Source organism: Paraburkholderia atlantica (genome assembly GCF_009362785.1).
GTDB lineage: Bacteria > Pseudomonadota > Gammaproteobacteria > Burkholderiales > Burkholderiaceae > Paraburkholderia > Paraburkholderia atlantica.
Genome location: NZ_WHNQ01000031.1, coordinates 1 through 85317, shown reverse-complemented (window position 1 = coordinate 85317; position 85317 = coordinate 1). Strand labels below are relative to the sequence as shown.

Below are 85317 nucleotides of genomic sequence, written 5' to 3'. Positions count from 1 at the left end.
ACATGCCGGTTGAGATCGGTGTTGTGCCAGAAACAACACAGCCCCACACACGAATCCTTTACGCTTCTTCCCGATTGGCTGTGGCGCCCGGTTGACCCCAACCTCAGAGCGACGCAGCGACCCGTCATGCCTGATGACCATAGCGAGTCGGTCCCACCCCTTCCCATCCCGAACAGGACCGTGAAACGACTCCACGCCGATGATAGTGCGGATTGCCCGTGTGAAAGTAGGTAATCGTCAGGCTCCCCCAAAGCCAGAAACCCCACCCCAGCGGTGGGGTTTTTGCGTTTACACGGCCAATTTCGCGCGCTTCACTATTTCCAATGCGCAGCGCATCCGCCTAACCGTGCGACTTTCGACGCGTTCGCCCAAAATCCGTGTCCTTCTGCTTCAGGCGGTCGGCACCTCCTCCAAAATCGCTATGCTCGCTTACGCGCCGGCGCTCGATCGGATCCTCCTGCGATAAAGCGGTCGAGTCTCTCACTGGCCTCCGTAATCGCCCAAAGCGGGGCGCGATGCAACTGCCGATCGTACCTCGTCGCGATCGATGCAAAGAGCTCGAAGCCCGTTTCGTCCAGCTTCCATTCGTCGCGTTCCCGACCTGCGTCGAACACCGTCGCCGAAATGCGGTCCGCGGCGTGGAGTTCTTCATGGCTCATCGAGCCGAAGCCTGCATCGGCAAGGTAACTGGTCAAAAGCATGATTTGCGTGAGCGTCTGTGCATCGCTCTTAGTGCCGACGCCGCGGCGCAGTGCGTCGAGCGACAGATGGACTCGTAGCGCGAGATCGTCGGCGATCTGGCGCGCGATGGGCAACAGCATGGCTTTGGCATGCCGCGCGCGGGCGGCGCCAGTGTTGCGGAAAGGAATCGGTTGTGCCATGGAGATCCAAGGGGTTTGCCTGAGCACATGCAATAACGGCGCGCTTTGCAAAAGGTTGAGCCTTCATTGCGCTTTACCCGCTTCCTTCGACGAAAACGTTTGCTGGCGACCACTTGCGCGCAGATTGCCAGCATGTTGCGGCGTCTATACTCGAGCGGATTGACACCTGCATCGCCCGCAGTGCGCCGATCGCTACCCAGGAATCCAGCGGTTTTGCCTCCCATGCTCGCCCGCGAAAAGACTTCGCCGCATTGCCACCTCGCGCGCGTCCGGTCGCCAGCCTCGGCCAAAGCTCTCTATCATGACAATTGGAACAACGCCGACCAGCAAGCCGGAACGGAGCAAGTCTCGTCGGCAAGCGCCATCCAGCCGCGTTCAACCCGGGGAAGGACCGGTGCGGGCTGCATGCGGTGAACCGCGTTGCGCGCTCGATCATGCGCCGCGTCGCCGCGCCACGGTCGGCTGGCTCGAGGCGCCTGTCCTCGACGGATGTGACCAGCGGCGCGGGCAATGACGCGATCTATTTCGCGCGCATCACACCCAGCGCGACGATCTTCGTTCCGTGCAAGGACGGCATCAGCCACAACCAAATCGAGGACGCGCGCGCCGATCATCTGGAAGCCGCTGCAGGTGAGCTGAGCGTGGCGTCGAGGACAGGGAGCATACGCGCATGAAGATCCTGATCGCACGAATGAACCACGAGACCAACACGTTCTCGCCGGTAGAAACCCCGTTGGCCGCATTTGGCCGCAATGGTCCCAGCTACGGCCGCGCCGCGTTCGAAGAAAACAAAGGCATGCAAACCGCGATGGCCGCGTTCATCGACGCCGCCGAGCGCGTGCACGCCGAAATCGTGACACCGATCTCCGCCATGGCGAATCCGAGCGGGCCGGTGGACGCCGCCGCCTACGATACGATCTGCGACGCGATCGTGGCAGCCGCGACCGGTTGCGACGCGGTGATGCTCGATCTGCACGGCGCGATGGTCGCCGAGAACTCGACCGATGGCGAAGGCGATCTGCTCGCGCGCGTGCGTGCGTCGTTGCCGCACGCGCCGATCGCGGTCGCACTCGATCTGCACGGCAACGTCACGCAAAAGATGATCGACAACGCCGACATCATCGTCAGTTTCAAAACCTATCCGCACGTCGACATGTACGAGACTGGCGCGCACGCAGCGCGCCTGCTGTTCGACATGATCGACGGCCGCGCGAAACCGGTGATCGCGTGGCGTCAGCCGCCGCTGCTCACGCACACGCTGCGCAGCGCGAGCGCCGACGGCGCGATGAAACGCGCGCTCGATGCCGCGCGCGCCGCCGAGGCCGACGGCGTGCTCGCGGTGTCGGTGCTGGCGGGCTTCTCGCTCGCCGATATCGACGCGCCATGCATTAGCGTCGTCGTCGTGGGCAATGGCGAACGCGCGGATGCGGAGGCGGTCGCGGGACGCATCGCTCGACAGATTTGGGACGAGCGCGACGATTTCGTCTATCGCAGCGCGCCGCTGGCCGAATCGGTCGCGCAGGCGGCGTCGCTGGCGCGCGGCGCCGACAAACCGGTGCTGCTGCTCGATCATGGCGACAACTGCATGTCGGGTGGCACCTGCGACACGATGGATCTGCTCGAGGAAGCATTGAAGCAGGGCCTCGACGGCATCGTTAGCGGGCCATTGTGCGACCCGCAGGCGGTCGCGGCCCTGGCGGCCTCGGGGGTCGGAAGCACAGTCACGCTCGCGATCGGCAACAAGCTGACAAACGATGCTTTGCCCTCCCGTTCGCCGCTCGCCCTGACCGGCGTCGTGCGCGCGCTGACCGACGGCGAATACGTGATCAGCGGCCCGACTTATACCGGCCAGCGCGCATACATGGGGCGCGCGGCAGTGCTCGACGCCGGCACGGTGAAACTCGTCGTGACCGAACACACGCATGAGCCGTGGGATCTCGGCGTGTTCGAGAGCGTCGGAATCGATCCGCGCCGCGCGCGTTTTCTGCTGCTCAAATCACGCATGTATTGCCGGCCGGTTTTCGTGCCGATCGCGGCGGCGCTCGTCGAATGCGATAGCCGTGGCGTCACGAGTTCGGACTACAGTCTGTTCAGATTCGAGCGCGTGAAACGGCCGGTTTATCCATTGGACCCTGACACCGAATGGACCGCGACCGACTGATCAACACACATGTGTTTCGACAAATCGCGGCAAGGGCTTGTGCAGTCCGCATCGAGTCTCTATAATTCGCGCCTCTGAAGGCTCGTAGCTCAGTTGGTTAGAGCACCACCTTGACATGGTGGGGGTCGTTGGTTCGAATCCAATCGAGCCTACCAACGCATCGGTGACGTAGACGAAAGCGGTTCCGCTTTCGTCTACGGTCCCGTCAAATCCATTCCATCGTTCCCGCAGTTTCGCCGTTCGGCATCACATCCCCTTCGTTGTCGTTGTCCGCGTGTGGCTCGAAGCTCGCGCACATTCACGCGCTCTGTCGCTGTTGCGTCGTCGTTCGACAATGCGCGGTACAGTAGACCTTCCGCTTTCGCCGCCGACCCGACTGCCGTTTCCATCGCATCGTTCGATCATGCGCTGCCGGCAGCATCCAACGGAGCTGTCGCAATGAAGAAGCTCATCAACGATGTGTCCACCGTGGTCCCCGACATGCTCGAAGGGCTCATCGCGCTCAATCCCCAACTCTCGCTGTTGCAGGGCGGCACGATCGTGTTGCGCGCCGATGCCGAGGCCGTGGCCGCGCGTGGCGAGGTCGCGCTGATCTCGGGCGGCGGCTCGGGCCACGAGCCCGCGCACGGCGGCTACGTCGGCCACGGCATGCTGAGCGCGGCGGTGGCCGGCGAGATCTTCACATCGCCATCCACCGACGCCGTGCTCGACGCAATCCGAGCGGCGGCCGGTCCCGCGGGTGCGTTGCTGATCGTCAAAAACTACACGGGGGACCGCTTCAACTTCGGCCTCGCTGCCGAGATCGCGCGCGCCGAGGGCATCCCGGTCGAGATGATGATCGTCGCCGACGACGTCGCGTTGAGCGCGAGCGGCGATCACGCGGGCCGTCGCGGACTCGCGGGCACTGTGCTGGTTCACAAGATCGCGGGCGCGGCGGCCGCGCGCGGTTTGCCGTTGGCCGAAGTCGCGCGGATCGCTAAAGAAGCGGCAGCGTCGCTTGGCACGATGGGCGTCGCGCTGACGCCGTGCACGGTGCCGGCCGCGGGCAAGCCGGGCTTCGAACTGGGCGATCGCGAAATCGAATGGGGCCTCGGCATTCATGGCGAACCCGGCGTGGCGCGTGGCGCGCTGGAGCCGGCCGATGCGATGGTCGGCAAGCTGCTCGCAAAGATCGTCGGCGATCTAGCGTTGCAAGCGGGCGAGCGCGTCGCGCTGCTCGTCAACAATCTCGGCGGCACCCCATCGAGCGAGCTCAACGTGGTGGCCGGCGCCGCGCTGCGCGAGCTCGCAGGGCGCGGCATCGAAGTCGCGCGCGCGTGGGCCGGCACGTTCCTGAGCGCGCTCGAGATGGCCGGCGTGTCGCTGACGCTGCTGCGAGTGGATGACGAACGGCTGAGCCTGCTCGACGCCGCCTCGCATACGAGCGCATGGCCCGCGCTGAGCGGCCGTGTCGCGCAGGTCGCGGTGCGTGCCGCACCACCCGCGCCGCAAAGCGCGAGCGGCGCGACGCTCGCGCGTGACGCGACGCTGCGTCGCGCGATCGAAGCGGTCTGCGAGTGCCTGCTGTCAGCCGAGCCGGTATTGACCGAAATGGACCAGCGCGTCGGCGACGGCGACCTCGGCATCAGCCTCGCGCGTGGCGCACGCGCGGTGCAGCTCGAGCTCGATACCTATGCGTCCGCAGCCACGCCGGGCGCGGTGTTGCGCAGCATCTCGGCGACGCTGCGGCGCGTGGTGGGCGGTACGTCGGGTCCGCTATATGCGGTGATGCTGCTGCGCGCGGCGGCCGCGCTCGAACCCTCGGGCGGGACTACCGCACGGCAATGGGCGACGGCGTTCTGCGCCGGTGTGGATGGATTGATGGAACTGGGGGGCGCGACGCCGGGCGATCGCACGATGGTCGATGCGCTGAAGCCCGCCGCCGACGCGCTGTCCGACGCACTCGCTCAGGGAGCGTCGACGGATGCTGCATTGCGAGCCGCCATCGCCGCGGCAAGCGATGGCACGTCGCGTACCGCATCGATGCATCCGCGCCGCGGGCGTTCGAGCTATGTCGGCGACCGCGCGATCGGTCATGTGGACCCCGGCGCGCATGCGGTGGCGTTGTGGCTCGCGGCGATTCGCGATGCGCTGCGCGGTTAGGCGCGGGCGAACGCGAACGTTGCTGCGAACGCAACGGCAACGCGCGCCTTCGCGGACGAGAAAAACAACGCCGCCCTCAAGGCCGCAACAGATCGAACCCTGCGAAAGCAACGACGCCGCTCAGCGCGATCAGCGCCACCGAGTGCTGTCCAACGTACAGCAGCCCGGCGGCGGACCAACACGTGATGGCGAATGCGGCAATACGTTTCATGCTTCCTTCTTCTACAACTCGAACTCAAAAGCAGGCTCAGAAGCCCAGCGCAACGGCCAGCAAACCACTGGCGACACCACATACCACCACCGCGCAGGCCACCACCGTCAGCACGCGCCGCGGAAACGACCGCGCGAGCATTGCTAGCGACGGCACGCTGACGAGCGGCAGCGTCATCAGCAGCGCGCCGGCGGGTCCAGCGGCCATACCGAACGACAGCATCGCCTGAATGATCGGCACTTCGCCCGCGGTCGGAATCACGAACAGCGTGCCGGCGATCGACAGCGCGATGATCCACAGCAGGCTGTTGTCGACGTCCGGGCCGATATGCGGAAACAGCCACGCGCGCGCCGCGCCGAGAATCAGCACGAGCACGATGTATTCCGGCACGAGCCGCAGCGTCATGCGCCCGAGAATCGAGATCCAGCGCGAGAACGCGGTGCCCGGATCGTCGGCGCTGACCAGTTGCGCGACGGCCTCTCGCGACGCTTGCGCTTCCTGCGGCGTGACCATGCGGTTCACGAGGTAGCCGAGGCCGAACACCATCACGATGCCGAGCGCGAGGCGCAGGCCCATCCACTGCCAGCCGAGCACGAAGCCCATGAAGATCAGCGTCGCGGGATTCAGCGCCGTATTCCCGAGCCAAAAAGCAATCGCCGCGCCCGGCGCCGCTTCGCGCGCACGCAGGCCCGCGACGACCGGCGCCGCGCAGCAGGTGCACATCATGCCCGGCAATGACATCAGGCCGCCTTTGACAACGCTGTTGAAGTCGGCACGACCGAGCGCGCGCGCGACCCACTGCGGCGGAATCAGCGCCTGCACGGCGGAGCCGAGCAGCAGGCCGAGCACCATCGCCTGCCAGATCGCCTTGCCGTACGCGAGGGCGAAGTCGATCGCGGCCTCCCATGATGCCGCCGGCGCGCTCGCGGACGTGCCCATCAGGATCGACTTGCCGATCGAATGCTGGCTCGCGGCGACGAATGCGCGGTTGTAGTACGGAAACCACTTCACATAGAAGAGGCCGACGACGGCGATCAGCAGGAATACGATCCAGCCAAGCGTCACGCGGGGTTGCCGAAGGGTTGATTGCATGATGGTTGTTAAATGTCGTTGTGAGTCAACCGACGACTAGCGTACGGGTATCGAGCTGCGCGAGCAGCGTTTTCGCCTGCTCGACGACATCGGCGTCGTTCGGGCGGAAGTCGAGTTGCAGCGCGTTCGGCAGCTGATCGAAATGCTGGCCGCTACTGCGCGCGTAGGCGGGATCGTAGTGAAGTTCGATCAGTTCATGCGCGAGCTCGGCGCGCCGGTTGTCGTCGACGAGCCGCTGCCAGCCCGTGACCCGCTCGCGGCTGTGCAGGCCGATCAGGCGTTCGAGCTGTCCCTTGAAGTAGTCGGGATGCTCGAACAGATGCGCGTAATCCTGCAGCAGAAACGCCGCGCGATCGTCGCGGCTCGAACGCACCTCGACGCACGCGCCGCGATGAAACGTTTCGAGCAGCGCGAGCGGCAGTGTGACGGAGCCGATGCGCCTGCTTTCCGCCTCGACGAACACCGGCCGATTCACGTCGAAGTCTTGCAGCGCGGTGACGAGCAGCGTGTCGAAACGCTTTTGCGACGGCTGCGGCACGCCGGTGTACGCGCCGAGCAGCGAGCCGCGATGCGAGGCGAGCGCCTCGAGGTCGAGCGTTTGCGCGCCGGCCTCATGCAGCGCCGACAGCAGCCGCGTCTTGCCGCTGCCGGTCGGGCCGACGAGCGCGATATAGCTGAAACGGCGCGGCAGGGTTTCGAGCCTCTCCAGCGTGGCGCGCCGGTAGCTCTTGTAGCCGCCCTCGAGTTGCCGCGCCGACCAGCCGATCATATTGAACAGCGTCGTGACCGAGCCCGAGCGCTTGCCGCCGCGCCAGCAGTAGATCAGCGGGCGCCAGTTGCGCGGCCGGTCGGCGAAGGTGGTTTCCAGATGATGCGCGATGTTGCGCGCGACTAACGCCGCACCGACCCGCGTGCCCTCGAACGGCGACACCTGCTTGTAGGTCGTGCCGACCAGCACGCGTTCCTCGTTGCTCAGCACTGGCGCGTTGGTCGCGCCCGGAATATGGTCTTCCTCGAACTCGAGCGGCGTGCGAACGTCGACGATTTCATCGAAATCGCCGGCTTTATCGAGGCTGACTAGAAGACTTTTCAAGGGAGTAGGGACAAAACGGACCGCGGGAAGACCGAAATTATCGCATGCGCGGCTCGTTCGGGCCGGTTATGCGTCCATTCCGGCGTTCCCCAGCGACGCGTCCCTTCAGCCGCCTGCCTCAGATGACCTCGACTCGCGCTTCCCCGCTCACCAGCTCGCCGATCACCCGCGCGTCGGCGAAGCCATCCGCGCGGAACAGCGCGAGCACCTCGTCGACCGCTTCGGGCGTGCATGACACCAGCAGCCCGCCCGACGTCTGCGGATCGGTCAACAACGCACGGCCGGCGGACGGCAACGCGGCGGGCAGCACCACGTCGTGGCCATAGGCGTCCCAGTTGCGGCCCGATGCGCCGGTGAAGATGCCGGCTTCCGCGAGGCTCGCGACGTTCGGCAGCCACGGCAGGTCTGCATAGCGCACGCGCGCGGTCAACTTCGAGCCGCGCGCGAGTTCCAGCGTGTGGCCGAGCAGGCCGAAGCCGGTGATGTCGGTCAGCGCGTGCACGCCGTCGAGCCGCGCCAGCTCGGCGCCCGGCCGGTTCAGCTTGGTGGTCGCGCCGATCATGGCCGCGTAGCCGGCCGCGTCGAGCCGGTCTTTCTTCAGTGCCGCCGACAGAATGCCGACGCCGAGCGGCTTGCCGAGGATCAGCACGTCGCCGGCCTGGCCGCCCGCGTTGCGCTTGACGCGTTTCGGATCGACGATGCCCAGCGCGACGAGGCCGTAAATCGGCTCGACCGAATCGATCGAATGGCCGCCCGCGAGCGGGATGCCCGCTTCCGCGCAGACCGATTCGCCGCCTTTCAGCACGGCCGCGATCACGTCGTGCGGCAGCACGTTGATCGGCATGCCGACGATCGCGAGCGCCATGATCGGCTTGCCGCCCATCGCGTAGACGTCGGAGATCGCGTTGGTCGCGGCGATGCGGCCGAAGTCGAACGGATCGTCGACGATCGGCATGAAGAAATCGGTGGTCGCGACGATCGCTTGGTCTTCGTTGAGCTTGTAGACGGCGGCGTCGTCGGCGGTGTCGTTGCCGACCAGCAGGTCGGGGAAAAACGGCAGCGGCGCGCTGCGCTTGAGCAGATCGGCGAGCAGGCCCGGCGCGATCTTGCAGCCGCAGCCGCCGCCGTGCGACAGGCTCGTTAGACGGGGCGACTGGCTTGCTTGGACTTGGGTCATGGAGGCGGGAGTTCGGTTTCGTCGAATGACCGCATTATGAGGGTAGTTTTCACACTGTGCAGCGTCGACCCGGGCCGCAAACCGGCTTGATGCCGAAACCGTATATCCCAACGATAAACGCCCGCGTAAAAAATACTAATCGCCAAGCAAATGCAAACGGCAGGTGCGCGATGAAACCAATTCTTCGCGCGCTAACGCAATTGCGCACCGCCGCGCGAATTGATCGCCGTCGACAATTAGCAAACCAATTACCGCGCGATTGCAAAGCCCTTATTTATTGCTGCCCGCGCCGGTCCCATACAAGCCATTGCTAAATCCGCCGGCGCCCTCGGCTTTTTGTCCCTGGCCGGCGGTTTTGCCGCGCGCGTTGCCTTGTCCGCTTTCTTTCGACTGAGGTTTGTGCGATTCATGAACCGCCGATGCGGCCGGGTCGGGCGTCGAACCCATTCCGGACGAGCGGCTTTCCATGTGCGAAGAGCCGCCCGACTGGGGAATCTGCGCAAGGCTGGGGGAGTTCGTGGCCAGCAGTACGGCGCCGAGAAGTGCAAGTGAGGCTGCGCCGACTGCCGCGCGCCGGGAGCAAGTAGAGTAGTTCATAGGAGCGCAATAATCCTTCGAGAAGGTCAATGGAATGCACCATTCGCGGGTTCAGCATGAACGGTGCCCGGCACCAGGAATAAATCGTGCAGACAGGGGGCGCCGTTCATTCAAGTGACTTTCGCGTGTCTTATTTACCCGGGTGGAGAATGCACTACGATCGCGCTGCATGTCGCGAAACGGCATCTATAATCAATTTTGTCCCCAAAAGAGCCGAGGCCATGCAATGACGCAAATGACTCGGCGACAATTCCTGAAGGTTTCTGCCACCTCGCTCGCCGGATCGAGCCTAGCCCTGATGGGCTTCTCGCCGACACCCGCGCTGGCCGAAGTCCGTCAGTACAAATTGTCGCGTGCTACCGAAACCCGCAACACCTGCCCGTACTGCTCGGTGGGCTGCGGCGTCCTCATGTACGGCCTTGGCGACGAAGCCAAGAACGTGAAGACGAGCATCTTCCACATCGAGGGCGACCCCGACCATCCGGTCAATCGCGGCACGCTGTGCCCGAAGGGCGCGAGCCTGATCGACTTCATCCATAGCCCGAGCCGTTTGCGCTATCCCGAGTACCGCGCGGCCGGGGCGAACGAGTGGAAGCGCATCTCGTGGGAAGAGGCGCTAGACCGCATCGCGAAGCTGATGAAGGAAGACCGCGACGCGAACTTCGTCGAGACGACCGCTGACGGCAAGAAGGTCAACCGCTGGCTGACTACCGGGATGCTCGCAGCGTCGGCCAGCAGTAACGAGGTGGGTTACCTGACGCACAAGACTGCTCGCAGTCTTGGCATGCTCGGATTCGACAATCAGGCGCGTGTCTGACATGGCCCGACGGTGGCAGGTCTTGCCCCGACGTTTGGCCGTGGAGCGATGACGAACCATTGGGTCGACATCAGAAACGCGGACTTGATTCTCGTGATGGGCGGCAATGCGGCCGAGGCCCACCCATGCGGTTTCAAATGGGTCACCGAAGCCAAGGCGCACCGCAAGGCGCGCCTGATCGTGGTCGACCCGCGCTTTAATCGCACCGCGTCGGTCGCGGACTACTACGTGCCGATCCGCACCGGTACGGACATCGCGTTCCTCGGCGGGGTGATCAACTATCTGCTGACGAACGACAAGATCCAGCACGAGTACGTGAAGAACTACACGGACGTGTCGTTTATCGTCCGTGAGGACTTTGCGTTCAACGACGGCATATTCTCCGGATACAACGCCGACAAGCGCAGCTACGACAAGACCTCGTGGGACTACGAGCGCGGCGACGACGGCTTCGCCAAGGTCGACCCGACGCTGCAGGACCCGCGCTGCGTCTATCAGCTGATGAAGAAGCATTACTCGCGCTACACGCCCGAGCAGGTCGAAAAAATCTGCGGCACGCCGAAGGACAAGTTCCTGCACGTGTGCGAAATGCTCGCGGCGACGTCGGTGCCGGGACGCGCGACCACGATCATGTACGCGCTAGGCTGGACGCAGCACTCGATCGGCTCGCAGATCATCCGTACCGGCGCGATGGTACAGCTGCTGCTCGGCAACATCGGCATCGCAGGCGGCGGCATGAATGCGCTGCGCGGTCACTCGAACATTCAGGGCCTGACGGACCTCGGCCTGATGTCGAACCTGCTGCCGGGCTATATGACACTGCCGATGGAAGCGGAACAGGACTTCGATGCCTATATCGCGAAACGCGCCACCCAGCCGCTGCGGCCGAACCAGCTGAGCTACTGGCGCAACTATCGCGCGTTCCACGTGAGCTTCATGAAGTCGTGGTGGGGTGACAAGGCCACCGCCGAGAACAACTTCGCTTTCGACTATCTGCCGAAGCTCGACAAGTCCTACGACCTGTTGCAGGTCTTCGAGCTGATGAGTCAGGGGAAGATGACCGGCTACATCGCGCAGGGCTTCAACCCGCTTGCCGCCGCGCCGTACAAGTCAAAGAACGGCCCGGCTCTGGCCAAGCTGAAGTGGCTAGTGATCATGGACCCGCTCGCGACCGAAACGTCGGAGTTCTGGAAGAACCATGGCCCGTTCAACGACGTCGACAGCGCATCGATCCAGACCGAGGTGTTCCGTCTGCCTACCACCTGCTTCGCCGAGGAACGCGGCTCGCTCGTCAGTTCGAGCCGGGTGCTGCAATGGCACTGGCAGGGCGCGGACGGCCCGGGCGAAGCGAAGAGCGACCTCGAGATCATGGCTGGGCTGTGGCTGCGGATTCGCGACGCTTATCGCAAGGACGGCGGCAAGTATCCCGATCCGATCCTGAACATGAGCTGGCCGTATGCGAAGCCGGACAGCCCGACGCCCGAAGAAATCGCGAAGGAGTTCAACGGCAAGGCGCTCGCGGACGTCACCGATCCGAAGGACCCGACCAAGGTGCTCGCGAAGAAAGGCGAGCAACTTGCGAGTTTCGCGCAGCTGCGCGACGACGGCTCGACTTCGAGCGGCTGCTGGATCTTTTGCGGCTCGTGGACCCAGGCGGGCAACCAGATGGGCCGCCGCGACAACTCGGACCCGACCGGCATCGGCAACACGCTGAACTGGGCGTGGGCATGGCCGGTGAACCGGCGGGTTCTGTACAACCGCGCGTCGTGCGACCTCAACGGCAAGCCGTTCGATCCGACGCGTAAGCTGATCGCGTGGAATGGCAGCACGTGGTCGGGCGCCGACATTCCGGACTTCAAGGTCGACGAGCCGCCCGACAGCGGCATGAATCCGTTCATCATGAATCCGGAAGGCGTCGCGCGATTCTTCGCGCGCGACGCGATGGTCGAAGGGCCGTTCCCCGAGCACTATGAACCGTTCGAGACGCCGCTCGGCTACAACCCGCTGCATCCGGACAACAAGCTGGTCGTCAGCAACCCGGCGGCACGCGTGTTCCCGGGCGATAAGGCCACGTTCGGCACGCACGAGAACTTCCCGCATACCGCGACCAGCTATCGTCTGACCGAGCATTTCCACTACTGGACGAAGCACGCGAAGTTGAACGCGATCATCCAGCCCGAGCAGTTCGTCGAGATCGGCGAAGACCTCGCGAAGGAGATCGGCGTGGTGGCCGGCGACCGGGTCAAGGTGAGCTCGAACCGCGGGCACCTGATAGCCGTCGCGGTCGTGACGAAGCGCATCAAACCGCTGACGATCGAAGGCAAGAAGGTGCAGACCGTCGGGCTGCCGATTCATTGGGGCTTCATCGGGCTCGCAAGGCCGGGCTATCTCGTCAATACGCTGACGCCCCCCGTGGGCGACGGGAATTCACAGACACCGGAAACCAAGTCGTTCCTCGTCAAGGTCGAAAAGGCATAAGGTAAAGAGATGGCACTGCAATCACTGGACATCAGACGCGTCTCGGCCACGACCACGCAGCCGCCGGTGGCTCGCGCGCCGGCCACCGGGCAGGTCGCGAAGCTCATCGACGTATCGAAGTGCATCGGCTGCAAGGCGTGTCAGACCGCCTGCATGGAGTGGAACGATCTGCGCGACGAGATCGGCGTGAACGTCGGCGTCTACGACAATCCGCCCGACTTGACTCCCGATTCGTGGACCGTCATGCGTTTCGCGGAGTATGAGAACTCCGCCGGCGATCTCGAATGGCTAATCCGCAAGGACGGCTGCATGCACTGCGAAGACCCGGGCTGTCTGAAGGCCTGTCCGGCGCCGGGCGCAATCGTGCAGTACACGAACGGTATCGTGGATTTCCACCAGGAGAACTGCATCGGCTGCGGCTTCTGCATCGCCGGCTGTCCGTTCGACATACCGCGTATGTCGAGACAGGATCGCCGCGTGTACAAGTGCACGCTGTGCTCGGACCGCGTCGCGGTCGGCCAGGAGCCGGCCTGCGTGAAGACCTGCCCGACCGGCGCGATCATGTTCGGCACCAAGGAGGACATGAAGCTGCAGGCCGAGGACCGCATCGTCGATCTGAAGGAGCGCGGTTTCCAGAACGCTGGCCTGTATAACCCGGACAAGGTCGGGGGCACCCATGTGATGTACGTGCTGCACCACGCCGACCGGCCGTCGCTGTATCACGGCCTGCCGGACGATCCGCGCATCAGTCCGATGGTGACGTTGTGGAAGGGCATCGCCAAGCCGATCGGGCTCGCCATCATGGGGATCGCCGCGCTCGCGGGCTTCTTCCACTACACGCGCGTCGGCCCGAACGAGGTGACCGAGGCCGATGAAGCCGCCGCCGTCAAGGAAGCCGAAGAAGCACGCCGTTCGCGGGAGGGTAGGCAATGAACCACTCTGAGCACTCCGACTTCACGGACGTGAAGGGCAACCGCCTGATCGTGCGCTATACGCCGAACGAGCGCACGAATCATTGGATCACCGCGATCTGTTTCATCCTGCTTGCGCTGTCCGGTCTCGCGTTGTTCCATCCGGCGATGGCGTTTCTATACGTCGTGCTTGGCGGCGGACAGTGGACGCGGATCTTGCACCCGTTCATCGGCTGCGTGATGTTCATCTCGTTCCTGATTCTTGCGTTGCGCTTCTGGCATCACAACTATCTTGACCAGGCGGATATCCAGTGGATGAAGCAGTTCCGCGACGTGCTGAACAATCGCGAGGAACGCCTGCCCGCAATCGGCAGGTACAACGCCGGGCAGAAGCTGCTGTTCTTCGTGATGGTGATCTGTATGCTGCTGCTGTTGCTGAGCGGCATCGTGATCTGGCGACGCTACTTTTCGTTATATTTCCCGATTGGGCTGATCCGGCTGTCCGCGGTCGTGCACGCGGTGACGGCGTTTTTGCTGATCGTCGGCATCATCGTGCATATCTATGCGGGGCTGTGGGTCAAGGGCTCCATAGGTGCGATGATGCGCGGCACCGTTACCTATGGCTGGGCGCGCAAGCATCATCCGAACTGGTTCAGGGAAATCATCGGTAAGTAAAGTGTTTCAATGCGCCGCACGCAGCACCCCGCGCACCGGGCCGCCGCGCCATGTCGATGACGGGCGGCGGCTTTTCAGTTTTCAGAGGACGATACCTTGGTCCAACGCATTCTCGAAGCCGCCGACATCGAGTCGCTCGATCCCTCGGCAATACCCCGCATCCGCATGCCGGAGCGGCTTGCGGTGTTCGCGCCGCGCGCCGCGCGGCTGCGTCAGCTCGCGTCGCGCGGCAATCCGATTGCCGGCTACCTGCGGTTGATGGCGGCGCTCGCCGATGCGCAGCAAGCGGTGCTCGCGCATTTCAAGGCGCAGCCGCCGAGCCCCGAGCTGATCGCGAGCGCGCAACAGTATTCGATGCCGCTGATTCCGGCGCTGTCCGGCGCGCGCGATCCGGCGTGGCAAGACGTGCTGCTGCAACTGCTCGACAGGATCGAAGCCGCGGGCCCGTTGACGCCGCAACTCGTCGCGTTGTTCGAGCGGCTGGGCTCGCTCGACGCCGCCGCGCTCGAAGCGCAGGCCGACGCAATCTTCGCGCAGCGCTTCGCCGACGTCGAGCCGGCGTGCGCGCCGTTCATCATGGCCGCGCTGCAAGTCGTATGGACCGACCTCGCCGCCGACATCGACAAACGCGCCGTACCGTACCTCGACACGCCGGGCCTGTGCCCGGTGTGCGGCTCGCATCCGGTGGCCAGCACGCTACGCATCGGCGGCGCGTACGACAACTATCGCTATCTGCAATGCGGGCTGTGCGCGACCGAATGGCATATGGTCCGTAGCAAATGCTCGAACTGCGATTCGACGAAAGGCATTGCGTACCACGTGGCCGGCTCGCCCGACGCCGACGCGGCCACCCGCGAAGCCGAAACGAAAAACGCCGTGCTAAAGGCGGAGTCGTGCGACGAATGCCATACTTACCGCAAGATCGGCATCCAGGCGAAGGACTACGAGTTCGATCCATTCGCGGACGACCTCGCGAGCCTCACGCTCGATCTGCTGATGGGCGCGGAAGGTTACCGGCGCGCGTCGCCGCATCCATGGCTGTGGCCGGAGCAGACGGCCGGCGGGATGGAAGCGGAGGACGACGAGTCCGCCTGACGGCGGCCTGACCGGACGCAAGTTCAACACGACATAAGGATTGCTCGTGAGCGATGTGAGCAACTCGGAATTGCGCGCGCTGATGGCGCGCGTGCCGTCGGTGGACAAGGTGATGGCGTCGGCGGAATTCGCGCCGCTGATCGGCGAATACGGCCGCACTCAGGTACTCAATGCGCTGCGCGACGCGCTCGACGCGTGGCGTATCGGCGCGCAATCGGGCGATGCGGCGGCCAATCCGGCGGTGAGCGCGCTCGATACCCCGCAACTGCATGCGACGGTCGCCGCGGCGCTGCTCGCGCGCAACGCGTCGCGGCTGCGCAGCGTATTCAATCTGACCGGCACCGTATTGCACACGAACCTCGGCCGCGCGCTGCTGCCCGACGAGTCGGTGCGCGCCGTGATGACTGCGCTCACGCAACCCGCCAACCTCGAGTTCGATCTCGCCACCGGCACGCGCGGCGACCGCGACGACCTGATCGACGATCTGATCTGCGAGCTGACCGGCGCCGAAGCCGCGACCATCGTCAACAACAACGCGGCCGCGGTGCTGCTCACGCTGTCCGCGCTCGCGACGAAGAAGGAAGTGGTGGTGTCGCGCGGCGAACTCGTCGAAATCGGCGGCGCGTTTCGCATTCCCGACATCATGAGTCGCGCAGGCGCGAAGTTGCGCGAAGTCGGCACGACGAACCGCACGCATCTAAAGGACTATGAACAGGCGATCAACGCGCGCACTGCGCTGCTGATGAAAGTCCACGCGAGCAACTACGCGATCAGCGGCTTCACGAAGGAAGTCGGCATCGACGAGATCGCACCGCTCGCGCATGAGCACGGACTCGCGGTCGCCGTCGATCTCGGCAGCGGCACGCTGGTCGATCTCGCCGAATGGGGCTTGCCGCGCGAGCCGACCGTGCGCGAGACCGTCGCGGCCGGCGCCGATCTCGTCACGTTCAGCGGCGACAAGCTGCTCGGCGGGCCGCAAGCCGGGTTGATCGTCGGGCGTCGCGATCTGATCGCGAAGATCAAGAAGCATCCGCTGAAGCGCGCACTGCGCGTCGGCAAGCTGACGCTCGCGGCGTTGGAGCCTGTGCTGCAGCTGTATCGCGCGCCGGAGAAGTTGACGGAGCGGCTAACCACGCTACGGCTCCTCACGCGTCCCGCTGAAGACATTCACGCTGCCGCGCAGCGCGTGCTACCGGCGCTGCAGCAGGCGATCGACACGCGCTACACCGTGGCAGCGGAACCGATGTTCAGCCAGATCGGCAGCGGTGCATTGCCCGTCGACGTGCTGCCGAGCCATGGCCTCGTCATCACGATGAGCGACGGCAAGCGCGGCGGCCGTCATCTGCTCGCGCTCGAAAAGCAGTTGCGCGAGATGGCGCGGCCGGTGATCGGCCGGATCGCGGATGACGCGTTGCGGCTCGATCTGCGCTGCCTCGAAGCCGCCGACGAAGCGCAATTGATCGCACAGCTAATGGCGCAACCGAAAAGCAACTGAAGGACAGGCACGCATGATCGTCGGTACAGCGGGGCATATCGACCACGGCAAAACGAGCCTCGTGAAGGCACTGACCGGTGTCGATACAGACCGGCTCAAGGAAGAAAAAACGCGCGGCATTTCGATCGAGCTCGGCTACGCGTACGTGCCGCTCGACAACGGCGACGTGCTCGGTCTGATCGACGTGCCGGGCCACGAAAAGCTCGTGCATACGATGACCGCGGGCGCGAGCGGCATCGACTTCGCGCTGCTCGTGATCGCCGCCGACGACGGCGTGATGCCGCAAACGCGCGAACATCTGGCGATCGTCGAACTGCTCGGCATTCGGCGCGGCGCAATCGCGTTGACGAAAGTGGATCGGGTCGATGACGAGCGTCTGCGCAAAGTGCGCGACGAAGTGAGTGCGTTCGTCGGCGATAGCGTGCTGCGCGACGCGCCGGTGTTCGATACCTGCGCGACGCGCGCGGACGATGCGGGCGTCGCCGCGTTGAACGCGCATCTGCGCGAGCAGGCTGCCGCATGGCGCATGAAGCGCGACGACGGGCTGTTCCGCCTCGCCGTCGATCGTGTGTTCACGCTCGCGGGGCAGGGCACGATCGTGACCGGGACCGTCGTGGCGGGCAGCGTGAGCGTCGGCGACACGATGCTGCTCGCGCCGAAAAATCAACCGGTGCGCGTGCGCAGCATCCACGCACAGAATCGCCCCGCCGAAACCGGCCGCGCCGGTCAGCGCTGCGCGCTGAATCTGGCAGGCATCGACAAGAGTGCGATCGAGCGCGGCGACTGGGTTGTCGATCCGCGGCTGTCGCAAGCGAGTGAGCGCATCGACGTCATGTTGACGCTGCTCGCCGACGCGCCGCACGCGCTCGAACATTGGACGCCGCTGCATGTGCATCTCGGCACGCAGCATCAGGTCGCGCATGTCGCGCTGCTCGAAGGTGACACGCTCGCGCCAGCTCAGCGCGCGCGCGTGCAATTCGTGTTCGAGCGGCCGGTGTGCGCGGTGCCGGGCGATCGCTTCGTCGTGCGTAACGCTCAGGCCAATCGCACGGTGGGCGGCGGGCACGTGCTCGATCCGTTCGCTCCGGCGCGCAAGCGGCGCTCGGCGGAACGCTTCGACTGGCTCGACGCGATTCAGACGCTGCTCGACACAGGCTCACTCGATGCGCTGTTCGCGCGCGCGTCACACGGTTTGTCGCGGGCATTGCTGGAGCGCCTAACGGGGATGCCGGCAGCCGCACTCGCGTTGCCCGCCGGGACGCGCACGATCGAACTGGGGGGCCATGACGCACTGCTGCTCGCGGACGCGACATGGCACGCACTCGCCGGGCGCGTGACCAGTGCGCTCGCGCAATACCACGAGCGCTCGCCGGATGAATTGGGCCCGGACGTGTCGCGCTTGCGGCGCATCGCGGCGCCACTGGTCGACGACGCGCTGTGGCGCGCGCTGGTCGACGATGCGGCGGCGCGTGGCGAGCTCGTCAGGCGCGGACCGTGGCTGCACTTGCCCGGCCACACCGTGACACTCGACGCGGCCGATCAGGCGCTTGCCGCTACGCTGCTGCCCGAGATCGAGGCGGGGCATTTCGATCCGCCGTGGGTGCGCGAGCTCGCGAACACGCATGGTGTGCCGGAGGAGCGTGTGCGTCAGTTGCTGCGCAAACTCGCGCGTCAGGGGGAGCTGTTCCAGATCGTGCATGACCTGTTCTATCACCAGCAGGTGATTCGCGAACTTGCGTCGATCGCGGCGACGGAGGCGCACAAGAATGCCGGCACCGTGGCGGCCGCGCCGTTTCGCGACGCGACCGGACTCGGCCGAAAACGCGCGATCCAGCTTTTGGAATTCTTCGACCGGGTTGGGTATACTCGCTTTCACCGTGGCCTGCACCTCGTGCGCACGGATAGCCGCTGGCTCGAGCTGCCTTGATCTGGCTTTTGCGGCCTGTCTCTGCGGGCACGCGTCATTCAATCACCGTAGGAAGGCATTCGTATCCGGTGGTGCGGCTGGGCTTCAAACCCAGTTGAGGGCGTCAGACGCTCTCGGGTAGGTTCGACTCCTGCTGCCTTCCGCCATAAGGCTTTGCGTCATTTTCCGGTCCGCCTTGTAGAGTTCAGCAATTAATGTCGTTTACGACACGAATTGATTGTTCTCGAACCGACCCGATTTTTCCGTAGGGGCTTTTCTTGAACGTTTTCGTTATGTCTAACGCTCGATAGGTCTGCAAGCGCCAATGCTTTCGTGTGTAGCTTGTTAAATCCAAAAACGGGCTTGATTCCGCTTTGCTGAAATAACCGCGCCTCAACTCTTTCCCGCGTAGGCCTTGCGTTTTCCGAGAGCACATCTTGAAAGCACTTCCAGTATTCATTGAAGAGCTTCTCGTCGCGCGCCAACTTTTCCCTATGTCGAGCCTCCTGTCCTCTACGCACTAGCAGCGCTGCAAAACCTGGCGCCAGTCTACGCAAGCTGCAATAGCCGGTGTTGAGAAGTCTGCTGGCTTGACTGAGGTTGCTAACCAACCCCAATTTATCAAGTCCTTCCAGCGCAGCGACTAAGGCATCTGAAGTTTTAAATCTGGGGGCGCGCCGGTGGCGCTGTACTACTTTGTTGTAGCCGTCAGCGCTTGCGTACTTTTTCCGCAACTTTACGTTTTTTCCAAGTAGGATATCGGATATTTTGCAGTCGCAACGGTTTGCGATAATTGTCAAAATAGGCAGCGATGCCCGTTGACCGGAGAGCCAGCTATCAACCCGACCGTGGTAGACGCCGAGATACCTGGCTAGCCGGCGGCCACTCCCGTCGCATAGCGTATTTACAGCATGTTGCATAAATTCACCAATTCGACTGCAATTGCTGAACGCTTCCGGGAATTGATGGATCTCATCCAACAATTGCGCGACCAAATGCGCGGATCGGACTTGCTCTTTGCGCGCTTTTCTAGTCTCGTGATTCGCAAGACTACTGCCATCGATGCGAGACAATCCGGGGAGCCAGAATGTATACCGCTTGGGTTTGGATCGCTCCGGTACAGTCTCGAGAAGGGTGTTATGGAGGGGACAGGCTTCGACACAATGAATTGACCAAAGCAGGCGGTTATACTTCTGACGACCCACGGACTCGTCGTCGCTGTAACAGGAGGGGCAAAAGCACTCTCTTTGGGAAAGAAGTTTTTCGAGGGAGACATGGGTTCGTAGCGGAAGCAACGTTCCCGAGGCGAGGTCGCTGCGCATCGTAAGTTTCTCGAGCGCGTTGACCCACATTGCTGCCCTTGCGCCCGCGCCATTCATAGTGAAAGTGTCGCGGGCGAAGTCCAGTGTACGCACCTCCTGGTCATGGAAAAGAGGTCCAACTGCACGATTGGCAAATACCCGCGGAAATAATCCGTGATAGGCACTCAATCTACGGAAGTAACTAGCCAGGCTCTCATAGCTCTCCCCACTCTCTCCTTGAGGTGGCAGACCAAAGCAAGCCGAACGCGCTGGAGAATCATCAGGCCACCCGCCGGGGGTGCTTACTAACGTGATCGGAGTCTTCATCGGGCGCGACGCCGATTTAACTGGCCATGCTCATCGTGTTCTTTCTTCAACTCCCTCCACAAATCTTCTTCTGTTGTGTAAGTCTTGACGAGTTCATCTTGAAGGTAAGGTTGGATCCGCTCTTCACCGCGTAGCGTCTCCATCGCTATTTGTCGATGCTTTTTAAGCGATGGCATCGACTTCAAAAGAAGAGTTCTACTCCATCTCGGTCTTTTTTCTTTCGAACACCGGGCGGCGGCCTCTAGGATCACTCGAACGGACGCGCCGCATAGTCCAAACGTACCATTGAACAGGTATTGAATATCGTTTTCTAAATCGATTTCGAAGCTATATGGCAAGCGTTCGGTCACGGATTTTATAAACGTCGCATATTCGATGAAATCTGCCTCGCATTGTTTATACCGTGGGCAATGTATAACGGTGATCCGGCGAGCTAATTGACCCGTCGCGTGTATTAATTCTTCGCTTCCGTATGCACCGATTAATACTAGATTAAAATTGGATCGGTTTGAAAGGGACTTCAACAGATCTCCGTAATGAATCGGAGGGGTTGACGAATGCAAGAAATGAATGATCTCGTCGAGTATCAGATGCTGAAGTCTCCGACCCTGGATAGCTTTTTCAAGCATCATTCGGCTGTTCTCAGCAGGACTGTGTTGCTCTTCCTCGAGATTGCGCGGCATGCCGAAGCCATCCAAGACACTGGGCGCCAGTAACGCCTTGCAGATTCGCGCATACAAAAGACTGAAATCTATCTCGGGTTTCTTGTCTGCGGAATCTACTTCGACCAATACCGCTGGGATGATTGAGGGATCCTCCTGGATTCGATACGCGTTGTCCTGGAGGAGTATCCTCAGTAGTTTTCGCCCAAAAGCCGATTTTCCCCATCCCGTCGGGCCGACGATCAAAATAATGGAAAGGCCTCCGATTTGCTCCATAAGTACTTCCGTTTCCTCTAGAATCGCGCTCATAGTTCGATGAGGAATTAAAAGATCATTCATGTAATTTTCTTTGTCCTCGTGGGAGCCTGTAACAGCTTGCTCTTTGGTGATCATGTTCAACTCCAATGTTCAAAATAACGTGCTTTCAACTTTGAGCAGCGATAGGGGTGGCTCTTGAGGGAAGGCCGAAGAAACCCACGCCACGGCAGTGCTTTCGCAAGGCCGAATGTTGTCGAGACGCGTGGGAAGCATATCGAGGTGTCCGCTCAGATTGGTTCCCTAACTTTAAGTTTTGCGTAATCAATTTTGAAACTCCTCGGGGACGGATAATTGGATTCGGTCTGCTGATGGTCTACCTCGGTCCTGTCATCTTCGGTTTCAGCGGATCCACCGTCACGGTTCTGGAGGGACAGTGTCCTATGCGGTTCAGGAGGTAAGACGGTGGTGAGGCCCGCGGCACCGTAGATCATTTGCGTGGCTGCGGTGGCTTCCGCGGCCGGTGGCAGAACGTGATCGGCGAAGACGTCGTCGAGCACCGACTCAAAGTTTTCGTTTGGAGAAGCCTTCAGTCGTAGGCGCACTTCGTAAAGGGCATAGCGCAGTTCGATTGAGGTCAGGTTGCGGTAGCGAAGCAATAAGCTGGATACGCATTTCACCCACTGCTTGTTGACGACGGCGTATGCCACACTGACATCCCACATGTCGACGTACATTTCAACGTTAATTTTTTTATAGCGCGCCTGCGCGAATTCATCTGCCCAATACCAGATGGGCCGGATCAGCACTCCCATTCGTGGATCGACTTTGTAGGTACTGTGAGTGGTTGGAATCAACGTTTGCAGCATGAACCCCATGTCGTAAGGCCTCACCCTAGTGAGGCGCCTGCCCGTCTCGATGAATCGCTTATGCATATATTGTTCTGGCGTATGGTCATGTGCCGGGTGGCGCGTATCGCGGTTGTATTCCACAAAGAAGAAATAGTCGAGAAGACCGTGCAACTCAACAAAGGAGAGGTGGTCAGCGTTCATTGGATCTACGGAACGCGTCATTGTCCGTACGTGTTGGGTAGCCTTCGTGTTACCTCTCAGGTCGTGAAGTAATTTGGTGTTGGTGACACCAAAAAGGCGCTCAAGGACGCCACCGAACCGCGACTGATGAGCTGGTCGGTAATCGATGGTGATATCGTTGAGATCACAGAACCGATCAAAGGCTTTCGAATGAAATTCCTTCCCGTTATCACAAACGATGAAATCTGGTACGCGCTTGTGTTTCGCCACCATCGCACGTATGGCCATCATGCAGCTCACGGTACTCGGTGGATGTAACGCGAGATAAAAGGCCAAGACCATTCGTGACTCCGCGTCCATCACGATGGTAAGCCACGCACGCAGCTTATATTCGCGGCCGCCGACTCCGCGTGTTTTGACTACGACGTCGACTTTGGTGTGATCGATATGGACCCGATGGAATGGACGCCCTCCATGAATCTTGTCGTGACGGTGCAGGTACCACACGGCAGGCTCGTTGTTATAGGCACGGCGCGCGCCCTCTCTCGCTCGCTCATCACGGAACTGCGAAGATCGCCGATAGAACGTATTCCGGGAGCAGGGTCTCAGTTCCCGTTCCTTGCAAAGTTCCTTGAACTCCTCGAAGCTCTTGCGCACAGAGGGATTCGTTGGATTGTTACCACCGGTCATAACCTCTTTGATTAGGTCGATAACGTTTTGTGAAAGTTGTGGACCTCGTCCACCAGGCCGCTCTGGGATCAAAGCAAGCTTTTGAGCCGGCTTGGAGTCTCCCGCTCCGCGCATCTTCTTTCGCCAGCGTTGAATAGTCCGTTCCGAATACACATGAGGAACGTCGATTTCTTCGAGCTTTTTCAATAATTCGAATCTTCGATTAGCCACGCTAATTCGCTTGTCGCTGATAGGCGGGTTATCCGCAAGAAGTTCTTCAGTATTTTTTGTTGTTGAAAGCAGCTGAACTTCCCCGGAAAACATCAGAGACTGAAACCGGTCTTCTGACAGCACCTCGGATACGTTGCATTCCGCGTTCCGAAAAAGGACTTTTCCTTCTGGTAGCGCCGTGACCGTGTACACATCAGCGTGACCGCGAAAAATGAACTCGGTTCCAATATCGACGGTCAGCACGAAATGGGTCGAGACCGCGTGAGGCGGAGGACGACGCCATTTAACGAGCTCTAATTGATCTCGTGTCGAGCAGATAACGGCCGAGTAGGGTTCAGAAAGGTCGTCGTACTCCAGATCGACAAACACGTGCTGCTCAGCAATGGCCTTCCAGACATCATCGACGCGAAATCGACCAGGAGGCGTTTCATGTTCAATGTTCTCGTTCCACGGCGTAGCGTCTTCATATGCCGCATGATTCAACGCTGCGAAACTCATCGCCCCGCCGCGTTTCTCCAGAAGCGCTTTAATTGCAAGCAAGGCGTCATCAGGAGCGGGACGGGCATCGTCACTCAGATATGCAGAGAGATGCTCGAGATTGGTCGCAAACAGGTCATTGTGTTCAGCGGAAGAGCGAAGGCAAAAAGTTATTCCGATCGACTTGAAGTATGTCTCGCGTTCAGGGCAGTGCCATGTTCCGTCGAGTTTAAAAAAGCGATCAGGCTGTCTTCTCGCCAGCCGAGTCAGTTCAATTTCAGTTTTCCATTCGTCTACAAATGGACCATAGTCGGTCAAGCGGAGGAGATCTGGTGTGTATGGGACGTCATGGGAGTATTCAGTTACTTTGCCATGCCGGGAAGTGCGGCGAATGGTCCTTGGGATAGCCACTTGAACCGGCTGGCAGCAGAACTCCCGTGTGAAGCCGTCGAAATCGGCCTTCATCACCGCAGGAAATTCGACGCGTCTGCTTTCCGTCGCAAGCCGGGTCCCCATCTTCTTCGACGTGTAACGAGATCTGATGTTTCCACCGGTCCCGGGGAATTTTCTCGTAGGCGCCTCGCGCAAGGATCGGAGTATGTATTTAACCCCGGCGTCTGGTATACCCCAATCCTGCAGGGCCTTGCGTCGCTCGTCATCTGTGTATGGTTTCGCAGATCCAAGGCGGCAGTTTTCCATCCATTGCCGCTCGTTTTGCTTCCAGACAGAGATCGGCTCGAGTGTGACCGGCAGTTCAATCCTCATTTTCATCTCCCCCGTAGACCAGGCGTTTGCTCTGCTTCGGGGTCAAAAAGGAGACATTCCGCAAAGGAAACTTTTGGGGCTGTGTGCTTATTTTTGGACCGGCTTGCACTTTGCATCACCATATGAGACGAGACGCGCGGTAGTCAACTCTCTATGTGTCGACCTTCGCCGGTCATTTTATTGGGACTGCATTGCATGATAGAAAAAGATATGTGCGGTTTGTTCCTGCGCGAATCAATACCCAAAATCCTTGTCTGGAGCGCCAACGAATTGAGGGTTTTTTATGTCGCCGAGGGAGGCGTAATGTCAAAGCGCCGGACCAAGTTATTTTTGCACACTGCCGTTGATTTTTTTGAATCGACTCCCCTGCTCGATAGCAAAGACTCCTGTCGTCACCTTGCAGTGGCTTGCGACGTGATTCCAGAGTCGCCGTCCCGCTTCACCCATGATGAACGATCGCACGGTGGTGGTTGGTTCGCTGCAAAAAGTTGCATTTCGGTTGCGACCGCGTGTCGAAGCAGTCTTTGTCGGAACAAGCCGACCGATTGGCCGCCTAAAACCGGACAATTTAAACCAGCCGAAGCTGCCTAGTCTATATTTAAATTTTACGCGGCCGAATTGAAATCGATTGCTTTCTAATTCACATGGCTACTTGAAAAATATAATCAGATTTCTTGGGTGATATGGATCAGTCCACGGTTAGCCTCATTGTTGGAATAACGGGTTCTCTCGTTACTATCGCTGGTTGGGTAGTTTTGAACCAACTCGGGCGCCGCAAAGACCGTGAGGCACGCCTTGAGTCAGATCGGCGTGCCGACAAGATCAAACGACTGGAGATCTCCCTAAAACAAGTTGAGGCACAGATTGGGGAGTTTTATGGTCCGATGGATGGGCTGATACATCAAGTTTGGGCGACATGGGAGGTCAAAGAGCGCATAAAAAGGGCGATCCCTCCTGATACGCAGTCTAAAGTTGATCATTTCGTGGGTGAGCGGTACTTTATGCCAATGCATTTGCAGCTGCGTCAACTTATCATGGAAAAGGTCCACTTGATAGAAGGAGCCACAATTCCGCAGAGTTTTTATGACTATATGAAACACAGTATGATGGAAAATATCCAAATAACACTTTGGAACGAGCAGCAAATTAGTACGTTGGCCGCAGAGGGAATCAGCTGGCCTCAACAGTTCGCGCTTGACGTCGAGCGGGGATTACAGGTTTCCATGCACCGATATGAAGGTCTTCTGGCTGAGCTTCGATCCGATCCAGCAGCGGAACCCGGCTTTGCAGTCGCTATGGGAGTTGAAGCCACGCGTCGATATGAACAAGGAAGTATGTGACGATATACGCTGAACTGACGATCGGAGCTGTCGTCGATCCGTAGCATTCGGCTATTGGCAAGAGTCCGACTCTTTGCCGTCGTTCGGGCCGCAGCACCTTCAACGGCGCTTTCAAGTGATCAGAGGTCGTTTGGCGATCTCAAGAGTCAAGTGCAACGTTTAGCTAAACCGGCTTTTTCCATTTCCTTTGCCATTGCTTCTTCGGGGGTGTGCCAGCCGAGGGTCTGACGAGGTCGTCCATTGAGCAACCTGGCGATGTCGTTCAGCTGCGTCTGGCTGAGCGACGACAGATCCATCCCCTTGGGCAGGAATTGGCGCAGCAGGCCGTTGGTGTTCTCGTTGCTGCCGCGCTGCCAGGGCGAGTGCGGATCGGCAAACCAGATATCGATAATTCAGTCGCCAGGAGAGTTCGACGTGGCAAGCCATTTCCGTGCCGCGGTCGTAGGTCAAGCGTAAGCGCACAATTTCCCCCACCTAGCTTTTGCGTCCGGCAAGATCCACGATTGCGTCCGCAACCCTAACGTAAGCGTCACGTGGTGGCCGTTGAGAATTCTCTGGACAAGCGTCGAAGAACGCGGCAGGCGCATGATGCCGCTGCCAGAAGGGATTAAAGCAAGGCAGGCGTAGATCGGAGGAGATGCCTCGGGATGTTCCAGGGCAGCAGTTCGTCGATGCGATTGGCCTGATGATCGGCGATGTGCGTATGCATGTATTCCAGATAGAAGCGTGGGTTGATGCCATTCAACTTGCACGAGCCGATCAGGCTATACATTGCGGCGGCTCGCTCGCCACCGCTGTCGGAGCCGGCGAACATGTAGTTCCTCCGGCCCAGGGCTACGCAACGCAAGGCATTTTCGGCAAGCACGTTGCTGATCTCGATGCGGCCGTCGTCACAGAACAGGGTGAGTCCATCCCATCGGTTCAGAGAGTAGTTGATCGCTTCGACCAGTGGTGCCTTTGGCCAGAGAGTGGCGAGTTTCTCCTTCATCGACTTCTCAAGAGCCGCGAGCAACGGGCTGCTCTTTTCTTGCCTGACGTGTCGCCGCTCATCGGGTGGTTTGCCGCGGATATCGGCCTCGATTGCGTAGAGCTCGCCGATCATGTCGAGCCATTGCTTCGTGGTTTCCGACGGTGCTGACGTGCTGACTCATGGACGTCGAAGAGATATCGACGCGCGTGATCCCAGCAAGAAGCCAGACGAACCTTACCGCTTTCGGTCAACTCGTTGAAGCCGGCATAGCCGTCCCCCTGAAGGACGCCTTCGAATCCGGACAGATGGGTCTGGGGGTGGATGCCTTTGCGGTCAGGCGAGTACGCGAACCAGACAGCAGCGGGTTCGCTCGAACCTGAGCGACGATCATCGCGCACGTAGACCCACAACCGACCGGTCCTGGTCTTCCTGTTGCCGGGCGCGAGCACCGGGATCGGTGTGTCGTCCGCGTGGAGCTTCGCAGTCGCCATGGTGTAGCGACGCAGGGCTTCGGTCAGCAGCCGGCAGAGTTCTTCGCATTGCCCGACCCAGCGTGCCATGGTGGCCCGATCGAGACGTACGCCGTCGCGCGCCGCGATCTCCGATTGCCGATACAGCGGCGTGTGGTTCGCATACTTCGCAACGATGATATCGGCCAGCAAGCTCGGATGCGCGATGCTGCGCCCGATCGGCAGCCCTGGCATGGGAGGTTGCACGATATGGCCGCAACCGGTGCAGATCCGCTTGCGACGGATCGTGCGGAGGACCTTGAACATCGCCGTGACCCGCGCGAGCTGCTCGGACACGTCCTCGCCGAGTAATTCCATGGCGTTGTTGCACTTCGGGCAGACGGACTCGGGCTCGAGCACGCGCTCCTCGCGCGGCAGGTGGGGCGGCAAGGCTTCCTGAGGGGATGCCGCAGACACGCCTGAACTTGATGCACGAGCGCGCGCACGGCGCACATCGGCGACGCCGCTGCCCGCTGCCAGATCCTCGAGTTGGGTTTCGAGCCGATCGATCTGCCGCTCAAGTTGCTCGGATTTGCGACCGAAGTGCATACGCCTGAGCTTGTCGATCTGGGCCGTCAGGCGCTCAATCTCCTGATCCCGTTCGACAATCTCCCGGTCGCGGTCGGCAATCTCCTGCAGCATCTTTGCCATCGACGCCTGCTGCTCGAGCACCAGGGCCTGGAGCTCGGCAACAGTGTCCGGAAGTGGCGCATGATCGGGCATGCGCTGCAGTTTACGAGCCTTCGATGCGGTTTACAACATCGACAATGCGGTCGTACGACGGGGTTGTCGCCAATCGATGCCTTCCAGCAACATCGACAGCTGTGCCGACGTGAGATAGATCTTGCCACCATCAGCCTGGGGCCAGACAAAACGCCCGTGGGAAATCCGCTTCGCCAGAAGCCATAGTCCGTCATCGGTTGCCCAGAGAATTTTTACCAGATCGCCGCGACGTCCACGAAAAATGAACACGTCGCCGCCGAGCGGATTCTCTTCGAGTGCCGCTTGCACCTTCGCGGCAAGAGCCGGAAAACCACTACGCATGTCGGTGACGCCTGCGGCGATCCAGATGCGAGTGCCCGCCGGCAAGCCGATCATCGGGATAGCTCCCGGATCAGCAGCCGCAGCATATCCGGTGACACGTTGCCGCGAACTCTCAAGCGTGCACGGTCGAACTCGATCTCACAAAGATCCTCTGGAGACCGCGCTCTATCGACTGCCATCGGTGGCGTATGTTCTGCCGCCTCAGCGACAACATCCACAGGCAACAGCGACGGCACCTCCGGTGCCCGCTTCGGCGTTGCGCCCTCAGGCAGCGTCGGCAAACCGTACTCTCCTGCCAGATAATGCCGTCGCCATTTGAACAACAGGTTCGCATTGATGTCGTTGCTGCGCGCGATCAATGCCACCGACGCGCCCGGCTCAAAAGATTGTTCAACCAGTTGCCGTTTGAACTCGGTCGGAAAGTTCGGCCGCTTATATGCGCCGTCTGCGGCGCCATCGCCCCAAGTCTTGTCCACTTTGGTATCCACCATAATTTGGTGGATACCAAACTACCCAAAACCTCAATCAGCACGCCAGAACGGCCACTGCAAGACGCTTACGGTTTGCTGGCCGCTTACCAATCAGCACGCCAGAACGGCCGCGGCGAGACGCTTACTCGGAACCCGCAGGAGGCCCGCTGGAAGCTTCTCTGAAGATCTATGCGGGCAGGGTTCTCCACACGCCGATCCTGCAATCAGCGTGCTGAGCCTTACGGGAAGGGGGAGATCCTAAGCACAGATCAGGTAGACACGACGTGTTCCGAAGCGCCTGTGCCGGCCGTATCGCTGGTATTGGCGGCGGCGAAATGGAAGGTGGCGCTGCACGATGGCCGACGCGAGCAGCCCGCCGTGCACACGGTCGCGGAACCGCAGGCGGGAGCCCGGTTACATAGCGTCGGATGAAGCGAGTCGTGCCGGAGAATGGGTATGAAAAGCAACATCGCGCTTCTCGCCAGAGTGCTCTTTGGATACCTGATCATTCAAGCAACTTCAACCAATCTCATGCACGGCGACCTCGAACCAAGTTCGATAGGAAACCGGTTTACCGTATATCCCGCTTGGGTTCAGGTGCATCTCGTCGCCACCCGATAAGGCAAACTGGTGCGAATACCAGCGGTCTACGCCGTCGAGAACAGTCTTGTCCTGATTGCCCTTTGGGCCGAAGATCCGCGGAAGCACGGCCGCGCCGACAATCCCTTGTGCGGCTAGGGTCCCAAGAATCGCGGCCTCGTCGGGTAATAGCATTGGGTCGTCCGTTGGCACCATCATGCGGTGCACGCGGTACTTAATGAAGTCGTTGACGCTTGGGTCGGGGGGGTAGCGGAACACCATGGCCGGCTGTTTTGGTAGTAAGTGCAGCTTGCTCCTGTCGCCGATCTGCGGGCCATAGTGCAAGTGGTGGCGGCCAATGATGAATACCTTAACGTCGCGCTTTATCAGACTCGGGATAATGTCCTTGCCTATCACCGGTGGGGGGCCAATCCGATTGTCCTCTTTATCCTTGGGCCGGTAATCGTTCTGGATATCGTTCATGTTCTGCGGTTCGATTGCGACGATCGCCTTCAGCGCCTCTTGGTTGAGCCGGCAGACGTTCCATAAATCGAATCCAGATTCGCTGTAAGCGGAAATGATCAGCTTATCGCGACTTAGCACAATGTCGCCAGCACTTAACGTCAGATCGGTGTTGGACTCAAGCACACCGAACACCGCATTGGTAACCGAGACGAGGTGCCCCGTCACCGCACCACCGTATGAGAACGATTCCCCAGAGTCGGCCCGGCCAACGCGTTGTGGCACCAGAAGGAATTGAGCCGGAAGCCCGCCCCCGATATGCTCGAAAGCCTTCTGCAGGCCAGCACCGATTTTCCAGTGGTCCGTCGTAATCTCGCCAGTTTCCCTGCCCTTTACTGTCGCTTTGCGGAAATTGACCACGTTGCGCATGCGCGTTGGCGCTAGAACTGGTGGACCCAGCGAGGGCACCAGCACGTCGGCGATCGGCGGCAGCAGGTACCTCATCAAAGGGACACCGTCGCGTTCGAAGAAACTATCGTTGTGCAGTAGGTATTGTTTGTCGTCTTCCGGCCACTGGCCCTCACGATTGTCAGAGGGTTGCAAGAACATATGGGGCGACACCGGACGGGTGCCTCGCAAGTGGTTCGGCACGACTGCGTACCAGATCATCGGGGCGCCGGCGGTATGTGCGAACACCTTGAAAGTCAGTCCGCGGTCACGGTTTAGTATTTCGTATACTTGGTAGTTTCGATTGTTGCGGTGAAGCTGGCGCCAGCCCTGCGTGATATCCAGCATCAGCGTGTTCAACAGTATTTCGCCCGCTGCTAACTTGCTCAAATCAACCAGCGGGTGAATTGCTGCGTTGGCCAGCCGCTGCCGTCCCGCCGCGTCAACCCAGCTACCGGCGGCAAATATATAGTCGACCCGTGTGCGGCCGCTCACATCGCGCGGCGTGGGCCGTAGCCGCTGCACGATCCGCAGCGCGGTGAACGCTAGGCCGCCCAGCATCACGTCGGCACTGTAGTCGAGCTCGACCATAGTGATCAGTTGCTTGGCCGGCAGGCCCTGTTCCAGCACCGGTTTTCCGTCGGGCTGGTGCCGTTCGGGGACGGCTGCAGGACTTATGTCGACAACGAACGTCGATGGTGCCGTTTTGGCGGCCATGATCTTTGCCGTCGTGCCGTCCTCGAAGGACAGCGTACAGGTTAGAGAGGCCCCCTCCAACAGAAAGTGTGCGCGGTTGTTCGTCCCAAAGCGGACGGTCAGCTTCGTGTGACCGGCCGGGATTGGCGCGGGTTGCAACGGCGGCCAAACGACAGGCTGGATCGGTGGCTGCCACGGGGCTGGTGGCGTTGGTGACGGGTCGGGCTGCGCGACTACGTACACTGAGCGTGCCCTGGGATCTTCGCCCCGCATTGGGCTGTGCCGAAAGCCCACGCCCTCACCGTATATGCGCAAGCTGGCGGCATCGACGCCGGCACGAAGAAGTTGCGACTCAAGAAACGCGCGCGTGACAAGATACCGGTCTTCGGATAGCACGTCATCGTGGCGTGCTGCCCCAGTGCGCGACGCATGCGCTTCAGCGAAAACCTGCCATCCTCGCGGTGGATCCCAGACCTCGGACACCACGTCGACGTCATGTGCTGTACCGATGCGCGACACCTGCGTCTCAGCGACCACCAGATCTCTGCGCGGCGGACCGGCCCGCATCCACTTGGCAAGTCCCTCGAGATACCGCTTGTGCTCAGGTCGAAGTGCTGCGCCATCAATCTTGAAGTTCTGCAACAAGAAGATGCGCCGACTGAAATCGCCCGGCACCCGGAATTCGAGCACGTTGCCACTAGGTGAGCCGCTACTCACTGTTGCCTGATCGCGAGGATTGCGCCCCTTGCGCCGGTCGTCGGCATCGGTCCAACTTGCGTAGCGGGCGCGCGAGGCTGCCGCTGACACAGCCTTGCCGGAGGTCGCCGGCGCGGGCAAACCGGACACCGATGCGAGAGTGGCTTCAGTGACTGGCCCGACAATGCCATCAGGATTAAGGTGATGTTGACGCTGGAATTGCGCTACTGCCGCCCGCGTTGCAGGCCCCCCTCGTCCATCGGCAATCAGCTTCGTGCCGAGCGTGCGATTTAGCGCGCCCTGTACCCAGCGCACGTACTCCGGCATAGAACGGGCAGAAGCCGGTGTCACCTCGCCAAGTTCGAACGGCCCTTCGAGCGCGAACGCCCCCTCGAACTCGAACGCTTTGGTTTCGCGCGGGTCGACCCAAAGGAAAGGGCTCCCGGCGTCCGCCCCATCTCCTCTCAAAGATGTCATGTTGTCTCACGTGGGACGGCCGTTAAACCGGGCCTGTGGCCGCACCGGTGCCGGTGCTCTTGGGCGTGGCGGAATTGTCTGCTGCGGGTTCAACGGAACCACGCTGGTAGCCTTGAGATCTCGACCGGTGGCGAGGCTGTACTGATCGATGACAACTTCGGCGTTCAGTTCGGCTGTGTTAAAACCAGGGTTAATGTTGTAGAGCAGTGCCGCCCCGCTGGCATCATTGAATTTTCCCGTCTCGATCGATTGCAAAAGGACGCTGAAGGGCTGAGCAAGATCGAACAAGGGCTTCGCCTTCGAATGCGCGACCAGTCCGGCGCGCACCGCAAGTTTTGCCAAACGCTGTTCCGGGCTCGCGGCGGTGCATTTAAGATCGACAATGGCTGGACAGTTGTAGCTCACCGCGAGGTGCAGCCACGACATCACGGCAACTGCACGAAATTCCTCCCGCGAAAGATTTCCGAAGAGGCGGCGGGTCGTCAACATATCGAAGAGGCGTCGCGCCCCAGTGGCGATTACAGTCGGATCGGTGGGATTGGCACCGCTGAAGTTCCTGGCGTTCATAATGCCAGCCCACACTTCACGCGCGAATGCTTCGAAGGTCGGGATGAAGTCGCGGTTGGACGCCGCAGGTTTGCGATACGGATGTTCCTTGGCCAGGTCTGCGGCGTGCGAGAGGTCGATCCCGAACATCCAGTTGTAGACGGTCTGCCGGTTGGCAATCTCGTCGCGTCGCGTACGACTCGTGGTGTTCCAGATGGCTGACGGTATGCCATCGCCATATATTAGGTACTCGGTATTACGCCAGAAGATTTGCGACGCCGGACTGGGTATTTCGAGATCTTCGGAGAACGTATAGGTCTCGAGCAAGCGCGCGAAGATGTCGAATATGCGCGTGTTCTCGATTAGGTAGGCGTAGATCAGGTGGGCCCAGTTGGTCGGCTGCACGTTCCCAGCCGGCGGAGTCTTGACGCCCGGTAACTGGTTGGGCGGCAAGAACACTTGATTTGCCATTGGCATAGCAGGATACGCCGACGGCAGTTGCTGGGGCCACTGCGGAATCGGGTTCGGAGGGGAGACCGAGAAATCGTAGCCAGAGATGAACCTTCCGGCGACATTGGGGTCGAGGATAGCGTCGGTCATCCACTGCGGCCATGGCGTGAAGATTGCGCTTGCTGGATTGTAGCGGTTGCGCCAAACGGTCTCGACAAGCGCCGCGATCTGGAGTGGCGCGTAAAGGAAGAGACTGTCGACGGCTTGGAGGGCGGTTGCACTGAGTTGGTCGGGTGGGGGAAGTGGGGGCCCGGCCGAGGGCATGACAAGCTCGAGGAACATGGCTCATTTCCTTCTGAGAGCTGGAAACGACGGACGGCTAAAGCCTCCCGTTGCGTCCAGCAGTGATCCTGGCCAGCACAGCCCAGGCTGGCCGCCGCACAAGCTTTGATAGAGGCGGTCCAGCTCTTTTACGTCGTCGCGCTGGTCGCGGCTCAGATCCCTATTCCCATTATCCAAGATGACAACCTCGTCATTGTTGCCATCCCGTCGCGCCGCACTCTGACGCTGTAGTTCGGCAATACGGTTGTCCAGACGCTCTCGCTCGACAAGAAGGCTTACCAGACGTTCTTTCTCGGCAAGACCGCGCTCTGGTTCGGGAAGATCGAGATCCAGACTCCGCCTCAGCTCTGCATTCTCGTCACCGAAGACGTCAGCGTCACCATCGCCTCGATACTCGATCGTCGTCTCTTGGCGTTCTCGCTCGGCAGGACGGTCTTCCGCACTCTGCGTGTCGTCTCGTTCCTGCGCCTCGGAATGGGACGACTTGTGCTCGTTGGTCATGTTCTGCTCTCCTCTCCTGCGAATGACGGGCTTTTTGTGGTGCATGGTTAGGCAACCTCGTGTTCTGTGGCTAACTGCCCAAGCTTGACCATCAAGGCTTCCTGCTGCTTGAGAATCTCGCGTCCAAGCTCCGGTTCGGTCGCGAAACGCAGGCCGGACAGGGCGGTAAGCCGCAAACACTCCGTCCAGATCCAATGGGACGACGTGAACGCAGCCGCGCCGGCTTCGCGCTGCATTTGCCGCAAGACAGTGGGCGCAACGCGCTGTGGATCGACAAGATCAGCCAGTCGTCGCCCACGGAAGCAGGGAAGCTCAGCCAGGAGAGAAAGCTTGACGACGCGAGGGAGCAGGGGCAGTATCGTCCCGATCATTGCACCAGTGAACGCGTCGGCGCGCGCAACTTGATGCAGTGATGTCCACGACTCCGCCAATTCGTCCCATGGACCCATTCCGTAGAACTGGCGGCACATCTCGACACCGAGCATGACCCGCAGGTACGCGATCGGGTGTGGGTCACCTGGGATGAACCGGAACGCATCGGCATCCGTGCCCGATATGACGTCCGAGACCGCGACAACGGCGGCGAATCCGGAGTGCGCGAACGCGAATGCGTCGGCCGCAATTTCGGTCGCCCAGCTCGCCACTTGTTCGGCAATCTCGGTGCCGAACTGCGAGAGCTCACGCACTAGTAAAAGCTGGAAAGCCTCGTTCCAGCCACTTACTGCTGCAAATTGGTGACCGCTCTCATGCAAGAGAGCGGTCGTACGGAAACGATTGTGATACGTCACCTTGATTGCTGCGATCTGGCTGAGCGAACCATCCCAGAGCGGCGTCCCCCAGCGCAGGATCGCGGCGCCCAAGCCCGGCTTGAAGTAGGTCATGACAGGCGGCACCGTCTCGCCGAGGTACTCAAGCCCCTGGCTGATCGCGCGATGAGCCATTACATCGCATGCGCGCAGTTGCGCGCCGAGTTCCGGATTGGCACGCGAACGCACTGCGTCGACGAAGAAATCCACCAGTAGTTCGGTCCTCATGTAACGCTCACGCAGCCTCGCCACCTGACGATCAAGTCGTTCAAACTCAGGCCGCGTCTGCGCCGCGCTAAAGCCGGCGCGAACGACCGCTGCCTCGCGCTTGAGTTGTTCGCGTGCATCCTTCAGTTCACGACGCAGCGTCACCCCGACCCTGCGTTCGACGCTTGCCCATGCCTCGGGCGTAGCGGACGCCTCGAAATCATCGAGCCGTTCGGCGGCGCCTTCCCAGTGCGTAAGCTGACGCAAGACGTGACGCTTGAGACCTTGGGTCACTCTATCGGCTGGACGAACTGCGATGGCTGTCATGGCAGTGCGTACCCCGCTAGGGCCACCACCTGGAAAGCTGGCTCGCCGCGTAACCACGCCGTGCCCTGCACCCTGCGCGGAACCTGCCCTTTCGCGATGCTCCCCACGACGTCAAACCCAGGAACACGGCTCATCGCGATCCGTAACGTGACGCCATCATGCTCAGACGCACTAAGCCTGCGGAACTGCTCAGCGTTATTGCGCAGATACTGCGATATTTGATGCGCGGCCCACTCCGCGACCTTCCGTGAGAGTTGCGTGCCGATCATGGATAGCCACGGCGGCACCCCTTGCCCAAGGTTTGGTGCTTCGCCGATGATCCTAATCGCGGGCGGAAGATGCCGCACCAGCAACGCTGACTTCACCAGTTCCTCTGCGCGCCGGATCAGCGGCTGCACCAACCGGTACGCATTGGCGGCGCTGCCCGACTTTGCGAGCTCCACCGACACTTTTTGCGCCAGCGGTTCGCTAAGGAAAAGCGACAGCTTGATCTCACCCTTGCGCAGATTGATGAAAACCTCCGAGCGCGCGAGCCGCGCGTGCGGACGCGACTGGTGCGTCCGGCCGCTCGGTGGTTCGACGTAATACAACCGCTGGCGCAGGTGCAACCGGTGCGGGGTAGAAATCTGCGAGCCGGGCGGTGTCGTACGCAGCCCGAGACCAGCAGCATTTGGGCCGAGCAACGCGCCGGCGGCTTGTGGCGTGAGCGGGTGTAAATCGCGAGGGTTTATTCCCTCCGCACGAGCGATCGATGATGTCGTAGCGCCGGGCAGCACCTGGTAGAGACGTAATTTGGTCTGAAGCGGCTGCGCCGTCGGCACGTCCATACGATCGCGCAGATGGTCGCTCAGACTCGCGTTGCCGAAAGTCCGCACGCTATCCGCGACACGTGGCGTAATCGTCACCGGGACGCTATCGCTATACCTCGAATAGCGCTTGCGATGAGTGTCGTGCGGCATGCGCATCCATACGCCGCGTTGGTCATGTGTCTCGCGCAGTTCGGCCTTAATGTGCGTGTTTGGAAAGTACGTCGCGGCGGCATCTTCGAAAGCCTCGCGCACGGCCGACTCAAGCAGCGTCTCGTTTTCGAAGGTCGAGGGCGCGAATTCGCCCAGCCTATTCACCGTTTCCTCTACAGTCGCCGCAAGCGCCTCGGCGGTGAGAGCACGCGGATCAGCCGCGCCTGCTTCCGCTTCCAGCCCGAAAATCCGCAACCCGGCGTCGGCAATCGCTGGTCCGAGCAAACCCGCAGCCTGGGAACCAATCATTGGCTTGATGAGCCCGGAGATCAGCCTCGCAATAAAAGAAACAAGCTTGGGTCGCCCCATGACCGTAATAGCCGTCTTGGCAACCGGCCACAGCATTGCAGGCAGGAACTGCTCCATGACCGGCTGCGCCGACTCGCCGGTCTCGAGTTCTCTTAGCGATCGCGCCATATTTGCACGTGCGTCGTCGAGCTCATTGAGCGACCGATCCGAACCCTCACCTTCGCCATAGGCCTCTGCGAGATACTCAGCCTCAGCTTCCTCCGGAGCGAGCATCAGTTGCGCCGCCGCAAGATCGAACTCGGCCTCAAGTCGCGCAACGTCGACACCGGCCGGGACGACCTCGGCTTCAGTCTGTTCGTGGTCGGTCAGTTCGTGATCTTGCGTTTCGCCAAGTGCACGAAACAACCGGTCTGAAAGTTGTCGCGCCATCGGTTGAACGGCGGGCGGCAAGTTGCCGAGCGCGAATTTTACGACGTGCTTCAAGAGAAAGATGCCCAAGCGCTTGAGGCCTTTAAGTAAAGGCCCGAGCGCAAGTTTGCCAATCGCCGCGAGGCCCTGGCCAGCCAGGCTGATTGCACCTTTGACACCGCTGCTCACGGCCCGCACTGCGCCCGATACAAGTTTGCCGGCCTTTCGCAATAGTCCGCCCAGAAACTGTTCGGACGCCGGTGCAAACGGACTCGCGGCCGGCGCGATTTCGTTCACGACGCGCTCGATTTCGGCTTCAGTCAGCGCTGCGGTCTCATAGCTCTCGAATCGTTCAAACAACCGGTCAAGGGCCGCCTCCATCTCAGTTGCTAGCGGCGCAAAGTGATCGTTGAGTAGCCGCTCGGAAGTAACATCGCGCTGCTCGCGATCGCCATACTCGCCGGCTAGCTGTTCAGCGTGCGTCTCAAGTGCCTCGGTTGCAAGCGCTTCCAGCGACTCACGAAACAGATGATCCTTCAACTCAGCCGCGATTTCCGCTAGCGTGGCGACTTCGGGCGCGCCAATCTGCGCGCCGCTCTGCTCGAACGACTCGAAAGTTTCGAACGGTGTATCGAAGTGCCACGGAGTTGGCGCAAGCGTTTCGTTGGTCGCTACTGTCTCGCGTTGCGGTTCCTCGTAGCTTTCATAGCGCGGCTCGACGAACGGCGTTTCGGCAAACGAGCGATCCTCGTCCTGATACGTCTGCATGGTGGACACCCTTTAAGGCAACGTCCGAAGCCGGAATGCTCCGGTACAAACTCATGCAAGTTTGTGCTCCCTTCGTTAGGTTCGCCAGGCGATTCTCACCAAGCTACTCGGCGGTTTCCCAACACACGCGGAACACGGTTAGGTAACCCTTTCACCACACCACATCCCTTGAGGCAAGAAGCTCTCTACCGGTTTCCGTACGCTCCAGTGCGTTGCCCTGTGATCGCCGGTGGCGGCAGGGATTTGTAGTCGAGGATTGCCGCCACATGTGGTAAGCATCACCTACTACGAATAGTTCAAGACCGTTCGCTGAGTTATTCGCGATGGCTAAGTCATCGTCATCTATTGGCATGGAAGGACCTCGCGATGATGGTATTCAAAATCCAATGATCGTCACTGAAATGCAAGCTTTCCGCGCGCCCCCTTCGGCATCGTCGTTGAGGATCGCATCTTGCGACTCGGCCCCTGACCATTCAGGACGAAAGACGAGTATTGCGTTTTCCATTAAATCCGCGAAACAGAAAGTGCTTTTTCTCATCATTTATTTAAGGCGTTCCTTTTGTTCGCCTTTCGCTCGTAGCGTGGCCCATCGGCCCTTTTAGGGTAGACGGTGCTAGTGCGGTAAGCGAGCAAAACTAGCGGCACGACCGGCCGAAAAGTAGTCACCGAAGGTCAACTTCGCTTTGCAAACGTCTGTTCACCGCAAAATTGGTGGTGTGTCCGAGTTAGTCGGGTGCCGACTTTGCCACCTGCATGGTTGAGCAGCCTTCTCGGGAGTGTCCGATGACGTCCCGACTTATACACCTCATGCCATTTGCAGCGCACGCACGCCCAAGACGATCATCGCGCTCGTTCGTCGGGCGCTTGCGGCCAACTTCGGCCCCTCGACGCCCCCATCAGAATCGTCAACAACTTGACAAGCGACAGCGGTAGCACGTCGCTCGCTTCGAATCGTTTGTAGGATTTGTGTTTAACCAGCGAAGCTCGAGGAAGATATGAAAGGTAGCTGCTTATGTCGTGCGATCTGCTATGAAATAGACGCGCTCGCGACTTCAATCTCTCATTGTCATTGCCGCACATGTCAGAAGGCCCACGCTGCAGCATTCGGAACAACCGCCCGTGTTCAACGTGAGCACTTCCGGTGGACGCGCGGAGAAAGCTCGCTGTCCAGTTTTGAATCATCGCCGGGTAAACTGCGCCGCTTCTGCTCTTGATGCGGTACGCATATTCTCGCTGAGCGGCTCGTTCAGCCGCACATCGTTTTGAGGGTGCCGACGCTTGACGACGATCCCGGCGCCAGTCCGGCGATGCACATTTGGACGTGTCACGATCGCCCGTGGATTTCCGAAAACTGTTCGATTCCTCCATACCTTGAATGGCCGACGGCAGAATAGGCGCAATCGGCCATGAAGCGTCATTCGCTCGTACCGTTGCTGGGACACTCAGTCGGCTTCGCTCAGTAAGCGGCCGTTCCATTCACGAGGCTGAACTTCGGACGGCACGATGACGTCTTGGCTCAGCATCCGTCCAGCATGGACCGATGATGCCTAGTGCATCATCTACCATTGGGTCTGTGCAATACCCGACAGTTCGTTCGTGAAAGTGATTCCGAATTTGGCGAAAATGCTCCTATATTTAAACCCGTTGTTACCTTGCACTGTTAGCGTCTTACAGTAATCGGAGCCGGTTGGCACTACCCAGAGGATCTTCGGAATCGGGAGGTCGGAGAATGTTAGCGGCGCGATTTTTTAACCTAGGAATTGGCTTAGCATTCTTCATTACAAATCCTTCGAACGTTCTTGCGAGCGCTCGGACAACAGAGGTGGTAATTGAGAATCGCACGTCGGTGCCGATTACAGGCGAAAGCATCACAGTCAATCATGGCGAGATTACCACGCGGCCGCCGCGAGTCATCCAGCCTGGGCAATCCGGCAGACTCATAGCCGAGTCCAATGGCTTCATGACCGGAACCGAAGGCACGGTGCGCTACAAGATTTCGGGCGTAGCGGGGGCGGCTGCGTTTCACTGGGACGATCCGTTTTCCGGCTCCAACTCCTTCGACGGCTCGGCGCCTGGCGGCTACGTAGTCGATCATACCGTCGGACATGCCAATCACACGGTGGTGTTCTTCTTTGTCCGAGAAGCGGCAAAGGCAGCAACCGTTTGCAATGGCGAGTGGGTTGTGAGCCATCTGGGCAGGCAACCGGAGCCAAGACTGCACACGGCGGATGAGACTGTTGCAATCGGTTCCACGCCGTTAAAGAAAATGGGCATTCAAGGATGGGTCGACACGGGTTGCGTAGCCTCTGCGATCGGCGTGGCGGTACGGGAGGCTCAGCACAGCACAGATGGTTTCTGGACGATCGATTTGCGGCTAAGCAAATTCAATGCAGGCGGTGCTGGTTACGTTGGGTCGGATCCACCCCGTTACGTGCGAATCGAGGTGGAACCAGATACGCCGGCGCATGCCTATGCGCGCGTTCGCGCCGGTCAGCAAATAGCCGTTCGTGGGCGCGTTTTCATCGATACGCACCACGGCGAGCAGTTGATCGAAATCCATCCTCATGACCCAATGACGGCTGTCGCGGGGGCGCCGCGATAGCCAGGCCAATGAGCCTACGGTTTTATTTGGCGGGAAGCAAACCCGGCTGCCCACGCCTTGCGCCAATGCGCGGCGGGATGATGATCGGGCGGCGGTAGGGTGCCGGTTAGGAAGCGTGGTTGCTTCCGCCAGAGGATTTGTCTGGCGCGAAGAGACACCCTCAAGACCATGTATGCGTAACGATTCAGACGGCCTCGCGCGCTCACAAGCAGTGTCCTGTGTCAGCGTCTTGAGGCGAAACATCGGCGACACCCGAGCGTCCCCTATACGGCAAGACGAAAGGCTATGACCGCTCCTCCGTCCCTTACTGCCATTTGACCTGACCACACCAAACGGCAGAGATGGGTCGACGACGGACGACCGCGTCGGGCAGCATCCGGATCTTCGCCGTACTTTGTAGGCAGAAGCCACATTCCGCGGCGAAGGCAGGCTCGAATTCAATGCCCTGTGGGGCCACTCGCCACCGAAGTCCTTGGCTGGCTATCGCTCTCTCAATTTAATGCTGGCCGCCGGCATCATCCAGATCAGCAAGCCTTTCAACACCCTGAACACTGGATCTTTGCCGGCGCCGTGTTTCTTCTGGTGTTGAGCCCCAAAAAGCTGCATTAAAATTCGCGAACTCACAATAGATATGCGCGGACAACGCCAGTTCGGCACCGCAAACGGGGAAGCAGACGTATGAAGACGAATCGGATCGTATTGTCGGCGGCAGTTGCCGTGCTGGCAGGATGCAGCAGCGTTGGACCGGGATTCGCCAACCACCCGGCGGATTGCGCGCTGGGAATCGCTTGGGCGGATTGTCTGCCGGGGACAAAGGGCTATGCGAATGGGGGCGGCAGCCTGCATCGCAAGGAGGCGGCGGATGCGGCGAAGGCGCAGCATGACGCTATAGCGGCACAGTATGAGGCCGTGCATAAGCAGTGCGAGACCGACATGGCCATCCCCGAAGTAAATCCGCTGCGAGAGAAGGTCGAATTTGTACGCAAGCTGGACGAGCCGCCACCATTCGAGTACGCATCGCTTGACTCATTCCCGAGCGCTGCGGAGCGGCCGCTCATCGCGAAGTGGGCGACGCTCCGCGACGCGTGTATCGCGCGCGAGCGCACGGTCAACCCAGTGCCTACCAACGCCTCCGCACTCGATGAGTCGTTCATTCGGCTGGAGATGTCGTTTGGCTCAGAGGCCGAAGGGAAGGTCAGCGAACTGATTGTCGCGCTCTATCAACAGAAGCTTACCTACGGCGAGTTCGCCCAGCGCCGGTACGCAATTGGGAAGGCCGCCGTCGACGCGGCCCGGCAGTATCGGGAGGCACGCCTAGTTGAAAACCAGGAGCGACAGCTGCAGGCCCAGCAGATTGCCAATCAGCGGTTCGCAAACAGCATGTCCGCGTGGGCGACCTACATGCAGGCGGTCAACGCACGGCAACCGCAGGCGGTGCATCTGACGAGTGCACCCGTCCACTGCACGACCATGAACCTCGGCGGCGGCATGGCAAGCACGAACTGCAACTGACTCCCAAAGGAAAGAGCGCATCGTGGAACTAGGCCTTTGGTTCGGACAGCCTCGCCGTAATGCGAGGCTAGAATGTAGGGCAAGAGTTGGCCGCAGACGCTGGGCGTGCGCGGCTTCAGAAATCAAGCGGTTGGCTGAGATGTCGACGATGTGCGCGACGACGCCGAGTGCCTGAGCCGCATATTCATCGACGACGTCAATGACCTGTCCCTTCTGCGAGATTTCCAGTTCTCGAATTGTCGGCGAGAACGAGCATGCTTTCTGGATACTTGATGGTTACCCGATTTCACCCGGACATAGCCTCGTTATACCAAAGCGCCATGTTGGTTCATTCTTTGAAGTGACAAGGGACGAGCGAGACTGTCTTTTTGCGCTCCTCGATGAGGCGAAGGACACCGCGGTGCGCTCTTATAGGCCGGACGGATTCAACATTGGCATCAACGATGGCCCGGCCGCTGGGCAGACTGTGCCGCATCTACACATCCATTTGATACCGCGGTTCAAGGGGGATTTGCCGGACCCCCGCGGTGGAGTTCGATGGGTGCTGCCCGAAAAGGCAGACTACTGGAGCAAGCGAGATTGAGTGTCAGCGCACCGCCGCCGTCTCCAGAAGCACAACTCGCTTTTCTCGCGAAGCTCCAACGACTGTTCGCAGAGGGCGACTTTACAGCGACGTATAAGTTCGAGCTTCTGATTTCGCTCGCAGAATTGGCGGTCGAGCACAGAGCGGACGACGGCGCGGAACTGACGCTGACTACTCGCCAAATTGCAGAGCGATTCATCTCTCTCTACTGGAAACATGCGACTCCATACGGAACTGGTCAGCCAGACAGCCAGCCCGGCGTTCTAGTCCAAAATCTTGGAGTTCAGGCAGCGATTCTGAGCGCAATAGCGGAGTTTCGGGCCGGCACCGCCGCGTCATCAGCGCTCCAGGCATCTAGTTTCCTTGGTTACGCACCTCTGTTGTCAAAGGTCGCGGCCGTAGTGTCGGCGCAGCCGTTGAACTATCTCCAGAACTTTGGCGGCGTAGCGGACCCGTTTCTGTATGAGAGGCCGTCAAGAGGCACCGTTAGATTGAATCCAGGGGTCAGCTATTGCCTACGGCGGTTCTATACCCTAGTAGAGCAAATGGCTCGAACTCGATGGGTAGCGCACATCAAGGCGAACCGGCGGAACCACCTGATTCTCTGGAAAGCCGACGACCTCGAGGATTTCCTGTTCTCCTCGTCTCGACAGTCGCTCGCCATTATTAGCGCCAATCTGCGGAAACTGGACGGTCCTCGGTGCTTTTACTGCCGAGAAAGCCTCGTCGAAGCAGACGTTGACCACTTCGTACCCTTCTCGCTTTACTCAAGAGATCTAGCTCACAACTTCGTCCTGGCGCATCCAGCTTGTAATCGCAGCAAATCGGACACCCTAGCGGCGAAGCCTCATCTTGAGCGGTGGCTAGAGCGTCTTGTCCTCAGAGAGCAACAGCTCACTGAAATCGGGATGTTGTCCGGGGTTTCGGGCGACCGGGACACCGTACAGCGCGTCGCTACGTGGGGTTATACAGTCGCGAGCGACACTGGCGGACGCGCTTGGTTGTCTCCTACGATCTACGAGAACATCGATTCCGTTTATGTCAGCATGTTAGTAGCGCATTAACCGGAGCAAAGTCTGACGCTGCCTACAAAATTCGCAGCGGACGAGTCCCGGGAACGAGTGGCGGCTAGGCAACCAACGTAATCATAAATCAGTCATCTGAGAGACCACACAAAATGCAATTCGTAAAAAATGGACCTGCCGTACCTGAGACTCTGCTTCAGGCGCATGAAGAGGGGCGTGTCGTATTTTTTTGCGGTGCGGGGATTTCTTCTCCAGCCGGACTTCCCAGTTTTAAGAAGCTCGTGGACGACCTTTACGATGCCCTGTGCCCAGTTCAAAGCGACGTGCAAAAAGCGGCCATTGAAAGCAAGCAATACGATATTGCAGTCGGTCTGCTCGAGGAGGAGATCGGACGCAGAGAAACGGTTCGACGGGAGATGGTAAGAATCCTGACACCAGACCTGACGGCTCCAGATGCCTTGGCCACGCACGAGGCACTTCTGTATCTGGCGAAGACCAAGAAGGGGGCAACCCGCCTTATTACCACGAACTTCGACCGTCTTTTTGAGGAAGTCGTGGCGCGCGACGCGATGGCACTCGGACGGTACTGTGCCCCTTTGCTGCCTGTACCAAAGAATCGTTGGAATGGTGTCGTTTATCTGCATGGGCTCCTTAGCGAAATGCCGACACGCGACGAACTGGACCATCTGGTCGTTTCGAGCGGCGACTTCGGCATCGCTTATCTGACCGAGCGGTGGGCGGCACGCTTTGTGAGCGAGCTATTTCGCAATTACGTGGTCTGCTTCGTCGGTTATAGCTTAGGTGACCCCGTACTGCGATACATGACGGATGCTCTGGCTGCGGACCGCCTCCGTGGAGAAGCGAGTCCCGAGATGTTTGCGTTCGGTTCCTATACTGGCAGTCATGCATCTCATGACAAAGTTGCTCGAGAGTGGAAGGCGAAAAATGTGGTACCCGTTTTGTACAGGTGGACGAAAGACCACGCTCATTTGCACAAAACCATACGTGCTTGGGCAAAGACCTACAGCGCAGGCGCGCGCGGTAAAGGAAAGATAGTTCAAGACTGCATTCTGGCTGGCCCCCTAGCGAGTACCGTGGAAGACGACTTTGTCGGGCGGATGCTCTGGGCCATCAGTGAAGCCGATGGAACACCGGCGAAGCTCTTCGCGGAGCACGCCCCTGTTCCGACGTTGGATTGGCTACCTCACTTCTGCGAAGATAGGTTCGAGCATAAAGATTTGTCTAGATTTGGTGTAACCCCCGAATCGAATGTTGATTCGAAACTCCGTTTCAGCATAGCGAATCGCCCCATGCCGTACATCATGGCCCCACGGATGAGCATCGTCAGCGACGGGAGCAATCCCCGCCCGATGGATCACGTAATGTCTTATCTCTCTGAGTGGCTAGTACGCCATCTCGACAACCCGGAACTGCTGCTCTGGTTCGCCAGTCGAGGCGGCTACCTTACCGAGCGGTTCGCTCGGCAGCTTCGAAGTGCGCTGGAATATACCGCCAAACTGGTGGCTACTGCGACACGCGAAGAGCTTGAGCAATTCAAGAGCGACACGCCAAATGGAATCCCTCGGCCCGCAATGCGCACATTGTGGAATCTGCTTCTGCTTGGTCTCGTCGGTCGGTCCAATTTGAGTTCCCAGATTTACGACTGGATGAAGAACCTCGCGCGCGATGGCATGACAACCGCCTTGCGAATCGAATTTAAACAGTTCCTGACAGCGCGCGTAATTCTTCAGAAGCCGTTCAGGCTTCCGAGTGAAGTGCCGGAGGACGCAACGCTAGAGGAAGAGCTCAGATTCATTGTCAGGGCGGAAGTGGTGCTTACCGAAGACCATTTGCGCTCTACTTTGGGTGACATTCGAGATTCGGACGAGTGGAAGAACGCCCTCCCGAAATTGTTCAGTATCGCATGCGAGTCACTCCTAGAGGCGTTGGACTTAATGAGAGAGCTGGGCCAAGCGAATGAGCGCAGTGACCTCAGTATGTGGCACATGCCATCAATACTCGAGCACTGGCAGAACAGACACCACAACGAGTGGACCTTTCTCATAGAGTTGGTTCGTGACTCATGGTCAGCAATCTTCCAGAGCAATCCGGACCGCGCACGCGACCTCATGAACACTATGTGGCAGACATCGTATCCGACGTTCGTAAGACTCGCCCTCAACGCCGCGCGCGAGGAAGGCGAGCGGTCATTGGGGACTTGGGTAAATTGGCTTTTGGAAGACAATGCTTTTTGGCTCTGGTCGACTGAAACCCAACGCGAGGTAATGCGTCTTCTGGCAACCAGCGTGCGATGGCTGAACCCAAGAACTGCTGAGCTTCTGCAACAGGCTATCCTAGCTGGTCCTCCGAGACATATGTTTCAGGAAGATATAGAGGACGAGCGGTGGAACGAAATCGTGCACAGCAGCCAGTGGCTACGGCTTGCAAAATTCAAAACAGGAGATGGTGCGCTTACGCTCGACGCCGCAAACCTCCTTGCCGCGCTGGAAGCTGCGCATCCTCAATGGAAAATTGGCGACAAATTCGAGCGGGAGGAGTTCAGCCATTGGATGAGTGGTACCGGCGACCCAGATTATCATTATGAACCGCAGATTGACCTCGCCCCCCGAACGCGCGACTTATTAGTTCCTTGGCTTCAGAAAAAGCCCGAGGCCGGATTCTTCAAAGAAGATGACTGGAGAGAACTGTGCCGCACGAACTCACCAGTCGCAATTGTATCGTTGCTAGACCTTTCGGCGCGGAACATATGGCCTGTGCAGCGATGGACGGAGGCTTTGAACACCTGGAGCGGTGACAGTCTCGTTCGGCGCTCGTGGCGATGGCTCGCCGCGTGTGTCAGTTCAATGCCCGACGCTCAGGTTTTAGAGGTTATGCAGCCGGTGGGGTGGTGGTTACATGAAGTAGGTAAGCAGCTGGTGGTGCACGAGAAGACGTTCATTTCGTTATGCGAACGCGTGCTAAATTTGTCTGTCGACGAACGCTTCGACAGCACAGACGAAGCTGTTTTGGCGTCTATTAGTCATCCTGTGGGACAAGTCACTCAAGCGCTACTCAACTGGTGGTTCAGCAAGCCGTTGAACGACAACGACAGATTGCCTGCCGTGATTGCTCCGATTTTTACGCGTGTCTGCGATACGACAGCCGTTAGATTTCGCCATGGACGAACTTTGCTCGCATCAAATGTAGTTGCCCTCTTTCGGGTCGACCCGTCTTGGACGCAAGCAAACTTGTTTCCTCTATTTGACTGGCAGACCTCCGAGGAGGAAGCGTTCGCAGCATGGATGGGTTATCTGTGGTCCCCTCGACTCTACAAGCCTTTGCTTGTCGAATTGAAGAAACCGTTCCTTGACGCAGTTAAACATTACGCACGGTTCGGCGATGCGCGCGTAAATTATGCATCCATGCTTACGCTCGTTGCATTGGAAGCGACGGACCTATTCAGTCGGCCCGACTTGCAGAGGGCCGTACGAGCGCTGCCGATGGAAGGACTTGCGGCCTGTGCGCAGGCAGTGCATCGCGCGATGAAAGGTGCTGATGGGAGGCAGAGCGAATACTGGAGCATCGCAGTACGCCCGTTTCTGACAAGCGTGTGGCCAAAAAAGATAGCATTAGAAAGCGAACGACTAGCAGAGACTTTGGCACGAATAGCCGTGGCTGCTGATAAGGATTTTTCTGATGCTCTTGGCACGGTTGAACTGTGGCTCAAGCCGATTACCGTCCCGTATCAGTTACTTAAAGATATGAACGAGCTGAAGATTGGCCAGCGATTCCCGTTGCATGCCTTAAAGCTGCTAGTTATGGTAATCGACAGAAGCCGCTTTGCTCCGCCAGACCTGAAGAAAACACTAGAGCAGATTTTGTCGGGCGACGGAACTCTTTCATCTAATCTGGATTTCCAATCCCTCGAGGATTTTTGCGGACGACGATAGGTAGTTCGTGTCTATGCCTCTCAATAATTCACGTACCGGTCAGATCCGATTGCTGTGAGACCACGATCCTTGGTGGCCTGTGCGGAGTTCCAGCCACTTAGGGTTGTTAATCATGTCGGGCGAATATGGGCTCCCGTTTCGACCTTACGGGTTCGCAGTTGAATCCGGGTCATACGAATTGCTGCTGAGCGGGCCGTCACAGGCGCCCTGCCGGTCTTTATTTATACATCGCGAGGTGTAGGCGCAAGTCCGAGCGATCGCAATCCTGCAAAGCGAAAGCACCCCGACTGTAATGATGATCGGCAACTGGGTTACCCCCGATGACGCTGTTCTTCGAGGCGCTTTTCGTAATGCCTTACTCGATGTTAGTTCACATCATAGGACAAAAAGCAGCGCATTGAGGAACCGTGCGTCCGCTCTCAGCGGTGGAACTGCCGTTTGGATGTCCGTCCATACCCCGGAGCGGATGACTGGAGGGGCGAATCTTCCCAACCTTAAACTGGTCGTCTCGACCGGCCTTGCGAACGCGTGCCAGCGGCGAGACGAACATTAGCAGGTTAGCAAAAATAGCTTTAGCAAGTCCGGCGAGACAAAACCGAACATTAGCAGGACTAGTAACATTAGCGTTAGCAAACGCATGCAGGTAGAGGCGCTTGTCTTCGACGGCGCGCTATATGCCGACGGCCCGTTTTTGCCATGGCGACCGTCTTCGGCGCCTGAGCAGTTGAAGCAATGGCAGCGCGAATTGCTGGCCGTCGTCAACGAGCTGGCGAAGCTGGAGAACTGGGCAGACGATGCCTACGATGTCATCGCGCAGACTATCGAGCGGCAGCCTGCCAGCACGCTGCGATCGGACCCTTGCATACTAAATTAGCCGACGGCAGGTTGCTCGCGCCGAAGCCGCCACATGGGAGGCTTTCGCGCGGCGCGCATGGAGTTGCACTCGATGACGACGTCATCAGGGTGGAATATATATGCATACCCTCATTTCCGGAACTATGCTGATTGGGACCATGCTAGGCGCACATAGAGCTTCGTTAGCGGAGCGTTTCGAGAACTGCTTCCTGAACACGCATGTCAGGCGCGGAACGCAGGCGGGATCGCGTCTTGACGCGAGTCGGCTAGATCAACGGAGAGGTCGACATGAATACAATCGCAATGCTTGTGCCGAAAATCCCTGATGTCGGCTTCGTCGTCTCGGTCGTTGCGGCCATTGCGGCGCTGCTTGCATCCGGAGTTACGAGTTGGATCTCGTTCAGAAGGAAGGCTCCGGCGCTCGCTGACCCTAATGCGAACCTAGAGGAGCAGACGCGAACGGACGAGGTTAAGGAGGCACTCAAGCGAAATGAATCGATGGCTAGGTGGGCCGGCGGAACGAACGCTCTACTGGTGTTTGCGACGGTGGTGATAGGCGGCGTTCTAGCGACGTCGCTTGTGCAGCAAGCAATGGATCATTCGATGCTTAGCTTGCTCGGCGTAATCGTACTTCTATCGTCATTGATGCATCAGCAGTTTCGCCCCGATCTTAGACACCGCGGGGCTAGGCGGCGGGTTGCTGCATTGACCGTGTTGCTTTCGGAGGCTGAAGACGGTGTCTTTGAAATTCGACGAGGTGTCGCGGAGGCTCCTTCGGTAGAAGCGCTCCGCCGCTACGTCTCACGTCGTCTTGCTGAGTTCAATACTTCGGAAGTTGAGGAGCTTCCCGGCGAGAGACGGATCGAGAGAACACAAATGGAACGCCCTGCGGTGCTTCCACTTCCGTCGCCCCCGACGGGAGCAGATGCTACTGCAGAGTCTGGCTCCTCAGAGGACGCGAGTGTAGTGCCGCTGCAGAAGGCTCGTGAATAGAATCGGACTCCACGGTGTCACTCATGGCCCCCGGGTATTGTGAAATGCGGGTCCGCTGCAAGTCCACATCCCGCAAGCGGCGAAGGATGGTGGTGCGTGATGGTCGGCAATATCGCTCATGTCAAAACCGCGCCTAGCCTGATGAGGCGAGATCGAGTTTGTCCTCAAGGATTGGTTCGACGTAGGCTTAACTTGTCCAGAGTTGCCGTAAGCGTTAGGTAACCCGTCTGAGCTGCAGTCGCGGGAGAAATCACTACTTCTACCGGGTTCCAAGCTCCCGGTAGGAGTTCATTAACGACGTCGATTTCCTTTGACTGGATCGAAGCATTCCACTTTGTGCTATCGAAACTAGCATCACCCCATCGTGGCTTCTCCGCCCATTGAACCTTTAGCTTAGCGCCGTCGTAAGTAACCATGTTCGGATTCCCCACCATCAACCTGAGCTTATAGCCATCACCGTAAGGGGTGATGTTGTCGACGGAAACTAGCAGGTTCCCCAGATTGGTTTTAGCCACGCCATACGACTTTGATGCAGGGTCGAGCATAGCAGAGCTATCGTTTTCGACGTCATGCCAGAACTCGAGCGTACCGAGACGAGTTTGCAATTTATTCTGGATTTGCTGCATGAGTTGGAGCTGTTTGTTTAACTCCTCAACCTGCTGGTTAAGAGCCGCGATCTCAGGTCCAGTCTTATCTTCAATGGGCTTTTGAGAACAGCCGATGAGCAGCCCCCAAAGTATAGTAGCCAGCGCAATTTTCAATTTTTGCATGACACCTCCACGAAAGTCTCTTTGCTAGAGCGGCATACAGAGAATCGAAGAGTATCGTAAACATAGTATTGGTATACAGCACGACAGTGTTGTGGCTAAAACCGTTGATGTGCAGGGCTCTGACCCGCGGGCCGCGCCGGACACGTGTTCGATCAAGAGCGGGGACAACTAGATTGGCTGGCGATGGTTCGACAAAAATGGAGATTCGAATGACCGTTGTTCAGTTTTTCACAATCAAACAGGCGGGCGCCCCCATAGCCGCTGAACTGCATCCTTTTGACGAAGTGCAGCGCACGTCGGAAGCTGATCGGTGAGGTGATGCCGGTCGCAACGTTGGCCGCCGGCTCCACTGCTGGGGAAGCGGACCAGCTGCGCCGGCCATGATGGCGGCGTGGAGACGTAAGGCCTATCACGAGAAAATCGTCAACGGCATGCTCGAGCGCGGCTATGACCAGCAGTTCGCCGAGCAGATTTTCGCGCAGATACCAGGGCTTCGGGGAGTATGGCTTTCCGGAACGTCACGCGGCGAGCTTTGCCCTCGTTGTCTATGCGAGCGCGTGGCTCAAGTGCCACGAGCCGACAGTGTTCGAGTTAGGGCCAGTCCATCGATTTTCTAAGCGTCCGCGTATCAACGCGACACGAATTGCTTGGCCTTGGCTACTTTGCACCTCTTCTGAGGTCGGTTTTGGAGCCTAAAACGACAAGAATTGGTTGGAAAACAGCGACATTAATTGCTGAACTCCACACGCCTGCCTGTGTGGAGTTCATCAATTAATGTCGTAAACGACACGAATTGATTGTTTTTTGCGGGGATTCCTTGGAAGAGACGCGATTGTTTGCTGTAGCACAAGCGTATAGACTTGGGGATGGTGCTGAGCTCCCCGGCGGCCCTCTCGTAGAGCGTGCTTGCGGAACTGGGTAGCGTTTTCGAATCGAGATCTGCGCTGAGCCTCTGTCACACCGCTCGGCTTCTCGACGTGAAAGCAGACTATTTGCCCAGGCTGTCACCTGATCTTGCGACGAAGCTGGTGTAAAGGGGAAGAGAAATCAGGCGCAGAGAGAAGATCCAACGCACCATAGCCGCAGCAGTACGCGATACGTCGACACGACACGAATTGGTTGTTTTTGCGGATATGTGCCGCCCAAAACCTGCACTGTTTTCGCGGTCTAGTCTCGATCAGTTGTCCTCAAGCTCGGCGGCGCCATCGAGGCGAAGTCTCCCGCTAACACGAGTGCCTTCTTGTGGAACCTGGTACCTTCAAGGTAACCGAGTTTCGTCCCTGTACGCTGATACATGCGTGCTTTAACCTTGTCCTCAGCCGGATAGATATCCTCAAGGCGTAGCTGTTGGAACGATCGCCAGAAGTCTTCAAAGCGAGCTTCTTCGCGTTGAATTTTTTTTCTCCGCCTTGTCTCCCTTCCCCTTTGCACTAGCTTTTCTGCGACATCCGGCGCCAGCTTGCGCAAATAAGATTCGCTCACGTCGAGAAGCCGAGCAGCCTGACAGAGGTTTAGCGCCGATCCCGATTCGAAAACCCAATCAAGCTCCGCAAGTAGTGTTTCGTGAGTTGCGGCTGCCCCACGACGTTGCCTCGTTACCAACAGATTGTGGCCGCGGGATCGAAATACTTTCCTCAGCATCACGCTGTTTCCGAGGACGACATCGGCCACACTACAGCCGCAGCAGTAAGCGATAAGTACTAGCCGAGGAAGGCTCGGGTTTACCCTCCCTGATCGCCAGTTGTACACTTCCGTGCTGGCCACCCCGAGGTGATTCGCAAGTCGCACAGCGTTTCCTCCGAATAGCGTATTTGTCGCATGCGCCAGAAACTTACTCGGTGAGCCGGCATTTCCGAACGCGGCAGGATGAACGCGGCAACGTTCGCATGGGCGGCAAGGCTGTAGACCCCAAGCTGGCGCGGCGACAGGCCTCCGTGATCGTCCGGCGGTTCGAAAAGCGGTTCCCCACCGCGGCGTTCTCGGCGCAGCTTGCCCGTCGAAAGCCCAAGGCAGTGGCGAAGCATGAGAAGGTGGTGGCCTTCTTTGACGCTCATCCCGATTTCGAATTGGGACAACATAAGCTGCAACCATATCTGAAGGCGGCTGGATACGATTTGAAGAGCGTCGCGCCGGAAGTTGTATCGGACATCGAGAAACTGCAGCGCATGTTCCGGCTCACCGGCGACTACCGCAAGACCGAAGGCCTGATCACGTCGGGTTACAACGCCTCGGCCGAAATCGTCGCCGCGGGAAAAAGTCGCTTTGTCGCCGACGCGCGCCGTAGTACCAGCACGAGCGCCGCCGAGGCGACGAAGACGTTCGAGGCAGCTGCAAACCAGAACCTGGCCGCAGTCATGGTGGCGACGAACTTGCGCACCTTGAACTGGCCGGCGTCGTTGGAAGGAGCGTCGGCCAAGCTGCTCTCCAAGCAAATCGATCGTATTGTCGCCGACCAACCGGATTTGAAGTCGCTATTCGGTTCCACCGATGCCTGTGATTGCGAGCATTGCCGGTCGATCTACGGACCGGCGGCCTATTTTTCGGACGTGATGCGGTTTTTGCGCAACCGAACTATGCTGTCAATCGCTTCATGCTGCGCGACAAGGGAATCACGGTCGCGGTCGATGGTCCGGGGCCCAATTGGAAATTGCGGCGCTTGCGCCAGACTCATGGCAGCACCGAAGAGCGCGCGGCCTCTCCCGAGTACGTCAACATCGATGCCTACATAGCTCTAGCTGCGGGAAAAGCTGCGTTCGGTCTGCCGTTTGATCTTTTCCACGCGGAGACACGCGCCTTTCTTAGCGCCGCCGGTGTCGAACGGGCGGATCTGATGCGCGCGCTGGCTGTAGGCGGGGTGCCGAGCGTGGATGTGATCGCAGGGGAGACATTGAGTATTTCCGCGTCTGAGCGAAACCTGATTTTCTCGGCCGCTGTGGCTGATCAGCCTGCCATTTGGGGTGTGGCCGGGCCGGTGGCTGCCACTGCAATGCGGATGCTTGATGTCTTCAATTCTCACACGGGCCTGGTGTACGCCGAGGTGGAATCGCTGCTGAAGGGCGCGTGTCCTGAGTTATCCTCCGCGAACGTCCGTTTTGAGTTTTTCTCGGATGTCCCTTTGGGGTCGGGTTCGGGCGATCGCGTCGGGCAAAGGTCGGCCACGTGCAGCCATCCACGATTCCACCGTGAGCGTCCGCTTCGCCGTACGCAGAAGCCGTCAAGATAGCGTTCATCGCGACATCAGGTGATGCCGCGCTCATCGCCTGCCAAGTATCCTTGATGCCCGTATCGCTGATGCTAAGGAATTGATGCGCGACGACGACTTGCGCACTCCTCATCACCAAACCGCATAGTTCCGTGAAACACATCGATGCGAGATCGGATCGACGACCTTATAGGGTCGCCTCTGCTGCTCCAGCACTTCTGTCCAACGCCTAAGTGTCGACGGACAGGTCGAGCGAGCGATAACGTACCGAACACCGAATCGACCGATCGCCTCGATGCACTCGATTGTGACTGCTCTCGCCGAGATACTCGCAAGGTCGCACGGTTGAATTTCTATGGCGTACATGGAAGCGGCGTATCGAGATGCACGTCGCAAAGATCCCATCGGTGCCCGGCGAACGCGGACGACGCAGCAGTCTCAATCAGCATTCGGACCGGCCGCTCGACAATATGAGTCATTCAGCCGGCGGTGTTATCCAACACCACCGGCAATGTTTGCTCAGAGATCGATCAACGAAGCACGGCCCAAATCAGGCACGTACAAACGCCAGCAGATCTGCGTTGAGCGTTTCCGCATTGACAGTCAACATGCCGTGGGAAAAGCTGGGGTAGGTCTTGAGCGTCCCGTTCTTAAGCAGCTTGATCGACTTGCGTGCCGAGTCTGCGATCGGGACGATTTGGTCGTCTTCACCGTGCAGTACCAAAGTCGGCACCGTAATGTCACGGAGGTCGTCGGTCTGGTCTGTTTCAGAGAAAGCCTTGATGCCCTCATAGTGAGCCTTGGCACTGCCCGTCATTCCCTGACGCCACCAGTTCTGGATCACGCCCGGATGTACGGTTGCGCCCGGACGGTTGAAGCCGTAGAAAGGCCCGGTCGGCACATCGACGAAGAATTGCGCGCGGTTGGCCGCGAGCGCCTGGCGGAATCCGTCGAACACGCTCAGCGGCAGACCTTCGGGGTTCGAGTGGGTCTTGACCATCAGCGGCGTAACGGCGCTGACCAGCACCGCCTTGGCCACGCGTCCCGAAGGCTGTCCGTGCTTTGCGACGTAACGCGCGACTTCGCCGCCCCCGGTCGAATGGCCGATATGCACTGCGTTGCGAAGGTTGAGCGCTTCGACAACCGCAAAGGCGTCCGCGGCATAGTGGTCCATGTCGTGGCCTTCGGACACTTGTGACGAACGGCCGTGACCGCGCCGGTCATGTGCGACGACACGATAGCCGTGCTGCACGAAGAACAGCATCTGCGTATCCCAGTCGTCCGATGACAGCGGCCAACCGTGATGGAACACGATGGGTTGTGCATCCTTTGGGCCCCAGTCTTTGTAGAAGATCTGAGTACCGTCCTTCGTGGTGACGTAGTTCATGTCAGCGATTCCATGTTGATGAGGTGCCGCAGTGTGCGCGCTGGCTTGATGCACTTCCGCCGAAGCGAGGCACGGCGCGCCAACCGCCGCTACGGCGGCGCCAGCGCCTGCCAGCAAAGCCTTACGGCGCGCCAACGATGGCTGGTCAAACTGATCGTTCATCTACTTTTCCCGGTGATAATTGTTTTTTGTAAGGCGGCGAGTGATCTGGGTGCCGGCAGGGCCACCCAGCGAATTCGGACGCAAAGACTCGCGCCGTATGTCATTGCCAATGCTCAGATCACACCTGCGCCTGACCACCGTCGGCAAAGATCTCGGCACCGTTGACGAAACTCGAATCATCGGATGCGAGAAAGACCACCACCTTGCCGATTTCCGACGGATCCGCAAGGCGACCCATCGGAATCAGCGAGGCGAGGTAAGTCAGCAAGCCTTCCTGGGCTTCCTTTGAGTCGCCAGCCAGTTCGGCCAGTCCGATGGTCTTCGTCGCACCGGGGCTCACGACGTTCACGCGAATTCCACGTTCTTTCAGATCAAGTACCCAACTGCGCGCGAGGTTGCGTACCGCAGCTTTCGATGCGCTATAAATGCTGAACGCTTGCGTGCCGGACGAGCCCGCAGTGGAGCCTGTCAAAATGATGGAAGCCCCTGCGCTCATCAGCGGCAACGACTTTTGAACAGTGAACACCAGCGCGCGCACGTTGCGATTGAACGTGTCGTCGAAATGCTCCTCCGTGATCTGTCCGAGTGGCGCCATCGTTCCGCCGCCGGCATTGGCGAAGAGGACGTCGATCCGACCTTCTGCGGATCGAAGAGTCTCGATCAACGCGTCGAGGTCACTGTTCGATGTGACGTCACCCTTGATCCCGCGAACTCCATGTCCGATGTTGGCGCAGGCAGCGTCCAACTCCGCCAGGCGGCGCCCCGTGATGTATACCGTTGCTCCCTCGAGAGCGAGTTCCTTTGCCGTGGCCAAACCGATGCCGCTCGTTCCGCCCGTCACGAGTGCCACTTTTCCCGCCAATCGATTGCTCATCCTTAGCTCCCTTAGAAAAAATCGATAGACGAGACGGTAATCATTTCTGGCGCGCGAATATACATTCGACTTATTAAATCTTCTGCTATCGCGCGCCTAAGTCTTAAAAGGCCTCCTGCGCGAGCGATCCGATCAGGACCTTCGCTCAGAGGGATTTCATAGAATTTAAGAATCTGGAAGGGGAAAGCGATCGCCACTCGGCGTAATGTGTCGCCTCGAGACGCTGGCAAGAAAATTGGCGCCGGAGGCGCGCCTTGGTTCCATTCGACGATGCGGGTCGCGCGCACCCACTAAGAGACCGGCAAGACGGACACGCTGGAGACGCCCCCTGCAAGGCTCCGGTACGAAAAGGACCAGACCGATGGACCAACAACACTTCCGGCATCGAACCGGCGTGAATCGGACGATCGCCGGAACACAGATCCCGACAACCCGTCTCGCCGCTGATGCAGCGATGGAACTTCACTGACTGCTGAGTTACTGCGCGGCGTGCGTGTTGTCGCTCGAATCGAGGGCGCGCAAAAAGCGGCGAACGGTGTTGGGCATTCGGTAAGCGGCGCGTGAACCTTCGAAGTTTCGAAAAACGAACGCGCTATCAATCACGCCACTCAGTGCCTCGAAGGAGGCCTCTTCAGAAAGTCCAACCGTGCGAGCGATGGTGCTCAGATCCTTTAGCGATGCATGCTGCCCACTGCTGGCGAAATGACTAAGGATCTTCTGTTGGTCACTCGGCAGATGGTTCCACGTCCACGATAGCGCTGAGGTCAGCGACTCGTGTCGGGCATCTCCCGTGTGCCTGATGACTCGCTTGGGTAACTCGATATCGCGCTCGAATAGCGCCCGTACAGAATCAACCCCCAGCAACGCAGTTTGACGCGCGACAAACTCGATTCCTAGCGGCAGACCGTCTACCTCTTGCACCATCTCCCTGAGATAGGGAATCAAGCCGTCGTCGGTATAGGTGGATGCACGCACATCAGACGCTCGCGCCACAAACATGTCGATGGCGGTACTGAGGTCGCGCTCGTCACAATCGACTCGAAACGGTTCCACGTAGACAACGTCCTCCATGGAAAGTCTCAATGGCGCTCGCGAGGTTGCGATCACAGAAAGCGCTCGCCCGGCAGCGTGCATGGCACGGACGAACTCCGCGACGCGCTCTGCGACGAGGTCGCAATTGTCGACAAGAACGAGCGTGTGCTGCCCCGGTGATGGACCATCGGTCGACCCGACCGTCTGAATCAACAATTGTTCAATGTGACCGAAGGCATCGGTAGCGGCGGCACCGCTTGCCATCGACAGATAGAGGGTGCGAACCGCGCCATGTTGCTCCAGTCGTCTTGCGGCTTCCAGCGCCAGCCGTGACTTTCCGCATCCCGCCGGACCAACAACAGTGAGTAACGGTCGCCGCTCCTGCACTCGAATGGTCAACTGACCCAGGAGCGCTTCGCGTCCGAAGAACTCGTCAAGATAGAGTGGCGGCTTGTACATCGCCAAATCAATCGAAGCGGTGCTCACTAAAGGGTTCACGGGCGCAATAACTGCCGACGCGTCGCCCGGCCGCTCCAGGCGATAGCCACGGCCAAACACATTTTTGATGAGCCCCTTGTGGCGACCGAACAACTTTCGGAGCGCACAGATCTGAACCTGAATGTTGTTTTCTTCGACGATCGTCGTCGGCCAGACCTTGGCCATGATGGCTTCGTTCGAAACAAGAGCGCCGTCGGCGTCGATCAGCATCTCGAGCAAATCAAAGGCACGACTACTGATTTTAACGGGTGAGCCCGAGCGTAAGACCTCGCGGGACTCGCGCAGCACCTCGATTTCGCCGAATTTCATCTCACCCTCGCTGGACCCTTTCCTTCACGGGAAAGAGCGTTCGTCGTGTCTCAGGACCGCGACCCGCAACACGCTGTGCACCCGCCCCGATCCCAACCGCGAGGAATTGACCCGGTCATTGGTACGCGCGGCTGAACCGTTGTTTGTCACTGTTTCTTAGCGGCGAATTGTACCGGCCAAAATGACGATTCGTCGGGGCCCGCAGCCTGTTCAAAGACAGATTTCAGATTCTTTAATAGTTCATCAAGGACTGATGGACCTGATCCCGAGAACAATTCGCATCGCCGAAGTCTCCTTCGTCAGGTTCCGCCGACGATAACGACCCAATATATGGGCGCGAGACTCTTGCATCTGGAGACTGCAGTGATGGACGAGGCGGCGACCGCCTCGTCGTCAATGCAGATGACCATTTTCGAAGCCGGCTCGCGTTCTGCTCATTGCGACGTCCCGAACGCGGCGCCAGGCGCAATTCAATCTGACCTGCAAGACACGACCAGGAATCCGCGTGATGCGCGATACCAGAGGCAACGATCCTTGGCTGGGCATTGTCCGCAATCTGTTGCTGCCGAAATCCGTGACTGCCGCGACGACACTCCTTTCGGCGACCCGCGCCGAACGCCGCATTCGTGTCGATTTCCGCGCACCGGGGGGCGTGTGCGGGGCCCGGATTGACGACGGAACACGCGCGGCACGCATCGTCAATGTGCTCGATCGCCTGAGCGATCACACCGTGGCGATTTCGTGGCGCGATGCGACGATGTGCCACTACAACGATCAGATCTGGCGCCTGGGCGTCGCCCGACGTCAAGGGGAGTGCGCGCTGACTGGCGAGTCAGTGGGCGTCGGAGAGGCCATCTATCGGCCCATCCCGATCACGCCTCCTCCGCTCAATGCCCAGGCCATGATTCTGGCGAGCGCGCTGGCCGGCGCCGTCAGTCATGGCGATGACCTCATTCACCAACGTCCGAAGCGGCGTTCGTGCCGGCCTCGAATCTGAGGTCGAACGGACGCCGGATAGGCACAGATCCCTCACCGGCCGATCGGGACGATCGAACGCGAGTCGAAGCCATCACGCCTGCCTGCTGTCATCGCACGTTTTTTCTTCTCACCACCTACCGAGGTTCCAATGAAATCAGCGTCAGAGCTTCTCACCGCCTATCTTGACTCCATCCGCGACCCCAAAGCGGCCGCCGCGCTCTTCGCCGACGATGGCGTGCTCGAGCTTCCGTATCTCGCGAGCATCAACCCTAAAACCGGTGCACAGGGTCCAGCTGCCATCGAAACATTCATCGCGTCGCTACTCGCGGCGGTGCCTGACTTCGCCTTCAAGAACGCGAACATCCTGATCGATACGCCGGACCAGGCGTTTGGCGAGTATGAGGTGGAGGCGCGCGTCGTGACCACTGGCAAGATGTATCGGCAGATGTACGCCGGACGCCTCGTCGCCGAAAACGGAAAAATCAAACTGCTGCGCGAGTCGCTCGACACCGTCGCTGCGCAACGTGCGTTCAGCAAAGATGTCTGACCATCGCACGGGCCTGCTTGCGCCCGTGTCAATCCCGCCATCCCGCAATCGCCCGCTTGCGCGCTCGAACTCACGCTTCGGCCGCGCTGCGAGCTGCCTCCCGCGACTGCACCCACACAGGCGACTCGATGTACTCAGTATGTCCCCGGTTCCACCGAGTGACCCTTGCGCTCGGTTTCGTTCTTGTTGTATGCATCTCAAGTCCTTCCGTGCAGGCTGCCGGAGCTGTCGCTTCAAGCGAACAAGAAGCCCCCTTTCTGTCTGAAAACGATCGGGCTATGACGGCTATGATGAATGGCATGACCGTTCACCCGACGGGTGACGTCGATCAGGACTTCGTCGCAATGATGGTGCCTCACCATCAAGGCGCGATTGACATGGCACAAGCCGAATTGCGCCATGGGCACGATGAGCGGCTTCGCCGCATCGCTCAGGAAATCATCGTCGAGCAACAACAGGAGATCGTCGCCATGCGGCTCGCTCTGGGCCAGCCCTTGCCCGCTCCGGAGCCTGCGCCTGATCAACTGATGCCAGGGCCGTCCTCTACCACTCGGACGACTCGGGCCCATGACCACACGAATATGAACATGTCGAAGGACACGCAATGAAATCGCTTCTCACGCTCCCGTCGATAATCTGCGCCGCGCTGCTCGCATCGGCGCACGTTTGCTACGCCGGCCAGGCTCCCGGCTCCCTGTCTGACCCGGACATTCCGGTCAGCCACCACGATCGCGTCTATGCGGCCGAACAGTTCTCGAACACCGTGTCGGTGACCGATCCGACAGACAATAAGCTACTGGGCGTGATCCGATTGGGCGAGCCGGCACCGACGAATTTCAGCCCGCTGTATCGCGGACAGGTTCTGGTGCACGGGATGGGCTTTTCGCCAGATCACCGCACGCTCGCGGTGGTATCGATCGGCTCGAATTCGGTCAGCTTTATCGACACCGAAACCAATACGGTCAAGCACGTGACCTACGTGGGGCGATCACCGCACGAAGCGTTCTTTACGCCCAACGGAGAAGAAGTCTGGGTGACCGTTCGAGGTGAGAACTACGTGTCTGTGATTGACGCGCACACGTACGAGGAAAAAGCGCGGATCACAACGCCCGCCGGACCGGGGATGCAAACCTTTTCCCCCGACGGAAAATATGGCTTTGTGTGTTCCTCGTTTAACCCCGAAATCGATGTGGTCGAGGTCAAATCACATCAGACCGTGGGTCGTCTTCAACAGTCGAGTCCTTTCTGCCCCAACATCGCGGTATCCCCGGACAACAAGCAGGTCTGGATCACGCTCAAGGATAGTGGCAGGACGCAGGCATTTAGCGCACAGCCGCCCTTCGCGTTGCTGAAGACGCTGGAAACGGGACCGATCACGAACCACGTCAACATCGTCCACAACGAGCATGGCATGTTCGCGTACGTCACTGTCGGGGCCCTGAATCGCGTCAAGGTTTTCCGCACCGATGACTTCGAGCAAGTTGCTGACATCTCCGTTGGCAATCTTCCGCACGGAGTCTGGCCGTCAGGAGACGGTACGCGAGTCTACGTCGGGCTTGAGAACGCCGACGCGCTGGCTGCCATCGATACTCGCACCAATACGGTTGTCGCGACCATTCCAATCGGGCAGGCACCTCAAGCCGTCGTCTATGTTCCAAATGCGGTTCCCGAAGGAGACGGCACGCAAAACCTTCAGTCGTTGGGGTAGCGGGGCAGGTGGCCAACGTCTATCTCTCGGCCATCGGCGCGGCACAAGCGGGCACGCCCCCGACGAGCGTTTCACTGTTTGATCAAGGCCGGCTGCAAGTTCTCCAGGCTGCCGTGTCAGGGCTCGAGCCGAAGCGCCCCTATGTCTTGGCGCTGGCCGACAAGGCAGACGCATCCGGTCCCCTAGAACCTCTTTCGAACTTCATGACCAACCCCGCGGGCGCTGCAGTCGTCAATGCCATTGGGCAAATCCGCGAACTCGTGGCGCAAGGCACGAGCGCGCCGGAGCACCGTCGCTATCTGGTCATCGCGCCTGTCACCGACGGCAAGCCCGGCTCTCCTGTCCAGTTGCAGCGGATGTAGTCGGGCAATACGGACCGCCCCCCTAATTGCCCTTCACACGTGCGGGAAAGCATTCCAGCAACCAATCGATGAACACGCGGAGTCGATGCGTCACGTGTCGATTCTGCGGATACACGATATGAAACGGGTACGGTGGGGGGCGCCACTTGCGCAGGATTTCCACGAGTGTGCCTTCGTCGAGCGCGGCTCTGGCTGAATACGAAAAAGTCTGAATGATGCCCATGCCTGCAACAGCAGCGGCAAGGTGCGCGTTGCTTTCGTTGATGCCAATCCGATGGTCAACCTTGATCTCACTTTTCTCGTTGTTCCGCGCGAAGCGGAATGGAAGTGCCCGGCCGTTCTGCGCCGAGACGTAAGCAATCAAGCGGTGTCCGTTCTTCAATTCGTCTGGATAGGCAGGCACGCCATAGAGCTTCAGGTATTCGGGCGTCGCGCAGGTGACCATCGCCGCGTCGCCGATATGTCGCGCGATCAACGATGAGTTATCGAGCGGACCGCCACGAATCACACAGTCGACATTGTCTTCAATGAGGTCGACCGATCGATCCGACACACCGAGATCGATCCGGATGTCGGGATAGCGCGCCATAAAGTCGGGAAGCAATGGAATCAGCACGTCCCGCGCGGTCGATCCGCCGACGTCGATGCGCAAATGACCGCGCGGGTGTGATTTCGCCGAGCTGAACGACGAATCCATGTCTTCCAGGTCACGAAGGACGCGCGTCGCCTTCGCGTAATAGTCCTGTCCCTCGGGCGTCACGGTGACACGTCGCGTCGTCCTCTGTAGCAGCCGCACGCCCAGATGTGCCTCGAGCTCCCGGACCAGCTTGCTCATGGTCGCGTTTGGCAGATCGAGCGAGTCTGCCGCACGCGTAAAGCTACCCGCCTCGACGACACGCGCAAAGGCACGCATCGCCAATAACTGATCCATTCGAAGTGACTCCCTGGCGATGCTTCTGATTGTGCACGATTGTGCATAGTATTTTCATTATTGTCCATTTATCGAAGAATGTCCGCCCGCTACATTGACGCCATGCCTGAAGCGAAACGCGGCGGCGAGCGGAGTGTCGAGCTGGACGACACCCACATCGACCAAGCGATGTCGGGCAGAAAACCAACCCTCAATTTACGAAACGGAGCATTTCATGAGCAAGCCACTGAACGGAAAGATCGCCCTCGTTACCGGCGGCACGACAGGCATCGGCCTCGGCGCTGCGCAGGAACTCGCCGCACAGGGCGCACGCGTCTTCATCACGGGTCGTCGACAAGGTGAACTGGATGCAGCCGTTGCTGCGATCGGGACTGCGGCGACGGGTATCCGCGCCGACGCATCGGTGATGGCCGACCTCGACGCGGTCTATGCGCAGATCGCCAAGGAAGCCGGCAAGCTCGATATCTTGTTCGCCAACGCCGGTGGCGGTGACATGCTTCCGCTGGGTGCGATTACCGAGGAGCATTTCGATCGCATCTTCGGCACCAACGTGCGCGGCGTCCTGTTCACTGTTCAGAAGGCACTTCCGCTGCTTGTCGACGGCGCATCGATCATCCTGACCTCGTCGACGACATCGGTTAAGGGAACGCCGAACTTCAGCGTGTACAGCGCAAGCAAGGCAGCGGTTCGCAACTTCGCACGGTCGTGGACACTGGACCTCAAGGATCGCGGCATCCGCGTCAACGTCGTCAGCCCCGGCCCGATCCGCACGCCGGGTCTGGGTGGCCTGGTGCCTGAAGAGGCTCGTCAAGGACTGTTCGACGCACTCGCCTCGCAAGTACCTGCAGGCCGCATCGGGGAGCCCGAAGAAGTCGGCAAGGCCGTTGCCTTCCTTGCCTCCGACGCGTCGAGTTTCATCAACGGCATCGAGCTGTTCGTCGACGGCGGCATGGCACAAGTTTGATCAACACGGACGACGGCCTCCGATGCGATATCGAGGCCGTTATCGACCCCTTTCGACCGCAGCTCCATGAAAAAACTTGCCTTTGTGGGCGCATGGCTGATCGCATCGCTGACTGCGCCCACGGTTCATTCACAGGACGTACGCCCCATGAACAACGACGCTAAAGACATCGTTGTCGCTCAGCATTTGATCGACCGCCACTTCGAGATCTGGAACGAGCGCGATAAGGCGATGCGTGTGGACAAATTTCCGACTGTCTACACGCCCGACATCTTTGTGTCCGACTACGCCGAGATCGCTTCGGGCTATGCGAACGTCAACCGACTCATCGAGCGTGTTCAAACCGAACACGCGGGGTTTGCGTTCACACCGGACCCTGTCTCATGGAATCACGGACTCGGTCGCGTGACCTGGGGCTACGGTCCTAAAGACAATCCGAATCTCGTTCGGGGCGAAGACATTTTCTCCATTCATGACGGCAAGCTCGCCAGCCTGCGCGTATTCCTCAACAAAAACTAACTCTCCACACCTGACCGAATCATCATGAAATTCATCGCTGCACTGCTCTCGGCACTCGTATTGAGTGCGACCGCGTCGGCTCAAACCCCGGCGATCAAGACCGCCGGCGTTGACCACGTCGGCATCAATGTCCCCAATCTCGCAGAGGCAGCGGCATTCCTCTCAACGACATTCGGATGCAAGCCTGTCACGCTCATTGGACCGTTCAAGCTGACTAGCTCGTTGTCCGAGGATCGCACCCACCAAGTCGCCGCGCGAGCCGATAGCGTTTCGATCGCCATGTTGCGTTGCGGGACGGGTTCAAACATCGAGTTGTTCGAATACAAGAACTCGACCGGAAGCACACTGATCCCGAACAACGAAGATCTGGCTGCATCTCACATCGCCTTTTACACTGACGACGTGCAAGCCGGTGCGGCCTACCTCAAATCTCGAGGCATTACGGTCTTTGGCGAACCCATGAAGATGGAGAGCGGTGACACTGCAGGCGAGACATGGGTGCATTTCCGCTCGCCTTGGGGCTATGAAATGGAACTCGTCGGTTACCCGAAGGGTAAAGCGTATGAGAAGTCGAAGAGCATCAAGCTCTGGGACCCCAAGCATCCGAACGAGTGAATTTCCCTCTGCCGGCGACAGGTCGAGCTGAAAGGCTGTCGCTACTCTGATGAAAATTGGTGATCTTGAAGTCGTACGTGCGTCGCGTGTCGTTTTGCGTTCAGGCGTACCGGTAAAACTCAGCGATCGCGCCTACGACTTGCTCGAACTTCTGATCGACGCCAACGGTGCGTTGGTGTCGACCAAGACGATCCTTACGAAAGTGTGGCCGACGACGATCGTCGAAGAGAACAATATTCAAGTTCACATTTACGCGCTTCGTCGAATGTTAGGGCAACACAAGCACTTGATTCAGACGTCCTTCGGTCGAGGCTACCGGCTTGCTTTGAGTGTCGCACCCGACCTGGAGAACGCGACGACGCACAGGCCCGGCAAACGCAGTCGCGAGTCAAATCTCATGGGCATTCGCACCGGCATCAGTCCATGACTCAGGCGCTCGCATGGACATGGCGTCAGTTTTCGACCGAACAGAAAACCATACTGACGCATTTCGCCAGAGATTCTGAATCCGCGTCACTTGACCAGCTCAACGAGCTTGCGCGCATGACGACGCCATTACCTGAAAAGGCCCTCGATGCGATCAGCGGGCTCGTCGACAGCGCCTTTATTTTCCGGTCATATGAAGGCACCGACACGCGCTATCGAATATTGAACACAGTGAGGCGTTTCATCATTTCGCTAGACAACGGCCTTTGACAGGTTCCTGGCAAACGCTCCGCGCTTAGCCCGTCAAGCCGCACTGATGACGATATAATTCCCCAAGTCGAGGACATCGTCCGGCACGTTGGGAAGTTCCCGCGCGAGATCCTCACCTCGGCGTTATCGTGGACGTGGGAGCATTGACGATTGAACGTAGTTCCAGGTAGTGATACTGACGCATCGCATCGCCCGTCGGAACGGCGATCGCCCGTGGAGCAAGTCGGTCCATTGGAAGTCAACCTCGAACAAAGAACGGTCACACGCGACAATGAGCGCGTGTCGTTGGGCCGCCGCGCCTATGCGATTCTCGCTGTATTGATCGAACACCGAGGGTCATTGGTGACCAAGCAGGATCTTGCCAAACAGGTCTGGCGAGATCGCGATGTTGAAGAGAATACGCTGCAAGTTCACGTGATGTCGTTGCGTCGCGCGCTCGGAACGGAGCGATCGCTGATACAGACGATCCCCGGACGGGGCTATATCCTGCTCGCTCGACCCATCCACGCTCCTGGAAGAACCCGACGCGCCACGCACCAGGAATTGCCGTACGTCGACACGCTGTTTGGGCGAGAGACGGCGATTACGCACGTTGTCGATCTGATGGCCTCACGACAAGTCGTGACGCTAGTAGGCGCGGGCGGAATAGGGAAGACCAGTCTCGCTGTCGAACTTTGTCGAGGCCTTGGCGATCGTTTCGAGGTCGTCCGCTTCATCTCGCTGTCATCCATTTCGACCGAGAGACAGGCGAGGGAAGCACTGCTTTCTGCGTTTTCCGGCACCGCTCGCGGCACCGCGGTTTCGGTTGATCAACTGGTCGGCGCGCTGAAGGGGACGCGCTGCCTGCTGGTCCTGGACAACTGCGAGCATCTCATCGACGTAGCGGCCGCGATCGCCGTTGATTTGACCGCAGCCAATTCCGATATCCGCGTCGTTGCGACAAGTCGTGAGCCACTTGCCATTAGCGGCGAGGCCCTCTACTGGGTGCCGACTTTGGCGTGTCCGCCGGAGGGCGCCACGCTCGAGCAACTCGAGACCGCCGACTCGGTGAGCTTGTTTACTTACCGCTCGCGGCGATTCTCGATGCCTTTGGTAAACGACGAGGCCACGCTTTCGATGGTCGCCGATATTTGCCGACGGCTGGACGGAATTCCCCTCGCGATCGAACTTGCCGCGTCTCGTACAGCCAGCCTCGGGCTGGAAGCGATAAAGGCAAACCTCAACCGAAGGTTTGCCATCCTGACCGGCGGTTCACGCGACGCGTTGCCGAGGCATCAGACGCTCAGGGCTGTCTTTGACTGGAGCTACCGATTGCTCTCTGCGAAGGAGCAGTTAGTGTTCCGGCTCGTCGGAGTGTTCGTCGACGGATTTTCTCTGGAAGGCGCGTGGTCGCTCGCAACCGGCTTTGGCCTGACATCGCAAGAGACGACTGAGGCACTCGCAAGCTTAGTGTCTAAATCGCTGATCTCGATGGACCGCACGCGTGCGAAACGATATCAACTACTGGACAGCGCGCGGGCCTATGCAATCGATTGCATGGAGGCCAACGGTGAAAAGGCCGCCGCCGATCGAGCTCATGCAGAGTTTTTCAAGAGCCTTGTCGCCGATGTGCGCATAGCGGTACGCGAAGCGGCGGGTATTCAAACGTGGCCCGAGTTTGAGGCTGACCGGGGTAATCTGCGCTCCGCGATGACGTGGGCGTTCAGCCCACTCGGTGACGTGCGATTCGGCATTGAACTTGCATCGCAGTCTGCATCGCACTTCTTCGAACTGTCGGCCCTGGACGAGTGCACGTATTGGTCTTCGAAGGCACTGCAGGCGCTGCGCGATGCCTCGCTTGAAGAGCAGTTGCCCACGGTTCACCTGAATCTGCTGTGTGCGTATGCAGCTGCGCTTGTGTACATTGAAGGTCCAAGTCCTCTTGTGTACACGTTGTGGGAACAAACGTTGGCTGTTGCCTTGGCGCACGACGCGTTAAGCCACCAGTTACGTGCGATGTGGGGTCTTTGGAACGCGAGCCAGTACGGCGGATTCGCCTATACGGCGCTCAACCGCGTAAAGGAGTTTGACAAGGTCGCTTCAACGCGCGGAAGCACCTTCCAGGCAACCCTGAGTCACCGACTGTATGGCATTGCCTTGCATTACCTCGGACGTCACCACGAGGCTGCGGTCGAGCTTAAAGCGGCGCTCAGTTCTGACGAACTTGACACGAAGAAGTGGGTGATCACCGGGATACGAACAGGTCAGGCTGCGGTCACCAAGGCGACGCTTGCCAGAGTGTTGTGGTTTCGGGGCGATCGAGAGGGCGCCCTTGCCATGACGCGTGAGGCCGAGGACGATGGAAGGACATTCGGCCACGAATTGACGCTAGCTTATATCCTGCTTGAAGCGAGCGTATCCATCGCCATATTTACCCGAGATTCCGTTGCCCTGGTGGATGCGGTCGAGGAGCTTGCTCGTGAGTGCAAAAAAGCCGCACTCCATATTTGGCTCCAGTGTTGTGATGCGTTTATGTGGGTCGCGCGCGCGATGAACTCGCGCCTCGATTCGAGCGAGCTCCGTAGCTTCGAGACTGCCATCGTACGACTCAAGCAGACACACTATCTGGCGGTCTATCCGCTGGTTGCCGTTGAGTACGCGCGCGCGTTGCACACTGCTGGCCGTTCCTCCGGCGCAGTCGATTTCCTGTCCGACGTCATTGGCGAGTGCGAACTGTCGGGCAACCTTTGGTATATCGACGAGCTTCGAGCAGTGCTCAGCGACCTACCTGGATGATGTGCGAGTCTGATCGAGGTCAGACGTCGCGGCCTCCACCGACATCGATCCGGCAAGCATACGCTGCGTATCTCGACGCAAGACTTCAACTTCGGACAACCCGATAGAGTTCTGCGGCATCGGAGCGCGACAGCAGGAAATCCATTCAAGAATTTTCTTTCCATTCGGGCTGTCGATGCCATCACGCGAGAATTGGCCATCGGACACCATCGCTCCGCCTGTTTCGAACAGCGTCCTGAGGTGTGTGCTCGAGACCATCGATTTCACGTAAGCGAGTGCAAGGTCTTTATGCGGAGACCAACGCGTGATCGCCCACCCGATGCCTCCGGCAATGGGCAGCGAGAGTTTCGCAGCCGGGGCATTGGCACCGGCTGAGCCCGGGAGCGCGACGGGCAAATAGCTTCCGACCTTATCGGGCCCGAGGACCGCTTCGAATTGCTTCCAGTGTGCGGTGTCCGAGACGAGACCGATGATATTTGCGGCTTCTCCGCGCATGAATCGATCGTATTGGTCTGGGAATGTCGCTGTCGAGTTCACCCCTTTGGTGTACCAGCCTGCTTTTGATTTCTCGACCCAGACACGCAGGATGCTGCTCACAGCAGGGTCGCTCCACGCGAGCTTTCGGTCCGCCCAGGCGGCTCGCTGTGCGTCGCTCCATGAATTCGCCGCAATGGAATTGAAGAAGAACATCGAGCCATAGCCATCCTTGTTGCCCATCGCGAAGCATGCGACATGCAATCTCGCGATGATCCGGGTGCAGTCGGCTTCGAGTTCCGCCCAATTGACCGGAGGCTTGTCTGGATCGAGTCCGGCCTTACGATAAAGATCCTTGTTGTAGTAAACGACCTGGCCTTGCAGCGTGAGCGGAACTGCGTAGATCGTATTATTCTCAGCCGAGAACGCTTCCCATCCGACAAGCCGGTTTCGAAGCCTGCCGAGATCTGGATTCAGCGCCACGAGCGCGCCGGCCCGCTCGCGGGTCGGGGTGCCTCCGTGAAGCATCACGATATCCGGTCCTTGATTCGCACCGATCGCGGCACCCAGCAGCGAATAATACTGGTCGTGGGGTTGCGCGACATGCTTGACGATGACGCCCGGATGTACCGCTTCAAAATCTTTGACCGTCTGCTGGAAGTATGCAGCGATCGAGGGGTCCGCCGATTTAAAATCCCAGACCGTAATCGTGGTGGTTTCTGCCGAGGCGATTCCGCTAGATGCCGCCAATGTGACGAGAGCGACCCACATCGCTACGCACTCGCGAAGCTGTTGCCATATAACGCGGTACTGCTCAAAACGCATTGAAATTCTCCGATGGAGGTTAAATCAGTTGCTGGCGAAACACCTGCGATCGCTCCGTCGTGCGGTGGCCACCGCCGTTTGTTAGCGCAAGAGAATATAGCTGAAAATATAAGGTCGTCTTCGCCGCCCAGTCGCGGTGACGTTGCGAGTGGGTAAATGGATCGCTGCTACGTCTGTAACACAGGGCACGCCGCCGCCAGCCCCCTCATTACCACACGGCGTAGTTTCGCGACAGACGTTGGCGCGAGTTTGCACGCCTACACTGCGAACCGGTTGGAACTCGTTCTGCCTTCGGCGTCGTCCACCCGGAGAGAGCCCCATGTGTCATTTATCTTGAGAACGGAGAGCGTACATGTCGAACGACAATGCAATACTGGTTTTGGGCGCATGAGAACTCGGCCTGGCCGTGCTGCGCAACCTGGCGCGACGTGCGATGCGTGCGGCCGGCGTATCCATCGCGGTACTACTTCGCCCCTCGGCAACAGCGTCCGACGATGCGACAAAACGGAACGAACTGGCCGAGTTGCGCGAACTCGGCATCGAATTCGTCGAGGGTGACCTCGCGCGGCAATCGTGCGCCGAACTTGCCGCCACGTTCCGCCGGTTCGATACCGTCATCTCATGCACAGGCTTCGTCGTCGGTCCAGGTGTACAACTGAAAATTACACAAGCCGCACTGGACGCCAAGGTCAAGCGGTATTTCCCGTGGCGGTTCGGTGTGGACTACGACATTATCGGCAGAGGTAGCGCACAGGTCCTTTTCGACGAACAGCTCGACGTACGCGACCTTCTTCGCGCGCAGACAGGCACCGAATGGGTGATCGTCTCCACCGGCATGTTCACTAGTTTTTTTTCGATCCGTCGTTCGGCGTCGTCGATCTCGCGACAAATACGGTCAACGCGCTGGGCAACTATGACAACGCGGTGACGGTGACAACGGCGGAGAACATTGGCTTCATGACGGCTGAGATAGTCTTCGAGGAGCCGCGGATTTCGAATCGCGTGGAGTACATCGCCGGGGACACCGTTACGTATCGCGAAGTGGCCGATACGCTCGACCGCGTGCTAGGTGTTCAAGTCAACCGCAATGAATGGACCGTGCGCGAACTGGAGCGACGGCTTGCCGAAGCGCCTGGTGACACGTTGCGCAAATATCGTGCGGTGTTCGCTCAAGGACGCGACGTAGCGTGGGACCCGACGCAGACGTTCAATGTGCAGAAGGGTGTCCGTCTCTGCGGGATCGAAGACTGGGTGCGCGGTAACCTGTCGAGCCTGAGCCCCGCGTCCGTCGACTTGGCCGGATAACTGTCCCGCTCACTGTCTCGCATAATGGCCGTGCGCTTACCGCTAGGAAGCGGACGGCGTCGCTTGTCGGGTGAACGGCTGCGATGGCGCGGGCGATCATCGAGGATTTGACGGGGTCTTGAGCCAGCGCGCCTGCGCGCAATGGCAAATACCGGATCGCGGCGACTCACCGGCACAGGCATATTTGCCTGTAACCCCTGCGATGCGTCTCAGATACGAGACGCTGTCAAGCGCGTGTGCTTCTCGTTCAATACATCCCGAGATTGCGCTGCAACGCCGCGGCGAAGTGCGCCGTGACGGCGGCTTCGGCGGCATCCGGATCACGCACCCTGCAAGCCTCGAGAATCGCGAGGTGTTCCTTGAGCGTGCGCAGTACGAGCGGCGCAGTGAGCTTGCGTTCGAGGCGCAACAGCTTCAGGTAATTGTGCATGCGCCGGTAACTGTTCTCGACGAGCGGATTGCCGAGCGATGTGATGACTGCATGATGCAGTGAGGTTTCGAGCGCTTCGACTTCGGTGAGGTACTGCGCATTGAGACCTTGCTTCTCGATCGCGGTCACCAGCGCGAGATGGCGCTTTTCGAGTGAACCAATCGACTCTTCATCCGCGGTCTCGGCGAACACGCGGATCGCCGCGCGCTCGATGATGCTGCGGAACTGATACGTCGCCCGAGTAAGTTCGAGCCCCGGCTTGATGAACTGAATGCCCGAGCGCGGGTGAATTGTCAGTACCCCTTCCGCTTCGAGCACGCGCAATGCGTCACGCAGCGGCGCTACGGGTATACCCAGAAGCTGGACGAGTTCGTTCTGCGAAACGAATGCACCGGCAGGCAGTTTGCGTTCGAACAGCCCCTCGAGAATCCGCTCGTACGCAATGTCGCTGAGCCGCCCGCCGCCGCTTGCAGTCTCGGTGGCCGGCGAACTTTCCACGGCCGTTTTAGCGGATGCCGGCTCGGCGAGGGCATCTTTTCTCGTTCTACCCACTTGTGATCTCCGATCATAACGACTAACATGATATATCAATTGCGACATCTGATCTATCAGTGCACTCGATCATGCGTATCGTTGACTTCCGTATTACGCGTTTCCAGTTTGCCCGAGATCGGGTGATCGGCGATAGCCAGGTCCGGGCCGACGATGCTCACGTCGTGGCGCTCGAGCTGATAGGTGAGAAGGGGCTCACGGGCCTGGGCTTTGCGCAGTCATTGTTCGTGCCGTTGCCGCCCGAAGCGGAAATCGAGCGCATTTTCCGCTTTGAAGTCTGGCCCACGCTCGAAGGAGAGCGGCCGCTCGCACTCGTGCACCGTGTAGCGCGCCCGCGCGGCGGCAACCACCGCGCGTGGACATTGCCTTTTCATGAAGCAATCCAGGTCGCGCTATGGGACCTGGCCGCGAAGCAGGCGGGCATGCCGCTCTGGCAGATGCTCGGTGCGCGGCGCGACCGGATCAAGGCGTACGCAAGCGGGCTCGACTTTCATCTGAGCGACACCGACTTCGTCGAACTTTTTGGACGTGCCGACGCACTCGGCTATACCGCGTTCAAGATCAAGGTCGGGCACCCGGACTTCGAGCGCGACCTTCATCGCCTCGACTTGCTCAAGAAGGCCGTGCGGGCCGACGCGCTCGTCATGATCGATGCGAACGAAGCATGGTCACCCAAGGAAGCCGTGGTGAAACTCGAACGCATCCGCGACGCCGGGCACGCCTTGCTCTGGGTCGAGGATCCGACGTTGCGCAACGATTTCGAAGGCCTGCGGCACATCCGGCACAACGCCACGTGGACCGCGCTGAATACGGGCGAGTATCTCGATGCGAGTGGCAAGCGTGCATTGATGGCGGCCAACGCTGTCGACATCCTCAACGTGCACGGGCAGGTGACGGATGTCATGCGGGTGGGCTGGCTCGCGGCCGACCTCGGTGTGCCGGTCAGCATGGGCAATACCTTCCTCGAAGTCGGCTTGCACTGCGCATGCGCGCTGCCCGGCGTCGAATGGCTTGAATACTCGTTCCAGAACTTCGACGCGCTGGTTGAAGAGCCGATCGTCATTGTCGACGGCATTGCGATGGCACCCGATCGTCCCGGACACGGGCTCGAACTCGGCGAATATGCGCGCCGCGAACTACGGCGACCCGATGTGCTTGACCGGAGCGAGCTTGGCGCGCCGCCGCTCTCGAAACCGGCGGCCGTATCGACGGCCGGCTAGGCATGGATTTCATATAAAAACCATTGGAGACAGCTGTGCGAAGCCCATTCATCTCACGCATCGCGGTGTGTCTTGTCGGACTCGCATTATCCGCCGCCGCCGCGGCACAGACCCTGACGGTCTGGGACTGGAAGTCGAGCGATCCCGTTACGTCGACGTATTTCCTGAAGGTCAAGAAAGACTTTGAAGCCTCGCATCCGGGCGTCACGGTAAAGTTCGTCGGCCAGCCGATCGAGCAGTACTACACGATCCTGGGCACCTCGCTGTCGGCCAACGCCGGGCCCGACGTGTTCCTGATGAACGGCGGCGCACAGGCACGTGCACGGATGTCGGACCTCGTCGACCTCAGCGGGCTCGACAAAGGCATGCTCGGGGTGAAGGAGTTTCAGGACGCGAGCGGCAAGACCTATGCATTGCCGCTGACGCTTCAGGGGTTTGTCGTGTATTACAACAAGGCCCTCTACACGCAGGTCGGACTCGATCCGAGCAAGCCGCCGAAGAACTGGGACGATCTCAAGCGCGTTTGCGCGGCCTTCAAGGCCAAGGGCGGCAAGATCCCGTGTTTTGCGCTCGGCAACAAGGAAGGCTACGGTGCAGAATTCTTTTTCTCCTCGTTGGCCGCGACGTCGATGACACCCGACGAACAGGCGCAATTCGCGGCGGGCAAGCTCAAGTGGTCGAGCCCGCAGGTAAAGGGGATTCTCCAGGCGTGGGTCGATACGCAAAAGGATGGCTGGTATTCGAAGGGCGCGAACTCGACGACGAAGTTCATGGATGAATACGAGCAATTCATGCGCGGCGATGCGGGCAACGCGATCGGCCTAATTTCCGATGTCGCGCACTGGAAGCAGTTCGAGAATTTCCTCACGCCCGAAAAACTCGGTGTCTACAAGATGCCGTCGCCGCCCGTTGCGGCCGGCAATCCGCCCGACAATCCCCGTATGCCCGTGTCCGGCGGTATCGGCTACGGCGTGAACAAAGCGTCGAAGAATGTCGCGCTGGCCAAGCAACTCGTGCAAGAGCTGGCGAGCCCGGCTGCCCTCCAGGTCTTCGCCAACGATGCGGGCGCGCTGCCGGCGAACAGCAGTGTCGACCTCGCTTCGTTCAAGGGCCCGACCGTCAAGATCATTCTCGGATGGCTCAAGGACTCCGCCGTGACGACGACGCTGCTCGGCGCATCGGCGGCCGAGATGGAAGAGTGGCACCGTCAGAGCCAGCTGTTGCTTAATGGCGATACGACGGTCGACAAGGCCGCTGCGCGTATGGATGAAGTCCAGGCGTCGGCAAAGCGGTGATGTGTAGCTTGTTGGGCGCGCCGGATTGTTGCAAGGTGAAGCCATCGCAGCACTCCACGTTGTGCGACTCAGGGGGCAACGCCACCCGATAGTGAAGCGAATCAGGCCAGCCCTTGGCGATTGTGTGGCACTCGAAGGCACGTTGAACTACGACCCAGACATGTCGAAATCTTCTGCATCTATGACGAGCGGCGCGGCGCCCGCATCGAAGGCGTCGCCTGCCGTGGTCAGGCCGGGCGGTGACCGTTCGGAGCAGCGCATGGCGTTCGTGCTGTTGCTTCCCGCGTTGCTGCTCGTCATCGTCTTCCGCATCTTTCCGCTCGGATGGGGCGCAGTGCTGTCGTTCCTCGGCGTGACGCCGTCGGGTGCGGTCGGCTTTGTCGGTGTCTCGAACTACGTCGTGCTCGCGCACGATCCGTCGTTCCGCGATTCGGTGGTCAACACACTGATCCTGCTGGCCACGCTGCCAGTCTGGGTCATGCTGCCGATGGTGCTGGCGATTCTGATTCATCAGGGGGTGCCGGGCGGCAAGGTGTTTCGTGCGGTCTATTTCTTCCCGGCCGTGTTGTCGAGCGTGATCATCGGCTCGATCTTCAATGTGGTCCTGCGATACGACGGCAACCTCAATGCGATGCTCGATACGTTTGGCATCGATGCGGTCGACTGGCTTGGCAACGGTTCGACTGCGCTCATGAGCCTGATCGGCGTGCAGATGTGGTCGACCTTCGGCATGGGCGTGCTGATCTTCATGGCGGGCCTGTCGACGGTGCCCGATGAGATGATCGAAGCCGCGCGGCTTGACGGCGCCAATTTCTGGCAGACGTGGATCTACATCATCATCCCGATGCTGCGGCCGATCATCGAATTCGTGGCCGTCGTCACGACGGTCGGCGTGCTGACGTCGATGTTCGGACTCATCTACGTGTTGACCGATGGGGGGCCCGGCACATCGACGACCTTGCCGGAATTCCTGATCTGGATCGAGCAGGGCAAGATGAATCGCCCATCGTATGCGGCAGCGATCTCCGTCGTGCTATTTGCGCTGATGGGCGGCATTGCATGGCTGCAGATCCGGATCATGACCCGTAACGCGAACCTCTGAGGCTCATGGCATGGCGATTACCGTAAAGCAGGACCGGCGAGTGCTCTGGACGCTGTCCGTTCCGATGGCCGTGCTCGCCGTGTCGTGCGTCTATCCGCTGGCGTTTGCGCTCAACAACGCGTTCAAGTCGACGCGTGACTATATCTTTGACCGTTTCGGCATCGCGGGTCATCCGACGTTCGAGAACTTCATTCAAGCTTGCGTGCAGGCCAATCTTGGAGAGTACTACATCAACTCGATACTCGTGACGGTGGGCGCGGTCGCGTGCTTGCTGTTCGTTTCATCGCTCGCGGGCTTTACGTTCGCATTTCTGCGGTTCCCGCATCGCAAGCTGATTTTCGTGGTCATCCTCGCGTCGCTGATGATTCCGGTGCAGGTGGTGCTCGTGCCGTTCTATCAGACGATTATTGCGTTGGGCCTGTTGAATACCCGCGTGGGCCTGATCATTTCCTATACGGCCTTCTTTCTTCCATTTAGCGTGTATCTGATGACCGCGTTTTATTCGAGTTTGCCGCGTGACCTGCTCGAGGCCGCGCGGATCGATGGCGCGGGCATTCTGCAGGCGTGGTGGTACGTGATGCTGCCGATGGGCAAGCCTGCGCTCGTCACGCTCGGCATTCTGAACACGCTGTATTGCTGGAACGATGTACTGATTTCGCTGCTCGTGCTTCAGGACAAGCGCACGCTAATGGTCGGTATCGCCGCATTGCGCGGCGAATATACGACGAATGTTCCGCTGTTGTGCGCGGGTCTTGTGCTGGCCGCGGCGCCGATCGTCGTGCTTTACGTCGTGTTCCAGCGGCGCATCGTGTCCGGCATCGCCGTGGGTGCGGTAAAGGGGTGATTCGCTGCGGCCGGCATCAATCGTCCGGACGTGATTCAGCGCCTCGGCCAATATCCACCGCGCCGCTGGCGCGCCGCGCATTCTCGGCCTGGAGCTTTCCGGCACGATCGTCGGGGCCGGCGCAGAAGCCGATCCCGGTTGCTCCATGCGGTGAATCGAGGCGTGGCGACCCGTACCTGCGTACGTTGTTGATACATGGGCCGCGGTCTGTGCTGTGTCACACCAAGGTACCAACCGCTTGGAAAGGCGATGCAGATGAGACGCCCAGCAAATGTCGTGGCGGTAGCCTTGGCAAACAAAATGGCACGAACTGCCTGGGCGATCCTCGCTCACGGGACGTCGTACGAAGTGCATCAAGTAAGCAATAGACCCATTTGGAAGTTTTGTCTCTGAAGCGTCGAGGCACTGGTAGGTTGCTAAGGTTGATTTCAATGTGATGGCGAGACAGGTTGGACCAGCCCGATCCACGTGCGCAGAGTGCATTGGTGGCGGGCGCCACGCCCGAGGCGAAGTTGTCGCTTTGTCCAGGTGGCCAAATCACTTGCTCATTGCTGGAGAAATGCATGTTTCCCGCGAGCGCCATCCAACGAAGTATCGACCGGCATCTTGCGCAAACCTTGAACAAAAAATCTCTCCCGACTGCTCTCTGCATCCAGATTCGCAGGTTTAAGGCTGATTGCTCGTATAAGGACATCGTCCGACGAATGTCCGCCCCTCGAAACCTGCCATTGATGCAGAGCGGACTTCGCGGACCGCCTCGGGTCGGATATTGACGTTCACCGACCAAGTGGGCCGATCCAAGCATCGGCCGGCTGTGAACTTCCGGGTTCGGCCATCAAGCGTCATTCGCCTGCGCGCGCCTGACGACGTTCGGACGTCGGTGACGTTCCTCACAACGGCCATTCGAATCGGTCCGGCATTCCAATGCAGATGAATAAGCGGCTTTCGGAATCTTCCACCGCAGCTTTCTCCAGTCGGCCTTCCTCCAAATAGATACCCGCCCGTCTATCCGTCGCTGGCCACATGGTCTCCGGTAATCCTCGATGAACCTATTAAATGCATGGTTGCCGCCACGTTCTGAGTTCGGAGTCGCATCGCTCTTGCCACGATGCACGCGGGCCTGTCCCGCACATCATGGCCGGCAAACCCATTTACCGATATCAAAGCCTATCGGTTTTCCCGTCCCGACAAAAATGCACTCTGCTTATCCGCGGCGCTCACAGAGCTGCATATTCCCTGCATATGCATGTCTAGGTACTCAAGGTGCGCAATTCGCCAGAGAGTAACCCCTTCAAAGTCCTTAGGAAGATACCAAGAATTGCAAGGCTGGCGATACAAAGTAGAAGCAAGGCGATGCTACTGGTGATACGACCGGGGCTCTCGCTTGCAACTCTGAGAGAGCAGATCGCCGACGCTGAGAGAGGGAAGCTGACAGCCCACCATGCAAGACGAAAGGGACAGCAGGCTGCAAGATAGCGCATTTGTCCGAAGAGGACCGCGAGGAAAAACAAAGTCAGCATGTAGAGTGCTTCCGCGAACAGGTCATGACTACCGGTCACCGTGATGTAGGCCGAGTAGCCGACGGCAAAGGGCGCAACGAGAATCATCAATGTCGGTCGCAAGCCGTTCGGCATTGGGTCCTCGAACAACAATCGCGCAAAGATCAGCGCAAAGATTGGCACCGCGAAGAATAGCCCAACCGCGAGTGCGAATACGCCGAGTTCCGAAGTGGCTGGTAGACCGAGCGCGGGCATCGCCAATGGCAGGTCGAGCATGCCAACAACCGGAATAATCCACGCAGGAGTAGCGTGGGGCAACTGCTGGCGGCGACTTATCCATCGGCTGACGATGAGCCACGCTAAAAACACCATGCCGACGGCACCCAATACCCACATGCCGAACGCAAGTTCATGGCTTACACGTACCAGAACGATTGGCAGCAGCAGAAGACTGATTGCTACCGTTCCGAACAGAGAGCCGGCAATCGGATGCCCAAACTCCGTCTTCACCGCGTGCCAGGCAGTCAGGCATTTCCAACCATATCCAAGAACCAGCGAGACGAAGACCGCTACGGCGACAGCTCCGATGCCATCAGCGATCGAACCCGGCACGCCATACATCTGCGAAGCAGCGCGCCAGGCAACAGCGAGTCCAACCAGCCCCATGACCGATCCAAATAGTCCGATCGGCAGGTAGTCGAACGCCTGTCCAGTCTGGGGCGGACGACTTGCGAGCATCTGCATTTCCTCGTCGTTGGTACTCATCCGAGCTCCATGCCAGTGAGCGACTCTGGCAGAACTGATCAACGTATGGAAACTTTCTTTTACGATGTCGATACTGTGCGCAGGAACTTGCCATCAGGCCGAGATGCGCGCCAAAAACCGGACTTGTGGGCTTATGTCATCCACATCGTGTAGCGGACGCCCAAATCTGCGCCGTAGTAGCTACCCTTGCGTCATGGCTTTCACGACGTCCTGAGTCGTGACCACAGCGTGTGCGAGAAACGCGTAGTTGACAAGCGCGGCCTTATAGCCGTCGCCCCACGTCGGATGGCGCGGCCCCGCCGTGGCGTCGGCGACGACGGCCACTTCGAAACCTTGCTCAATCAGATCGCGTAGATGAGCTTCGACACACATATTAGCTAGCATGCCGCCAAGCACGACTTTCTGCACATTGCGCTTGCGAAGCTGCAGCGTTAGATCGTTGGTCTGTGGACCGAAAACCTTATGTGGGCTCACAACGATAGTTTCGCCATCGTCAATGAATGGCTTGAATTCCTCCAGCCAGTCGGCCCCCGACTTCTGGAACCCGCTCAGGTTCAGCGCGCCCGTCCGCGCGAACGTTCCCGTTTGAAACTCACCCGTCTCAAGCGGCCCATTGAATTGCCACCGAGTGTCGGTTGGGTAAAAATAGTGCGGGGAGATGAAAACACTGAACTTCCCGGCTTTCGCTGCCCTGAAGATTGACAGCATATTTTCGACGGTCTTGTTTTCAGTCACGCTTGCGCCAAGAACGCCCCAGTTCTTCCCGTTCGGGCTGAGTACGTCGTTCTGGGGATCAGTGAATACTACGGCAGTATCGGCTGGATCGTAGTTCATAATTCGGTCCTAAAAATGGAGTTGAGACGCCCGCCGAAACTGGCCATGATGCACCTTATCGCCGTTCATACACCTCAGGATCGCCATAACGATTATCTGGACCCAGAATAGCCCTTTCAGTCCACCGACGGCGAGCAATACAGATACTGGATTCCGCCGATTAGCGCGGCCAACGACCTATGCCAACGTGATTCGACTATTGTAGTAAAGATTTCTGATGGGACGAGCCTATCCCACGCGAATAGTTGGCTTAATCACCGTTTATTCTTCTACTATGAACAGTGATGTCACGATCTCAAAAGAACGTGTCATTCACCGAAACGGACTGTGAGGCGTTTGCATCGTCGGGCTAGCGGTGCACGTGCCGGCACGGATATTGCCGATAGTGGCAAAACCCTTCCTAAATCGGTCGATTGCACTCGGCTCCAGGTATCGTCAAACGTTTGGGTGCTGTCTTTGATCGTCGCAAATGGCGAGCCAACAGCAGAACTGCATTAATAACGCAACGGTGGGCGGGCCAGTGGCTCGTTTCTTTACCGGTCGGGACAGCTGGCGCCGCAGTAGTGATCTGCGGCTGTTCCTGCCGTGATAGCGGCCGTTGCAACGCCGCAGCCCCCAACGGCTCTGTTGGGTCGACCACAGCCAACCGCATCGGGCGACAGTCGGCCAAAAACCACCGTTCACATGGGGCGTCGGTCAGACCTTCAGGCGTCGGCTCCGCCCCGGTGACCGGTCATCCGATTGTCGAAGATGAACGCTCCTTCTTCGGCCGATGCTCAGCCGAGTAAAGCTGTGCGTTGCCGCTGATGTTCATCGCAGCGATCACCCGGCCATGACGATCGTGAATCTGCGTGGACAGCGGAAACAAGCCGCCTTCGAGCTTCTGGTCGACGATCGCCCAACCTTGGCGGCGCACCCGCGCGATCGTTTTTTTCAATTCTTCCTTTGGTTGCGCGGTGAATATGTTTGCGCGAGAGCACCCTGTCGGCAACCGGAGCGTTATCAAATAAAATTAATCTGCGTCTACCGCATCAGTTGATTGAGCACAGCGCGAGCGTCCGTCGCGCAATCGCGACCATCAAGAAGAAACAGCAGCATGCTTAGGCACCGTAAACTGAACGACCGCGCCGCGCGGCGGCGAGTCAGTTGCCCACAACTGTCCGCCATGGGCGTCGATGATCGAACGGCAGATCGAAAGACCCATCCCCAGGCCGGTCGCCTTCGTGGTGTAGAACGCGGTGAATGCCGGTTCGGTACCGTTCGGGCCGAAGCCCGGCCCCGAGTCGCGCACGGTCACGAGCACGCAGCCTCCTTCGTCTTCCGCTGTGCTGAGACACACCTGTCGTACCCCATCGACGCCGCTCAGTGCCTCCAGCGCATTGACGATCAGATTGAGCAGTACCTGCTGCATTTCCACCCGATCGCCTTCAATAAGCGGCAAAGCTTCCGCGAGTTGCATCTTCAGCCGGGCGCCGCTCTTTTTTGCTTCGCCCTGGACCAGTTCGGCAATCTCGCGGATAGCCTCGTTGAGGTCCACCCGTTCCCTTCTCCGTGGCGCCTTCCTGACCAGTTGCCGGATTCGGTCGAGCACCTCAGCGGCGCGATTCGCGCCGCTGACGATACTGCCGAGCGCACGGCTGGCCTCGTCGACATTGGCGGGCTGGCGGTCGAGCCACCGCAACGCGGCCCGAGCGTCGATCACCGTCGAAGCGATGGGCTGACTGAGTTCATGAGCGATCGAGGCGGCGAGCTGCCCCATCGTCGCGACGCGGTTCGCGTGCGCCAGTTCGGCCTGCACGTCGCGATAGCGCTCTTCGCTCTCACGGATTTTCTTTTCCGCCTGCTTCTGCGCGCTCAGATCGAGAATGTAAGCCACCCCTTGGTTCGGCTCATCCTCGAATGCCGCGCCGCCGATCAGGACAGGTATCCGGCTGCCGTCTTTCCTGAAGAACTCCTTTTCGCAGGCTTGCATGGCGCCGGTCGACTCGAGCTCTTCCAACTCGCGCGGGACGCGTTCTTGCCATTCGGGAGGCGTCATGTCATACCATCGAAGCCCGGCCTTCAAATCCTCACGCTCGTACTGGAGCATGTGAAGGAATGAATCGTTGGCGTCGATGAGTCGTCCGTCCAGGCCCCAGATGACGATCCCAATGAGATTGGCGTCGACGAGGCGTCGGATTCTTGCTTCGCGTTGCGCGACGTCGCGATACAAACGTGCATTTTCTAGCGAAATGGCAGCCTGCGAAGCCACCAGCTTTAGCACGGCGATCCGCGCGGGGCTGAACACGCGGGCGGCGAGATTATTTTCGAGGTAGAGCACGCCCATCAGTTTGGCGCCATTCATCAGCGGCAGGCACAGAACGGAACGAGCACGATGCTGACGGACGTAGGGGTCCGAGTCGGCCATCGGGTCCGATGCGGCATCGTCGAGGAAAATGTTCTCGCGCGTACGCAAGACCTGGTTGAGGATCGACTCCGGCAACATCGCCCCGTCGAGCGGCGCGTCGGATAGCAGCACGTGGACCGCGTCGCCGGCGGTGGTGGCTTCCGCTGCAATCCGGTGCTCGCTCCCGTCTGAGAGGATCAGCAGACCCCGTTCGGCGCCTGCCTGTTCGATGGCCGTGCGCATGATCATCCCGATCAGCTTTTCCCGGTGGATTTCGCCTGACGCCGCCTGCGACACCTTGATCACGGTCGCCAGTTCGAGGTGCTCGATGGGCGCTGCCATCGTATTGGTTGGTCCGGGCACCGTCTCTTCGGTCCTCAGATACGGGTACTGTTCCTCGAGTTGACGCACCTTGCCGATGGCGCCCCAACGCAGATAGCCATAGCGGGCGTCCTGCATATAGGTACGCGCAATTCTTCGAAGACCGCGAGCCGCATAGAAGCGGGACGCGAGTTCGCTGGCCAGCGCCTCGACGTGGACGAATCCGCTATCCTGCGCCGAATCGATGGTCTGCTCGTAGAGCATCTCGGCCTCGACCACTCGTCCTTCGATGCGCGCGATCTCGGCACCGACCAGTGCGGTATGACTTGCGAAGTTCTCTGCGCAGAGATCCGTCCAGATGCGCAGCTGGTTGTGGCGGGCAATCAGCGCTTCGAGGTGCTGCTGGAGGTCGCCGGCGGCAACGGAGTCGCACAGCGCAGCCCGCGCCAGCGCCGCATAGAAGTGATATTCGGCCTCGTCGAGAAACGAGTGCGAGGTCCAGAGCAGCCGTTGCGCCTCCGAGGCAGCAGTCATGGCCGCCTCGTGGTCGCCGGCGAGATAGCGCACCTGGAGTTTCCGTATCCAGTACCAGCATGCAGCGGCCGACAGGGACGGCTTTGCCCGATATTGCTGTTCGGTGCGAGCTTCGTTGAACTGCGCGTCGTCGAGGCAGCCGAATACCGGCGTCAAGCCGCGCAGCGTCCGGATGACCGCAAGCTGGTCTTCGATAAAGTGAATGGCCAGCGCGAATTGCAATTTTGTGGCATACGCCAGGCCGGTTTCACCCTCTCGTTGCACCTCAACCAGTGGCTCGCCGATGAAAAGCAGGTTGGAGACCAAGTGGCTGGACGCGAACGCGCCGAATGGAAGATCGCCGGTGCGGTCCAAAGCGTCGAAAATCCGGCGAAAGTGGTCACCGCAACTTTGCCGCGCAGGTTGCACCCAGCGGGCGACATAAACAAAGAACGCGAGATGCGTGCGGGCTTTAAAGCGTACGAGGCCGCGTCGTTCGACGAGCTTGCAGCCGAGCCGGCCGAATTCGAATCCGGGCTGGTAGTCGCCGAAAAGTCGTCCGGCGAACCAGGGGAATTGGGCATAGGCCACGCACGATGCATCGGCATTGCCTTGCTCGAGACTGAGACTGATTGCCTTGCAGATCGTCAGGCAATTGAGGTTCCCATCGGTAAACAAGGCCGGCCCGAAAAGCTTGGTCAGAACCTCGACGGTTGCCAGCGCGATGGGATTCCCCATCGGCGGCAAATCGATGAGTTCGTCGATGCTCCGGTCGCCAAGCAGTGACCAGATGCGCTCGTATTCGCGGCGCACCGTCGCGTCATCCGGGTGGGGTGACCAGTCGATGCCCACATGCCGAAGGAAGGCGAGGCCAACGGCGATCGCGTTTTCACTCTGGTCGAGAATCAGGTAGGCATCCATCTGCCAGCACGTGACCTGAGCGCGTTCGAGCGTGGTCGTGGCACGCCTCGATAGCGCCGCAAGTCGCGTCTCGGCGGCGAGCAGTTGTCCCGTCAGGAATTCGCATTCGGCCCGGTTCAGCTCCAGCGCGAAGAGCAGATCATGCCGACGCTGCCAGCAATCGTCGCTGAATAGCCCTGCGCCGGAGGTGAAATAGGCGAGCGCCGAGGTGTAGGCCGTCGACGCCCTGGCGCGCTGGCCAGCGTGCAGATTGAGTTCGGCCAGTTGCTCGCGTTCATCCCGTTCGGTGATCAGCACGGCGCCGCGATTGAGTTGCCCGACGATTTCGAAGATCGCTTCCTCGCGCTTTTCCGCCGGCGTCTGCGCGATGAGCAGCCGGCCGATGCGCAGATGCGCGTCGGCGCGCGAAGATTCAGGAATCAGGGAATAGGCGGCCCGATGAACCCGGTCGTGAACGAACGCGTAGGCGCCTTCGAGCCGCACGACGAGTTCCTGGCGAACCGCCTCCCACAGCACGGCGTGAACCTGGGCTTCGGGTGTGCCGAGCACGGCGGACAACGTCGCGATGTCCGCGACATTCCCGAGACAGGCAAGCTGCTGCAGCGCGTGCTGTGTCGCGGGCGGCAGGCGGGTCAGCTTGCCGGCCATCAGGTCCACGACGTTGTCGGTGTAACCGCTGGCATGGATACGGTCGGTATCCCAGCGCCACTGCCGTGCATCGTGATCGAACGCCAGCAGATCGCCTTCGGCCAGCGCATGCAGGAACTGGATCACGAAGAAGGGATTGCCACCCGTCCTGTCGGTCACGAGGCGCACCAGTGGTCCGATCGATTCGGGCGCGCAGTGCAGTGCGTCCGCAAGCAGACTCCCGACGTGCGCATGGGTGAGCGGCGCGAGCCGGATTTCCCCGACCGTCGCGCCCGCGCCGCGGATAGCCTGGAGCCTGGCGGTCAGCGGATGGGCGGCATCCACCTCGTTGTCGCGATAGGCGCCGATGACCATCAGGTAGCGCAGGTCCGGCTGGATCAGCAGATCCGCGAGCAGGTCCAGCGTCGCGGCATCAAGCCACTGCAGGTCGTCGAGAAACAGTGCCAGCGGATGCTCGGCCTGCGCGAAGACGCCGATGAAGCGCCGGAACACCTGCAGGAAGCGCTGTTTCGCCTGTTGTGGTTCGAGTTCCGGGACCGGGGGCGGCTCGCCGATGATCAGCTTCAGTTCAGGGATCAGGTCGCTGATGAGCGCCGCATTGGGCGAGAGCGCCTCGACCAGTCTTGTGCGCCAGCCTGCCAGTTCCGTGTCGGATTTGCCCAGCAGCATGCGCACCAGGCTTTGAAATGCCTGGATCAGCGTGGCATAGGGGATGTCGCGCTTGTACTGGTCGAACTTGCCGGATGCAAACAGTCCACGTGGCGGCACGAGGATCTTGTGCAGTTCATTGACCACCGATGACTTGCCGATGCCCGAATAACCGGACACCAGCACGAGCTCGGGCACGCCCGTCTCGACAATACGGGTGAAGGTGCTGACCAGGGTCTCGACTTCGCGCTCACGTCCGTAAAGCTTCTCGGGGATCATCAGCCGGTCGGGGGTGCCGTGCTCGTCCAGCGGGAAGTCGTCGATGCGGTGCTGACGCTGCCAGTCCGCGAGGCAACGCCGCAGATCATGCTCGACACCGGCGGCAGTCTGGTAACGCTCCTCGGCTGTCTTGGCGAGCAGCTTCATCACGATACGGGAGATCACCGCAGGGACAGCTTCCACCCGCGCGCTGGGTGGCAACGGTGTTCTGGCGATATGGCAGTGCACCCATTCCATGGCGTCGGTAGCGCTAAACGGCAGCACACCCGTGAGCATCTGGTAGAACGTGACGCCGAGCGCATACAGATCGCTGCGCGAATCGATCGAGCGATTCATCCGGCCGGTCTGCTCGGGGGCCATATAGGCGAGCGTTCCGGCGATGGTTTCGGGAGGTTCGGGCGCCTGCCGCTCGCGCGGCAGACGTGAGGCCAGGCCGAAGCCGGTGAGCCGCGCCTGTCCATCGGCGCAATGCACGAGGATATGCGCGGGCTTCAGATCCTTATGGACCAGGCCGCGCTGATGAAGCTTGCCGAGCGCGGCGGCAATGCCAATCGCGAGTTCCAGGAAATAACCGATCTCCATTGGTGCGCCGAGCAGCCTCGCCAGCGGCTCGCCGCCAGGGTCCTCGAGTGCCAGCACGGTCTGGCTGCCTTCGCGCACCAGTCTCAGCGGGCGCACGGCCCAGGCACCGTCAAGCTCGTCCTTCAGCGCGAACTCGTGGGCAAGACGATCGAGACTGGCGGGCATCGGCTGTTCAGCGGCAAGCCGCGCCAGCAGCACTTTCTGGCCGGCCACCACCGGGAACTGTTCTCGCGAGAAAACGCGCTCGCCGTCGTCCCATAGAA

At 59.6% G+C, this 85317-nt stretch carries 61 protein-coding genes, 2 tRNA genes, 1 rRNA gene and 8 pseudogenes; 42 read left to right on the top strand and 30 right to left on the bottom strand.

Annotated elements, in window-relative coordinates; all coding sequences use genetic code 11:
* Positions 1–129 precede the first annotated feature (129 nt).
* A 5S ribosomal RNA gene (gene rrf, locus GCT19_RS31645) occupies positions 130–243 on the top strand.
* A 176-nt stretch (positions 244–419) separates the two neighbouring features.
* On the opposite strand, the gene GCT19_RS31640 is transcribed toward rrf, so the two are convergent.
* A complete protein-coding gene (locus GCT19_RS31640) occupies positions 420–881 on the bottom strand; it encodes a hypothetical protein (protein WP_018435114.1) in 462 nt (153 codons plus the stop codon).
* A 434-nt stretch (positions 882–1315) separates the two neighbouring features.
* On the opposite strand from GCT19_RS31640, the gene GCT19_RS31635 reads away from it, so the two are divergent.
* From GCT19_RS31635 to dhaL, 4 genes are all read left to right on the top strand, one after another.
* Positions 1316–1555 (top strand): hypothetical protein, encoded by a 240-nt coding sequence (locus GCT19_RS31635; RefSeq protein ID WP_375791999.1) that lies wholly within the window; start codon positions 1316–1318, stop codon positions 1553–1555.
* Complete coding sequence (locus GCT19_RS31630; RefSeq protein ID WP_152854106.1) at positions 1552–3042, top strand: M81 family metallopeptidase; 1491 nt, start codon at positions 1552–1554, stop codon at positions 3040–3042. Before GCT19_RS31635 ends, GCT19_RS31630 begins: the two co-directional genes overlap by 4 nt.
* 78 nt (positions 3043–3120) lie before the next feature.
* Positions 3121–3197: transfer RNA gene (locus GCT19_RS31625), tRNA-Val, on the top strand.
* A gap of 283 nt (positions 3198–3480) precedes the next feature.
* On the top strand, positions 3481–5184 hold the full coding sequence (gene dhaL, locus GCT19_RS31620) for a dihydroxyacetone kinase subunit DhaL (RefSeq protein WP_152854105.1): 1704 nt from the start codon (positions 3481–3483) through the stop codon (positions 5182–5184).
* Between the two features lie 76 nt (positions 5185–5260).
* On the opposite strand, the gene GCT19_RS44460 is transcribed toward dhaL, so the two are convergent.
* The 5 genes from GCT19_RS44460 to GCT19_RS31595 all read right to left on the bottom strand — a co-directional run bounded on the left by GCT19_RS44460 (position 5261) and on the right by GCT19_RS31595 (position 9384).
* A complete protein-coding gene (locus tag GCT19_RS44460) occupies positions 5261–5395 on the bottom strand; it encodes a hypothetical protein (RefSeq protein ID WP_013093068.1) in 135 nt (44 codons plus the stop codon).
* 36 nt (positions 5396–5431) lie between these two features.
* On the bottom strand, positions 5432–6487 hold the full coding sequence (locus GCT19_RS31610) for a permease (RefSeq protein ID WP_152854104.1): 1056 nt from the start codon (positions 6485–6487) through the stop codon (positions 5432–5434).
* A gap of 25 nt (positions 6488–6512) precedes the next feature.
* Positions 6513–7580, bottom strand: coding sequence for a tRNA 2-selenouridine(34) synthase MnmH (gene mnmH, locus GCT19_RS31605; RefSeq protein ID WP_152854103.1), 1068 nt, complete (start codon positions 7578–7580; stop codon positions 6513–6515).
* Positions 7581–7698: 118 nt separating this feature from the next.
* Entirely contained in the window at positions 7699–8757 is a 1059-nt protein-coding gene (gene selD / locus GCT19_RS31600) for a selenide, water dikinase SelD (RefSeq protein ID WP_018435121.1), read from the bottom strand.
* Positions 8758–9027: 270 nt separating this feature from the next.
* Positions 9028–9384 (bottom strand): beta-xylosidase, encoded by a 357-nt coding sequence (locus GCT19_RS31595; RefSeq protein ID WP_227749371.1) that lies wholly within the window; start codon positions 9382–9384, stop codon positions 9028–9030.
* A 196-nt stretch (positions 9385–9580) separates the two neighbouring features.
* On the opposite strand from GCT19_RS31595, the gene fdnG reads away from it, so the two are divergent.
* The 7 genes from fdnG (at position 9581) to GCT19_RS31560 (ending at position 18898) form a co-directional block, all read left to right on the top strand.
* Positions 9581–12649: a formate dehydrogenase-N subunit alpha gene (gene fdnG, locus GCT19_RS31590; protein WP_152854102.1), complete on the top strand. Its 3069-nt coding sequence runs from the start codon at positions 9581–9583 to the stop codon at positions 12647–12649.
* A gap of 9 nt (positions 12650–12658) precedes the next feature.
* Positions 12659–13582, top strand: coding sequence for a formate dehydrogenase subunit beta (gene fdxH / locus GCT19_RS31585; protein WP_013093075.1), 924 nt, complete (start codon positions 12659–12661; stop codon positions 13580–13582).
* A complete protein-coding gene (locus tag GCT19_RS31580; protein WP_013093076.1) occupies positions 13579–14235 on the top strand; it encodes a formate dehydrogenase subunit gamma in 657 nt (218 codons plus the stop codon). Before fdxH ends, GCT19_RS31580 begins: the two co-directional genes overlap by 4 nt.
* A gap of 96 nt (positions 14236–14331) precedes the next feature.
* Positions 14332–15330, top strand: a complete 999-nt coding sequence (gene fdhE / locus GCT19_RS31575; protein ID WP_018435126.1) for a formate dehydrogenase accessory protein FdhE — start codon at positions 14332–14334, stop codon at positions 15328–15330.
* A gap of 46 nt (positions 15331–15376) precedes the next feature.
* Positions 15377–16825 (top strand): L-seryl-tRNA(Sec) selenium transferase, encoded by a 1449-nt coding sequence (gene selA / locus GCT19_RS31570; RefSeq protein WP_184133028.1) that lies wholly within the window; start codon positions 15377–15379, stop codon positions 16823–16825.
* Between the two features lie 13 nt (positions 16826–16838).
* Entirely contained in the window at positions 16839–18752 is a 1914-nt protein-coding gene (selB, locus tag GCT19_RS31565; RefSeq protein WP_152854100.1) for a selenocysteine-specific translation elongation factor, read from the top strand.
* Positions 18753–18802: 50 nt separating this feature from the next.
* Positions 18803–18898 (top strand) — tRNA-Sec (locus tag GCT19_RS31560).
* A 45-nt stretch (positions 18899–18943) separates the two neighbouring features.
* On the opposite strand, the gene GCT19_RS31555 is transcribed toward GCT19_RS31560, so the two are convergent.
* From GCT19_RS31555 to GCT19_RS31545, 3 genes are all read right to left on the bottom strand, one after another.
* Positions 18944–20359: a TniQ family protein gene (locus tag GCT19_RS31555; protein ID WP_152854099.1), complete on the bottom strand. Its 1416-nt coding sequence runs from the start codon at positions 20357–20359 to the stop codon at positions 18944–18946.
* On the bottom strand, positions 20356–21414 hold the full coding sequence (locus tag GCT19_RS31550) for a TniB family NTP-binding protein (RefSeq protein ID WP_152854098.1): 1059 nt from the start codon (positions 21412–21414) through the stop codon (positions 20356–20358). Before GCT19_RS31550 ends, GCT19_RS31555 begins: the two co-directional genes overlap by 4 nt.
* A 152-nt stretch (positions 21415–21566) precedes the next feature.
* On the bottom strand, positions 21567–24449 hold the full coding sequence (locus GCT19_RS31545) for a DDE-type integrase/transposase/recombinase (RefSeq protein ID WP_152854097.1): 2883 nt from the start codon (positions 24447–24449) through the stop codon (positions 21567–21569).
* Positions 24450–24644: 195 nt separating this feature from the next.
* On the opposite strand from GCT19_RS31545, the gene GCT19_RS31540 reads away from it, so the two are divergent.
* Together GCT19_RS31540 and GCT19_RS31535 are read left to right on the top strand one after the other, a co-directional pair.
* Positions 24645–25040: a hypothetical protein gene (locus GCT19_RS31540; RefSeq protein WP_152854096.1), complete on the top strand. Its 396-nt coding sequence runs from the start codon at positions 24645–24647 to the stop codon at positions 25038–25040.
* A gap of 83 nt (positions 25041–25123) precedes the next feature.
* Positions 25124–25789 carry a hypothetical protein gene (locus GCT19_RS31535; protein WP_152854095.1) on the top strand — a complete coding sequence of 222 codons (666 nt, stop codon included), beginning with the start codon at positions 25124–25126 and terminating at the stop codon, positions 25787–25789.
* A 146-nt stretch (positions 25790–25935) separates the two neighbouring features.
* On the opposite strand, the pseudogene GCT19_RS31530 reads toward GCT19_RS31535, so the two are convergent.
* From GCT19_RS31530 to tnpA, 4 genes and pseudogenes are all read right to left on the bottom strand, one after another.
* Positions 25936–26239, bottom strand: a pseudogene (locus GCT19_RS31530) (IS30 family transposase); the annotation flags it as partial.
* Positions 26240–26396: 157 nt separating this feature from the next.
* Positions 26397–27991: pseudogene (tnpC, locus tag GCT19_RS31525) on the bottom strand (IS66 family transposase).
* Between the two features lie 30 nt (positions 27992–28021).
* Positions 28022–28366 (bottom strand): IS66 family insertion sequence element accessory protein TnpB, encoded by a 345-nt coding sequence (gene tnpB, locus GCT19_RS31520; protein ID WP_152854094.1) that lies wholly within the window; start codon positions 28364–28366, stop codon positions 28022–28024.
* A complete protein-coding gene (tnpA, locus tag GCT19_RS31515) occupies positions 28363–28788 on the bottom strand; it encodes an IS66-like element accessory protein TnpA (RefSeq protein ID WP_321576898.1) in 426 nt (141 codons plus the stop codon). Before tnpA ends, tnpB begins: the two co-directional genes overlap by 4 nt.
* A 249-nt stretch (positions 28789–29037) precedes the next feature.
* On the opposite strand from tnpA, the pseudogene GCT19_RS45095 reads away from it, so the two are divergent.
* Positions 29038–29208: pseudogene (locus GCT19_RS45095) on the top strand (IS110 family transposase); the annotation flags it as partial.
* 93 nt (positions 29209–29301) lie between these two features.
* Here GCT19_RS45095 and GCT19_RS31510 read toward each other — a convergent pair.
* The 5 genes from GCT19_RS31510 to GCT19_RS31490 are packed head-to-tail and all read right to left on the bottom strand — an operon-like array spanning position 29302 to position 37762.
* A complete protein-coding gene (locus GCT19_RS31510; RefSeq protein WP_152854092.1) occupies positions 29302–32139 on the bottom strand; it encodes a peptidoglycan-binding domain-containing protein in 2838 nt (945 codons plus the stop codon).
* Between the two features lie 6 nt (positions 32140–32145).
* Positions 32146–33477, bottom strand: a complete 1332-nt coding sequence (locus GCT19_RS31505) for a hypothetical protein (RefSeq protein WP_152854091.1) — start codon at positions 33475–33477, stop codon at positions 32146–32148.
* A gap of 3 nt (positions 33478–33480) precedes the next feature.
* Positions 33481–33978 carry a hypothetical protein gene (locus tag GCT19_RS31500; protein ID WP_152854090.1) on the bottom strand — a complete coding sequence of 166 codons (498 nt, stop codon included), beginning with the start codon at positions 33976–33978 and terminating at the stop codon, positions 33481–33483.
* Positions 33979–34025: 47 nt separating this feature from the next.
* Positions 34026–35285, bottom strand: a complete 1260-nt coding sequence (locus tag GCT19_RS31495) for a hypothetical protein (protein WP_152854089.1) — start codon at positions 35283–35285, stop codon at positions 34026–34028.
* Positions 35286–35314: 29 nt separating this feature from the next.
* The gene (locus tag GCT19_RS31490) at positions 35315–37762 is read right to left on the bottom strand and encodes a hypothetical protein (RefSeq protein WP_152854088.1); all 2448 of its coding nucleotides are present in this window, start codon (positions 37760–37762) and stop codon (positions 35315–35317) included.
* A 995-nt stretch (positions 37763–38757) separates the two neighbouring features.
* Here GCT19_RS31490 and GCT19_RS43650 point away from each other — a divergent pair.
* The 8 genes from GCT19_RS43650 (at position 38758) to GCT19_RS31450 (ending at position 49282) form a co-directional block, all read left to right on the top strand.
* The gene (locus GCT19_RS43650) at positions 38758–38976 is read left to right on the top strand and encodes a GFA family protein (RefSeq protein ID WP_227749370.1); all 219 of its coding nucleotides are present in this window, start codon (positions 38758–38760) and stop codon (positions 38974–38976) included.
* 608 nt (positions 38977–39584) lie between these two features.
* On the top strand, positions 39585–40364 hold the full coding sequence (locus GCT19_RS31480; protein WP_321576897.1) for an aegerolysin family protein: 780 nt from the start codon (positions 39585–39587) through the stop codon (positions 40362–40364).
* A 678-nt stretch (positions 40365–41042) separates the two neighbouring features.
* Positions 41043–41876 (top strand): hypothetical protein, encoded by an 834-nt coding sequence (locus GCT19_RS31475; protein WP_152854086.1) that lies wholly within the window; start codon positions 41043–41045, stop codon positions 41874–41876.
* Positions 41877–42075: 199 nt separating this feature from the next.
* Positions 42076–42459, top strand: coding sequence for an HIT family protein (locus GCT19_RS31470; protein WP_152854085.1), 384 nt, complete (start codon positions 42076–42078; stop codon positions 42457–42459).
* Positions 42456–43523: an HNH endonuclease gene (locus GCT19_RS31465; RefSeq protein WP_227749369.1), complete on the top strand. Its 1068-nt coding sequence runs from the start codon at positions 42456–42458 to the stop codon at positions 43521–43523. The genes GCT19_RS31470 and GCT19_RS31465 overlap by 4 nt, the downstream gene beginning before the upstream one ends.
* Positions 43524–43636: 113 nt before the next feature.
* Positions 43637–47434 (top strand): anti-phage defense-associated sirtuin Dsr1, encoded by a 3798-nt coding sequence (dsr1, locus tag GCT19_RS31460; protein ID WP_152854083.1) that lies wholly within the window; start codon positions 43637–43639, stop codon positions 47432–47434.
* Positions 47435–48071: 637 nt separating this feature from the next.
* On the top strand, positions 48072–48308 hold the full coding sequence (locus GCT19_RS31455; protein WP_152854082.1) for a hypothetical protein: 237 nt from the start codon (positions 48072–48074) through the stop codon (positions 48306–48308).
* Positions 48309–48577: 269 nt separating this feature from the next.
* A complete protein-coding gene (locus GCT19_RS31450) occupies positions 48578–49282 on the top strand; it encodes a hypothetical protein (protein WP_152854081.1) in 705 nt (234 codons plus the stop codon).
* Between the two features lie 164 nt (positions 49283–49446).
* Here the strand turns inward: GCT19_RS31450 and GCT19_RS31445 are convergent, their stop codons facing one another.
* Positions 49447–50052 (bottom strand): DUF3251 domain-containing protein, encoded by a 606-nt coding sequence (locus tag GCT19_RS31445; protein ID WP_152854080.1) that lies wholly within the window; start codon positions 50050–50052, stop codon positions 49447–49449.
* A 312-nt stretch (positions 50053–50364) separates the two neighbouring features.
* Here GCT19_RS31445 and GCT19_RS31440 point away from each other — a divergent pair.
* Positions 50365–50640 (top strand): annotated as a pseudogene (locus GCT19_RS31440) (hypothetical protein); the annotation flags it as partial.
* 579 nt (positions 50641–51219) lie between these two features.
* Here GCT19_RS31440 and GCT19_RS31435 read toward each other — a convergent pair.
* On the bottom strand, positions 51220–51693 hold the full coding sequence (locus GCT19_RS31435) for a hypothetical protein (protein WP_152854079.1): 474 nt from the start codon (positions 51691–51693) through the stop codon (positions 51220–51222).
* A 245-nt stretch (positions 51694–51938) separates the two neighbouring features.
* Between GCT19_RS31435 and GCT19_RS31430 the strand changes: the two genes are divergently transcribed.
* Entirely contained in the window at positions 51939–52781 is an 843-nt protein-coding gene (locus tag GCT19_RS31430; RefSeq protein WP_152854078.1) for a hypothetical protein, read from the top strand.
* Positions 52709–53275 (top strand): hypothetical protein, encoded by a 567-nt coding sequence (locus GCT19_RS31425; protein WP_152854077.1) that lies wholly within the window; start codon positions 52709–52711, stop codon positions 53273–53275. Before GCT19_RS31430 ends, GCT19_RS31425 begins: the two co-directional genes overlap by 73 nt.
* Before the next feature lie 529 nt (positions 53276–53804).
* On the opposite strand, the gene GCT19_RS31420 is transcribed toward GCT19_RS31425, so the two are convergent.
* From GCT19_RS31420 to GCT19_RS31410, 3 genes are all read right to left on the bottom strand, one after another.
* The gene (locus tag GCT19_RS31420) at positions 53805–54641 is read right to left on the bottom strand and encodes an alpha/beta fold hydrolase (protein WP_184252098.1); all 837 of its coding nucleotides are present in this window, start codon (positions 54639–54641) and stop codon (positions 53805–53807) included.
* A 280-nt stretch (positions 54642–54921) separates the two neighbouring features.
* Positions 54922–55677, bottom strand: a complete 756-nt coding sequence (locus GCT19_RS31415; RefSeq protein ID WP_152854075.1) for an SDR family NAD(P)-dependent oxidoreductase — start codon at positions 55675–55677, stop codon at positions 54922–54924.
* A 477-nt stretch (positions 55678–56154) separates the two neighbouring features.
* Positions 56155–57516, bottom strand: coding sequence for a winged helix-turn-helix domain-containing protein (locus GCT19_RS31410; RefSeq protein ID WP_152854074.1), 1362 nt, complete (start codon positions 57514–57516; stop codon positions 56155–56157).
* A gap of 508 nt (positions 57517–58024) precedes the next feature.
* Between GCT19_RS31410 and GCT19_RS31405 the strand changes: the two genes are divergently transcribed.
* The 4 genes and pseudogenes from GCT19_RS31405 to GCT19_RS31390 all read left to right on the top strand — a co-directional run bounded on the left by GCT19_RS31405 (position 58025) and on the right by GCT19_RS31390 (position 61111).
* Positions 58025–58513: a DUF3331 domain-containing protein gene (locus tag GCT19_RS31405; protein ID WP_227749372.1), complete on the top strand. Its 489-nt coding sequence runs from the start codon at positions 58025–58027 to the stop codon at positions 58511–58513.
* Positions 58514–58642: 129 nt separating this feature from the next.
* Positions 58643–59041 (top strand): nuclear transport factor 2 family protein, encoded by a 399-nt coding sequence (locus tag GCT19_RS31400; protein WP_152854072.1) that lies wholly within the window; start codon positions 58643–58645, stop codon positions 59039–59041.
* Between the two features lie 128 nt (positions 59042–59169).
* On the top strand, positions 59170–59649 hold the full coding sequence (locus tag GCT19_RS31395) for a DUF305 domain-containing protein (RefSeq protein WP_152854071.1): 480 nt from the start codon (positions 59170–59172) through the stop codon (positions 59647–59649).
* Positions 59646–61111: pseudogene (locus GCT19_RS31390) on the top strand (YncE family protein). The gene GCT19_RS31395 and the pseudogene GCT19_RS31390 overlap by 4 nt, the downstream one beginning before the upstream one ends.
* Before the next feature lie 22 nt (positions 61112–61133).
* On the opposite strand, the gene GCT19_RS31385 reads toward GCT19_RS31390, so the two are convergent.
* On the bottom strand, positions 61134–62042 hold the full coding sequence (locus tag GCT19_RS31385; RefSeq protein ID WP_152854070.1) for a LysR family transcriptional regulator: 909 nt from the start codon (positions 62040–62042) through the stop codon (positions 61134–61136).
* Positions 62043–62256: 214 nt separating this feature from the next.
* Between GCT19_RS31385 and GCT19_RS31380 the strand changes: the two genes are divergently transcribed.
* The 6 genes from GCT19_RS31380 (at position 62257) to GCT19_RS31355 (ending at position 67611) form a co-directional block, all read left to right on the top strand.
* On the top strand, positions 62257–63006 hold the full coding sequence (locus GCT19_RS31380) for an SDR family oxidoreductase (RefSeq protein ID WP_152854069.1): 750 nt from the start codon (positions 62257–62259) through the stop codon (positions 63004–63006).
* A gap of 66 nt (positions 63007–63072) precedes the next feature.
* The gene (locus GCT19_RS31375) at positions 63073–63525 is read left to right on the top strand and encodes a nuclear transport factor 2-like protein (protein ID WP_227749368.1); all 453 of its coding nucleotides are present in this window, start codon (positions 63073–63075) and stop codon (positions 63523–63525) included.
* Between the two features lie 24 nt (positions 63526–63549).
* Entirely contained in the window at positions 63550–64140 is a 591-nt protein-coding gene (locus GCT19_RS31370; RefSeq protein WP_152854068.1) for a VOC family protein, read from the top strand.
* 49 nt (positions 64141–64189) lie between these two features.
* On the top strand, positions 64190–64567 hold the full coding sequence (locus tag GCT19_RS31365; protein WP_152854067.1) for a winged helix-turn-helix domain-containing protein: 378 nt from the start codon (positions 64190–64192) through the stop codon (positions 64565–64567).
* A complete protein-coding gene (locus GCT19_RS31360) occupies positions 64564–64836 on the top strand; it encodes a hypothetical protein (protein WP_152854066.1) in 273 nt (90 codons plus the stop codon). The genes GCT19_RS31365 and GCT19_RS31360 overlap by 4 nt, the downstream gene beginning before the upstream one ends.
* A 231-nt stretch (positions 64837–65067) precedes the next feature.
* On the top strand, positions 65068–67611 hold the full coding sequence (locus GCT19_RS31355; RefSeq protein WP_193727469.1) for an ATP-binding protein: 2544 nt from the start codon (positions 65068–65070) through the stop codon (positions 67609–67611).
* Here the strand turns inward: GCT19_RS31355 and GCT19_RS31350 are convergent.
* Positions 67600–68910 carry an ABC transporter substrate-binding protein gene (locus GCT19_RS31350; RefSeq protein WP_152854064.1) on the bottom strand — a complete coding sequence of 437 codons (1311 nt, stop codon included), beginning with the start codon at positions 68908–68910 and terminating at the stop codon, positions 67600–67602. The genes GCT19_RS31355 and GCT19_RS31350 overlap by 12 nt on opposite strands.
* Before the next feature lie 400 nt (positions 68911–69310).
* On the opposite strand from GCT19_RS31350, the pseudogene GCT19_RS31345 reads away from it, so the two are divergent.
* A pseudogene (locus GCT19_RS31345) lies at positions 69311–70215 on the top strand (aromatic alcohol reductase).
* Positions 70216–70462: 247 nt separating this feature from the next.
* Here GCT19_RS31345 and GCT19_RS31340 read toward each other — a convergent pair.
* Positions 70463–71197 (bottom strand): GntR family transcriptional regulator, encoded by a 735-nt coding sequence (locus GCT19_RS31340; protein ID WP_311544419.1) that lies wholly within the window; start codon positions 71195–71197, stop codon positions 70463–70465.
* Between the two features lie 71 nt (positions 71198–71268).
* On the opposite strand from GCT19_RS31340, the gene GCT19_RS31335 reads away from it, so the two are divergent.
* From GCT19_RS31335 to GCT19_RS31310, 5 genes and pseudogenes are all read left to right on the top strand, one after another.
* Complete coding sequence (locus GCT19_RS31335; RefSeq protein WP_152854062.1) at positions 71269–72417, top strand: mandelate racemase/muconate lactonizing enzyme family protein; 1149 nt, start codon at positions 71269–71271, stop codon at positions 72415–72417.
* 35 nt (positions 72418–72452) lie between these two features.
* Positions 72453–73712, top strand: coding sequence for an ABC transporter substrate-binding protein (locus GCT19_RS31330; protein ID WP_176136958.1), 1260 nt, complete (start codon positions 72453–72455; stop codon positions 73710–73712).
* Between the two features lie 160 nt (positions 73713–73872).
* On the top strand, positions 73873–74814 hold the full coding sequence (locus GCT19_RS31325) for a carbohydrate ABC transporter permease (RefSeq protein WP_227749367.1): 942 nt from the start codon (positions 73873–73875) through the stop codon (positions 74812–74814).
* A gap of 10 nt (positions 74815–74824) precedes the next feature.
* Positions 74825–75658: a carbohydrate ABC transporter permease gene (locus GCT19_RS31320; protein ID WP_152854060.1), complete on the top strand. Its 834-nt coding sequence runs from the start codon at positions 74825–74827 to the stop codon at positions 75656–75658.
* Positions 75659–75807: 149 nt separating this feature from the next.
* Positions 75808–76051, top strand: a pseudogene (locus tag GCT19_RS31310) (IS110 family transposase); the annotation flags it as partial.
* An 857-nt stretch (positions 76052–76908) separates the two neighbouring features.
* Here GCT19_RS31310 and GCT19_RS31305 read toward each other — a convergent pair.
* The 4 genes and pseudogenes from GCT19_RS31305 to GCT19_RS31290 form a co-directional block, all read right to left on the bottom strand.
* Complete coding sequence (locus GCT19_RS31305; protein ID WP_227749366.1) at positions 76909–77922, bottom strand: SLAC1 anion channel family protein; 1014 nt, start codon at positions 77920–77922, stop codon at positions 76909–76911.
* A gap of 180 nt (positions 77923–78102) precedes the next feature.
* Positions 78103–78756, bottom strand: a complete 654-nt coding sequence (locus tag GCT19_RS31300; RefSeq protein WP_152854059.1) for an isochorismatase family protein — start codon at positions 78754–78756, stop codon at positions 78103–78105.
* A gap of 733 nt (positions 78757–79489) precedes the next feature.
* Positions 79490–79714 (bottom strand): annotated as a pseudogene (locus GCT19_RS43645) (IclR family transcriptional regulator domain-containing protein); the annotation flags it as partial.
* A gap of 120 nt (positions 79715–79834) precedes the next feature.
* The coding region (locus tag GCT19_RS31290; RefSeq protein ID WP_152854057.1) for a trifunctional serine/threonine-protein kinase/ATP-binding protein/sensor histidine kinase at positions 79835–85317 on the bottom strand (5483 nt) is incomplete at its 5' end.

Excerpts from the sequence above, each read along its gene's own strand:
- GCT19_RS31640 (WP_018435114.1), bottom strand. The coding sequence starts at position 881 with ATGGCACAACCGATTCCTTTCCGCAACACTGGCGCCGCCCGCGCGCGG.
- GCT19_RS31635 (WP_375791999.1), top strand. The coding sequence starts at position 1,316 with ATGCGCCGCGTCGCCGCGCCACGGTCGGCTGGCTCGAGGCGCCTGTCC.
- GCT19_RS31630 (WP_152854106.1), top strand. The coding sequence starts at position 1,552 with ATGAAGATCCTGATCGCACGAATGAACCACGAGACCAACACGTTCTCG.
- dhaL (WP_152854105.1), top strand. The coding sequence starts at position 3,481 with ATGAAGAAGCTCATCAACGATGTGTCCACCGTGGTCCCCGACATGCTC.
- GCT19_RS44460 (WP_013093068.1), bottom strand. The coding sequence starts at position 5,395 with ATGAAACGTATTGCCGCATTCGCCATCACGTGTTGGTCCGCCGCCGGG.
- GCT19_RS31610 (WP_152854104.1), bottom strand. The coding sequence starts at position 6,487 with ATGCAATCAACCCTTCGGCAACCCCGCGTGACGCTTGGCTGGATCGTA.
- selD (WP_018435121.1), bottom strand. The coding sequence starts at position 8,757 with ATGACCCAAGTCCAAGCAAGCCAGTCGCCCCGTCTAACGAGCCTGTCG.
- fdxH (WP_013093075.1), top strand. The coding sequence starts at position 12,659 with ATGGCACTGCAATCACTGGACATCAGACGCGTCTCGGCCACGACCACG.
- GCT19_RS31580 (WP_013093076.1), top strand. The coding sequence starts at position 13,579 with ATGAACCACTCTGAGCACTCCGACTTCACGGACGTGAAGGGCAACCGC.
- selB (WP_152854100.1), top strand. The coding sequence starts at position 16,839 with ATGATCGTCGGTACAGCGGGGCATATCGACCACGGCAAAACGAGCCTC.
- GCT19_RS31555 (WP_152854099.1), bottom strand. The coding sequence starts at position 20,359 with ATGAAGACTCCGATCACGTTAGTAAGCACCCCCGGCGGGTGGCCTGAT.
- GCT19_RS31550 (WP_152854098.1), bottom strand. The coding sequence starts at position 21,414 with ATGATCACCAAAGAGCAAGCTGTTACAGGCTCCCACGAGGACAAAGAA.
- GCT19_RS31545 (WP_152854097.1), bottom strand. The coding sequence starts at position 24,449 with ATGAGGATTGAACTGCCGGTCACACTCGAGCCGATCTCTGTCTGGAAG.
- GCT19_RS31540 (WP_152854096.1), top strand. The coding sequence starts at position 24,645 with ATGATAGAAAAAGATATGTGCGGTTTGTTCCTGCGCGAATCAATACCC.
- tnpB (WP_152854094.1), bottom strand. The coding sequence starts at position 28,366 with ATGATCGGCTTGCCGGCGGGCACTCGCATCTGGATCGCCGCAGGCGTC.
- GCT19_RS31510 (WP_152854092.1), bottom strand. The coding sequence starts at position 32,139 with ATGACATCTTTGAGAGGAGATGGGGCGGACGCCGGGAGCCCTTTCCTT.
- GCT19_RS31505 (WP_152854091.1), bottom strand. The coding sequence starts at position 33,477 with ATGTTCCTCGAGCTTGTCATGCCCTCGGCCGGGCCCCCACTTCCCCCA.
- GCT19_RS31500 (WP_152854090.1), bottom strand. The coding sequence starts at position 33,978 with ATGACCAACGAGCACAAGTCGTCCCATTCCGAGGCGCAGGAACGAGAC.
- GCT19_RS31490 (WP_152854088.1), bottom strand. The coding sequence starts at position 37,762 with ATGCAGACGTATCAGGACGAGGATCGCTCGTTTGCCGAAACGCCGTTC.
- GCT19_RS43650 (WP_227749370.1), top strand. The coding sequence starts at position 38,758 with ATGAAAGGTAGCTGCTTATGTCGTGCGATCTGCTATGAAATAGACGCG.
- GCT19_RS31475 (WP_152854086.1), top strand. The coding sequence starts at position 41,043 with ATGAAGACGAATCGGATCGTATTGTCGGCGGCAGTTGCCGTGCTGGCA.
- GCT19_RS31470 (WP_152854085.1), top strand. The coding sequence starts at position 42,076 with ATGACCTGTCCCTTCTGCGAGATTTCCAGTTCTCGAATTGTCGGCGAG.
- dsr1 (WP_152854083.1), top strand. The coding sequence starts at position 43,637 with ATGCAATTCGTAAAAAATGGACCTGCCGTACCTGAGACTCTGCTTCAG.
- GCT19_RS31455 (WP_152854082.1), top strand. The coding sequence starts at position 48,072 with ATGCAGGTAGAGGCGCTTGTCTTCGACGGCGCGCTATATGCCGACGGC.
- GCT19_RS31450 (WP_152854081.1), top strand. The coding sequence starts at position 48,578 with ATGAATACAATCGCAATGCTTGTGCCGAAAATCCCTGATGTCGGCTTC.
- GCT19_RS31445 (WP_152854080.1), bottom strand. The coding sequence starts at position 50,052 with ATGCAAAAATTGAAAATTGCGCTGGCTACTATACTTTGGGGGCTGCTC.
- GCT19_RS31435 (WP_152854079.1), bottom strand. The coding sequence starts at position 51,693 with ATGCTGAGGAAAGTATTTCGATCCCGCGGCCACAATCTGTTGGTAACG.
- GCT19_RS31430 (WP_152854078.1), top strand. The coding sequence starts at position 51,939 with ATGGGCGGCAAGGCTGTAGACCCCAAGCTGGCGCGGCGACAGGCCTCC.
- GCT19_RS31420 (WP_184252098.1), bottom strand. The coding sequence starts at position 54,641 with ATGAACTACGTCACCACGAAGGACGGTACTCAGATCTTCTACAAAGAC.
- GCT19_RS31415 (WP_152854075.1), bottom strand. The coding sequence starts at position 55,677 with ATGAGCAATCGATTGGCGGGAAAAGTGGCACTCGTGACGGGCGGAACG.
- GCT19_RS31410 (WP_152854074.1), bottom strand. The coding sequence starts at position 57,516 with ATGAAATTCGGCGAAATCGAGGTGCTGCGCGAGTCCCGCGAGGTCTTA.
- GCT19_RS31405 (WP_227749372.1), top strand. The coding sequence starts at position 58,025 with ATGCGCGATACCAGAGGCAACGATCCTTGGCTGGGCATTGTCCGCAAT.
- GCT19_RS31400 (WP_152854072.1), top strand. The coding sequence starts at position 58,643 with ATGAAATCAGCGTCAGAGCTTCTCACCGCCTATCTTGACTCCATCCGC.
- GCT19_RS31395 (WP_152854071.1), top strand. The coding sequence starts at position 59,170 with ATGTACTCAGTATGTCCCCGGTTCCACCGAGTGACCCTTGCGCTCGGT.
- GCT19_RS31385 (WP_152854070.1), bottom strand. The coding sequence starts at position 62,042 with ATGGATCAGTTATTGGCGATGCGTGCCTTTGCGCGTGTCGTCGAGGCG.
- GCT19_RS31380 (WP_152854069.1), top strand. The coding sequence starts at position 62,257 with ATGAGCAAGCCACTGAACGGAAAGATCGCCCTCGTTACCGGCGGCACG.
- GCT19_RS31375 (WP_227749368.1), top strand. The coding sequence starts at position 63,073 with ATGAAAAAACTTGCCTTTGTGGGCGCATGGCTGATCGCATCGCTGACT.
- GCT19_RS31370 (WP_152854068.1), top strand. The coding sequence starts at position 63,550 with ATGAAATTCATCGCTGCACTGCTCTCGGCACTCGTATTGAGTGCGACC.
- GCT19_RS31365 (WP_152854067.1), top strand. The coding sequence starts at position 64,190 with ATGAAAATTGGTGATCTTGAAGTCGTACGTGCGTCGCGTGTCGTTTTG.
- GCT19_RS31360 (WP_152854066.1), top strand. The coding sequence starts at position 64,564 with ATGACTCAGGCGCTCGCATGGACATGGCGTCAGTTTTCGACCGAACAG.
- GCT19_RS31350 (WP_152854064.1), bottom strand. The coding sequence starts at position 68,910 with ATGCGTTTTGAGCAGTACCGCGTTATATGGCAACAGCTTCGCGAGTGC.
- GCT19_RS31335 (WP_152854062.1), top strand. The coding sequence starts at position 71,269 with ATGCGTATCGTTGACTTCCGTATTACGCGTTTCCAGTTTGCCCGAGAT.
- GCT19_RS31325 (WP_227749367.1), top strand. The coding sequence starts at position 73,873 with ATGTCGAAATCTTCTGCATCTATGACGAGCGGCGCGGCGCCCGCATCG.
- GCT19_RS31320 (WP_152854060.1), top strand. The coding sequence starts at position 74,825 with ATGGCGATTACCGTAAAGCAGGACCGGCGAGTGCTCTGGACGCTGTCC.
- GCT19_RS31305 (WP_227749366.1), bottom strand. The coding sequence starts at position 77,922 with ATGAGTACCAACGACGAGGAAATGCAGATGCTCGCAAGTCGTCCGCCC.
- GCT19_RS31300 (WP_152854059.1), bottom strand. The coding sequence starts at position 78,756 with ATGAACTACGATCCAGCCGATACTGCCGTAGTATTCACTGATCCCCAG.